The 115,343-nt window shown below is 34.4% G+C and carries 94 protein-coding genes, 4 tRNA genes, 2 rRNA genes, 1 other RNA gene and 1 pseudogene (2 of these 102 cut by a window edge); 61 read left to right on the top strand and 41 right to left on the bottom strand.

Going from position 1 to position 115,343, the window contains the following annotated elements:
- The 6 genes from AW729_RS07590 to AW729_RS07615 all read left to right on the top strand — a co-directional run.
- Window positions 1–2,296 (top strand): 23S ribosomal RNA (locus AW729_RS07590) (it extends 720 nt beyond the left edge of the window).
- Window positions 2,297–2,489: 193 nt separating this feature from the next.
- A 5S ribosomal RNA gene (gene rrf / locus AW729_RS07595) occupies window positions 2,490–2,611 on the top strand.
- A 356-nt stretch (window positions 2,612–2,967) separates the two neighbouring features.
- On the top strand, window positions 2,968–3,882 hold the full coding sequence (locus AW729_RS07600) for a hypothetical protein (protein ID WP_112124543.1): 915 nt from the start codon (window positions 2,968–2,970) through the stop codon (window positions 3,880–3,882).
- Entirely contained in the window at window positions 3,872–4,726 is an 855-nt protein-coding gene (locus tag AW729_RS07605) for a hypothetical protein (RefSeq protein ID WP_112124544.1), read from the top strand. Before AW729_RS07600 ends, AW729_RS07605 begins: the two co-directional genes overlap by 11 nt.
- Window positions 4,727–4,812: 86 nt before the next feature.
- Complete coding sequence (locus AW729_RS07610) at window positions 4,813–5,493, top strand: trans-aconitate 2-methyltransferase (RefSeq protein WP_112124545.1); 681 nt, start codon at window positions 4,813–4,815, stop codon at window positions 5,491–5,493.
- 52 nt (window positions 5,494–5,545) lie between these two features.
- Window positions 5,546–6,211 (top strand): YitT family protein, encoded by a 666-nt coding sequence (locus tag AW729_RS07615; protein WP_112124546.1) that lies wholly within the window; start codon window positions 5,546–5,548, stop codon window positions 6,209–6,211.
- A gap of 528 nt (window positions 6,212–6,739) precedes the next feature.
- On the opposite strand, the gene AW729_RS07620 is transcribed toward AW729_RS07615, so the two are convergent.
- Together AW729_RS07620 and AW729_RS11775 are read right to left on the bottom strand one after the other, a co-directional pair.
- Window positions 6,740–7,078 (bottom strand): hypothetical protein, encoded by a 339-nt coding sequence (locus tag AW729_RS07620; protein ID WP_112124547.1) that lies wholly within the window; start codon window positions 7,076–7,078, stop codon window positions 6,740–6,742.
- Window positions 7,079–7,244: 166 nt separating this feature from the next.
- Window positions 7,245–7,529, bottom strand: a complete 285-nt coding sequence (locus AW729_RS11775) for a HepT-like ribonuclease domain-containing protein (protein ID WP_112124548.1) — start codon at window positions 7,527–7,529, stop codon at window positions 7,245–7,247.
- A 167-nt stretch (window positions 7,530–7,696) separates the two neighbouring features.
- Here AW729_RS11775 and AW729_RS07630 point away from each other — a divergent pair.
- From AW729_RS07630 to AW729_RS07635, 3 genes and pseudogenes are all read left to right on the top strand, one after another.
- Window positions 7,697–7,969 (top strand): annotated as a pseudogene (locus AW729_RS07630) (transposase); the annotation flags it as partial.
- Window positions 7,953–8,084 (top strand): hypothetical protein, encoded by a 132-nt coding sequence (locus AW729_RS11685; RefSeq protein ID WP_257791377.1) that lies wholly within the window; start codon window positions 7,953–7,955, stop codon window positions 8,082–8,084. The pseudogene AW729_RS07630 and the gene AW729_RS11685, both read left to right, overlap by 17 nt.
- A 3-nt stretch (window positions 8,085–8,087) precedes the next feature.
- Complete coding sequence (locus AW729_RS07635; protein ID WP_257791425.1) at window positions 8,088–8,279, top strand: transposase; 192 nt, start codon at window positions 8,088–8,090, stop codon at window positions 8,277–8,279.
- Window positions 8,280–8,911: 632 nt separating this feature from the next.
- On the opposite strand, the gene AW729_RS07640 is transcribed toward AW729_RS07635, so the two are convergent.
- The 7 genes from AW729_RS07640 to AW729_RS07670 form a co-directional block, all read right to left on the bottom strand.
- A complete protein-coding gene (locus AW729_RS07640) occupies window positions 8,912–15,859 on the bottom strand; it encodes an Ig-like domain repeat protein (RefSeq protein WP_112124551.1) in 6,948 nt (2,315 codons plus the stop codon).
- A gap of 391 nt (window positions 15,860–16,250) precedes the next feature.
- Window positions 16,251–16,493 (bottom strand): hypothetical protein, encoded by a 243-nt coding sequence (locus AW729_RS07645; protein WP_112124552.1) that lies wholly within the window; start codon window positions 16,491–16,493, stop codon window positions 16,251–16,253.
- A 76-nt stretch (window positions 16,494–16,569) separates the two neighbouring features.
- Window positions 16,570–17,154 carry a HemK2/MTQ2 family protein methyltransferase gene (locus tag AW729_RS07650; protein ID WP_112124553.1) on the bottom strand — a complete coding sequence of 195 codons (585 nt, stop codon included), beginning with the start codon at window positions 17,152–17,154 and terminating at the stop codon, window positions 16,570–16,572.
- A gap of 23 nt (window positions 17,155–17,177) precedes the next feature.
- The gene (gene rsmA / locus AW729_RS07655) at window positions 17,178–17,993 is read right to left on the bottom strand and encodes a 16S rRNA (adenine(1518)-N(6)/adenine(1519)-N(6))-dimethyltransferase RsmA (protein ID WP_112124554.1); all 816 of its coding nucleotides are present in this window, start codon (window positions 17,991–17,993) and stop codon (window positions 17,178–17,180) included.
- Window positions 17,994–18,074: 81 nt separating this feature from the next.
- Window positions 18,075–18,434 (bottom strand): RNA polymerase Rpb4 family protein, encoded by a 360-nt coding sequence (locus tag AW729_RS07660; protein WP_112125261.1) that lies wholly within the window; start codon window positions 18,432–18,434, stop codon window positions 18,075–18,077.
- Window positions 18,435–18,439: 5 nt separating this feature from the next.
- Window positions 18,440–18,736, bottom strand: coding sequence for a 50S ribosomal protein L21e (locus AW729_RS07665; protein WP_112124555.1), 297 nt, complete (start codon window positions 18,734–18,736; stop codon window positions 18,440–18,442).
- 420 nt (window positions 18,737–19,156) lie between these two features.
- Window positions 19,157–20,356, bottom strand: coding sequence for a tRNA pseudouridine(54/55) synthase Pus10 (locus tag AW729_RS07670; protein ID WP_112124556.1), 1,200 nt, complete (start codon window positions 20,354–20,356; stop codon window positions 19,157–19,159).
- 523 nt (window positions 20,357–20,879) lie between these two features.
- Here AW729_RS07670 and AW729_RS07675 point away from each other — a divergent pair.
- Together AW729_RS07675 and AW729_RS07680 are read left to right on the top strand one after the other, a co-directional pair.
- Window positions 20,880–21,713, top strand: a complete 834-nt coding sequence (locus tag AW729_RS07675; RefSeq protein ID WP_162685851.1) for a transposase — start codon at window positions 20,880–20,882, stop codon at window positions 21,711–21,713.
- Complete coding sequence (locus tag AW729_RS07680; RefSeq protein ID WP_162685852.1) at window positions 21,700–22,194, top strand: RNA-guided endonuclease TnpB family protein; 495 nt, start codon at window positions 21,700–21,702, stop codon at window positions 22,192–22,194. Before AW729_RS07675 ends, AW729_RS07680 begins: the two co-directional genes overlap by 14 nt.
- Before the next feature lie 539 nt (window positions 22,195–22,733).
- On the opposite strand, the gene AW729_RS07685 is transcribed toward AW729_RS07680, so the two are convergent.
- A complete protein-coding gene (locus AW729_RS07685) occupies window positions 22,734–24,350 on the bottom strand; it encodes an AarF/ABC1/UbiB kinase family protein (protein ID WP_112124559.1) in 1,617 nt (538 codons plus the stop codon).
- Between the two features lie 816 nt (window positions 24,351–25,166).
- On the opposite strand from AW729_RS07685, the gene AW729_RS07690 reads away from it, so the two are divergent.
- The 6 genes from AW729_RS07690 (at window position 25,167) to AW729_RS07715 (ending at window position 43,919) form a co-directional block, all read left to right on the top strand.
- The gene (locus AW729_RS07690) at window positions 25,167–25,868 is read left to right on the top strand and encodes a DUF2162 domain-containing protein (protein WP_112124560.1); all 702 of its coding nucleotides are present in this window, start codon (window positions 25,167–25,169) and stop codon (window positions 25,866–25,868) included.
- Window positions 25,869–25,878: 10 nt separating this feature from the next.
- Window positions 25,879–26,526 (top strand): MotA/TolQ/ExbB proton channel family protein, encoded by a 648-nt coding sequence (locus tag AW729_RS07695; RefSeq protein ID WP_112124561.1) that lies wholly within the window; start codon window positions 25,879–25,881, stop codon window positions 26,524–26,526.
- On the top strand, window positions 26,513–26,821 hold the full coding sequence (locus AW729_RS07700) for a DUF2149 domain-containing protein (RefSeq protein WP_112124562.1): 309 nt from the start codon (window positions 26,513–26,515) through the stop codon (window positions 26,819–26,821). The genes AW729_RS07695 and AW729_RS07700 overlap by 14 nt, the downstream gene beginning before the upstream one ends.
- Window positions 26,822–26,840: 19 nt before the next feature.
- Window positions 26,841–34,502 (top strand): cobaltochelatase subunit CobN, encoded by a 7,662-nt coding sequence (locus AW729_RS07705; protein WP_112124563.1) that lies wholly within the window; start codon window positions 26,841–26,843, stop codon window positions 34,500–34,502.
- Window positions 34,503–34,701: 199 nt separating this feature from the next.
- Complete coding sequence (locus AW729_RS07710) at window positions 34,702–39,591, top strand: DUF3344 domain-containing protein (protein ID WP_112124564.1); 4,890 nt, start codon at window positions 34,702–34,704, stop codon at window positions 39,589–39,591.
- A gap of 413 nt (window positions 39,592–40,004) precedes the next feature.
- Entirely contained in the window at window positions 40,005–43,919 is a 3,915-nt protein-coding gene (locus AW729_RS07715) for a glycosyltransferase (protein ID WP_112124565.1), read from the top strand.
- A 566-nt stretch (window positions 43,920–44,485) separates the two neighbouring features.
- Here AW729_RS07715 and AW729_RS07720 read toward each other — a convergent pair.
- On the bottom strand, window positions 44,486–45,820 hold the full coding sequence (locus tag AW729_RS07720; protein WP_112124566.1) for a signal recognition particle protein Srp54: 1,335 nt from the start codon (window positions 45,818–45,820) through the stop codon (window positions 44,486–44,488).
- A 175-nt stretch (window positions 45,821–45,995) separates the two neighbouring features.
- Window positions 45,996–46,592: a methyltransferase domain-containing protein gene (locus tag AW729_RS07725; protein WP_112124567.1), complete on the bottom strand. Its 597-nt coding sequence runs from the start codon at window positions 46,590–46,592 to the stop codon at window positions 45,996–45,998.
- Window positions 46,593–46,881: 289 nt separating this feature from the next.
- On the opposite strand from AW729_RS07725, the gene hpt reads away from it, so the two are divergent.
- The 16 genes from hpt (at window position 46,882) to AW729_RS07805 (ending at window position 59,236) form a co-directional block, all read left to right on the top strand.
- Window positions 46,882–47,445 (top strand): hypoxanthine/guanine phosphoribosyltransferase, encoded by a 564-nt coding sequence (hpt, locus tag AW729_RS07730; RefSeq protein ID WP_112124568.1) that lies wholly within the window; start codon window positions 46,882–46,884, stop codon window positions 47,443–47,445.
- 12 nt (window positions 47,446–47,457) lie between these two features.
- Window positions 47,458–48,471, top strand: a complete 1,014-nt coding sequence (gene dph2 / locus AW729_RS07735; RefSeq protein ID WP_112124569.1) for a diphthamide biosynthesis enzyme Dph2 — start codon at window positions 47,458–47,460, stop codon at window positions 48,469–48,471.
- Window positions 48,472–48,720: 249 nt separating this feature from the next.
- Window positions 48,721–49,296, top strand: a complete 576-nt coding sequence (locus tag AW729_RS07740; RefSeq protein ID WP_112124570.1) for an exosome complex RNA-binding protein Csl4 — start codon at window positions 48,721–48,723, stop codon at window positions 49,294–49,296.
- A complete protein-coding gene (locus AW729_RS07745; protein WP_112124571.1) occupies window positions 49,293–49,556 on the top strand; it encodes a DNA-directed RNA polymerase subunit L in 264 nt (87 codons plus the stop codon). The genes AW729_RS07740 and AW729_RS07745 overlap by 4 nt, the downstream gene beginning before the upstream one ends.
- Before the next feature lie 202 nt (window positions 49,557–49,758).
- Window positions 49,759–50,163, top strand: a complete 405-nt coding sequence (locus AW729_RS07750; RefSeq protein WP_112124572.1) for an NUDIX hydrolase — start codon at window positions 49,759–49,761, stop codon at window positions 50,161–50,163.
- 109 nt (window positions 50,164–50,272) lie between these two features.
- Window positions 50,273–50,590 (top strand): transcription factor S, encoded by a 318-nt coding sequence (locus AW729_RS07755; RefSeq protein ID WP_112124573.1) that lies wholly within the window; start codon window positions 50,273–50,275, stop codon window positions 50,588–50,590.
- A gap of 159 nt (window positions 50,591–50,749) precedes the next feature.
- Window positions 50,750–51,724, top strand: a complete 975-nt coding sequence (locus AW729_RS07760) for a hypothetical protein (RefSeq protein WP_112124574.1) — start codon at window positions 50,750–50,752, stop codon at window positions 51,722–51,724.
- A 210-nt stretch (window positions 51,725–51,934) separates the two neighbouring features.
- On the top strand, window positions 51,935–52,666 hold the full coding sequence (gene pcn / locus AW729_RS07765) for a proliferating cell nuclear antigen (pcna) (protein ID WP_112124575.1): 732 nt from the start codon (window positions 51,935–51,937) through the stop codon (window positions 52,664–52,666).
- Between the two features lie 78 nt (window positions 52,667–52,744).
- On the top strand, window positions 52,745–53,944 hold the full coding sequence (locus tag AW729_RS07770) for a hypothetical protein (protein ID WP_112124576.1): 1,200 nt from the start codon (window positions 52,745–52,747) through the stop codon (window positions 53,942–53,944).
- A 494-nt stretch (window positions 53,945–54,438) separates the two neighbouring features.
- Complete coding sequence (locus AW729_RS07775) at window positions 54,439–54,720, top strand: 50S ribosomal protein L44e (RefSeq protein ID WP_112124577.1); 282 nt, start codon at window positions 54,439–54,441, stop codon at window positions 54,718–54,720.
- Window positions 54,721–54,814: 94 nt separating this feature from the next.
- A complete protein-coding gene (locus AW729_RS07780; RefSeq protein ID WP_112124578.1) occupies window positions 54,815–54,994 on the top strand; it encodes a 30S ribosomal protein S27e in 180 nt (59 codons plus the stop codon).
- A gap of 37 nt (window positions 54,995–55,031) precedes the next feature.
- Window positions 55,032–55,817, top strand: coding sequence for a translation initiation factor IF-2 subunit alpha (locus tag AW729_RS07785; RefSeq protein ID WP_112124579.1), 786 nt, complete (start codon window positions 55,032–55,034; stop codon window positions 55,815–55,817).
- A gap of 80 nt (window positions 55,818–55,897) precedes the next feature.
- A complete protein-coding gene (locus AW729_RS07790) occupies window positions 55,898–56,878 on the top strand; it encodes an alpha/beta fold hydrolase (RefSeq protein WP_112124580.1) in 981 nt (326 codons plus the stop codon).
- A 184-nt stretch (window positions 56,879–57,062) separates the two neighbouring features.
- Window positions 57,063–57,248: an RNA-protein complex protein Nop10 gene (locus AW729_RS07795; protein WP_112124581.1), complete on the top strand. Its 186-nt coding sequence runs from the start codon at window positions 57,063–57,065 to the stop codon at window positions 57,246–57,248.
- Window positions 57,249–57,265: 17 nt separating this feature from the next.
- Entirely contained in the window at window positions 57,266–58,045 is a 780-nt protein-coding gene (locus AW729_RS07800; RefSeq protein WP_112124582.1) for a proteasome assembly chaperone family protein, read from the top strand.
- 30 nt (window positions 58,046–58,075) lie between these two features.
- The gene (locus AW729_RS07805; RefSeq protein WP_112124583.1) at window positions 58,076–59,236 is read left to right on the top strand and encodes a TIGR00375 family protein; all 1,161 of its coding nucleotides are present in this window, start codon (window positions 58,076–58,078) and stop codon (window positions 59,234–59,236) included.
- A gap of 489 nt (window positions 59,237–59,725) precedes the next feature.
- Here the strand turns inward: AW729_RS07805 and AW729_RS07810 are convergent.
- The 4 genes from AW729_RS07810 to AW729_RS07825 form a co-directional block, all read right to left on the bottom strand.
- Window positions 59,726–59,800, bottom strand: a tRNA-Arg gene (locus AW729_RS07810).
- 60 nt (window positions 59,801–59,860) lie between these two features.
- Window positions 59,861–59,935, bottom strand: a tRNA-Arg gene (locus AW729_RS07815).
- 253 nt (window positions 59,936–60,188) lie between these two features.
- Window positions 60,189–61,004 carry a hypothetical protein gene (locus tag AW729_RS07820; protein ID WP_112124584.1) on the bottom strand — a complete coding sequence of 272 codons (816 nt, stop codon included), beginning with the start codon at window positions 61,002–61,004 and terminating at the stop codon, window positions 60,189–60,191.
- A 102-nt stretch (window positions 61,005–61,106) separates the two neighbouring features.
- Window positions 61,107–61,613, bottom strand: coding sequence for an ArsR family transcriptional regulator (locus AW729_RS07825; RefSeq protein ID WP_112124585.1), 507 nt, complete (start codon window positions 61,611–61,613; stop codon window positions 61,107–61,109).
- Window positions 61,614–61,906: 293 nt separating this feature from the next.
- Between AW729_RS07825 and grpE the strand changes: the two genes are divergently transcribed.
- From grpE to AW729_RS07860, 7 genes are all read left to right on the top strand, one after another.
- Complete coding sequence (gene grpE, locus AW729_RS07830; protein ID WP_112124586.1) at window positions 61,907–62,509, top strand: nucleotide exchange factor GrpE; 603 nt, start codon at window positions 61,907–61,909, stop codon at window positions 62,507–62,509.
- Between the two features lie 74 nt (window positions 62,510–62,583).
- Window positions 62,584–64,443, top strand: coding sequence for a molecular chaperone DnaK (gene dnaK, locus AW729_RS07835; protein WP_112124587.1), 1,860 nt, complete (start codon window positions 62,584–62,586; stop codon window positions 64,441–64,443).
- A 141-nt stretch (window positions 64,444–64,584) separates the two neighbouring features.
- The gene (locus AW729_RS11700; RefSeq protein WP_112124588.1) at window positions 64,585–65,055 is read left to right on the top strand and encodes a DnaJ domain-containing protein; all 471 of its coding nucleotides are present in this window, start codon (window positions 64,585–64,587) and stop codon (window positions 65,053–65,055) included.
- A 193-nt stretch (window positions 65,056–65,248) separates the two neighbouring features.
- Entirely contained in the window at window positions 65,249–66,403 is a 1,155-nt protein-coding gene (gene dnaJ, locus AW729_RS07845) for a molecular chaperone DnaJ (protein ID WP_112124589.1), read from the top strand.
- A 269-nt stretch (window positions 66,404–66,672) separates the two neighbouring features.
- Complete coding sequence (locus AW729_RS07850; protein WP_112124590.1) at window positions 66,673–67,077, top strand: hypothetical protein; 405 nt, start codon at window positions 66,673–66,675, stop codon at window positions 67,075–67,077.
- A gap of 92 nt (window positions 67,078–67,169) precedes the next feature.
- The gene (frhD, locus tag AW729_RS07855; RefSeq protein ID WP_112124591.1) at window positions 67,170–67,634 is read left to right on the top strand and encodes a coenzyme F420-reducing hydrogenase, FrhD protein; all 465 of its coding nucleotides are present in this window, start codon (window positions 67,170–67,172) and stop codon (window positions 67,632–67,634) included.
- A gap of 416 nt (window positions 67,635–68,050) precedes the next feature.
- Window positions 68,051–68,614: a hypothetical protein gene (locus AW729_RS07860; protein WP_112124592.1), complete on the top strand. Its 564-nt coding sequence runs from the start codon at window positions 68,051–68,053 to the stop codon at window positions 68,612–68,614.
- Window positions 68,615–68,665: 51 nt separating this feature from the next.
- Here AW729_RS07860 and AW729_RS07865 read toward each other — a convergent pair whose 3' ends face one another.
- Together AW729_RS07865 and AW729_RS07870 are read right to left on the bottom strand one after the other, a co-directional pair.
- Window positions 68,666–69,817, bottom strand: coding sequence for a hypothetical protein (locus AW729_RS07865; RefSeq protein ID WP_112124593.1), 1,152 nt, complete (start codon window positions 69,815–69,817; stop codon window positions 68,666–68,668).
- A gap of 98 nt (window positions 69,818–69,915) precedes the next feature.
- The gene (locus AW729_RS07870; RefSeq protein WP_112124594.1) at window positions 69,916–70,893 is read right to left on the bottom strand and encodes a M24 family metallopeptidase; all 978 of its coding nucleotides are present in this window, start codon (window positions 70,891–70,893) and stop codon (window positions 69,916–69,918) included.
- A gap of 203 nt (window positions 70,894–71,096) precedes the next feature.
- On the opposite strand from AW729_RS07870, the gene AW729_RS07875 reads away from it, so the two are divergent.
- The 5 genes from AW729_RS07875 to AW729_RS07895 all read left to right on the top strand — a co-directional run bounded on the left by AW729_RS07875 (window position 71,097) and on the right by AW729_RS07895 (window position 73,247).
- Window positions 71,097–71,504, top strand: coding sequence for a hypothetical protein (locus AW729_RS07875; RefSeq protein ID WP_112124595.1), 408 nt, complete (start codon window positions 71,097–71,099; stop codon window positions 71,502–71,504).
- A 9-nt stretch (window positions 71,505–71,513) separates the two neighbouring features.
- Window positions 71,514–71,984, top strand: coding sequence for a hypothetical protein (locus tag AW729_RS07880; protein WP_112124596.1), 471 nt, complete (start codon window positions 71,514–71,516; stop codon window positions 71,982–71,984).
- A 110-nt stretch (window positions 71,985–72,094) separates the two neighbouring features.
- A tRNA-Met gene (locus AW729_RS07885) sits at window positions 72,095–72,169 on the top strand.
- 29 nt (window positions 72,170–72,198) lie between these two features.
- Window positions 72,199–72,493, top strand: an RNA gene (gene rnpB / locus AW729_RS07890) — RNase P RNA component.
- Between the two features lie 556 nt (window positions 72,494–73,049).
- A complete protein-coding gene (locus AW729_RS07895; RefSeq protein WP_112124597.1) occupies window positions 73,050–73,247 on the top strand; it encodes a histone family protein in 198 nt (65 codons plus the stop codon).
- Between the two features lie 218 nt (window positions 73,248–73,465).
- On the opposite strand, the gene hypF is transcribed toward AW729_RS07895, so the two are convergent.
- Window positions 73,466–75,787 carry a carbamoyltransferase HypF gene (gene hypF, locus AW729_RS07900; protein ID WP_394339570.1) on the bottom strand — a complete coding sequence of 774 codons (2,322 nt, stop codon included), beginning with the start codon at window positions 75,785–75,787 and terminating at the stop codon, window positions 73,466–73,468.
- Between the two features lie 89 nt (window positions 75,788–75,876).
- Here hypF and larB point away from each other — a divergent pair, with 89 nt between their 5' ends.
- Window positions 75,877–76,644 carry a nickel pincer cofactor biosynthesis protein LarB gene (gene larB, locus AW729_RS07905; RefSeq protein ID WP_112124599.1) on the top strand — a complete coding sequence of 256 codons (768 nt, stop codon included), beginning with the start codon at window positions 75,877–75,879 and terminating at the stop codon, window positions 76,642–76,644.
- Between the two features lie 135 nt (window positions 76,645–76,779).
- On the opposite strand, the gene AW729_RS11310 is transcribed toward larB, so the two are convergent.
- The 6 genes from AW729_RS11310 to AW729_RS07930 form a co-directional block, all read right to left on the bottom strand.
- Window positions 76,780–76,922 (bottom strand) — tRNA-Trp (locus AW729_RS11310).
- Between the two features lie 433 nt (window positions 76,923–77,355).
- On the bottom strand, window positions 77,356–77,760 hold the full coding sequence (locus AW729_RS07910; protein ID WP_112124600.1) for a PIN domain-containing protein: 405 nt from the start codon (window positions 77,758–77,760) through the stop codon (window positions 77,356–77,358).
- 17 nt (window positions 77,761–77,777) lie between these two features.
- On the bottom strand, window positions 77,778–78,167 hold the full coding sequence (locus AW729_RS07915) for a hypothetical protein (RefSeq protein WP_112124601.1): 390 nt from the start codon (window positions 78,165–78,167) through the stop codon (window positions 77,778–77,780).
- 1,629 nt (window positions 78,168–79,796) lie between these two features.
- Window positions 79,797–80,900: a right-handed parallel beta-helix repeat-containing protein gene (locus AW729_RS07920; RefSeq protein ID WP_335645361.1), complete on the bottom strand. Its 1,104-nt coding sequence runs from the start codon at window positions 80,898–80,900 to the stop codon at window positions 79,797–79,799.
- A gap of 455 nt (window positions 80,901–81,355) precedes the next feature.
- On the bottom strand, window positions 81,356–81,745 hold the full coding sequence (locus AW729_RS07925) for a hypothetical protein (protein WP_162685853.1): 390 nt from the start codon (window positions 81,743–81,745) through the stop codon (window positions 81,356–81,358).
- A gap of 94 nt (window positions 81,746–81,839) precedes the next feature.
- Window positions 81,840–83,633: a DNA-directed DNA polymerase gene (locus tag AW729_RS07930; RefSeq protein ID WP_112124604.1), complete on the bottom strand. Its 1,794-nt coding sequence runs from the start codon at window positions 83,631–83,633 to the stop codon at window positions 81,840–81,842.
- Window positions 83,634–83,711: 78 nt separating this feature from the next.
- Between AW729_RS07930 and AW729_RS07935 the strand changes: the two genes are divergently transcribed.
- From AW729_RS07935 to AW729_RS07945, 3 genes are all read left to right on the top strand, one after another.
- The gene (locus tag AW729_RS07935) at window positions 83,712–84,320 is read left to right on the top strand and encodes an N-acetyltransferase (RefSeq protein WP_162685854.1); all 609 of its coding nucleotides are present in this window, start codon (window positions 83,712–83,714) and stop codon (window positions 84,318–84,320) included.
- Window positions 84,321–84,334: 14 nt separating this feature from the next.
- Window positions 84,335–84,967: an MBL fold metallo-hydrolase gene (locus tag AW729_RS07940; RefSeq protein WP_112124606.1), complete on the top strand. Its 633-nt coding sequence runs from the start codon at window positions 84,335–84,337 to the stop codon at window positions 84,965–84,967.
- Between the two features lie 212 nt (window positions 84,968–85,179).
- A complete protein-coding gene (locus tag AW729_RS07945; protein ID WP_162685855.1) occupies window positions 85,180–85,572 on the top strand; it encodes a pyridoxamine 5'-phosphate oxidase family protein in 393 nt (130 codons plus the stop codon).
- 35 nt (window positions 85,573–85,607) lie between these two features.
- On the opposite strand, the gene AW729_RS07950 is transcribed toward AW729_RS07945, so the two are convergent.
- Window positions 85,608–86,288 (bottom strand): TrkA family potassium uptake protein, encoded by a 681-nt coding sequence (locus AW729_RS07950; RefSeq protein ID WP_162685856.1) that lies wholly within the window; start codon window positions 86,286–86,288, stop codon window positions 85,608–85,610.
- A 208-nt stretch (window positions 86,289–86,496) separates the two neighbouring features.
- On the opposite strand from AW729_RS07950, the gene AW729_RS07955 reads away from it, so the two are divergent.
- From AW729_RS07955 to AW729_RS07965, 3 genes are all read left to right on the top strand, one after another.
- Window positions 86,497–87,513: a UPF0104 family protein gene (locus AW729_RS07955; RefSeq protein WP_112124609.1), complete on the top strand. Its 1,017-nt coding sequence runs from the start codon at window positions 86,497–86,499 to the stop codon at window positions 87,511–87,513.
- An 82-nt stretch (window positions 87,514–87,595) separates the two neighbouring features.
- Window positions 87,596–88,480, top strand: coding sequence for a formylmethanofuran--tetrahydromethanopterin N-formyltransferase (gene fhcD / locus AW729_RS07960; protein ID WP_112124610.1), 885 nt, complete (start codon window positions 87,596–87,598; stop codon window positions 88,478–88,480).
- Window positions 88,481–88,501: 21 nt separating this feature from the next.
- Complete coding sequence (locus AW729_RS07965; RefSeq protein ID WP_112124611.1) at window positions 88,502–89,965, top strand: NAD(P)H-hydrate dehydratase; 1,464 nt, start codon at window positions 88,502–88,504, stop codon at window positions 89,963–89,965.
- Window positions 89,966–90,091: 126 nt separating this feature from the next.
- Here AW729_RS07965 and AW729_RS07970 read toward each other — a convergent pair whose 3' ends face one another.
- Window positions 90,092–90,343 carry a pro-sigmaK processing inhibitor BofA family protein gene (locus tag AW729_RS07970; protein WP_112124612.1) on the bottom strand — a complete coding sequence of 84 codons (252 nt, stop codon included), beginning with the start codon at window positions 90,341–90,343 and terminating at the stop codon, window positions 90,092–90,094.
- 249 nt (window positions 90,344–90,592) lie between these two features.
- On the opposite strand from AW729_RS07970, the gene AW729_RS07975 reads away from it, so the two are divergent.
- Complete coding sequence (locus tag AW729_RS07975; RefSeq protein WP_112124613.1) at window positions 90,593–91,090, top strand: methylated-DNA--[protein]-cysteine S-methyltransferase; 498 nt, start codon at window positions 90,593–90,595, stop codon at window positions 91,088–91,090.
- Window positions 91,091–91,322: 232 nt separating this feature from the next.
- Here the strand turns inward: AW729_RS07975 and AW729_RS07980 are convergent, their stop codons facing one another.
- Window positions 91,323–92,546: a bifunctional 5,6,7,8-tetrahydromethanopterin hydro-lyase/3-hexulose-6-phosphate synthase gene (locus tag AW729_RS07980; protein ID WP_112124614.1), complete on the bottom strand. Its 1,224-nt coding sequence runs from the start codon at window positions 92,544–92,546 to the stop codon at window positions 91,323–91,325.
- 565 nt (window positions 92,547–93,111) lie between these two features.
- Here AW729_RS07980 and AW729_RS07985 point away from each other — a divergent pair.
- The gene (locus AW729_RS07985; protein WP_112124615.1) at window positions 93,112–93,768 is read left to right on the top strand and encodes a PHP domain-containing protein; all 657 of its coding nucleotides are present in this window, start codon (window positions 93,112–93,114) and stop codon (window positions 93,766–93,768) included.
- Window position 93,769: 1 nt separating this feature from the next.
- On the opposite strand, the gene AW729_RS07990 is transcribed toward AW729_RS07985, so the two are convergent.
- The 8 genes from AW729_RS07990 to AW729_RS08025 form a co-directional block, all read right to left on the bottom strand.
- The gene (locus tag AW729_RS07990; RefSeq protein ID WP_112124616.1) at window positions 93,770–94,171 is read right to left on the bottom strand and encodes a hypothetical protein; all 402 of its coding nucleotides are present in this window, start codon (window positions 94,169–94,171) and stop codon (window positions 93,770–93,772) included.
- Between the two features lie 16 nt (window positions 94,172–94,187).
- Window positions 94,188–95,528: an AIR synthase-related protein gene (locus tag AW729_RS07995; protein WP_112124617.1), complete on the bottom strand. Its 1,341-nt coding sequence runs from the start codon at window positions 95,526–95,528 to the stop codon at window positions 94,188–94,190.
- 163 nt (window positions 95,529–95,691) lie between these two features.
- Window positions 95,692–96,309 (bottom strand): imidazole glycerol phosphate synthase subunit HisH, encoded by a 618-nt coding sequence (hisH, locus tag AW729_RS08000; RefSeq protein ID WP_236951217.1) that lies wholly within the window; start codon window positions 96,307–96,309, stop codon window positions 95,692–95,694.
- A gap of 89 nt (window positions 96,310–96,398) precedes the next feature.
- Window positions 96,399–97,424, bottom strand: a complete 1,026-nt coding sequence (locus AW729_RS08005) for a sugar phosphate nucleotidyltransferase (protein ID WP_112124618.1) — start codon at window positions 97,422–97,424, stop codon at window positions 96,399–96,401.
- A gap of 154 nt (window positions 97,425–97,578) precedes the next feature.
- Window positions 97,579–98,622 (bottom strand): M42 family metallopeptidase, encoded by a 1,044-nt coding sequence (locus AW729_RS08010; protein WP_112124619.1) that lies wholly within the window; start codon window positions 98,620–98,622, stop codon window positions 97,579–97,581.
- Between the two features lie 54 nt (window positions 98,623–98,676).
- Window positions 98,677–99,957, bottom strand: coding sequence for a UbiD family decarboxylase (locus AW729_RS08015; protein ID WP_112125263.1), 1,281 nt, complete (start codon window positions 99,955–99,957; stop codon window positions 98,677–98,679).
- A 33-nt stretch (window positions 99,958–99,990) separates the two neighbouring features.
- Window positions 99,991–100,995: a 5-(carboxyamino)imidazole ribonucleotide mutase gene (gene purE / locus AW729_RS08020; protein WP_112124620.1), complete on the bottom strand. Its 1,005-nt coding sequence runs from the start codon at window positions 100,993–100,995 to the stop codon at window positions 99,991–99,993.
- A 133-nt stretch (window positions 100,996–101,128) separates the two neighbouring features.
- A complete protein-coding gene (locus tag AW729_RS08025; protein ID WP_162685857.1) occupies window positions 101,129–101,467 on the bottom strand; it encodes a hypothetical protein in 339 nt (112 codons plus the stop codon).
- Between the two features lie 204 nt (window positions 101,468–101,671).
- On the opposite strand from AW729_RS08025, the gene AW729_RS08030 reads away from it, so the two are divergent.
- Window positions 101,672–103,390 carry a glycosyltransferase gene (locus tag AW729_RS08030; RefSeq protein ID WP_162685858.1) on the top strand — a complete coding sequence of 573 codons (1,719 nt, stop codon included), beginning with the start codon at window positions 101,672–101,674 and terminating at the stop codon, window positions 103,388–103,390.
- Between the two features lie 360 nt (window positions 103,391–103,750).
- On the opposite strand, the gene mmp11 is transcribed toward AW729_RS08030, so the two are convergent.
- The 5 genes from mmp11 to hacA form a co-directional block, all read right to left on the bottom strand.
- A complete protein-coding gene (gene mmp11, locus AW729_RS08035) occupies window positions 103,751–104,725 on the bottom strand; it encodes a methanogenesis marker protein 11 (protein ID WP_112124623.1) in 975 nt (324 codons plus the stop codon).
- Between the two features lie 66 nt (window positions 104,726–104,791).
- Window positions 104,792–105,196, bottom strand: a complete 405-nt coding sequence (ribH, locus tag AW729_RS08040) for a 6,7-dimethyl-8-ribityllumazine synthase (protein WP_112124624.1) — start codon at window positions 105,194–105,196, stop codon at window positions 104,792–104,794.
- 268 nt (window positions 105,197–105,464) lie between these two features.
- On the bottom strand, window positions 105,465–106,439 hold the full coding sequence (locus AW729_RS08045; protein ID WP_112124625.1) for an isocitrate/isopropylmalate family dehydrogenase: 975 nt from the start codon (window positions 106,437–106,439) through the stop codon (window positions 105,465–105,467).
- A gap of 12 nt (window positions 106,440–106,451) precedes the next feature.
- A complete protein-coding gene (locus AW729_RS08050; protein WP_112124626.1) occupies window positions 106,452–106,955 on the bottom strand; it encodes a 3-isopropylmalate dehydratase small subunit in 504 nt (167 codons plus the stop codon).
- 15 nt (window positions 106,956–106,970) lie between these two features.
- Window positions 106,971–108,227 (bottom strand): homoaconitase large subunit, encoded by a 1,257-nt coding sequence (gene hacA / locus AW729_RS08055; protein ID WP_112124627.1) that lies wholly within the window; start codon window positions 108,225–108,227, stop codon window positions 106,971–106,973.
- 407 nt (window positions 108,228–108,634) lie between these two features.
- Here hacA and AW729_RS08060 point away from each other — a divergent pair, with 407 nt between their 5' ends.
- The 6 genes from AW729_RS08060 to AW729_RS08085 form a co-directional block, all read left to right on the top strand.
- Complete coding sequence (locus tag AW729_RS08060) at window positions 108,635–109,252, top strand: DUF2112 family protein (RefSeq protein ID WP_112124628.1); 618 nt, start codon at window positions 108,635–108,637, stop codon at window positions 109,250–109,252.
- Between the two features lie 474 nt (window positions 109,253–109,726).
- Entirely contained in the window at window positions 109,727–112,111 is a 2,385-nt protein-coding gene (locus AW729_RS08065; protein WP_112124629.1) for an OB-fold nucleic acid binding domain-containing protein, read from the top strand.
- Between the two features lie 31 nt (window positions 112,112–112,142).
- Window positions 112,143–113,078, top strand: coding sequence for a DNA repair and recombination protein RadA (radA, locus tag AW729_RS08070; RefSeq protein ID WP_112124630.1), 936 nt, complete (start codon window positions 112,143–112,145; stop codon window positions 113,076–113,078).
- A 43-nt stretch (window positions 113,079–113,121) separates the two neighbouring features.
- Window positions 113,122–113,376, top strand: a complete 255-nt coding sequence (locus AW729_RS08075) for a DUF3781 domain-containing protein (protein WP_112124631.1) — start codon at window positions 113,122–113,124, stop codon at window positions 113,374–113,376.
- Window positions 113,377–113,537: 161 nt separating this feature from the next.
- On the top strand, window positions 113,538–114,437 hold the full coding sequence (locus tag AW729_RS08080) for an AEC family transporter (protein ID WP_112124632.1): 900 nt from the start codon (window positions 113,538–113,540) through the stop codon (window positions 114,435–114,437).
- Window positions 114,438–114,455: 18 nt separating this feature from the next.
- Window positions 114,456–115,343 carry the 5' portion of an AEC family transporter gene (locus AW729_RS08085; RefSeq protein ID WP_112124633.1) on the top strand. 15 nt of this gene lie beyond the right edge of the window, so only the first 888 of its 903 coding nucleotides appear in the window; its start codon is at window positions 114,456–114,458; its stop codon lies beyond the right edge, outside the window.

A 115,343-nucleotide genomic window follows, 5' to 3' on the forward strand; every position in this document is an offset into this window, starting at 1 on the left:
GTAGCTTTGTAGTCGTAGGGAAACCGAGTAATGCGTAGCTTTATGTGTGGTATTCTGATTGTAAAATGTCGTAGTCACAGCTTTAAAACCCGAAGCCGGTCGATCTATTCCTGGGCAGGATGAAGTCGCTCATACGAGTGATGGAGGTTCGAAGAGTTGTTGTTCTGCAAAACACTCTCTTGACCTGGGATTAGTGGTGAAAGGTTAATCAAGATCGGTGACAGCTGGTTCCTATCGAAATAGCTCCAAGGCTAGACTGATTGGAGATTGCTGGCAAGGTAGAGCACTGATTGAGTGTTTAGGGTGGGAAACTACTCGGCATTCTGTAAAACTCCAAACTTGCTTGCGTCGTAGAAGATTGGATCGAGGGGCGTGGGGTAAGCCTGTGTCCCGAGAGAGAAACAACTCAGACTTTGGTTAAGGTCCCTAAGTGCCGGATTAGTTTAAGGGAGTCATTAGCCCTAGACAGTGGGAAGGTGGGCTTAGAAGCAGCCACCCTTTAACGAGTTCGTAACAGATCACCCATCGAGGTTAATGGCATCTAAAATGGAAGGGGTTAAGCCGGCTACCGATACCAATGAACGCACGTTTTTTGTGTGATTTTGTAGATAGGCGTCCTGTTGGATTTGAAGCTGGGGTGTGAGTTCCAGTGGATCTTGCAGGAATGTGGATCCTGGTAGTAGTAGCAGCAAAGTAAAGTGTGAATCTTTATCGCCGGAGGGGCTAGGGTTCCTTGGCAATGTTCGTCAGCTAAGGGTTAGGCGGTCCTAAGGGTAACGGTAATTCCAGTTGCTCGAAAGGGAAACAGGTTAATATTCCTGTCCTACGTGATTTATACGGTGACGTTTATGTGAGTATTCTTGACACTTTGTGATATGCCTTGTAAGATTGTCGTCTTATTTAATCTTTTTAAGCTAATGGAGAACTGTAATAGTGAGAAGTTGGTGTATTTGTGATGAGCTGCCTGTTTTTTGGGTGGTTGTGGTTTAGTCATGGAGTCCTTGAAAAGAGAGTATTCTTTATGGTCATGTATCCGTACTCAGATCCGACACAGGTGCCCCTAGTTTAGTAGACTTAGGCGTGTTAGGGTAAACCAGTTAAGGGAATTCGGCAATTTGGCCCCGTAACTTTGGGATAAGGGGTGCCAGCTATGTGTAATAGCTGGTCGCAGTGACTAGGGAGGTTCGACTGTTTAATAAAAACATAGCTCCCAGCTAGCCCGTAAGGGTGTGTACTGGGGGCGACACCTGCCCAGTGCTGGCACGTGAAGCTGGGGTTCAACCTGGTGAAGCGCCAGTAAACGGCGGGGGTAACTATAACCCTCTTAAGGTAGCGAAATGCCTTGCCGGACAAGTACCGGCCTGCATGAATGGTAGAACGAAATCTCCACTGTCCCTAGCTGGAACCTAGTGAACCTGCTATTCTGGTGCACAAGCCAGAGACTTCTATTGGGAAGCGAAGACCCCGTAGAGTTTTACTGCAGTCTGCTATTGAGGCTTGGTTGCAAGTATGCAGCGTAAGTAGGAGACTTCGATGCTACGTCGTCAGGCGTGGTTGAGTCGTTCATGAGACACTACTTTCTTGTGACTGTGTTTCTAACACAGCTAGTATGGGTTGTGGACATTGGTAGATGGGCAGTTCGGCTGGGGCGGTACGCGCTTGAAAAGATATCAAACGCGCCCAAAGGTTGGTTCAAGTGGGACAGAGATCCACTGTAGAGTGTAAGGGCATAAGCCAGCCTGACTGTATTTCGAACAGTAAGAAATTCAGAGGCGAAAGCCGGGCCTAACGAACCTCAATGTCCTCGTCGATGGGGGCTTGAGATGACAGAAAAACTACCTCGGGGATAACTGGGTGGTCGCAGGCAAGAGCCCATATCGACCCTGCGGCTTGCTACTTCGATGTCGGTTCTTTCCATCCTGGGTGTGCAGCAGCACCCAAGGGTGGGGCTGTTCGCCCATTAAAGGGGAACGTGAGCTGGGTTTAGACCGTCGTGAGACAGGTTGGTTGCTATCTAATAGAAGTGTTTTGTTGCTTGAGCGGAAGGTGGTTCCAGTACGAGAGGAACGAGCCGTCGGTGTCTCTGGTCTACCAGTTGTCTGATAAGGCATCGCTGGGCAGCTACGCACTATGATAATAAAGGCTGAAAGCATCTAAGCCTGAGGTATTCCGTGAAAATAAGCAGCTTTTTTAGGGTATGAGTAGAAGACTTGTTTGATGGGATTGGGATGTAAGCTTCGAGATTTTTTTCGAGTTGTTAAGTCCGCAGTTTCCAACACCCGATATTCACAATTTCATGACTTACTTGGTTAATTTGTAAGATACAGGTTTTAGTTTTATAGTATACTACAAAAATCTATTAGTCATATTGTCTATGCATAACATTGAGTTGTGTTGTAACTAACTTCTTTTATTCTAGTTAGGTGTATTCAGTATTTGGTTTAATACTAGTTTTTGCTTCTGGATATGCGTTTAAATGATTTTTTTGGTACGGCGACCATAGCGATAGGGTCACATCTGATCTCGTCTCGATCTCAGTAATAAAGTCTATCTACGTTCTGCTTTGTACTATAGGTGGTAAGTCTATGGGAATTTCAGAAAGTTGCCGGCCTTTTATATATTCTTAACCTGATAGTTTTTATTATGTGGCTTTTTTTGTGGCAAGTTGGTATTTTTGAGTTTATTATGTAGTTTGACTTTTTTTTGTAGTAGATTCGTGATTCTTATTTTTACTGGAGTTTGGATTTATTCCAATCTCCTTTTTATTATTTAATTCATTGTCTTAGTTTTTCAATCATGTCGTTTAAGATTTTTGATTAGTTATATTTTTTGTCATGGCTTATTTATTTTACCAACCATTTAGTTATATTATTATTTTTATTATTTTTAGATATGTTTATTAATAATTTAATATATATTATATATTATTGTAATTTTGTTTAGTTATTATGCTAATTATTGTATATTATGAAAATTATTGAAGATAATCATGCTTATGTAAACAGTCTGCTTGTAGTAATAATCTTAATGCCCATATTTCTAATAATCATATTTACCATTTCATTCTCATTTACATTGGCAAATGACTCGGCTGGTGATCTTTCTGCTGATATGTTAAAGGATTCAAGCCGTGATGTGGAAAATCAGCTAAATAGAATATCATCTGAGGCTATGCATAACCTGTCAAGGATTTTGCTTGAAAATAAGCATCCATGTACTAACTCTACCAAAACGTTGAGGGTCATGATACAAGATGCGGTGGATAATCTTACAGGCAAGTATATTCAAAGGGGCATTATGATAAACTGCACTATTATAAACATATATCCATCAGATGATCCCTATTGTTTTGATGTTTATTATAGAATAAATTCAACATTTATCAACGATTCATCAAAGAACATAGTGAATAAAGAGAAAATAACAGTCAGCATGGTGGACTCGGCTTATCCGGTTTATGATGTATATCCATTGTTTCGGGTAAATGTGGATATTGCTAATGACAGCTACGTTTATAGGGTTGATGACGTGGCCTATCATAACGCCACCAGTGGACTTATATTTAAAAGATGTCCATATGAGGATTACACCGGGCATGCTCACAGTAACCTTACCATGCTTGACTGTTTGAATAATCATTACTATCACTTCAGTCATGATGGATTATGTGTCTTCTGCAGGTTGGAAAATCGGTCCACATGTCCACATGCTGGTCTTGAAACATTTATAATACCTACACATAGACTTAATGAGTCGACTTCATCGGTGGATCACGTCTATTTTAACGAGTCAGCGAGTGGTCATTATAACGGTACTATCAGGGATTTTAACGAGTCGTTTATCTATCTGGATAATGCTCATGGAGGTAAGTATGGCTTTTGATAGTGATGGTCAACTGCTTAGTTTGGACTTGTTGCTGTACTTGGTGGCATTGTCCATTGTAATGTTTTTATCGCTTTATATTTATTTGTCATTTGATGCTTCAGGCAGTGATATGATAATTACCGGTTTAAATGACAAGCACATGGACAGCCTGGAGGATGCATTATTTAAGACTCCGGGTATGCCCGATAATTGGCATCTGCTGGATGATGCTCATGTATCTATGGTGGGCTTATGTGTGGATAATGATTCGTATCTTGTATCATATGATAAGCTTCTTAAGTTAAGGGATAATCCAGGCCTTATTTACACGGTCTTTCCATCCGAGTATAGATGCAACGTAATGTTGGAGCCACGCGACAATCCGACAAATCGAATAAATATCATCCGGTCATATAGCTATGGCGGTAATGAAAATGTACTGACCCGTCGTATACCAATAATAATTGATTATGGATATAATATTTCATCATTTGATTCTGATAATGATAATTATAATTGTCCATATAATCATTTAAATGATGATGGTAATTGGAGGTGCAAATCCTTTAATATTTCCCGTTCAAGCCTTGTGGCAAACAGGTATTACATATTATCAGATAATGCCAATGTCATACTTTCAAATACGTATGGCCAAAACATGAGCTTAAATATAAAAGATAGCACGGACATAACAGATAAGTTGAATACGTTAATTACCGATGATGAAGACACCATTTATATTCACGTACGCTCCGATAATCATGATAGTTACATGGTATGTGATAAGAATAACAGGCCCGAACACTTGGATAGTGTCATCAACCCCGAAGAATACATGGCAATAATAGAAATATCCACATAATAAACAATCAAATCAATAATATTATAAAAAATTATATACTCCACCAAAAAAATAAATAACTATACAGATAAGACAATGGTGTAACGATGGAAAATAAAGAAGTAAAAACAGCCTTCAACAACGCGGCAGATAATTACGATACAAACAGAAAAGAAATAATACCCCATATGGACGTGTATTACCAGACAGCCGTAGAGCTAACAAAAATATTCAACAATCCAAGCATACTGGATTTAGGGGCAGGAACCGGAATACTCACGGAATTATTACATCAAATACATCCACGAAGCAGAATAACCCTCGTTGACATGTCAGCCAATATGCTGGATAAGGCCAAAAACAAATTCAACAACATCGATAATTTCACATACATAGAAGACAACTACCTGACGATGGACTTTAAGGAAAACTATGATATCATCATATCCTCACTATCAATACACCACTTAAACGACAAGGAAAAATACACACTATACAGGAAGATATATCAACACTTAAACAATCAGGGAGTATTCATAAACGCCGATGAAGTCATAGCACCAACAGACACGCTTGAAAAGTTATATGTTGAAAAAGAAACAACCCACCTGTTAAAGCAGGATTTAACCAATGATGAAAAAGAGGAAATACTCTACAGAAGAACCCTTGACACGCCATCAACTCTCAAAGATAATCTCACATGGCTGGATGATATCGGCTATGAAAATGTGGATGTAATCTACAAATACTACAGATACTTCGTATTATACGGTCAAAAAATAGAATAACAACCCTCCCTTTTTTCAATTTTTTTGTAAATGCCCTTTATTGGATGATAACATGACAGATAATACTATATTTTCAAGGATAAAATCAGGTATACTCTACAACTATCTTGTATTGGTGGTAGGCTTATTTATCATGTCCTTCGGCGTAGCCCTATCGGTAATCAGTGACCTTGGAACAACACCAATATCCTGCATACCCAACGTGTTAAAGTATGCCGTTCCATTATCACTTGGAACGATAACGATTATATTCAACTTCATACTGATAGTAATACAATACGTTATTCTAAGGGGTGACTTTGACCATAAGCAATGGCTGCAGATAATAATAACGATAATCTTCGGCTACTTCATAGACTTTAGTCTGTACATATTAAATCCGATCATCGCTCCGAAGACATACCTATCCCAATGGATAATCTGTATGATAAGTACCTTTATCATAGCCTTCGGAGTATACCTTGAGGTAAAATCCGACGCCATAGTACTTCCGGGAGAGGGAGTTATACTTGCGGTAAGATACAAGACAAAAAGGGACTTTGGAAAGATAAAATCAATCTTCGATTCATCCAATGTAATAATCGGGGCAATACTATCCATATTATTATACTCTTCCTTTAGGGGGATAGGATTAGGAACGATATATGCAGGAATTGTTGTTGGTTATATTGTAAGGGGATATTCATTGTTTATTGACAGGTGTATTCTTAAAAAATAGTCATGATATTGCCTTTAAAAATGGCTAAGATGCATCTGTGAGTTCATAGTCACTGGATATGAATACTGCTGTTATTGTTGTTGTCTTTAGATTTCATCTCATCTACAGGGATATTCAAAGCTTAGTGTAAATCATGTTATGGATTTATATTTTCAATGATTTATCATATTCTTGAAATCATTAACTTCATTGAAGATCCCACATATAAAGCCTAGACTATTTCAGTAGATGTATTATTGTTTCTTATGTTCTTGATTGACAGTCTCGTTGAAATGGTGTCGTTGTATTTAAATCGGATAAAAAATTACTATTTTCTTTCATGCCCTAGGCATTTAATCAGCATATCTTCATTAGCAATGATAATGTCTTTTCCATGTTTACCAAAAAATTAAATATAATAAGGCTTTAAAAAAGAGTATTTTAAAAATTAAAGACAAAGAAAAATCACTAATAAAAAAAAATGTAGGATAAAAGGTTTTATAATAAATAAAACGTTTCTCCTATTATATTTAAACAATAAATGTATGTTTATGCTGTTACGGTCAGGGTTTTGGTATCTTCCGGGCGTTCATAGTATGGTGAGATAAATACTGCTGTGATGTTGTATGTACATGTAGCGTATTCTTCTGGTATTGTGTATTCTATGCTTCCAGTTTCGTTTATTCCTTTATCATAGATTACTTTACCGTTGGCGTCTTTTACTGTTTTTCCGTTTATTTTGAATACTATTTTACCGGTTTTTACGGTTGTGTCGGTGTTTATTGTTGCTTTGAGTGTGATTGTAGCTCCGGCTTGAGTGGTTATGTCTTCTGTTGTGATTGTTGGCTTTGATGCTGTTATTGTGATTTCTGTTTTTTCTCTTGACATTTTTTCAAGGTCTGTTGATTATGAGTATATGGCTTGTATTGTAGTGTTTTTATTCTATTATTTTGGTGTTTCATGGTTTTTTTTATTTAATGAAATCTCCAATATTTATATAATTATTCAATTTAAAATTAACTTACTGAATTATATTAATTTTTTTAGATATATTTTAAGTTCTGGAAGTTCTGTTTTCATAGTTTCCCAGACAAGGTGGTTCAATTACACTTTCGTAGTCATGTGCATGGATATTTCTCATAGCTTTTAAACTATTCCATGCAATATCAGGGTGTTGACTCTTAAATTCATCAGATAATCTGCCAATATATTCTCCAATTTGAATAATATTAAATGCACAAGCTCGTTGATAATGAGTATTAGATAAATATTCACCAAAATCATCCCCAAAATATTCTATATCATTGACCCACAGGCTTATGTTGATATAAATGAGGATTTATTAAAAAGAATATATGGGGAACCAGAATTAAAAACCTATAAAGGCTATTATTTGACTGTACATGATGGTTCAATATTTGATTTACCTAATTATCCTACTATACGAGAAGATTTTGGCATTGAAGAAAATATTAATCATTCTAAACATACCCTACAGCCAGAGTATCCACAATGGTTGATGTATTAAACGAATTTATTCTAAGTTCAACCATTACCAGCAGAAAGTCCAGTGAAAGTAATCTTGCCATAGACCATTTAGAAGATGTTAAAAACAGGATTGACCTTCATAAAACAATATCTATCTGTGATAGAGGTTATGTTTCTAAAAAATTAATGTTAAAAATTATGCAACTAAAGTCATATTTTGTAATAAGACTAAAAAAAGACACATTCATAGATCAAAGATATAAACTAACACAAGATGATGAAAATAATTGAAGTACCACTTACTAAATCATTCATAAAAACAATACCTGATGAAAAATTAAGAAAATTCGCAAAAAAAGAACAAAAACTCAAACTAAGAATAATAAACATAGAATTGCCAACATGAGAAATAGAAACACTTGCAACCAACTTATTTGATAAATCAATGACAATAGATGATTTTAAAGAAATATACAACAAAAGATGGACAATAGAAACCAATTACGACAAACTAAAAAACAAATTAGAAACAGAAAACTTCTCTGGTCGAAGAAAAATAATCATAGAACAAGACTTCTACTTTAGACGTATATGTATTTAACATAGCAACAGTAATCAAACACGACGTAAATGAAATAATAACACGACAACCACGAAAAAACAACAAACACAGATACAAAGAATACTCGGCAAACTTCAATATAGCAGTAGGACTAGTAAAAAAAGAATTACTCAATCTTTTATCCCCTGATGAAGAAAAACAACAACAAGCAATATCCAAAATATTCAAAATACTGCAGAAAAACTTAATATATGTAAAAGAAGAAACAGAAACAACAACTCGCGAACCGACCGATTACGGACACAAATTTCACGACAACAACAGAAGATCATTCTAAAAAAAATATACACGATACAAAAAAATGTCACACAAAAAATACCTTAACTTGACAGCATTGAAATTTTAAAGAATTTTAATAGATTTTTTTTCATTATTTTTTATTTTAATTGGATAATTCGATGATTTTCCGTATATATATTATTTTTTTGGTTAATAAAGAAAAATTCGAGTGATGGAAGGAGTATTGGTGGAATAGAAGATAATCATAGGAAGGTTATGTAATATGAGGGCTGATTATTATAAAAAAACAGTATCCGTTAGATCTGCTTAAGAAATAGGGGTATATTAGTAAAAAAAGTTAAAAGGAGTTAAAAAAGTAATTTTAACTCAATTTAATTTGTAATTTTTATTTCATTGGTTGCCTCTAGGCGGTCATACTCATCAGCAAGTAGTACTGCGGTTAAATTGTATATTTTAGCCTTCATATTCTCTGGTATGGTGTATTCGATAGTGGCGACATTGTTGACGATTCTGGCATAGATTACTTTGCCGTTATCATCTTTTAATGTTTTACCATTGATTTTAAATACAACTTTACCGTTGTTTACAACTTTGTTATCATTAATTGTAGCGGTAAATGTAGCAGTTGAACCTACTTGAACTTCTTCCGGGCTGGTCAATGTAAGTGAAGCCCCTTTAGTATTGACTGTCGTGGTAATTGTAGTATTGGCTCCAGGGATTTTACTGTTACCGGAGTATGTTGCAGTTATGTTAATTTCTGCTCCTGCAAGTTCATCAGGTACCGTGTATTCTATTGTGGCAGTACCGTTAACTACTTTTGCATATAGTACTTTACCGTTAGCATCTTTTAATGTTTTACCATTGATTTTAAATACTACCTTACCAACACTTATGTTGTTTCCTGCTTCATCAAATACTCTGGCTGTCAGGTTGACAGTTTGACCGGCTATAAGTTCAACATCATCTATTTCTATGACGGTATTTGCTTTTCTGACAGTCAATGTAGCAGTTGTTTCACTATCTGTAATGTATTCAGAACCACTGGTGTAAGTGGCAGTTACTTGTGTTGTTAACTCTTTGGTATATAATACATCAATGCTTGCAACACCATTTTCTACATTGGCTTGACCTAATATGTTACCTTCACCGTCAATAAATTCAACAATACCTGTGTCGATGTCATTTCCATCAATATCCGTTACGGTTGCACTAATGGTACATGTATTGTTTACAAATGCGGTAAGCTCATCCAACGTTACAACTGATTCCTGATAGTTTCCTTTGACTTCTATTATTACAAAGTATTCATCAGGTGTTTCTAATGCTGATTGGTTAATGTAAATACTTGGCAGGTACATGTCATTTTCAAGGTATTCTACCATGATTTTAATCTGTCCTTCAGCATTTGCCGGTACGTTGATTATTGCTGTTTCACCATCTAATTCAACAGTTAACAGTAGGTTTTCATCAGCATCTTTAACTGTTATGGTACCATGTGTTAAAGGATTATCCAATTCATCATATACATTAACGGCTATTGTTACATTGCCAAGGGTTGTATTTAGGATGTTTACATCTAATGATGTTGCTATTTTATTTATGTAGCTTGTCAATTCACTTTGTGCTTCTAGATAATCATCATCTTCAGCACTTGTTATGTTTACCTGGATTGTACCAAGTACACTGGCATTGAAGCTTGCAGTAAATACTCCATCAGAATCTGTCGTTGCGGTTATTGTTTTTGATGAACCGTCATAGTATGCAATTGTAATGTCAACATTTTTACCTTCAACAGGTGTTTGTTCATCTTCAACAGATAAGATACCGCTTACAACTATTTCTTCACCGATGGCATATTCATCTAAGATTAAACAGTCCATCACGACATTCTTTTTAACTTTAACTATTTCAACAGCAGAACTGTCACTTGAAGAGCGATAATCATAATCACCTTCAAAGATTAGTTCCACAATCGCATTACCGGTTATGCCGGTGGTGTCGAATTGGTATGATATCATTCCTTCATTGTCTGTTGTGACTGTGGTTTCTAGTGTAATCACATCATCGATTGTTATTTTCAGGATGACAGGAACACCAGCTAGTGCGTATTCGTCAACTTCATCACTGTATAATAGAATTCCATCAATTTGCATAATATCACCGGAGTTGACAGTACTTTCGACATCAACGGTAAGCAAGGTCTCAAATGTCTCATGTGTAATTTCAGTTTCTGCTTCGGTTGTTGATTCAAGGTAAAGGTCGCTTTCTTCAATTGAAGCCAGGATATGTACATTACCAACAACAAGTTTGTCCTTGGATACTGTTATGATAAATGATCCCTCATTATCAGTTACAGGAGTATATGTTTCTACACTATCATCATCAAATGTAACTGTAATGTAGACTACTGTATCGATAACAGGTAGTTCATTATCATCTGCAGTGTATGCTATACCGGATAAAATCATATCATCATTATCCGGGTATGATTCATCACATTCAAGGAGTATTGTTACCTCTTTTCTTGCAGGTTTTATAAGCACTTCCTGGTTATCGGAACTTGCCATATAATCCTCATTTCCTTCAAAGATTAACTCTACAAGTGCATTTCCGTCTATTCCTGTGGTGTCGAATTGGTATGATATCATTCCTTCATTGTCTGTTGTGACTGTGGTTTCCAGTGTTATCACGTCATCGATTGTTATTTTCAGGATGACTGGTGCGTTTGCTAGTGCGTATTCGTTGTCTTCGTTATCTGTGTATATTATCATTCCGTCTATTTCTAGTGTGTCTCCGGAGTATATGGTGCTTTCTGTGTCGACTGTCATGCTTGTTTCCAATGGTGTTTTGACGATTTCTGTTGTTGTAGTGTCTGATGCATCATTATATTGTTCATTGTCGCTTATGCTTGCTGTTATGCTTGCTTGTCCTATAACGTTTGCTGGTAATGTTGCCGTGAAGTATCCTTCTTCGTCTGTTGGCGTACTTTCTACTGTTAGGCTTGTACCATCGCTGTATGTGATTGTCACAGTTATTGTTTGACCAACTACTGGTGTATCATCATCGTTTAATGATAGTATACCGTATACTTCTATCTCATCGCCCTCTGTATATTCATCATCGATTTCAACCATAATCATCACATCCTTCTTGGATGGCAGGATTTCTACAATATCACTGGCACTGCTTTCAAGGTAGTCATAATTGCCATCAAATATTATTTCCACATTTGCAATACCTTCAAAGCCTGTCGTGTCAAAGGTGCATGTTATAGTACCATCCTGATTGGTTGTAATAATTTCTTCACTTACTATTTCATCGTCAATGCTTATTCTTACAGTAACCGGAACATTGGCTATGGCCGTATCATCAGCATCATATAATAATGCAGTGATTTCCAGTTCTTCACCTGAGAATATTGAATCTTCAAATGAGTAAGATATGAACGTTTCTAATTGTTCATGTATGACTTCTGTTGTTACTTCTGTTGTTGCCTCGTTATATTCTTCACTTTCTTCTGTTGTGGCTGTGATTGTCACACTGCCTAATACTAGTTGTTCTTGAGGTATGGTTATGGTAAATGATCCATCATCTTCAGTTACACCTGAAAGTTCCAATGTTGTTTCGTCACTGAATGTGACCATAACTGTTATTGTTTTGTCTGTTAGTGGGGTATTGTCTTCATCGATTACTTCACCGGTTAGTGTAATGGTCTCGTTATCAGGGTATGACTCATCTGGTTCTAGTAGGATTATCACATCTTTCTTGTCAGGTATGATTTCTACTTCTTGAGTGGCTGAACTTCCAGCATAGTAGCTATTTCCATCATAGTTTAAGTCAATCAGGAAAGTTCCTTTTTGATCTGTCGTGTCATATTCATAGTATATGCTACCATCAGCACCGGTAGTTACGTTTACCGTTAATATTGTAATGTAGCTTACTCCACCGCCGATTGCAATGTTTATGCTTACTTGTTCACCAGAGATTACTGCTTCTTCATCATCTGCCTCATGAAGTACTGCATTGATGATTATTCCTTCACTGGATTTTATTGGACTTTCTGCTTCATAGTCAATTGCCGTTTCCACATATTCATGGATGACTTCTGTTGTTGCTTCTGTTGTTGCCTCGTTATATTCTTCACTTTCTTCTGTTGTGGCTGTGATTGTCACACTGCCTAATACTAGTTGTTCTTGAGGTATGGTTATGGTAAATGATCCATCATCTTCAGTTACACCTGAAAGTTCCAATGTTGTTTCGTCACTGAATGTGACCATAACTGTTATTGTTTTGTCTGTTAGTGGGGTATTGTCTTCATCGATTACTTCACCGGTTAGTGTAATGGTCTCGTTATCAGGGTATGACTCATCTGGTTCTAGTAGGATTATCACGTCTTTCTTGGCAGGTAGTATTTCTACTTCTTGGCTGGCACTGGCTTCAAGATAATCATCTGTTCCATCAAATGTTAATGTAACCATACCTGTTCCTACATTACCGGTCGTGTCATAGGTGTATTGTAGTATACCTTCTTGATCCGTGGTAACATCTTCTTCTAGTATGAATTCGTTGCCAATCGTGATTTTCACATTTATATTGGCACCTGTTATGGCATGTTCATCCTGATTTTCATCATAGTATACCAGCTGACCTGCTATTTCCAGTGTTTCGCCACTGTATACTGGGCTTTCTGCGTCAATTACGAGTAGTGTTGGCACTGCCGGTTTCTGGATAATCTCGGTTGTTTCTGATGCATTCGCAGTATTGTATAAGTCATTTTCAGCTATGCTTGCCGTTATTGTAGCTTCACCAAGTACATTTGCAGGCAGTTGGGCAGTAAATGAACCTTCATCATCTGTTGTAACGGTGGTGGATGTTGATGTTCCATCTGAGTATGTTACATTGATAGTTATGTCTAATCCTGTAACTGCTTCTTCATCATCCATCGTAAATACGGTACCGTCAACTGTGATGTCTTCTCCTTCAACGTATTCATCATCAACACTAAGCATGATTATAACGTCTTGCTTGTTTCCGATTATTTCTATTTCTTCAGATGTATATATTTCCTTGTAATGGTTATTACCTTCAAAGATTAACTCTACCTTTGCAAGGCCGCTAAGTCCTGTAGTGTCAAATGAATATAGTATCCAGCCCTCTTCGTCGGTAATGGTTTGATTTTCATGCACTACCTCGTCATTAATAATTACTTTTATTAATACGATCGCATCACTTATTGGCGTTTCATCGTCATCAACAGCATACATTAATGCACTTATTTCTAGTTCTTCACCGGACTCCACAGAATCATCTAAACTAAAATCAATGAAACTGTCCTTTTTTTCGTCAGGGTCGTATACATTGAATAATAGGATACGTTCTGTTTCCATGTGGGTATCATTACCATTGAATACGAATGAAAGTTCATGTTCGCCTACTTCTTCAACATCATATGTGTAGTATATTCCACCTTCTGAGTCCCATGATTCTATCACTTCAAGAGATCCGCCATTGTCAAATATTTCAATTGAGTCAAAGTTACATTTTACTCCATTTGCCGTGAAGTATCCTTCAATGTCAAGTAAATCATATAGCTCAACTTCTTCCGGAATCTCTGTCGTTATGGTTATTTCAGTTTCAATCAACTCAGGCAGCGGCATGTTATTTTCGATAGTGTTTGTCTGTGTATTTGTTAACACGGCATTATCTCCTACTTCTTCATTAGCCACCAGGTAGTTGTTTGTGACGGTAGTGTAGTTACATGACTGTAATTTTATAGCATAATCACCGGTACAGGTTATTATATTGTCTTCAATAATGTCATTTATTTCACCCGTATTGAAAATACCTGAAAATGTTGAGGAAATGGTATTCTCTGTTATTCTGGCATTAAATCCTCTTGTAGTTACAATTCCGGCAGTTTTAGCAGTTAAATAATCAACTGTAACACCTGTTTCCTTGGTACCGGTAACGGTTATGTCATTATTTGATATAATGCTGTTTGCACCGATTATACCAATACCCATTGCGGTCTCACCGGTGCTTTCCATGGTGTTATTGATGATGGTGGTGTTGTCTCCACCAAACTGTTCTATTGCATACATGTTGTTGGCGGTACATGTAATCTGGTTATTTGAGATGGTGTTGTTAGCAACATGACCTAATCCTTCACGGTAAGTAGCACCCGTATATGCATAGTTTTCCAGTACTATTCCATATGTTACAGGTTCGGTATTGGCTCCTTCTACTCTTTCTACATCAGCTTCCAATGTGATTGTATTGTTATCCACGAGGTTATAGCTGTGATCTTGTATGAAAATACCGCCAGTATAATTTGTACCGGTTACAATTATTTCATTGTTTGTCACGTTACAGTAGTCTGCCTTGATGTTTATGGCATATAACCATCCATTTCCGTGAATTTCCATATAATTGTTGGATATTATGGAATATGGTGTTTCAAATGTTATACCGTATAATGTTGGAAATTGGGTATTATTATTAGTTGCATTAATGTATACTCTATTGTTTTTGAAATTAACGCTGGATTCACCACGTGTTCTAATCGGCATAATCTGATTAGTACCATAGTATTCTGAACCTTGAGTCCAGTCAACTTCACTGGAATATGTCTCAATTATAAACTCCGAATCAATGATTTCGGCACCAGATTGTATGTCCAATACATTAAAACGGAAAGGTAGGTCTGTAGTTGGAGGTAAAATACAGTTCATATGAACATTGTCTATCGTTGTAGAAGTGGATTCACTGTCAACATGGATAATGTTTGGATTATAAATCCATGTATATACGTAATTCTCATCAATGTCGATTTTCAAGTCTTTTAATGTAACATTGTTTGTATTTTCTAGGGTAAATGCAATGTTATTGAATTCAACATCAGGGTTAGCTGTTATGGCAGTGTTATTTGTGTTAAGAAGGGCAATTGAATTTAAATTTTCATCTATTGTATCTTCAAATATGAATGTAACATTGCCTGGATTTTGTTCTCCATTGTAGCTTAATGCATATTTTCCTTCATCGTTTTCCTTAATCCATCCATGTTCTCGGTAGTTGTCCTTGTTAATTGAAATCGTATTGTCTGTATCTGTTTTAATACTCTTAGGAGTGGATTGTTCTATATTATTATCCTGTGTATCTGACACAAGATTCTCATTTGTAATGCTTTCACTTGTCGTGTGAACATTGCTGTTATCCATATCGGATGTGCTGGTATCATCAGCTGCTGATATAGCACCAATGGATAGTATTAATGTCATAACGAGTACTGTGAAAACAATAAGTTTTCTATGTTTAAACATATTATCGCCTTGATATTCTAAAAATACATAATCAATACTGATAATTTGATATTTATCTAAAATTATTGATTAATAATTGGTATTATATCATTGTGAGTATAAAAATTTTATTATAATTTTTTTAACGGGTGATTAATTATAAGTTATTTTTAATAATTTTGTAAAAAAAGATTTAAATATTATATATGGGCTATTTCTATGCAATATTAATATTATCCTCGTTGTTTTTATTATCATATGATATTTGTCGGATATGTAATGTGGTATATGAAAATTCTCTTTTTGTCAATTCTTTAAATTATTTACGTGTGGGTCATTTTTCTAATAGTAATGTGATGTAATGTTTTCTTTCTAAATATCTTTAAGAAATAGTATGACAAGGGAGGTTATCCTAATCGTCAATCAGTACTGTTAGGTTGTCTGATTTTTCACCGGCTGATATAAAAACATCAAGCAATGCCCCTGCGATGCATTTTGTGTTAATAAAATGTATCTCACAGGCTTCATCAATATTTTCCAGGAATTGTTCAATCTTATCATAGCTTCCATCATATTCAGGGTATTCAAGAACATCCTGCAAGTAGTATACAGGATCCTTTCTAATCATTTTGCCGTTAATCTCAAGGTATTTCATATAATCACCTTTTTTAGGAAATTTGCTATGAAGTCATTTATTTTCAAATATAAGTGTCTTTCACAATATTATTTTTTCATAACCTGGCACTTATCAGGGTTATGTCTTCGAAGAATATGTGTTCTGTTGCCGTAATTTCTGCCTGAAATCCTTCAGTTGTTAGCATTTGGAGTGTTTTGTCATTGTCTGATAATGATGATTGCACCAGCTGTATCATGCCACCATCCTTCAGGTATCTTTTGGCCTCTTTAATGAATCTGTCAATAACCTTTCTGCCATCGACTCCTCCGTCCCATGCCTTGCTGTATTCATCATCAACATGTTCATCCTCAGCTACAGGTAGATATGGAGTGTTAAAGAGTATTAGATCATAGAATCCTTCGATATTTTCAAACAGGTCACTTTCAATAACATTAATGTTGTTGCTAGCGTTTAGTTTAACGTTGGCTTCTATGCATTTAATCGCATGTGGATTTATGTCACATACGCATACGCTATTTGCGTGTTTTGAAGCAAATATGCTTACAAGTCCACTTCCCCCACCGATTTCAAGCACGTCCATATTCTCATCCAATATTAAGTTGTCAATCAGAAGGAATGTGTCCTCAGCCGGTGGATATACCTCGTCACATTCAATGTATTCAACATCCCTGTATTCCATAATACTCACCTACACGATTAATTTTATAATATTTCTTCTATTATCTTTGATATTTCAAGTATTTCATCAGGCGTTAACTTAAATACCTTTTCATCAAGTAAATAATTATCAACCATACCTAATTTATCTTTTAACACTTTTTTATCCTGTTTTAACTCATGTGCTGACTGTATGAGTGCTTTTCTGGCTTTTTTGTTCCGATGCTGGAATAACGCTCTTGTTACATCATCAAAGTACTCCGGTAATTCCACATAATCCTTAGGAATCAATTCTATCACGGCACTGTCAACCTTTGGCTGTGGAACAAAACAGGAAGGCTTAAGCGTCTCTATAATTTTAACGTCACATCTATAGTGTAGTGCCACGGATAATCGTGAGTATTGCTTTGTGTCAGCTTCGGCGTTCATCCGTCGTGCAAATTCATATTGATACATAAGCACAGCCTTCTTGAATTTACAGCATAAAAGTTTAAATGTAATTGGACTTGATATTTGATATGGAAGATTGCTTACTACTTTATCGAAGGCCGGAAAATCCATCTTCAAGGCATCATCATTTATTAGCTCCACGTTAGTTATATGTTCCTGTATCAGTATTTGTCTGAGTATGTCTGCTATCACAGGATCCTTTTCTATTGCTATTACCTTTTTAGCCCTTTTTGCCATTGCTATGGTAAGTGTACCAATACCTGCACCTATTTCCAGTATTGTTTCATCCTCTTTAATATCGGCTGCAGAAAGTATCTTTTCTACTTTGTTGTTGTCAATGAGGTAGTTTTGACTTTTGTTTTTATCCAAGCGTATATTGTATTTTTTAAGTAATTTTTTAGTATTTAGCATAGAATATGATTCCTTATTCAGTTTTAAAAATAGTCTCTTCAATTGTTGGTGGTTAGATAAGTAAAAAATAGAAGAGTGGAATTATCGGTATTGATCCACTAAGTCAAGGATACTCTGTAATGTTTCTGTTTCAATAATTCCTCTTTCTTTTGCAAATATTAAGCGAAGATCATCAAGATCTTCTGGCATGATATCTACTACTTTAACTGCTTGGGCAGGTGTAAGATACTCTTCTAATTTGCCTCTTAACTCTTTTGCATCTTCAGCATCTAAGAGTGCGAAGTTATTCACGTACTCGATTGTTAGTGTTTGTTCATATGTGAATTGGTGACCATCGACTTCATTATTTTCATCAGCTTTTTCCTCTACCTTTTCATTTAGAAGAGCTCTTGCTTCTGATACTGTTATAGGTTCACTATCGATGACTTTTTTTCCAATCATCATAATCACTCTTGTTCTTGTAATTTAAGATGTTCAGGTCTTATAATTAATTCTTTTGCTTTGTTACCATCTTTAATAGCAACAAGGTATGCTTTTCCTTTTGTACCTACAACTTCACCGGTTAATCCGTGGAATCTTGGGTGTGGTTGTCCTTTTTGGAAACTAGAATCGGTTATTATATGAACTTTCTGACCTTTTTCAAATACTTGAATTTTTTTACTTATAATGTTAGCTCGTTTTGGTCTGATACTTTTTTTAAGTTTGTATCTTGATCGACTTTTAAATCCTTTTGATTTTTTCATCTTATCATCTCGTTTTTTTAATAGAATTTATTTTTTTTATAGGTTTGTTGATGCCGTGATTATTGTTATAGGTTTTTAGGTTAATCACATGCTCATATAGGTTTTTATTAGCTACATTAATTAGCACTAATTATTATCTAATTCCATAAAATGTTATTTCTTCTATTACTATTCTTTAGAGCTAGAAAAGAATATTTAAAATTAAACATAGTTTTCCCTTATAATCTTCATAAATGAATATCACTTTTTTTCCATAATTAATAATAGGTTTCTTTAGGAAAATTTCTCGCGATAAAACAAGATTATGGTCTATGTTTTAATACTGTATAATATATATCATTTTTATAGTTTATAAGTATATCTATTTTTTATGGATGAAAAAAATAGGATTATATTTATTAAAATAAATATAAATGGGGTTTATTCGGGAATATGAACTTCCAACACATCCAATTGACTGCATATTGCCGGATTATTGGTAATACTACTTATACTCGGGATTGTACGTCCATTATCTCCAGATATCAGTTCTTTAATATATAGTCCACCCTGACATTTAATTGTTAACTTAAGATTTTTACTGTCTATCCGTTCTGCTTCAAGTTTATCGATGCTTCTAGTTCTAACCAAATCCGCCCGTCTTTTCTGGACTCTAACGGGTGTTCTCTGATTAATCACGTGAAGACTTTCAATTTTTCTAATGTCCTCACTTGTAACGCCATTGTCAAATGTTGCTATTGCCCGATATATCTTGTAGCTTTCGGTTGAACTATTTTTAATACTTGCAATACGTTCTCTTGTGGTAAACTTCAAATCATTAACTTCAATTTTTCCATCACTATGGCTGTTTATCAGTCTTCTTAAAAACTTAAGATTGATATTTCTCTTAAACGGGTGTTTAACTTCCATTACAAAGGGTCTTCCATCACCCAGCATCAATACGTCAATATCCTCCCTACCGGAGCCGTGAAACTTGGTATCGTTTCCTCTAGTCATTGGCAGTATTTGACCGGCTATCAGTCCCTCGACGGTATCATTGTATTGCTGACCGGTATGATTACATTCCGGACATCCCCTGCCCTTACAATTGCTGCATGGCCATTTTGTCTGTGGGATGCCACGCTGCAGTTTACGATATTTTCCCTCAATAAACAATGGATTGGTATCAACAAATACGTTAACGTTTGATACTTCGGGATATGGACTATTGTCAAATGGGGAATCCTTTATCTTAAGCATTATGACAACATCCGGCTGTTGAAATTCAATTTTCTTGTTTAGTCTTTTAGCCACCAGTACACCTATGTCCCGTTTAATATGGTGATTAATGTCATCATGACCCTTATAGTTCAGGTGTTTATATGCCTTTTTTTCTCTCTTTAATATTTTTTTACTATTGATTTGGCAAGCCATGATAAAGGAGTCAAATTCAAGTCCCAATATTCTTATTTTATGTTTTACAAGAGAAAGTATCTGTTCTTCCTTTAACAGAAGGTTATCACAGATGCTGCAACGCTGGTTGTTATGTATAAGTTTAACATCCGCGGATTGTCTTTTCTTGGGATTTTTATAGATTCTTGAACGACACTTGTGGCATATGGCAAAATCATCTTCTTTCATAATATGGCCCCAGTTATTGATAATATAATATATTGGTATAATCTCTAATTAACTATTCTATTAAAATTGTGTTGTAAAATTATATGGGCTCTTTATCAAATATTATGAAAGAGAAATGAATGGAGTTTAATGATTTGGATATTTGTATCAAAATATTTATTGTTATTTAGGCTTTGTAGAAAACATATATTGAAACGAAAAAAAAGTCACCAAAACTCTTTTTTAAATAATTAAAATGATAAAATACAGAAAGTATACACTTGAAATTTATATGTTACACTTGCAACAAGTGTAAACATGATTTTATAGAATAATTATAGTTATAATAGTAATACACGAAAGAATAAGTATTTATAGTAAAAATAGAATAGATATTATTATGAAAACAGGAAATACCTATTCTATAAATAAGTATATGAATTCTATACAACTTAAACTTTTCGATTTTGGAATGCAAAGACATAAAACTCCTTCGTTATTTCAATTATCAAAAATTGAAAAAGTCGATTTAACTGGCAATATGATGTTAGATTTTGTTTTAACAGCATATAATTATGCTAAACTAACCTTTAAAAAGTATTCTTCACAATATTCTAAACAAAAATACACACAACCACAATTATTTGCAATTTTAGCATACAAAACATACAATAAATACGATTATAGGAATACAATAGAAAATTTAAAGGTATCTACTAAATTACAAAAGGCTTTAAATCTTAAAACAATACCTCATTATACAACTATCCAAAAATTCTTCAAAAAACTACCAGTTAAAAAATTAAATCAAATTAACACATTACTTTTACAACATTTCCCTGTATCTGAATGTTATTTCAGTTTAGATGGAACAGGATTCACTAATTCATATTCCGACATATATTACAACAACAGAACTAAAAAAACACGTCGTAGCTATATCAAAAATCACATTACAGTGGATTCAAAATATATGTTAATAAGACATCACAATGCTACAAAAGGACCAAAATATGATACAAACTTTGCAATAAGTGCAATACGAGCAATACGATGTTATAAACCAACATACATATTAGCAGATAAAGCATACGATACAGAAATTATTAAACAAACAATTACTGAAGAAACAACCGCATTAACCCCGATACCTGTAAAAACAAGACAAAAAAGTGGTACATATAGAAGCAAATGTAGGGCAATATTCAGACCTCAGGTATATAGATTCAGAAACCAAGTTGAAGGAGTAAATAGTGTTGAAAAAAGAAAATTTAGTGGAATAAACAACAGTAGAAGCACTAATTTACAAATAAAAGAAACAAAAATGAAAAATGTGTTTTATAACATTTACCGATCAATTCAAATTGTACAAAAATAGGGATTTCTACAGAGCCAGAAAACTATCCAAAAAAGAAATTGGCAGCAAAAACTACAATAAAATCAAAAAGAAGATAGCCCTAGCATATGAAAAAAGACATAACATACTAGACTATCATTTCTATAAGATAGCACAACGATTAACAGAAAAATATCACATAATCTCTATGGAAACACTAAACATCAAAGGCATGCTAAAAAACAGCAGACTATCACGAAGTATACAAGAAAAATCATGGCACATGTTCACCAAAATACTAGAACAAAAAGCATACGAACACGGACGAAAACTAATACACATAGACCAATGGTACCCATCCAGCAAAACATGCAACAACTGCCAATACCACAAAGAAGACCTAACACTAAACAACCGAACATGGACATGCCCCCATTGTGGTAATAGACATGATAGGGACATTAATGCTGCTAAAAATATACATCATGAAGGATTAAAAATAATTAATCAAATACAATATTGATTACTATATTTATTTATATGAACCGAGGGTTTCCCGGGGATCGCCTGTACCACTTACTATGCTGCGTTGGCGGCAATTAGGCAGGAATCAAATGACAAATACAATTACTCAATATGAGTGAGAATTGTATATTGATGAAGAAAGGATAATATTGAAATAGAATATTTCCCTCTGTAAAAAATTATATTTGAGTTATTACTCATACTTCACTCAAAGCAAGGTTTTCTACAGAGCCGTTATTTAAAGAAAATGGGAGAATTTTAATCGAAAATTAGGGAAAACGGGTCATGTCAATCGGGATGTAAAAAGCCACTTTTATAAAGCAAGAAGCTTTATACATAAATAATTAAAAAAAGAATGAGGGAATGTGCAGACAATTCTCAATTGGGTGTATCCTGTATCATTTATAGAATATTAAAGTTGAAAATATTCCCAGTTGGATAAATAATCATTTGGTTTTCATGACACGAAGGATTGTCGCACACCTCATTTAAATCCCTTGGGTGTTGAATATTTCTGGATTATAGGGAAGTAATTTCTTATCTGCCGTATAAATAATTTATAACGGATATCATACCTAAAATGAACGTTACTATATAACCTAAGACTGCAATTAATGGCATGTCAAATAGCATTGGGCCCCTGTTTATTGTCATAACTATTGAAGAACTCATTAAAAGTGCGGCAATAATCACAACCAATGAAAATTTGCTTACAAGACGATCAAGTCTATCAATTTCAAATTTAAGCTTCATATCTCCATTATTTATTTTATGGACTATGTTTGTTAAAAGAGAAGGTAATGTTTTCAGCATATTTTTATAGTAAATTATACTGCCCTTCTTGTTCATAAGGCTATCTTTGATGTTGGTTTTTTCTTCCATTACTTCTTTGACTATAGGTTCAATTATAGCCATGAAGTCCATATTGGAATCCAGTGAAGAGGCATCAGATTCAATCATTGATATTCCCCTGGACATTGAAACAAATTCATTAGGAAGTATTACCCCATAATCTTGCATAAGATCAAGCAATTTGTCCAATATTTCATTTAATTTGGAGGAATTTCCTTCAAAGTATCTGAAGAACATTTCACGAAGGTCACGTTTTAAATTTGTGGTATCCATATTATAGCTTATAATGCCCATGTACATGAACTGATTGATTAAACCATTAACATCCTTGTCTGCAAGCAGCATTAACAATTCACAGAGATCATTTCTAAAGTCGTCATCAAGAATTCCGACTGATCCTAAGTCAAGATAACATACAATATTGTCCTTTAATATCATTATATTTCCTGCATGGGGGTCAGCATGGAAATATCCATCAATCAAGACTTGTTTCATAAAGGATTCAACGGCACGTTTGGCCAGAAGCGGTTTGTCAAATTCTTCGCTGTCACTTTCATATACTTCATGTAATGGAGTGCCCTCAATAAATTCCATTGTAAGAACTTTTGGCGTGCAATAGTTTGAATATGCGATTGGAATATGTATTGTTTCATCTTCCGAGAAATTTTCGGCCATGTGTCTCATGTTTATCAGTTCATTGGTAAAGTCAAGTTCTATATGTATTGAATGGTCAAATTCATCAATCATACCCGGCAAGTTATATTTTCTAAAATTCTCATTATGCTTATGAATTTGAGATACTAAGTGTTTCATGATGGCCAGGTCATATTCAAGTGAATCGGCTATACCTTCCTTTTGAACCTTAACGGCAACTTTTTCACCTGTGATTAATTTTGCTACGTGAACTTGACCGATTGATGCGGTCGCAAGACTTTTTTCTGAAAATTCTGCAAACAAATCCTCGATATTACTGTTTAGTTCCCCTTCAATTATTCTTTTTACTTCATCAAAACTGATGGGTGGATTGTCATCTTGCAGCTTTTCAAATTCAGTTGCAATTCGTTCTCCCACCATATCGGGTCTGGTACTTAATAGTTGACCTAATTTAATAAAACTTGTTCCCAATTCCTGAAACATCAGTCTTAAATTCACGGGAAGTTCCGGGTCTAATAATATATCGTATTCGTCATCTTTTGAAGGAAGAATCTTTTCTTTTATTGTTCTTTTTAATAGGTTTCCAAAACCATATTTTCGCATTGCAGCAGTTATTTCACGTATACGTTTTTTCATTTCTTTATCCATTTTAAATCACACAGAATTTTTAGATAATTTTTAAAAATTTTATTGTTATAATATATTTTCTTTAAAAGATATATATTTTTTTTAAAAAAATAAAGGATACTGTAAAAATGTATAGGTTTTTTTCAAAAAAAGTTTACATATCTGAAATTCATATCTTTCTTTAAAATTATTATTTTCATGTTTGAAGTTAATTTTTATATCACAAAAAAGGGTAATATATAAATTAAATTTGATGAAATTCCAGAAGTATTATAACAATTTATGGAAAAACAGGTACTCAATTTTATAGACAGATCTTAATATGCCTAAATAATCCATTAATAGAAAAACATCAAATTAGAGAATTGCTATAGAAACATTAATTATAAAATAATAAAAAACGATACAAAACTAGAAATGGAATATTAATTTATTTATATTATCAATGGTGGATTTCACTGATAAAAAGAGAATATGATTTAAGCCTATAAAAGTTTACATCTTCATATTTTCTTGAAAAAGGCTAATGGATTTTCATAAATGGCATTTTTTTATTCTAGTTACTACTTTTTTTACAATTAAAGGTAGTTTTATGAATATTTTGGACAAATTATTTTTTTATGTACTTAAACACTCATTTTTATCTAATTTCCATTACTTTTATTTTTAATACATATTTCTATTTTTGGCAGATTTCTTTTGAATAAATTCATTTAAAAAAAATTATATTAATATAGTATTTCTAATATATAATATAACAATGTATGATGAATTTTAAAAAAAGTATTACAAATTATTTTTTAATATAAATACATGTAATAATTAGGTGTGTTAGAAATGTTAGAAATGTTATGGCAATTGGGCGTGTTATCTGCAGTTCTAATTTTTGGAGTAAAAATTGGTATGGCCATGGGTTTTGCAGGCTTGACAAAAAAACAGGTTCTTTTGATATCATTAATCAATGCAATTAGCATAATAATTTTATCAAAACTTTGTGAACCTTACACGGATCAATTGTATCAAGTAATAAATCAATATAGTTATGTTCTTTTTGGATTAATGGCTATAATTATTTTAATAACGGGCATTCATACAGTTAAAGAGTGGAAAATAAATCATAAAAGTCATGCTACGGCAACATGTTTGGCATTGGTGGTACCATGTCCTTGTTGTATAGCTGCAATAATCGGTTCAATAATAATTGTAGCACCAATAATCAGTATATCCACAGTATTATTGGGAAGTCTATCTGCATTTTTATTGGTATTAACTATTGTGATTGTTTATCTGTTTTCTGAGAAAATAGTCCGATTAATTAACAAACCATTTCCGATTGTACTTGGCAATTTCATGATTTTTGTAGGTTTATATTTCTTAATAGCTATGAGTATTTTACCAAATTTAAGTAGGGTGTTATTGGATAACTATGATTCATTCTCCATCAGTATACCCTATGAGTTATTGAGGGTATTTTCAGTACTTTCATTGGTAATTATTATAGCATTTATTGTCAAATCCAAAAGTAATTATTTAAATTAGTGGTGATATTATGTCTACAATGACGGCAACGGGATTATTAACTACAATCATAAATGTAGTGGCTGGAAGTTTGATTATACCTGTTTTAATATTATTGGTAATATTCATATTACTTGTTTTAATTCAGATAGGTGGACTTTTGGCCGAATATTCACATAGGGTAAAAATATCGGATGAGGAATTAAATTCAATAATTAATCAGATTAATGATTCACAAAACTCCGAGGAGATACTTGATATAATTCAACAAAGTAAACTGAATAAAAACATTAAGGAAACATTAATAAAGGTACTCAATACTGACAATCTTAAACCAAATACAAAAGAGGCATATGTTCGTAAAATCATTGAAAATGAAGAGTACAACTATGCACAAACCTTGAGAAAAACCGAAATAATTACAAGGGTCAGTTCCGGTTGCGGATTATTGGGAACACTGATTCCATTAGGACCGGGACTTGCATCATTAGGTACGGGAGATGTTGCAACATTGTCCACGCAGTTAATAATAGCATTTAACACTACAACTGTGGGTTTAAGCTGTTCATTGGTCGCATATGTAATCTCAAAAATTAGAAAGATGTGGTATGGTGATGATATTGGCTTAATATACACCATAAGTGAAGCTATAATGGAGGAGAACAATGCTAAGAGATAACAGCAGGTCTTTTATTGATGATGAAGAGGAAGATCCTACGGCTAGTCTTGTTAATATGGTTGATATAATGCTGGTATTGGCGGTGGGATTTTTAATATTGGCCATAACCGCAACAGGAGTTATGGACATGTCCTCGAATACTCAACAGTCCCATTCGCAGATGGTGGATGTGGAGGAAGGACAGGAAATACCGAATGATATAGAACAAAGTGACAGTTCAGGTTCAGGCTACTCTCAGGTAGGAACGGTTTACAAGGATCCAAAAACTGGAAAGCTGGTAATGGTGGACAGTTAATATATGGTGGAGTGATATTTTGAATAGAAACATATTCGCGGATAAAAGAATCATTTTATTGTCCTTCACATGTATCCTTATCTTTTCATGCATGGTCACGGTATCTGCAGATTCCGAATATCATAGTAAAGAGTTGGAAACAATAGATAATGGAACGGTCAGTGGAGGATTATATTCCGATTCATACTTTGGTTATGATGATAAGCATATAAATGTAAACTATTCCAATACAATAAATCGGGTAAATACATATTCATCAACGGGGGATACTCCTTCATCAGCAGATAGGGATAATTCACAAACATCAACAGATTCCTCAATAAACACCAATTCAAATTCGGCAAATGCCCAAACAAGTACTCGGGACAATGATATTGAAGTCAAATTTGATGATAAGAACGTAACATACATCTATAAACCATTGGATTCCAATGCAAAGATAAAATCAGCACATCTGATGGTTGCAGTTTATATGGCAAATATGAATAGGAACTATCCTGTTGACATGGAATTAACGTTCAATGGAAAGACATATGTGAACGAAACATTAAGCAGCACATACTCTAATTCAGAGGGTCCGGTAATAATCAATGATAATATTAACAGAGTTACAAGTGACTATCTGATACATTTCAATGTAACAGATAACATGGCATTAACAGGAAACTATATACACATCGACTTGACGAAATCGGAATCAGCTGTCGTTAAAATGGCTACATTGCTTGTAGCATATGATGACGATGATTATGACCTATATTACTATACGATAAATTATGGACATGATGTTGTAAATATCGAGGATTATACTTCTTCAACAAGATTCCAAGGAGTATACTCTGGTTCAAGGGTATATTATGCTAATTTAACATCATATTATTTGGCAAGCGTAAATGCCGCATATAAATTCAATGGTAAAACTTTGGAAAATTATCCACCTCAAGGAGGATATGATGGGGTTTGCAGTTGGAACGTTACAAATAAATATCATGTGGGAACTAATAATAATGTCCTTGAATATTCAAGGTTAGGTTCATACTTTAAAATATTCGCTTCAACAATGCTTGTCAAATATTATAACTCCAAAATGCTACCTGATTTAACTGTTGACAGTGTATATGTAAATCCAAATGATTATAAATATAATAATTCAGTATTTTTGGATGATGAAAATGAAATAGTTGTAAATATAAAAAATACTGGTGCAAGAAAGGCAAATAAATTCAACGTATCCTTAAAATTAGATAATAATAAGTATACAAAAACATTATCTTCTTTGGATACCTTTGAAGATGCGGCCGTGGTATTCAATGTTGGATACAATAAAAATGTCAGCAACGTTAATCTGTCGGTCATAATCGATGAGGAAATGATAGTTTCAGAGGTATCACGGGTAAATAATATCTACAATGCATCATTCAACACTACATATACAAAATTCGCTGATCTAAACATTAGTGATATTGTACTTGAAGATAATATAATACTCAAAAACAAGACTAGAATTAAGGTAAACATTACAAATAACGGTCTTAGAAAATCAGATGAATCAACTGTAAAAATATACATATCCGATGATGTAACGAGAATATTAATAAAAACAGTTAATCTTGAAAAGTTGGATATAAACGAGTCACAGATTATAGATGTGGATTGGACTCCCAACGATTATGGATTGTTCGTACTTGAAGTTGTTGTGGATGAGAATATCGAGGAAATAGATTATGACAACAATCAATTGAATTACACCATAATAGTAAATAATCCTAATTTGCTATCCATATTTATAATAAGTGATAATTCAGGTACAAATTCCTATAATCAGGCAAGTAAAACTTTACTTGAAGACTATGCCGGATTGATAAATATACAAATCAGAACGGATAACCAAGCCGTTACAATGTCAAATCAAGAATTAAGTACATATCTTGAATCTGCAGATATAGTAATAGCCGATTGGCTAAGTTCTGGAGTATATGAAAAGATTAATGCCATAATTAAGGATAATCCCAACATAATAAAAAATAAAAATAACAAAATATTCCTAATACTCGAACCGCCTGTATCTACAACGGCAAGTTCTGTAGAAATCATAAAGAATTCAACATTCTACATTAAAGGGGTAAACAAGTTATCCTCTTTAGCAAATGTGGGTATTGATGTATTATATGATTACTACTTCAATACAACGAGGGGATTGAGCTATTCAAGTGTTTATGACTACATAAGCAATGTCCATGAAATACCTGCAATATACAATCAGGCAACATTATATAAGGATTTAAGCAGTGTCGACGCCGATAGAAACATGATTTTATGGTTATTGAATTCCATAAATTCAAAAATGTTCAACAAGTCATACACCTTGCCTCCGGACAGGCTAAACACTCCCGTTTATGGTATTTATCGTGAAAAATGGTATTCCTCCTTGGATGATGAGGCTAACTGGATTGATGGTTATGAAGAATATGCAAGAGATTATATCAATTCATCAAGACCTACAATCGGAATTATTGAAAGTAAAATGTATGTTGATTCACAACAACTACAACCATATTACGCCATAATATCAAGACTAGAATCATTGGGATTAAATGTCATACCAATAGTGGCATATGGTGGAACAAATGAACAACTGGAGGTAATGTTAAAAACATTTACAAATGCAAGCACACTTGAAGAATTGAATTCCGGAAAATGCAATATACGAATAGATGCAATGGTAAATATGGTGGCATATGGTTTGGGCGGAACGGACTTTGATAAGGTAACGCCATTTTTCAGCAAGTTAAACATACCTATACTCAAGGCAGTTCACTCCGATTACGTGTCAAATACAGAGTATACATTAGGAACAACGGGATTGGGTGCACTTGGAGGAGATAAATGGTGGCATATAGCAATAAGTGAAGCTCAAGGGGCCGTCACTCCAACATTTGTTGGAGGATATGCCTATACGATAGACGAAAATACCGGGGCATCCATCAGCGGATATGTACCGCATGACGGTAATATAGAGGTACTGGCTAACAGTCTTTATAACTGGGCATTGTTGAAATACTTGTCTAATGAAGATAAGAAAATAGCAATATTGTACTATAATTATCCTCCGGGAAAACAGAACATAGCCGCAAGTTATATGGATCCGGTTGAAAGTACATTGAACTTACTGAACGTATTGCAAGAAAACGGCTATGATGTAAAAAACATACCTAAAAACTCAACAATACTATTGGCACAGATGTTATCACAGGGAACAAATGTGGCCAATTGGGCTAATGGACTTGTAGAGGTAATGGTAGACTTCAGAAATTCATCCTATGATGAGATATACGGTTATCAGTACAACAATACCTATAAAATAGATTTGGAAAACATGACCGAAGAGGAGATAAATGCTCTAAAAGACACCCCTGGAGTACTGTTATATCCTGTAGCCGAATTTAAAAAATGGTACGATAAGTTGGATGATATTAGTAAATTGACAATATCCGAAGGACCTGTGGCATATATAGGTGAATACTCAAGAATTGCAGTATCACTCAACTATACCAACTTTACAGAAAACATCGACGACTGGTACAATGGGGTAAAGGAATTAATACCATCAGCAAAGATTAACTTGGTTCTTCCATTGATAAATAATATCACATCCCTTCTGAAGTCATATGTAAAAACGGCTAACCAGTCATACTATGAGGAATACCTACAACTTAAAGAGGAATTCCTATCATATAATATTGAAGGATTATCCGGTTGGGGAGAGTTTCCTGGAAATATAATGGTAGTTGAAAGGGAAGGCATAAAGTACTTCGTGCTTCCTGGTATACAATATGGAAATGTATTCATCACGCCAGAACCTCAGAGGGGATGGGAAGGTAATGCTGAACAGTTATACCACAATACCATAGTTCCACCACACTACCAGTACCTGGCATTGTATTCATATCTACAAGAACAGGGCTATAATGCAATGGTATTCATGGGAAGACATGGAACTCACGAATGGCTATCAGGTAAGGAAGTACTATGTTCCGATACGGATTTCACCACAATCATGACGGGTTCAATTCCGCAGATATACTTCTATATTACCGATGGCTTATCTGAAGGATTAACGGCTAAACGCAGAGCATCAGCAGTCATAATAGATCATTTAACTCCACCGATGACACTGACCAATCTTTATGGTAATCTTTCATATATCCATACATTGACTGAGGAATATGAAGTGGGGGATAATGATAAAAGATTAGAACTGGCTCAGCAGATGCGGCAAATAATAATCGACGAAGAATACGATAAGGACATGCAGATTAACGTGTCTGCATTGGACGATGATGAATTGGTAGCACAGGTCAATGACTATATAAATAGCCTAACAAGTACATTATATCCTTATGGAGTACATGTAATCGGACAAAACTGGTCTGATGAAGAAATAGGATTGCTGGTTACATCCATGTTGTCCTCTGAATATGAATATAATGAAGCTGGGGATACAACATCACTGTTAAATGAGATGGCTTATCTATTGGATGGTAAAGACTATGCTAGCTTAACGAATTCGAAAAAATCCATAGCACAAACAAATAGTTTAAACTTTATAAACAGTTTGATTGTCAATGGCATGGCTGAAACACTAAGTAACATAACGGATAATCCATCAGAAGGTCTTAATAAAACCTGTCAATTGGCATTAAAATACATCAATACATTAAAAGAAAGTACGATAAATGAGGTACAGAGCTTTTTAAATGCTTTAAATGCTGGTTATATTGAACCTGGAAGTGGTGGAGATCCAATAAATAACCCTAAAGCAATTCAAACAGGTAAAAACTTCTATCAGGATCAATCCTCAGAAGTACCAACAAAATCGGCATATGAAAAGTCAAAAGACCTGCTGGACGTAACATTGGAACACATAGATAATGAAACAAATAAGATCGTGCTTGGAATATGGGATACAGAAACAGCACGTGATGATGGACAGTTAATATCCCTCGTACTTAGATTATTGGGTATGAAACCGACATGGTCCTCTTCACCAAGTGCAGGAGCAGATGGTAAAAAATTAAGGGAAACTCCCGAATATGAAAAATTGGAGGACATGTACAGACCTGAAGGATATAATAAAACACGATTGGATGTTGTAATAGTACTTGATGGAAACTTCAGAGACTTATACAGTCGTCAAGTAGGATTACTAGATAAGGCATTTAGAATAGCACTGGCACGTTCATATGACACTATCGTGAATAATCAGACATTGATTGATGAATACGGGGATGATTTGTTTAAAGCCATAAATCCAATAATGGAAAATATCGGATATTATGGAGTATCATCAGAGTCCCTGGAAGAAAATGCAGTAGCGTCAAATTGGATTAGGGACTTTAAGCATTATATGGCCTTGAACATGACACCGGAACAGGCGGGCGAATTTGCCATAAGCAGAATCTTCGCTCCCCCTGAAAGTGACTATGGGGCATTAATCAGTCAGGCCGTAAGACAAAGTTGGACATTTAACGATACAAAGGATTTGGCATTAAAATACATAAATCGTATGGGTTATATCTATTCAAGCACAAACTGGGGAACATATAACTCTAATGTATTGGAACAATTGCTCAACGGCACTACTTCATTATTCACAAGCAGAAACACAAACCTTTATGGTGTAATTGATAACGACGATTACTTCGATTACTGGGGTGGTTTATACAATGCTATGGGTTATATAAACAATAAGGACATCTCATTCAATGTTATCCGTTACGGTGAAAATATAAACACATCAATAACGGAAATTGGTCAATTCTTGAAACGTGAAATGAACTCAAGGTACTACAACCCTCAATGGATTAAATCAATGATGGAACAAGATTATGCCGGATCAAGTTACATGTCTAAATTCGCCTCAAACCTTTATGGATGGGCATCCGTAACAGATAAAGTAACTAATAAGGATTGGGATAACCTTGTAGGTGTTTATATTGATGATAAATATGGATTGGGTGTTAACAAGTTCTTAACGAATGGATATAATTCATATGCTATGATATCCATTACCGGAACCTTGCTAACTGCCGCTTATGAAAATAAATGGCAGACTGATGATGATACATTGAGAAAAGTTGCAGATATATGGGCTCAAAGTGTCATAGACAATGGTGTGGCCTGTTGTGACTGTAGTTGTGGTAATGTATTGATGATGGACTGGTCACTCAAATACATTAATCCCGACTTGATGAGCAGATTAAAGGCTAAGTTATATCAGGCAACACAAGATAAAAGATTTTATGAAGACGGATATGGTGAAACTGATAATCCTAACGGAAACATGAATGGTACAAGTGATGCTGATACGAACAATACAAATGATGAAGGTACAAATAGTACCGGTAACGCTACCGGTAACACCACCAACAACAGTACTGGAAACGGTACCGGAAATGCAACGGGCAATATGACTGATGTTACCGGAAACAGTACCGGTAATAGCACGTCATCTACAAATACTACTGATACTAATAGTAACACAAATGGCACTACCAACACCAATAGCACTACACATACCAATGGCACTACCAACACCAATAGCACTACACATACCAATAGCACTACCAATACCAACAATACAAATACTCCGGATAATGGTAATTCCACCACTAATCCTACACAAAATAACACAAATACAAATACGACAAATACAAATGCCACAAATTCAAGTGCACCCATAACTAATGACACGGTTCCGGCCGTAAATACTACAAATATTACAAGCAACATCACAAATATAACAGATGTGAACATGACAAATGTAACGAATTCTACCATCAACACGACTAATACTACAGCACCAGTAGTCAATGTGACAAATACCACCGTTCCAACTATCAATGATACAAACAGTACAAATGAATTCATCAATGTAAGCGATGTGGATATTACCAATGCAACTAATTCAAGTACAAATGTAACCAATAATACAGGTCCAACAAGCAATATTACAAACACAACACCTACAAATACTACAAATCCAAATGAAAACAATGTAAATGTTACTGATAATGAAAATAACACGGAAGTGGCAAATCAGACTACTGAAGTTGTCAACGATACTGTCGATGAAAAAGATGATGAAAACGTTAAGACTCCTGATACAAATATAACAAACAACAATACAGTGGAAAATCAAAGTGTCGTTGAGAATACCACAGTACGAAATGATACTCAAACATCATCAATAAACAACACACACAACAGCACATTGGAAAATAGAAATAATACGGATGAGGTTTCATCAAAAAACAATGATGTAGATAATTCAGAAAGTAATCAAAATAGTATACCACCCGAATCATCAGAAAATGAGCAGCAAAATCAGCAAACAGATCAACCAGTTGACAATCAGCAAAATTCGGTTAATGATAATTCAGTTAAAGAAACGCCTAGTCCAAAGGTTTCTGAATTGACAATCACCAGCCAGAATAAAATGGATTCTGAAGGCAGTACAACTGCCGCTACTGCTACTGTAGGTAAGATGCATGAGTTAATTACTTCAAAAAAAGGATCAGCCATAACGGATTCGGCTATGTCTGCTCTGTCAATAATCTTTGTATTGAGTTTATTAGTTGCAATAGCATATGGTTATTATAACAAAAGGAATTTAAACTAAATTTTCCTTTAAATCCCTATTTTTTTTATTACTTTTTTTTCAAAAATACTCTAAAAAGTAATACTTTTTTTTAAATAAATATTAAATATTTATAAAATCAACTACCATATATAATTTTAGAAGTGATAATTTTTCGTAATTTGGTATTACTTTTTCACTTCTACTTTAATAATATAACTTTAGAATAAAAGGTGAAATAATGAATAAAAAGATACTGATGGTACTTTTTATTTCACTGACATTGATTATGTGTTCGGCAGTAGCCGCAGAAAACTTGACTACTACAGAACAAGGTGAAGTAAACGGTGGTGTTTATTCACATGCCGTTCAAAAAACACCCTATGGTAATCAACAAGCTGGTGGCAATTTAGAAGAAGTATCATTTAATATAACAAATAAGGAAGAATCGAACATAAACCCACAAAAAAGTGCAGATACGGGCACTCCCACAAATTCTTACAATACGGGAAGTGTTACGGAAACCACTCAAACAATCAAAGACATACAAAATGCAAGATTATACACTATGGTTTATGTACAAAGTACTAACAATAGATATGGGGCAGTAGTAAACATCTCTCTTGATGGAGATAATGACGGATCATATGAAACTGTACTAGAAAACAATAGAGTTTTACAGATTGCATCCAGCCAGGATGCTACGGTTTACACAGTTAATGAAAACATCACTCGTGTATATTCCGACTATTTATTATCCTATGACATTGCAAACTATATCCATGCAGATACATTAAATGTCAAGGTACAGACATATAGTGGTCAAGATATGGGAGTAGCGGATGCAAAAATAAAATGTGTCGGATTGTTGGCCGCATACAATGTTGATTCATCAAATGAAAGATACACATACTGGTTCAATACTGGTCATTCATGGACTAATGAAAAATCAGAAACGACATTTGCAACAACTGGCAAACCTCTTCCAGAAACGGCAACATTAATACAAGTAGCAACATCATCAGCTAAGTCAGACGTATATGTAAACGGCATATCATTTGAATCTGAAAATCCTTCAGGTTACTTTAGTGAAAGTGTATGGGATGTATTGGATGTATATGATAATGAATCAGATGTTGTTCTTGAAAATGAGGCAACAGGTGGTTTGTATGGAGCTACATTTAAAACAATCGCCGCTACACTAGTACTTACCTATACGGAAACTAATCCTGAGCCGGTTGTTAAAGTAGATAAGGTTAAAGTGTCATCTAACGGTGGAGATGCATTGGTATATGTAACCAACAATATTCAAGCAACCCTAAGTAATGAAGGTTCACAACTTGATAGTGCAAAATTAACATTAAATGTTGGGGACTTCTCACAGTCAGTCGATATAAGTAATTTGGATAATAATCCACAAACATTCACATTCAATTACACTACTGATGAAAAAAATGATTATGAATTGTTCTTGGTATTGGATTACCTGAATGGTACGGTTGAAACAATCTATTCTGATAACTTAGTTGTCAAATACAATGGTTATATGGGTAAATCATTCACCGGTGGAGAAAATTTCACTGAAAAACGTGAATACGAAGGATTAAACACATTGGTGATAATACCCGTACATGATTATCAATCCGCAGATTGGCAAATGGTCACAAGCACTATTAATGCTAGCAAATACGGATTGGATGATATGGAAAAAATTGTAGATATACTGTATTATCAACCATATAACTGGGACTATGGTTATGTGATGAATACATATCAACTCTCAATAAATGATTTGGAAATCTCACCAATAGCCCAATATAATGATACAAAAGGATTTGGAAATCAATGGAACTTCCCATCAGGATTATTGGTATATAATATTTCAAATTACTTTAAAGCAGGACAAAACAATGTATTTAATATAACAAGACTCAATGATGATAAATTAGCATTATACACTGGCTACATAGTGGCAGTATATGAAAACGCTACACAACCATCAATAATAAAAATTACAGAGGAAACCGACTTATTAAATACCGAAAGTTCCGGTTATGGAACAAACAGTACAACAGCAATATCATATGCCGTATATGAAAACATAGATACAAAATACCTAAATTCAACAAAATTATGCGTAATAACCGGTGCTGCTAACTGGCCGGACAGTAACATATTCCTAAATGATAAAAAATATGGTTCAATGTCTGATAACTGGAATACAACTCAACAAATGTCATTTAGTACATATGACGTTGATAATTTGGTCAACGGAGAGAATATTGTTACATTACAAAGCGTAGAGGATAATCTAGTAATATTCAGTACAATATTGACAATGACCTATAATGAACCATTAATAAATGTAACAAATCTTGGAGTAACATCCAACAGTAATAATTTCTTTGTCAACGTAAATAACACTGTTGAAGTAACCCTTAAAGCAGAAGGCAGACATTCACCAATTGAATTAACGTTAAAAATTGATGATGATGAATTAACACAGACTGTTGATGATATAAATGACATTAAAACAGTTGACTTTACATATATTCCTACAAGCAACGGTACCAAGAACGTGGAAGTAATCATCAAATACCTAAATGACAGCAGCGTAAGTGCTTATACAGGTACATTAACTGCTTATTATAACGGTTACATGGGTAAGTCATTTACTGGTGGTGAGAATTTCACTACTAAACGTGTTTATGAAGGTAAGAATACTTTGATTCTTGAGCAGTTTGATTATTATAATTGGAATGATAATTCTAGGGCGGTTTATGATGCTTCAGCTTTGGATGCTGGTAAGATTGTTGATGTCTTGTATTATCAGGGTTATAATTGGGATAAGTATTTGAATTTTACTTTGATGGTTAATGGTGTTGAAAGTCCTCTTATTGCTAGTTATAGTGATGCTAAGGGATTTGGTACTTATAATTATCCTAGTGGTGTGATGGTCTTTAATGTTACTGGTCAGTTTGTTGCTGGTCAGTCTAATGAGATTGTTCCTATGCAGGGTGTTAATAATTCCAATATACTTTATGGTGGTATTTTAGTTGTTGTTTATGCTAATAATACTGATATGACTAGTATTATGATTAATGAGGGTTCTGATTTGTTAAATCCTGAAGCTAGTGGATTGACTTCTAGTGATTATACTGTTGCGTATGCTAATTATGAGGGTGTTGAATCTGGTGATGGTGTATTGTATGTGATTTCTGCTGCCAGTGATAAGGCTGATGGTAGTAAGATTTTGTTCAATGGTGAAGATGTTGGATGTATGGCTGATAGTTATGATTCGGTTTCAAAACTCAGTATTGTGAAATCTGAAGTCGGTAATGTTGTTGATGGTGATAATCTTGTAACTTTACAGAGTATTAATGATAACCTCTTTGCAATGGGAACAATACTTGTATTAAGTTATGAAGTGCCTAATGTTGTCGTCACTGACGTTAATGTCACTGCAAGTAAAGGTGATTTGCTTGTAGATACTGATAACATTGTCAGTATTGGCATTTCCAATGATGGTGCACCGTTTACTGGTACTTTGAATGTTGATGTTGACGGAAGTGTTTCCAGTGTGGTTCTTGAGGACTTCGTTGGTTATAAAGTTGTTGACGTGACTGTCAATCCAAGTACTGTCGGTGCTAAAGATGTTAAAGTGGATCTTATAGTTGATGATGAAAGTCAAACATTATATGAAGGCACTCTTATGGCATATTATAACGGTTATAGGGGTAAGTCATTTACTGGTGGTGAGAATTTCACTACTAAACGTGTTTATGTAGGTAAGAATACTTTGATTCTTGAGCAGTTTGATTATTATAATTGGAATGATAATTCTAGGGCGGTTTATGATGCTTCAGCTTTGGATGCTGGTAAGATTGTTGATGTCTTGTATTATCAGGGTTATAATTGGGATAAGTATTTGAATTTTACTTTGATGGTTAATGGTGTTGAAAGTCCTCTTATTGCTAGTTATAGTGATGCTAAGGGATTTGGTACTTATAATTATCCTAGTGGTGTGATGGTCTTTAATGTTACTGGTCAGTTTGTTGCTGGTCAGTCTAATGAGATTGTTCCTATGCAGGGTGTTAATAATTCCAATATACTTTATGGTGGTATTTTAGTTGTTGTTTATGCTAATAATACTGATATGACTAGTATTATGATTAATGAGGGTTCTGATTTGTTAAATCCTGAAGCTAGTGGATTAACTTCTAGTGATTATACTGTTGCGTATGCTAATTATGAGGGTGTTGAATCTGGTGATGGTGTATTGTATGTGATTTCTGCTGCCAGTGATAAGGCTGATGGTAGTAAGATTTTGTTCAATGGTGAGGATGTTGGATGTATGGCTGATAGTTATGATTCGGTTTCAAAACTCAGTATTGTGAAATCTGAAGTCGGTAATGTTGTTGATGGTGATAATCTTGTAACTTTACAGAGTATTAATGATAACCTCTTTGCAATGGGAACAATACTTGTAGTATCCAACCCAATCGAAACAACACTCAAAGTAGATACAACCGAATTCACAGCAGGTGAAAAAGCAACAATCCAAGCAAGCATATACTACGGTAACGCAGTATTAAGTAACCTTAACAAAGGTAAAGTATCCTTCAAAGTAAACGGCAAAACACTTAAAGATGAAAATGGTAAAGTAATCTATGCAAAAGTGGTAAACGGTACTGCCAAAATAGAAAATTATGCTATACCGGATTCATGGATAGGTTCTAACGCTGAAATACAAGCAATATACTCAGGATCTGTAGATTTGGATTCATTAAAAAGCGAAAAAGTATCACTTAATGTTACAACTGCCGCTCTAACAATCACAACCAATGATGTAACTGCAACAGCAGGAGAAGATGTTAAACTAACAGCAACAGTAACGGCCGGAAATTCCATAATCAACAATGGAAAAATAGTCTTTAAAATCAACGGTAAAACGGTTAAAGATGAAAATGGTAAAGTAATCTATGCTAAAGTAGTAAACAATCAAGTAACAGTAAATTACACATTGCCTGAAGATATGAAAGTTGGGGACTATAAACTAACTGCAGTATTCTTGGCTACTGGATATGATAGGGTTGAAGATACTAAAACGTTAACAGTAGTAGAAAATTAAATAATTAACTTATTTTCCTTTTTTTTCTTTTTTTAATAATTTATTATCTTGATGATAATGTATTTTAGCCATTTTTGAATATATTCTATTTGAAATTATTTGTTGGAGTTTATCCACATCATGATTATGCAAATAAATTTTAGAAAAATAATCCTCAAGAAATAAATGTAATTTAATTATGCCTGGCCATCAAAATATTGCCGGTTGTTGAAATTACTCCGATAATCATGAATGTGTTTTGACGTTAAATTAACTTACATTATTTTATATTTAAATTTTATTAATCCCATCTATATATTTCAACATCCACCATTCATTTTTTTTATTTTCTATTATTTCTCCTCCTTTTTAAAATGTTATATATTATTTTAGATAAATAATCAATTATTATAAACCAATAGGTAGTGTCAACATTGTTAAAGGAATTACTCAAAGATAAAATTAATAGTAAAAAACAGCAGGATGCAAGAAGACTGATAGTTGAAGGGAATCTATTCGACTATGAATATTATATCAATCAATATCCACAAGTAACACAAGAGAACATGGATTTGCTGGATCATTACTTGGAAATAGGATATAAGGATGGTTTAAATCCATCAGAAGACTTTGATACAAAATACTATCTTAAGATGTATGGGGACGTACGCGTATCAAACATTAATCCACTCGTCCATTACGTATTGTATGGAGCCAAAGAGGGACGTAAATGCAGCAGTAAATTAACTGATGATGAAATAAACACATATAAACAACTGATATATGACAATAACCTTTTCGATGAGGAATACTATTATACGCAATATCCGGAACTTAAAGACACTAACCTTGATTGCTTCACCCATTACTTGCTTGTTGGAGCAGATGAAGGGGCCAACCCCTCAAAACAATTCGACACTGTATACTATCAGATAAATAACGAGAACAAGATAAACGATGACATGAACCCACTGATACACTATGTAGTCAAGGGGATGGATGAACAGTTAAAAACACACCTGGAATTAACTCAGGAGCAGGTGGATGCATGTGTACGTATAATCGATGACTCAAATACATTCGATGAGGAATATTACGTATCACAAAAAGAAGAATTAAAAAATCAAAACATCAACCTCATAGAACACTACGTTAAAGAAGGGGCATTCGATAGGTTAAATCCATCCAAATCATTTGACACATCAGTATATCTTGAATATAACCCTGATGTAAGGGCAAAGGCAAATAACCCATATGTTCACTACCTGCAAAGCGGTAAAAAGGAAAACCGTGTACCATTAAAGACAAAGAAAATGCAAAGACATGACCGTGACTATGAAAATTACATAGCCCACCAGGTGGATATCATCGAAAAGTCCGGATTATTCGACAAGGAATATTATCTTGAAAAATATGATGATGTAAAATACTACCTAATAAATCCTATAGAGCATTACGTGACCAAAGGTGCATATGAGGGGAAAAATCCTTCAAAAGACTTTAATTCAAACTATTATCTTTATTATAACCCTGATGTCAAGGAAAACGAACAAAATCCATTGGTTCATTATATTACAGTTGGTAAAAAGGAAGGAAGAGGACGAACAATAAGTCATATTGTAAATAAGGATGAAAAATACTATGAAAGGGAAATCTATGAAAAAACACGGGAATTCGGATACACCCAATACACCAATGCACCGATGGTATCCATAATACTCTTGAACAGGGATGGGGCACATCACCTAAGAAGACTATTCAAGACATTCAAACAAAGAACCACCTATCCCAATTATGAGATGATCATCGTGGATAACAATTCCACAGATGAATCAATCGACATAATCAACGAATACGCGGATGAATTAAACATCACACTAATACAAAACGAGGTAAACAGGAGCTTTTCATACGCCAATAATCAGGCAGTTGAAATAGCTAAGGGCAGCTATTTGCTGTTTTTAAACAATGACATGGAGGTATGTCCCGGATGGCTAAACCACCTTATGGACACGGCACTATCAGACAGCAACATAGCGGCGGTAGGTTCAAAGTTGATATATCCTGATGCATCATCATCAGTTTACAATACTGAAAAATCATATACCATCCAGCATGCGGGCATAGTGTTTAATCAGAAGGATGGATATGTGCGTCCATATAACAAGGATAACGGCATGCCATATGAATTTGAAGACAACACACCAAAAGAAAGGGTGGCAGTAACAGCAGCTACGCTATTGGTGGAAAAATCCAAGTATATGGAAGTCGGTGGATTTGACAATGAATATGAATACGGATTTGAGGATGTGGATTTATGTTTAAAGCTATACAGGAAGGGATATAAAAATTACTATAATCCAAAATCAGTACTCTTCCACTATGAATTCGGTACACAGGAATCAAATGAACAGGACATTGTAAGAAATCGCAGAATAAGAAATAAGGAAGTATTTACTAAAAAATGGAACACATGGCTTAAAAAAGAAGTATTCCTCGATAAAATCAACAACAATCAATTATTCACTGACAATCCATTAAAGGTGGGATTGGTCGTATCACAAAGGGGAAGAAATGTACAGGCAGGAGATTTCTTCACTGCACTGGGATTATCCGACAGTCTTGTAAAACTTGGCTATAAAACAGAATTTCTGGCCATAAATCATAGTGAATATGAAAGCAGTGCCTACGAGGTCGACAGCGACATTGACGTTGTCATATCACTTTTGGATAAATATGACATTAACCAGATAGAATCAGAAAACACAATGCTTGTAAAGATTGCATGGGTAAGAAATTGGATAGAAAGATGGGTAGAACAGGACTTCTTTGAGGACTTTGACTTGGTACTGGCCTCAAGTAAAAAAGCAATGGAATACATTAAAGAACATACAGGATTCAACCCAATACTATTTCCTATAGCAACGGATACCTCAATGTTCAACACAGATATCAAAGCCGTTGATGAGTACAGGTGTGACTACTGCTTCACGGGTAGTTTCTGGAATGCCGACCGTGATATAATCAACTGTTTAAGTCCTGATGATTTGGAGTATAGCTTTAATCTATACGGGGCCAATTGGGAAAAACTGCCTCATTTGAGAAAGTATCATAAGGGCTTTATCAACTATGAACAAATGCCCCGGTTATATGCATCAACAAAGATAGTGATAGATGATGCAAATCACGTGACAAAGGAGTATGGATCAGTAAACAGTCGGGTATTTGATGCATTGGCATCAGGAAGACTGGTAATTACAAACGGGGTGCTGGGAAATAATGAATTGTTCAAGGGACTTCTACCGGAATACCACTCCAAGGAAGATTTAAATAAAAAGATAGAGTATTATCTTCAAAATGACGATAAACGTGATGAGTTGGTACTTAAATTACAGAATATGGTACTCAGTAATCATACATATGACATAAGAGCAAATCAATTCGTGTCAATACTTGCAGATTACGTCAGTCATCCTAAGGTATTAATCAAGGCACCAATACCTAGAAGCAAGAATAAATTCGAGTGGGGGGATTACTTCTTCGGAAGAAACCTACAAAGAGAATTCAACAACAAGTCATACTACTCAAAGATACAACTGCTTGATGACTGGGACAATCTTAACGATGGATTATATGACATAATACTCGTACTTCGTGGATTATCCGTCTATACTCCAAAGTCCCAGCACTATAATATAATGTGGAACATATCACACCCGGATGACATAACACTGGGTGAATACAATAGCTTTGACAAGGTATATGTGGCCTCAGCATACTGGGCGGACAAATTAAATGAATTGCTTGATGTTGATGTGGAAAGTCTACTTCAATGTACCGATATAAATAGGTTCAAAAATCAATATGATGAGGAGTATGATACGGAATTATTGTTTGTTGGAAACTCAAGATTGGTCTATAGAAAGATTCTAAAGGATTTGCTTCCTACTAAACACCAGTTAAGGGTATATGGTGCCATGTGGGAGTCAATCATTGATGAAAAATATCTATATGGTGAATACATCTCCAATGATGAGTTATACAGGGCATATTCATCTACCAAAATACTGCTCAATGATCACTGGGATGACATGAGAGAACGTGGATTCATATCAAACAGGATATTTGATGCAATAGCATGTGGAAGTGTCATACTGACAGATCACGTAAAGGGTATAGAGGACTTGTTCCCGGAGGCAGTGGTATACTATGATAAGCCGGAAGAACTTGAAGATAAGATTCAGGAAGCATTGAAAATCAAATCAGTCAATCCTGATCTTGTCAAGGAACATACATATGAAAGAAGAGTAGAAAAGATCATATCCGATTATGAAGAGTTATCTATTTAATTGTTGAAGGTTATTTAATATCTTTTTATCTTTAATTTTTTTGTAATAAATGGGTTTTTCCGGATTGTCTTACTCCCGTTATTATTTTTATTTCTTTTGTATCCTTTAATTTATTGAGCTTGTTTAGATATGAAATTCGTTTAACCATAATTAAATCATCTTCATACATTTTTTTAGTTATATAAAATATTTTATTTAATAAAGTTTTTGCATTTGAACGAATAAACTTTAAATTTTTAAGAATTTTAATTTTTCATCATAAGAAAATGGGTTACTTATGAAAAAGTATAATGTTGGACATTAAATTTATCTGCTATGTTATTTAATAAGGCAATATTATAAATGACAATGGTTCATATTCCATAACTAGATTGAATTCAATTCCCGAATCTTTAACTTAAAATAAAATGTAATACTTTTCAATTTTAACTATAGCATCAATAAATTCTATGTTGTCCTTAATGTTAAATATGTTTACCGGCATTTCTTCAATCGTTAAGCCGACCAATGGCTTTGATTTACAATAAGATTACGGGATGTCTGACAAAAAAAATAATATTGGGGGGTTATCGGGACATATGTCTCATGAGTTTACCCATAGGTCCGCCCATGTTACGTTTTCCCATTCCTTTTAGTGCTTTTTTGGTTATTGAGTAATATCTGAGTAAATCCTTCACGTCATCGTTTGTTAATCCGGCACCACGACTTATACGTTGAATACGTGATTTCTTGATTACTTCAGGATTTTCCAGTTCATAATCAGTCATTGATTGCATTAATATCTTGTACATTCCAAGTTTTTCTTCGGTAATCTTGGATGCATTTGCAGGTAACTGATTACCTATACCCGGAATAAGTTTCATTATCTGCTGAACGGGTCCCATCTTGTTCATCATTGTAAGTTGGTTTTCCATGTCCTTAAGGGTGAACTTACCGCTTACAATGGAGTCAAGCATCTCCTGTTCACTTTTGGCTGATGTTACTTCCTCGGCCTTTTCTATTAATGTTTCAATATCACCCATACCAAGAAGTCTGGATATGAATCTTTCAGGGTCAAATGCTTCAAAGTCATCTACACGTTCACCTGTACCTATGAACTTAATAGGTGCCTTAATTTCAGCTACCGCTGATAGTGCACCCCCACCTTTTGCTGAACCATCTAATTTACTTACGATAATGGATCCTATGTCTGTTGTGTGTTTGAATGTTTCAGCTTGGCTACGTGCTTGCTGACCGATGGTACCGTCAATTACAAGTATTACCTCATCAGGCTCAACAACCTGACTTAATTCGCTCATTTCATCAAGCAAGTCCTGTTCCTCTTTATGACGACCGGCTGTATCTACAAGTATCACGTCATATTTGTCTTCACATTCTGCCAGTCCTTTCTTAGCCAAGTCAATAGCGTCCTTGTTTTCCGGGTCTCCGAATACGGGTACGTCCATAGGTTCGGTAAGTTGCCTTAACTGTTCATATGCGGCTGGTCTCCATGTGTCTGTACATATTATTGCAGAGTTATATCCTTTCTTTTTAAGGTGTCTTGCTAACTTGGCTGTGGTGGTTGTTTTACCACTACCCTGAAGTCCCAGCATCATTATAATGTATGGTTTGTGCGTAATCTCTAGTTTTTCTGGTTTTTCACCGATTAGATTTACTAGTTCTTGGTATACAATACGCATTACATGTTCTTTTGGACTTAATCCTTTAGGCAGTTCTTCTTCCAGGGCTCTTTTTTCTATCTTCTTGGATAATGCAAATACAACTTTAATGTTTACATCCGATTGTATGAGTGCTTTTTGAATATCCTTATTTACTTCTTTGAGTGTTTTCTTATCAATTACTGACATTCCAGCTAATTTTTTCATTGTTTTTGTTAGACTGTCACTTAATCCTTCAAGCATCACTTGACCTCCTTTTAATTAATGGTTATTGTATTAAAATAATTTTAGTCTTACTTTTATAATTGTTAGTCTATAACTGTATAATATATAAGTTTTAAATATTTAATAAAATTTTTCTTTTGTATTTTTAAAGCAATTATACTAATCATTATAATGGAATATCATCCTAACATATTTACTTAAGTATATATACATCCAATTTAGCGGGATTTACATCATTTATAATGTTTTCTTCAAATTCTATCGATTGAATTAATTCCAATCTCTTTTCTGTTGGCAGATACATTTTGTATTCGATTGTAGAGTAATAAAAAAATATTAAAATCTCTCTTGGATTATTCTTTTTAGATTCTTCTATTTTTTTCAATACTTGCCTAAATATTTTGCTGGAAAATGGGTTGAATAGATAAAAACAATTCGCTTCATCCGGCACGTATTCTTCTGCCTTGGAGTAAACAAATTTGATATCATCTGTATAACCATAGTTTTCCAGGTTATTTTTTGCCTTTTTAATCAATCTTTTATTATGGTCTATGCCTATAACTTTACAGCCTACCTGGTTGTTTAAAAAAAATCCTATTCTTCCTTTTCCACATCCATAGTCAACGATTATATCATCCTTTTTTATCAAATCTAATTTTACAAGTTCTTCTAATACAACATATGGCGTTGGATCATAACCATAATTTTGATAGTCCTCCTGACTATAGTCATATACGCAGGTATTCACATTTAGTTTCATGTCCCATTTTTCTTCATCCGATGCTTTCATATTTATTCCACAATATAATCCGTTTCTTATTTAATTATTTATCATTAATGAATTTATATAATTGTTAAATTGTATGTGCTATTTTATTATTAATACTCCTTAAATTTAAATGTATATGTTATAAATGAAAAAATCATTAATTATGAACATATTGTTTGATACTGGTTAATATAATATTTTCACAGAGAGTTTAAACATTAGCTTTGTAGCTTTCTTTTGTTATTTAGTTAATTATTAATCCTATAATTATAATAGTATAATATAAGTAAATATTTTAGGAGCATGTCCAATGTTAAATAAGTTAGAAAAATCATTAATAGAGTGTCCTGTTGTTAAAAAAGGGGATTATTTTTATTTTGTACATCCAATAAGTGATGGTGTACCGTTAGTTGAAGCGGAGTTATTGGATAGTGTTATGGATTACATTACGGATAACTTCGACTTGAGTAATGTTGAGAAGATTGTCGGAGTGGAAGCTATGGGAATACCACTGGCCACGGCATTATCATTAAAAACAAACATACCCTTTGTAGTAGTCAGAAAAAGGTCATATGGTCTTGAAGGAGAAAAACAGGTTAATCAAAAAACAGGTTATGGAAAAAGTAAACTGTATATCAATGGACTAAAAAAGGATGATAATGTCCTGCTTATAGATGATGTTGTAAGTACCGGCGGAACGTTAACCAGTGTCATCACAGCCCTTGATGAGATTGGAGTAAACATTATTCACATAATAGTACCTATAGAGAAGGATGATGGTAAGATGATTGTTGAAAGAAACACCAATCATAAACTCGAAACATTGGTTAAAATCAAGATGGTGGATGGAAAAGTAACGATTGTTGACAAATAGAGGTAATCAGGGATGCCAGTTATTGAATATGATTATAAAATAGGACAGATAAAATCAGAGATTGAAAGGTTGGATGCTAAAAATATAATTCTTCAATTTCCGGAAGGATTAAAGACGGATGCTATTGATGTATCAAACAGTATACAGGAAGTTGTGCCATATGTTAACATTATCATAGATGCAGATCCATGTTTTGGTGCATGTGACTTGGCGGATAATAAGGTCAATCATCACATTGACCTGGTTGTTCATTTCGCACACACTCCTCTTCCTATCAAAACGGATTGTCCTGTTTTATTTATCGAGGCATCAAGCAGCAGTGACGTGGTAAGTCCAATTGAGGATGCCATGGATAAACTGGATGAATCCACGAATACAGTGGGTCTTATAACAACAGCTCAACATATGCATAAGCTTGGTCAGATGAAGGAAATTATAGAGTCCCATGGATATGAAGTGAAAGTCGACAGCGGAAAGGGCACTTCCGTAGCCCAGGTACTTGGATGCAACTTCACTTCCATAAAGAATCTTGATGTTGATGAGATAATATATGTCGGCAGCGGTGACTTCCATGCTCTGGGCGTAAGATTATTTACCAAGAAAAAGGTCATACTTGCGGACCCGTTCACGGGAAAAAGTAGGGATATTGAAGAGTTCTATGATAGAATACTGAGGATAAGATTTGCCAGAATAACCAAGGCAAAAAAAGCAAAAAGCTTTGGTATAGTACTATCATCCAAGAAAGGACAGCTACGATTTGATTTGGCAATACGTCTTAAGAAGATAATTAATGAATATGGATTTGAAGCTCAAATACTTAATATGGACTTTATAAGTCCTGATAGAATGTTGCCGTTTAATCTGGATGCATATGTCATGACGGCATGTCCAAGAATAGCAATAGATGACAGTGCAATGTATAAGAAACCTGTACTTACACCGCAGGAGCTTCAGATTGTTTTGGGTATTAGAGACTGGGATGATTACCTAATGGATGAAATCATTATCCATGATCAACAGTTATAGGTCAAATCTATAAGTAAAATGAACCTAGTCTAATCCACCCTTTTTATTCTTTTTGAAAGTGGGATATTGCTCTAACCCTTTTTTCCAACCGATAAAAACGAATTATTATTTTTTTTCAATAGATGTCTGGAGTTACATATATCCGATTTTTTTGCAAATCTTTATAATTAATAAAAAGCAAATATTAATATAATATTAATTGTTGAAAAATTAGATTTATAAATCCTTTTTTATGATAAGGTAGTAATTATGAATCATAAAGAAAATGAATATGTATTTCCCGGAGAGGTCTTATGTGCCTATGAAGAGTATATGCCATCTGACTGGACCTATGTGGATGATGGTTATGTTAAAGCCAGTATCGCTGGAAAAATATCCATTGACGAAAAGAACAAGTCAATAAAAATAAAGGCAGATAATGCACCCAGGTCATTGAAAAAGAATGATTTGGTGATAGGTTACATAACAGAAGTCAAATCGTCCAAGGCATTGGTCACCATTAAAAAAATCATAGGTACCGATAGGGACTTGATAACTGGATATAAGGGTTATATACATATTTCTAAGGCTACAAGTGATTATATTCAAACATTACATTACCTATTCAAGATAGGGGATATTATAAAGGCAAGAGTTGCAAACGTATACAGTAATGATTATATTGAATTAACAACATCCAATAATGATTTGGGTGTCATTAAGGCAATGTGTGTCAATTGCCGTAAATTCATGAAACTGGATAAGAAAACCCATACACTCGAATGTGAATGTGGACATAAGGATACGCGTAAGATATCAGTAAATTATGGAGGATTAAAAGAATGAAAGTTGTAGAAGAACAAGATAATAGATTAGTATTTGAAGTAACAGGGGAAAGTCATACAATCTGTAACATATTAAGAAAAAGATTGATGTCACAGGATGAGGTGACAGCCGCAGCATATGATATAACTCACCCATTAGTTGGACAGCCTGAATTTGAAGTAGACAGTCCAAATCCAAGGGAATCTATTAAAACTGCATCTGAAACCATTAAAGAGGAAGCCAGTGAATTCAAGGATGCCGTAGCAAAAGCATTCAAATAAATATATTTCAGTCATTGACTCTTTTTACATTAACTTTTTTTATTATTTTTAAGGGATTGTTATCCAATACTTTTTTTCCTGATTTCGATATATTTTCAAATACATAACTTCTTTTGATTTTATCTGGCACATTACCTTTTAAGCTATGTTTTTTGCATGATTTAGCCTAATTATATTAATCAGATTGAATATATTTATTTTTATGAAAGAATATAGAAATCCCGCGTTGACTGTAGATGCAATAATAATGGATGATGAAAAACTGCTTCTTATCAAGAGGTTAAATAATCCCTATAAGGATTCATGGGCACTTCCCGGTGGATTTGTCGAGTATGGGGAGTGTGTGGAGGATGCTTGTATTCGTGAGGCAAAAGAAGAAACTAATCTTGACATATCCATTGATGAATTGGTTGGTGTTTATTCCGATCCCGCTAGGGATCCTCGCGGACATACCGTGACAGTTGCATATAAATGCAGTATCATGGGCAGTACTCTTGAATCAAGTTCTGATGCCAAGGATGCCAGGTTTTTTACATTGGATGAACTTAAAATGCTTTGTCTGGCATTTGATCATGAGAAAATTCTTGAAGATGCGGGAATATTGTAATTTCGTTACTTGTTGTTTAATTTATTCTAAGTCAATTTTTTCAATTAATTATATTGTATAGTAATTACAAATATATTATTATATTAACAATTTAGGAGAAAGGATATCAATGGAGTTTTGTCCAGAATGTGGAAAAGTACTGTTTCCAAAGGATGGTATTTTTGCATGCGATAGTTGCGGATATGAAAAGAAAGTAACAGAAGAGTCTAAAAAACAGTATGAAGTCAGTGAAAAGGTTAATGCAGAAGATACAGTTATTGTAACAGATGACAATGTAAAAACATTACCAACCATTAAGGTGATTTGTCCAAAATGTCAGAATAAACTTGCATTTTGGTGGTTACAGCAAACACGTAGTGCAGATGAATCCGAAACAAGATTCTTTAGATGTACTGACTGTGACTACACTTGGAGAGAGTATGATTAAGCATCATATTTCTTATAATTTTTATGATTTTTACATGCTTTAATAGTAATTTATTTAATTAAAAAGAATAATAATATATTAATAAGGTTAAACTCTTTTCATAATGTATTATGATTTTAGTATTTTTAATCTATAAAAAAATTTATGACAGTGATTATGGTGTCTAAAAAGAACAATAAAAAGGTTAACGATTCATTAGTTGATGATCCTTTGGATGAACTTAATGAAATGGAAGATACTACTTTCACCATTGAACGTGAAAATGATGTCTTTGATGAATTGGAAATAAGGGATGCTGAATCAATACCTGAATATAATTCTGAATCCGGTATGTTTATTGAAACAGATGAAGGATTGGAAAAATTTGTTAATGAAGAGTCCTCTGATGATTCAGATTCTGCTAATGATGGCTCTAAAAAGAATAGTCAGGATGCCGTAAAAATCATGGATGTCATAGATGAAGTGGATATTAATAATCCTGATAATTCCGATAAATTGAATACTAAACGGGTTGAACAGGAGGCCGTCAAAGCATCACAAGAAGCCGATAGGATTGCCGAAAAGTCCGATGAACTTTCAAAGTTATCTGAGAGTCATTCTAAGGTGGAATCATCAGGTCTAAAAGACAAGGTTAAAAAATCAGTTTCATCCAAAGTTAAATCTTCTGATGAACTTGTTATAACAAAGGATAGTAAAAAAACCCCTAAAATCAGAGTTAAACCTAAATTAACTCATGGAAATAAGAAATCCGATACAAAAGTCGTTGACAATGTTAAAGTTGATGAAGATGGTGTACCTCTATTGAATCAATTTGACACCGAAAAGATAAAGAATACTTCATTTTATCATAAACTGCATTTAAATAAACGAAACTTAACACAGATAGCATTAATATTGGCCGGATTTTTAATAATTATATATGGTATCATCCAGGCATTTGAGGAAGTTGCAAAAATATCCGATAATGTTATGTATGGAGAACATGCTTCACTATCAATAGGAATAATATTTATAGGAATGATTATAATAGTGTTGGCATTTTATAAGGAAATCATTAACTTATTTGGATTAGGAAATATGTACAATACTATGGACTCAAATAATTCGAAGAAAGATGACAAAAAACATAAATAACGAATATTTTTCAATATGAATATGTAATAATGTCTTTTAATAAATATTTCCCTCAATAATCCATCATAACCCCAAATAACCTTATTATATGAACTTTTTTTATTTTGATAATTTAACAATCATTAACTATATTATTTATTATTGTCAAAAATTTAATTATAATGAAAAGAAATTTTTCAAATAATTTATATTTAAGGAGAGTATTACATCGTGTTTAAACTAGTATTAAGTGATCCAAGTATTTTTAAAACGAGTTTTGATGCAATATCATCAATAGTCGATGAAGTACAAATAGAAGTAGACTCAGATGGTCTAAGACTAAATGCAATAGACAGAAGCCACATTACATATGTACACCTGGAACTAAAAGAAAGCTTATTCGATATATATGAATGTGACAAACCAATAAAATTAAACCTTGATACCGAAGAATTAATGAAAGTACTCAAAAGATCAAAATCTGATGATGTAATGGAATTAACAGTCGATGCAGGTAGTTTAGTTATAACATTTGAAGGTGCCGTTAAAAAAACATTCAAAGTCAAGCTCATAGATTTGGAGTATGATGCACCAACACCACCACAAATAGAATACCCTGTGGAAATATCAATGCCTATAGCAACACTCAAGGAAACAATACAGGATATAGAAATTGTAGCGGATCGTGTAGCATTTGCAGTTGACCCTGATAATTTAACATTAACTGCAGTCGGGGATTTTGCAGATGCAGAAGTGGAATATTTGCATGGTGAACAAGTGGAAGAAAACGTACGTTCAATATTTGCTATAGAAAACATTAAAGAAATGTTAAAAGCAGAAAAATTTGCTGACAGTACATTTATAGCATTAGGTAACGACATGCCATTAACATTATCATTAAAACTATTAAATGATGAAGGGGAATTAACCTTCTTATTAGCACCAAGAATAGAAGAAGAATAACTTTCAATCTATAATAAAATAGAGAAATTATACTCTCTTTTTTAATTTTTTTTAATAATATACAAAGGGGTATTTTAGTTGGATACTTTTTTTCAAACATTAAGAGATATACAAAAAAAGGAAAGGGCAACGGGAACATTATCTGAAGTTGACGAAGGATTCTATGGAGATGCTTCAAAATATCTTCAGGATTTGTTAAAAATTGTCAATGATAACCCTCTTTCTTTGGAAGCATATCAATTAAGGGATGCACAGAGAATCACAAGTGAAATCTGTGAACGAAGAGAAGTAAAAATCATAACTTCCGCTATTACCAATGTTCAAAGATCCCATAATCTCTTCAAGGGTCATGATAAGAATTCTCAATTGTATGATGAAATTCCATATAATACCACACCCGAGGAAGAACAGTTATATCGTGAAGTAGTGGATAAATTAATCTCCTATCGTGAAGGTCTAATAACAAACATCACCCCACAAAAGAAAAAGACCAACAAAATCGGTTTCAAACCAATAAAACCTGACAATGAAACTGTTGTACGGGAAGATATTCTAGAAGAGAGTGCCCGGGATGATATTGCCGAGACTTCAAACTCTGATGATACAGAATCCAATGATAATCTGATGGATATTGCCGATGTCAGTAGTGTGGATTCTTCAATTGACAGCAAAGTTAAAAATATAAGGCCTAAAAAGCTTGATGCTAGTCAGGTAGCGGCAATGTTTGGTCAAGCACCGGATGACGTATTATTGGATGAAGATAACAATCCGGTCAGACAAAAAGCTACAGGCAGTATGACAGCACCGATTGAAGGGCCAAAAGTACCTGACAATGATAGTGTAACTCTTCAGAATAATGAAAATGCGGAAATATCCGATGAGATTAACGCGTCTTCGGATGCGGCCGCCGATTCAAACTCATCAACGTCTCAAGTTGAAGAGATTTTAACGAACTCTGTTGATGACAAAACAACCTTGTCTGCTTCAGACGAGGATAATCAAGTCGACGCACCCGTTTTGGCCGATGAATCTCAAAATCATCCTGAAATGAAAGATGACGATGACTCTGCAGATGGCAATGTAGGGGGTTATGATTCAGTTATTGAAGATTCATTTGATGATGAAGTATTGGTTGAATTTGTCAATATTTTGCCTACCGATGTATTGGATGAAGATGAAAAGACATATGGTCCATTTGACATACAGGATGTGGCATTGTTGCCTAAATCTATTGTCGAAATATTAAAAAACAACAATGTGGTCAACATTATCAAATAATTTCCTCTTTTTTAACATAACTTTCCATTTTTGGATTATTATCTGGGATTGGCTACATTTTTACATTACTCATTTTTCAATATTTCAAACAAATTCCATAACTATAAATATAGATAGTTATCATAATATAATATAGATAAATCATTGGTTGTTCTATCTTTATAGAATAATTAGGATTTAGTAATAAATATTATATACATTGGAAAAAACTGGTTGTAATATCATTAAAAACGATTTAAATGGGATATATTACATTATTTTTTAAAACTAGTTTTATTATTCATCGTAGAATTAAAAAACATAATATTAGTTAATTTTGTATATAATTAAAATTTTATATAAATAATTCCAAGGATTAAAAACGGAATTTTTATCAGTATCTATAATGGATATTTTGAAGTAAGACTTGTTGTTATTACTTTAAGAAAATATAATAGAAGAATTATTTATTCAAAGGATAATTTTTTAGTCACAAATAAAATGAGGTGAATTAGGTGAAAATACCAAAAGAAAGAAGGACTTACTGTCCAAAATGTAAAAGACACACAGTACATGAAGTACAAACAGCTAAAAGAAGAAAAGCAAGTGAATTAAAATGGGGTCAACGTCAGTTCAGGCGTGTAACCGCTGGTTACAGAGGTTATCCAAGGCCGTTACCATCAGGTAGTAAACCTGTTAAAAAATTAGATTTAAGATACAAATGTAAAGAATGTGGAAAAGCTCACATTAAAGGTTCAGGATTCCGTGCAGGAAAAGTTGAATTCGTATCAGAATAGATATCGACAAATAATGTTATAAGACTCTTTGACAGATGATTATAGCATTATTTTTTTTAATGGATATTCAATTAAAAAAATAGGAGGGCTATTAATGGCTAAACAGGAAAGTAATTTTTTAAAAGTTAAATGTGGAGATTGCGAAAGCCATCAAATCATATTCGACCACGCAGCAAGTACAGTTAAATGTAATATCTGCGGTAAAACATTAGTTGAACCAAAAGGTGGACGTTCCAAAATCTATGCACAAATCGTAGAAGTTTTAGAACATTAAATAATTTGATTTATGGATTGCTAAATCAGGTGATATTATGGTACGAGTAAATAAGGAATGGCCTGAAGAAGGTGATCTAATTGTTGGAACAATCCATAAAGTATTAAATTATGGGGCATTTGCAAAGTTAGAGGAATATGAAGGTAAAGAAGCATTCATTCACATTTCCGAAGTATCTTCCGGATGGGTCAAAAATATTCGTGACTATGTTCGTGAAAATCAGAAAATCGTGGCACGTGTATTAAGAGTAAATCCAAAGAAAGGTCATGTGGATGCATCTTTAAAACGTATTCGTGAAGATCAAAGAACACGTAGAATTCAGCAATGGAAGATAGAACAAAAAGCCGAAAAATTATTGGAAATATCCGCTAAGGAATTAAACAAGTCATTGGATGAGGCATATGATGAAGTGGGTTATCTGATAATGGAGGAATTCGGAGACTTATATGAAGGATTTGAATTAGCCTCTGACGATGGTGAAAGTGTACTTTTGGATATTGACGTCGATGAAGATTGGGCTAGAGTCATAACCGACGTTGCCAAGAAGAATATTTCAACTCCTGAGGTTCAAATAACAGGTTATGTGGATATTACATCCTATAAATCCAATGGTGTTGAAGTAATCATAGAAGCACTTCAATCTATTGAAAACGATAATGTTGAAGTTCAATGTGTTGGAGCTCCTAAATATAGGATTATGGTAACAGCACAGGATTACCCTTCAGCTGAAAAGATATTGCGAGAATCAGCTGATAAATGTATAAGTATTGTTGAAGAAAATGATGGGGAAGGTACTTTCCATCGTGAACTGGATGATAATTAAGTTATCATCTCTCTTTTTAAACTATTTTTTTTATTATTAACTACAAATTTTATTTTTTAAAATAATTGGATTTGATTATTATGGATATTGAATCGATTGAAGCTAAATATTATATATTAGATGAATTTGAATTTCTCTGTGGTCGAAAACTTGAAGCACAGAAGGTGGAATATTTAACGTTGGGAACTCCAATATATGATGATGAAGGTCATATAACCAATGCAGTGGTATATTTCCATGGTACCAGCGGAAATTATGCGTCCATTAAGAGAATCAGCAGCTTAATAGGTAAGGACATGGCCTTTGATACCGATAAACTATTTTTCGTATCTCTGTCCACTCTCGGAACCGCCGGCAGCAGTAGTCCCAGCGTATCAGGATTGCATTCCGATTATCCCGAGTACGGTATATTGGACATGGTAAACTTCAATAGGAAATTCTTAAAGGATGCATTGAATATCGTTCATCCCAGGGGTTTAATCGGTAATTCAATGGGTGGATTCGAGGCCATATGCTGGGCTGCAGTATACCCGGACACCATCGATTTTTTAATATCTCTTGTCAGCAGTTATAGAGTCGGTGGACAAAATTATATTCTGGCCAAGGTAATGAATGACATAATAGAATCAGACCCTGATTTTAACAACAGGGACGTGAAATCGGATTTGAACAGATCCCTAATGTTGTCAAGTAAGGCAATGTATTCCTTTGGATTGTCAAGACAATTCTATATGGATCAACCCATAGACCAAATCAACAAGTATATGGATGAATTTGCACAAGAGGATGCTCAGGAGGACGTATTGGATGCATATTACAGAAACATCGCTACGCTTAACTATGATTTGACATCCATCGTCGGTGACATAACCGCCGATACATTGATAATAGCAATATACGAGGATCAATATTTCCCGCCGGAACTGGATGCCATACCAATGCATGCACTCATAGAGAATTCAAAGCTGGTATGCTACAATTCATACCTTGGTCATGTAGGCTCATCACAGCTATATAAAATCAGTGATGAAGTTGAAAGCTTCATGGCCAATCATAAATAAACTATTCATTCAATAAGCATCCAGACATATATTTCAAGTGTAAAATTTCATTCAAGCAAATTACTGACATCTGGCCAGCACAATAATCATATTGGATAAAGACGATGATTCTGGAAGTGATAAGATACTTATGCAATTTCACGACTACTAAATATATAAGTAATTCTAAATGTAATATAATAGTATGAAATTCCGTATGAAGAAATGTAAAGAATGTGGACAATACACTCTCAAAGAAATATGTCCTCAATGTAATCATAAAGTAGGTGTTATATTCCCTCCAAGATACTCTCCACAGGATAAATATGGAAAATACAGAAGAAAAATAAAACAGGAAGAATGGAATATACAGAACTTTAATCAAAAATAAGAAAATGGAGCAATAAGATGGAATTAGAAACCAAAATTAAAGAAATAGAAGAAGTGGAACTTGAAAATCCCATAGTACTTGAAGGATTACCTGGAATAGGATTCGTAGGTAAAATAGTGGTAGATCAAATAATTAAACAGCTCGATGCAACGAAGTTTGCAGAATTGGAATCCGATTATTTCCCCCCACAGGTGACCATGAAGAAAAATGGGTTAATAGAACACATGAAAAACGAATTTTACTATTTGAAGGATGTTGGAAAATATAACCAGGATCTAATCTTACTTACAGGTAATTCACAGGCATCAGACTTTGAAGGTCAAATAATAATCTCAAAAATACTTGCAAACTACTTTGAAGATAAGAAAGCCAAGAAGATATTTACACTCGGCGGACTTGGAACAGGTGAAATGATTGAAAAAAGTAGAATTTGCATAGCAGGAAATAACAAGGAATTAATCGATGAAGTGCTTGAAATTGAAAACACCACAATCAGAAAAGATGAGGGTGGAGCAATAATAGGGGCTAGCGGATTATTATTATACTATGCTGAAAAGATGGGCATAGATGCGGTATGTTTAATGGGAGAAACTCCTGGCTTTTATATAGATCCTAGTGCCGCTAAGGAAATGTTGCTGGTATTGTTTGAAATATTGCAATTTGAAATAGACCTTGAGGAAATCAATGAACAGGTGGAAGACACACTTAAAAAATTGGCAAATACTGCCCAGTTAGGTCCGCTAGGTGTAGAACCACAAGTTAACAAACCAAATGATGATTTAAGATATATTGGTTAAATCCATCATTTTACTTTTTTTTAGATTTTTATGATTATCAACACTGATTTACATATCCACAGCAAATATTCCATGGCCACCTCAAAAAACATGATAATTCCAACGATTGCAGCGGAGTGTCAGAAAAAGGGAATAGACTTGATAGCTACAGGGGATGCATTTCATTCTGCATGGTTAAACCACATGGAAAATCATTTAACGCAAATTAACAATACTGGAATATACGCAATTAATCAATCCATTGGCGACTTTTCCACTAATTTTATAACGACAGTTGAAGTTGAAGACAATCATCGTATTCATCATCTTATTATCATACCATCAATTGATGTGGCATGGTCTATGAGAGATGAATTTGTTACAAAAAATATGGATGCCGATGGAAGGCCCAAAATAAGAATGGATGCTAGTCAAATAATTGAAATTGCACAGGATTATAACTGTATAATGGGACCGGCACATGTATTTACGCCATGGACTGGTCTATTTAAGGAGTATGATTCTATTTTAGATTGCTATAATACAAAACCTGATTTTGTGGAGCTTGGTCTTTCGGCAGACACGTATCTGGCCGATAGGATAGGACAACTTAATGACTATACATTTTTAACAAACTCCGATAGCCATTCACCATGGTCACACAGGATAGCAAGGGAGTTTAATAGGATATGCCTGGATGAACTGTCCTACGATGGAGTGGTAAGTGCCATTAAGAATAACAGGATTATTGAAAATTATGGTTTGGATCCGCGAATGGGAAAGTATCATCAAACGGGCTGCTCATCATGCTATAAAATATATTCAACAAGTGATGCGTCCAAGTTAAACATGAGGTGTAGTTGTGGTGGTAGAATTAAAAAGGGAGTACTTGCCAGAATTGATGAGTTGGCTGATGAGGATAAGGCTCATAATCAGGGTAATCATCCACCGTACAGGTATATTGTGCCGCTTGCCGAGCTTTTAAGTGCAATATATGATAAGGGTGTTACTACGAAGTTTGTCAAGACAAGGTATGACAAGTTAATAGAATTATTTGGCGATGAGATTAGCGTACTTGTTGATGCCGATGTTGATGAAATAGCAAAACATGATAAATTGTTGGCGGGTGTTATCAAGCAGTATCGGATGAATGAATTAAATGTAATTGTTGGTCGTGGGGGACGCTACGGCCAGGTTGATTATTCTACTTAAAAATGATTAAAATTGTTAATTTTCATCTGATTATCTGTTTTGATTATTTCGTGCGAAATTATAAATAATATATTGATTAAATATTTATATGTTAACAAAAGGTTTAAACCAAAATTAAGGAATTTTATTTATAAATAAATGAGGTAAATAATATGGAAATAGCTATTGACTTTCTACCTATTGTAATGTATGTAATCTTTGGATTTATTGTATTTACATTAATCGGTCATATTTTAGGTAGAACAATCGAATAAATTAATTAGTTAATATATAACTAATTATTAAAAATTTTTAAACTTAATCTCCTCTATAACAATTTCTTTTATTAAAGTTATTTACTATAAACTGTTTTTTCACATCAATATGGATGTTTGTTTGTGATGATTAATTATCCGGACACCTGATTGATGAATAAGCTTAAACTTATAAAGCATTTTTTTTCGATAAAGGATAAAACAAGCGTTATATTTAAAAATAAGTGTATTTAAGCGGATTTGGGGGGATTCGAACCCCCGGTCTTCAGATTAGGAGTCTGATGCCCTATCCTGGCTAGGCTACAAACCCATCAAATAAGTAAAATTAATATTTGAATAATGATTTTTTAAAAATAGTTATAAAATATAGCGGACCTGGGGGGATTTGAACCCCCGGCCTTTGGATTAGAAGTCCAACGCCCTATCCAGTCTAGGCTACAGGCCCATATAAAAATAGTATACAAATACTATATAATGTTATATTCATTATCCTTATTATACTTTACTATGTTTTGGTCATTTTCTATATTTAATAATTGTCTCAATTCAATTATTTTTTAAAATTTTTCATCAAATCATTTTTTCAAAAAAAGAAATAACTTGAGAATTATTCTTCTCAAATATTTTTTTAATTTTCTTAATTAACTCTAATGAAATAGTTTAAACTACCTGCTTGAAATAATTTTTTCAGTTTCGGATTAATAACCTGCTCCTGAGTTGTCCATTATTTCAATTGTCTGATTTCTTAGGTTGTATGAAGCCTGACCTTCTGTTACTCCATTGTCATTGATCATGTTATAAATGTAACATTTATCTCCATAATCGTTGATTACAGTTGTACCGTAACTTAGGGTCACTTTGTTTCCAGCCCATTTTTCAAGTATGAACTGTTCAACTAAGCTTCTTGCAGCGTCAATGCTTATTTCGCCGTTGTTGTCAGAACTTCCTTGTGAGTCTGTTTGTGGCGTGGTGGAAGGTGCGTTTCCAGTGGCCGGTTGTACGTGAACTGTAGTTTGTGGTGATGAACCTTGATTTGAAGAATCTGATCCTGAACCGGATTGACCTTCGGTCACACTACCTGTATCTCCAGCTGATTGTACATTTACGTTAGGACCACTACCCGTGCTTGATGCGTTAGCGGTTGGATTGTTGTTTCCACTTGCATTTGCATTAGGGTTGTTGTTTCCACTTGCATTAGCGGTCGTGTTTGCATTTGCATCACTGCCGCTTGTGTTGGCAGCGGTACTGGTTGCATTCACGGGTTCTGAATTTTCAACTTCAGTGTCACCTGCTTTTGCCTTGTCTTTGTTATTGTTTGCATCGTTACCTGCCAGAGTATTCAAATCTGTTGCTGCTTCAGCTGGTGCTTCTAATGTTTCAGTTACGGGAGTGTCTTCTATTTCCACATTTGATAATGGGTTTAAAATGTCCACTCCATTGTTAATCTGATAGGTAGCTGCTACTATTCCAATAAGGGCTACAACTAAGAGAGATAATATAATTTTTTTATCCATTAATTTCACCATTATCTATTTTTTAGCAGTTTATCATAACTTGTCGTTATGTAGTTTCTATCATTATATTATATTTAGTAGTTTGGTATTATTATACCTTTATTAATTTTTCACATTAAATTCGGGAATTGCCTTGGTTTTTCTGATGTCTGTTATTATCGTTTTTGACTTTTGCTTTTCGGGATTTTCAACTTGGCTTAGTATGTCTTCAGCATATCGTTGTGCATTTTTGTACTTTGTAATTAATATTTTCAAGTCATCTATTGCATCTTCATCTCCACCTATCAGGCGTTCTTCTATGTTGTATAGTTCCGTGAATTCTTCACCGACCATGTGCATTTTTATTGTATCGGGCTTTATGAAGATTTTTATTTCAACTCCCTGTGATATTTCATAGTATTTTCTTGGTCTGCCTCGTTCTATTTTTTGGTATGTCGGATTGATTAGTCCTAGTTCTTCCATTGCCTTAAGATGACCTATGATTGCTTTTTGACCTACATTTAATTGTTCTGATAATTGACTAACAAATCGTGGTTCCTCTGTTAGTAATGCAAGTATGTCCCTTCTTGTTTTACAGCCTATCACATCTAATACGGCTTCTAAATTCATAATATCATCTTCTTTTATTTTATTCGTGCTCTTTTTTTATAATATATATTATGTTGCAGAATATATATAAATATTACCAAAGGTTACTAAAATATAGTAAAGTATAAATACTATTTAACATCAACTTAGTAATAGCAAAAAAATATTATTATAACTAATGGTAACTAAAATATCATAAAGTATATATAACAAAATGTAACTAAAATATTAAATAGAAAATAAATGTTTTATAACTCAGGGTAACTATAATAATTAAGCCCTTTAAAACAAACAAAGGAGTTAAGGGTGAATGAATGACAAAAGAAAAGAAAGAAAAAATCAATAAGGAAGATGAAGAAGTTCAAGAAGAAAAACAAACAAAGGAATCTGAAAAAACAGATGACAATGAAGACAAACTTCAAAAAAATGAAAAAACAGATGACAATGACAAACAGGAAGAAAAAGAAACAACACCTGATGAAATCATAGAACAACTTGAAAACCAAGTACAGGAATACAGGGACAAACTTCAAAGATCACAAGCAGACTTCGAAAACTTCAAAAAACGTTCAATAAAAGAAAAGCAGGAATTCGTCAAGTATGCCAATGAAGGTTTAATACTTAAAGTACTGGAGGCTTATGAAGACTTAGGACGAGCATTAGAGGTAAAAGAAGATAAAGATCTGCGTGAAGGAGTAGAATTAATCTATAAGAAAATGGATAAAATACTCAAGGATGAAGGAGTAGAGGAAATCGAAACAGAACATCAAAAATTCGATCCATACAAGCACGAAGCTCTAATGACACAGAAAAATGATGATTATGAAAACAATGAAATCATCCAAGACTTACAAAAAGGATATACATTAAACTCAAAAGTTATAAGATATTCAAAAGTAATAGTATGTAAAAAATAGATATAACAAAACAAAAATTTTTAAGCTAACAACATAATTCAAAAATAAAAATAAAAAAAATATAAGGTGATAATATGGCACAAGAAAAAGTAATAGGAATAGACCTTGGAACAAGTAACTCAGCAGCAGCTGCATTAATCAGTGGAAAACCAACAATCATACCAAGTGCAGAGGGAGCAACCCAATACGGTAAATCATTCCCAAGTTACGTGGCATTTACCGATGAAGGTGAAGTACTTGTAGGGGAACCAGCTAGAAGACAGGCAGTAACAAACCCTGAAAAAACAATAAGTGCAATAAAAAGACACATGGGTTCAGACTACAAAGTAAACATCAACGGTAAAGATTACACACCACAGGAAATCTCAGCATTAATCCTACAGAAAATCAAAAAAGATGCAGAAGCATTCCTCGGAGAACCAGTTAAAAAAGCAGTAATTACCGTACCTGCATACTTCGATGACAACCAAAGGACAGCAACAAAAGATGCAGGTAAAATTGCAGGACTCGAAGTGTTAAGACTCGTAAACGAACCTACCGCAGCAAGCTTAGCATACGGATTAGACAAAACAGATGAAGAAGATGTAAACATATTAGTATTCGACCTCGGTGGAGGAACACTCGATGTTACAATCATGGAATTCGGAGAAGGAATCTTCGAAGTAAAATCCACAAGCGGAGACACAAACCTCGGTGGAACAGACATGGATACAGCATTGATGAAATACATAGCCGACGAGTTCAAAAAAGAAAACGGTGTAGACCTACTCAACGATGACCAGGCAGCACAAAGATTAAGAGAAGCTGCAGAAAAAGCAAAAATTGAGTTGTCAACAACACTCACAACAGACATAAACCTTCCATTCATCACAGCAACACAAGCAGGACCATTACACTTAAACATGAACCTGTCACGTGCAAAACTTGAAGAAATCGTAGATCCAATCATCAAAAAATGTGGAGGACCAATCCAACAGGCAATATCCGATGCAAAAATGCAAAACAGTGACATAGACAAAATAATCCTCGTAGGTGGACCAACAAGAATGCCATCAATACAAAAATATGTTGAAGGGGTAGTAGGTCAAAAAGTAGAACGTGGAATAGACCCAATGGAATGTGTAGCAAGCGGAGCATCCATCCAAGGTGGAGTACTTGCAGGTGAAATAGATGACCTTGTACTTTTAGATGTAACACCATTATCATTAGGTATCGAAACAATGGGTGGAGTAGCAACAAAACTCATAGACAGAAACACAACCATACCTACCAAGAAAAGTCAAATCTTCACAACAGCAGCAGACAACCAGCCAAGCGTAGACATTCACGTAATTCAAGGTGAAAGACCAATGGCAAACGACAACACCACACTTGGAAGATTCCAACTTGTTGGTATCCCACCAGCACCAAGAGGAACACCACAAATTGAGGTAACATTCGACATAGACGCCAACGGTATAATAAACGTAACAGCAACAGATAAAGGTACAGGAAAAGAACAGCAAATAACAATCACTTCAAGCAACAAACTCTCAGATGAAGAAATTGAACAAAAAGTAAAAGAAGCAGAAGCACACGCTGAAGAAGATAAAAAACGTCAGGAAGAAATCGAAATCAGAAACAACGCTGACAGCCTAGTATACACTGTCGATAAAACAATTGAAGAATTAGGAGATCAACTGGCAGAAGACAAAAAAGAAGACCTTAAAAACAAACAGAAAGAAGTGCAGGATGCAATAGAAGCAGACAACATAGAACAAATCAAAGAAAAAACAGAAGTTCTTGAAAAAACCATTCATGAAATAAGTGCAGAAATTTATCAACAAGCAGCACAGGCTCAACAGGCACAACAGCAGGCTCAAGCTCAACAGGACGCAGGAAACACTCAATCAAATGATGATGACACAATAGATGCTGACTTTGAAAAACAATAAGTACACGCCATGTTTAAAGCCTAAACACTGTTTGGTTAAACAATAACATTATCACATTATAAGTTTAAAAAAAACTAGAAATATTGAAGTTAACACCTTCAATATTACATCCTTATATATACTAATCTGAAGTGGGCACATATGGATTATAATAAAGATTATTATCAAATACTGGAAATTAATAGGGATGCTGATAAGGATACTATTAAAAAATCATATAAACGACTGGCCCTTAAATATCATCCAGACGTAAACGATCACCCGGATGCTGAAGAAAAGTTCAAGGAATTAACAGAGGCATACGCAGTATTGTCTGATGATGAGAAAAAAGCCCAATATGATCTCTACGGATACAAGGCTATAAGTAAATTTACCCAGGAGGACTTAATAAAAAGTGTAAACTTGGACAACGTCTTCAAGGGAGTCAAATTCATAGCAGAGCTGGAAAGAGATTATGGCTTAATAACGGGGCTTGTAGGAATGCGTTTGGGAAAACGGAAAACATCCAAGGTTATAGGATATGCAAGTAAAATATTGCTTGGTAAAAGTGTATTAAGTACGGTACTTAGTCATACAAGAAAAGATAATGATACGGGATATAAAAAATTTTAACTCCAAATAAATCGTAGAATTGAAGACATAAATTATACTTTGACACTCTATTAAAATTGTATAGCTATAAAAACAACATTAAATAAAAATATATTCAAGAATTATAATAGGGTAAAAAGGTAAATTCTATTATCAGTTTAATAGAATTTAATTAACTATTTTTTTTAAAAAAATTATAAAAGAGGTAAATTTAATGGCAGAAAAAAGAGATTATTATGAGGTTTTGGGCGTTGACAAGAACGCTGATCAAAAAACCATAAAGAAAGCATATAGAAAGCTTGCAATGAAATATCATCCTGACGTGAATGATGCACCTGAGGCTGAAGAAAAATTCAAGGAATTAAGTGAAGCATACGGAGTATTATCCGATGATGAAAAAAGACAGAGATATGATCAATTTGGACATGCAGGAATGGACGGATTTACTCAAGAGGACATATTCAACAATATAAACTTTGAAGACATCTTCCGTGGCTTTGGATTTGGAGGTCAATCTCAGGGTGGATTTGGAAGCATATTTGACCTATTCGGTTTTGGCTCAGAAACAGGTCGCGGACCGTCACGGGGGTCAGATATACAGAAAAATATAGACCTTACGCTTGAGGAAGTGGCAACGGGACTGTCAAAGGATTTTGACATAACCCACAAGAAGGAGTGTCCACATTGTCATGGATCCAAGGCAGAACCCGGCAGTGATGTAAAAACATGTACTCAGTGTAGCGGTACGGGACAGGTAAAACAGGTACAAAACACACCGCTTGGACAATTTGCCACAGTTTCGCCATGTCCGCAATGTCGTGGTGAAGGACAAATCGTTGAAACACCATGTAGCGAGTGTCATGGAGTGGGACTTAAAACCACTACCAACAAGATATCCATAAACATACCTGCTGGAGTAGAGACAGGTACAAGACTACGTGTGGCAGGTGAAGGGGATGATGGATTGAATGGAGCTCCGGCAGGAGATCTATATGTTACAATAAGAGTCTTGAAGCATGACATATTCGAAAGAAGCGGACAGGATTTATACTATGACCTGCCAATAAGCTATGTGCAGGCATGTCTTGGTGACAAGGTAGACGTACCGACCATAGACGGCGTTGCAAAACTCACAATACCTCCGGGTACACAGTCTGAAAGCACATTCAAGCTAAGAAATGAAGGATTGAAACATATCCGATGGGATAACAAGGGAAATCTCTACGTCACCGTTAAGGTGGTTGTACCTAAGAAACTTAGTGAAAAACAGAAGGATATCCTTGAAGAGTTCGCTAAGGAAAGTGGAGAGGAAATATCCCAAGTTAAACAGGGATTCTTTGACAAGGTTAAAGAATCATTGAACAAATAATCTCCCTCCATTTGCCTCTTTTTATAATAACTATTTTTTTAAATTGAACTACTTGATTTTTACTTTCATAACAGTGTTGTCTATGAATATCCATTTCTTGGACTATGAATTGACTTTAAGGTATTGACTTTAATTATTCCAATCTGTAGCACTTAACTGATTTTAACAGAAACAATAATATTTAATAATTCTAGATATAATATAATTGATTATAGATATGATAATTTTTCTATGAATGGGGTATAGTATTAAAATTAATGAGGGATATTATGATAATTGATGAGGCCGATGTGAAAATCAATTTAATGTGTAAGGATAATCTACATAGTAATCTAAAATTATGTGAAGTTGAAGAGTTTCTTTCAGGGTATAAACAAATTCATACGAATATGAAGGCACGTCAAATGATAAAAATAGATGAAACATCAATCTCATTCAGCGGTGATGCAAATCAGAACGTCTTCTATCCATACGTATATAAGACCAGTGAGGGCAATGACAAGTGGATACTTTTCATGAAGGATGATGTCGAGGGATACGCTTTATACAAAAATCCACAAACAGAAAAGATGCAGCTGGCATGGTATCATAGAAAGCTTGATAAACCATTAACGCCTGAAGAGGAGGAAAAAATAATCACATGTTATGTCCCTAAAAAAAATAGCAAAAGATAATTAATTACTCATTACTAATATAATAATAAGAAAAGAAAAGTAAAAAATAAAATAATTATTTTAAATTAACTTAATATATAGGAGATTATAATTTGTACGACGCAGAAGTATTAGTTGTAGGATGTGGAAACGTATTATTTAAGGATGATGGATTTGGACCACTAACAGTACAGCAGATAGAAGAAAATGAGAAGAACAGACCTTTGCCAAGTAATGTCATGACGATAGATGCGGGAACAAGTGCACCTCATTATCTATTTAGTCTGCCGAATCCAATGTGGAAAAAGATAATCATACTTGACATTGCAGATTTTGAAGGAAATGCCGGAGACATTAAAAAATTATCCAAGGAAGACGTGCCTGTAGGCAAATATCAGGATCCCCACTCATTATCAGTAGTAGACCCTCTTGATGACTTGGAAGAGGTAGAAATAGTTATCATAGCATGTAAACCTGAAAGAATATCATCACCATTTGTCGAGTATGGATTAACCGAAAGTGTTGAAAAGGCAATACCTAAGGCCATTGACATGGTATATGAAGAAGTAATTATATAATCTTCTTCCGAAGCTATTTTTTTAGAATTTTTTGATTATTGTCATATCGTATATTTTTTCAATTATTTCTGAGAGTGTGCAACAATTATGGCTATACAACCTATTTTTTTCATGTTTTAAGTTATCTATTCTGGCACTATCGATATTTCATTTCTACTTTTGTATAGTTTTTAACTATTTCCGACATTTTATCGTATATTTGTTTTAAAAAAGCATTTATTCTCATCAAGCAAGGTCCTATTCGTTATTTTAAGCTTTTTATTGCAACTTCTTGATTGATATTGCTGTTATTAAATTCTATATATTTTCCCGTAATCTTTTGTTTATGTTTATTTTTACAGCCGATAGAAAATGCTATCATATATGAGGGATATACTAATACATAGAACATTAACAAATAATCAAGGTGTAATCAAATGGATATAAATACAATAACTCCCGTAATAACTCAATTTAATAATTTTATCGATTCATTAATTGAAGATTTCAAACAATATAATCTTGATGAAGAAACACTGGCATTTTTAGTGGGAAAGACAAGAAACTTCATCAGTTTTTCCGAGTTAACCTTACTTAACGTGATTTTCGGTATTTTGGATAAATTGGAAGCTGCAGGCTTTGACTTCAATGATGAGATTCAGGCGGCAAGAAATATAATTAACCAAATATTTGAAAACATAAACAATTCGTTGGACATCATATTGCCTGAAGAAGAAGAACAGGAGGGGCATGTTCACGATCATGGCCATCATCATCACCACCATCATCATATAGATGTTGAAGCAATACAGGAAGATGTTGACAAGATAATTGCCAACTTGGAAGTATTGAAGAATCTAATCGGTGATATAGCAAATATGGTGCTGCTGACATTAAAATATCAGGCTAAAGAAATCGATGAAATATTATTCAAAAAGGAATATGAATGCTTTAAGGATGATATGAAAAACTTCACAGAAGAGTTTGAAAAAGAGGAATAATCATTAAACCCCTTATCATCTTTTAAAAGTAATAAAACTTATTTTTTTTAATTATTTTTTCTCTACATTTTTTCTTTGAAAGTTATTGTATAACTTCGTAAACAAGTCGGGATTAAAAGTGTTTTTTTCATTTTCATAATCATTAATCATACATACCTCCGTTGATTTGATTGTATCGATAGTGCATATCCAATGACTTTTAACCTCTTTTCTAAATGAGTTTTGAAGCAAATTTTTATTGTTATATGTTACAATCCATTTTCCGGAGTCTTTCTCGAATTTTATAAGGTTTTTATAGCTGTGGGTGTGATAAATGTAGTCATCCGAGTATTGGATGCTATATACTTTATAATCTTTTCCCAGGTCCTTTTGAATCATTTGGGTGTATCGGTCATTTTTTCTAAAGTCTGCTCTTACAAGGCTTGACTTGGCAAGTATGACGTGGTTTACTCCCTCTTCTGTTATGTTTAACGGAAGTTGTCCCTTATTCCATTGAAGAGCTAGTTTTACCAATTCCCGTATCTCTTCAGGATTTTTCTTTTTTTCTTTTATTAGTTTATAACTAAGCTTTCCATACTTACAGAGCTTGTAATACTTTAGTTTTTCTTTACCGTTTTCACTGGATAGTATTTCCAATTCTTCGTTTGAGTACTCCTTCGTGTTGTCGTTAAATAATTCCCGTATGATGGTGGTCGTGAAGCGTTTTTCTTCCAAGTCATCAAATGAGGAGTATCTGATATTAGTCACTATCCTTTCTATTTCATCCCATTCAATATAATAGTTCTTGTCCTTGGTGGTGGTGACCTTTATGTTGTCTTTGCCTATTCCCGATATCAATCCTCTTTTATAGTACTCCTTATGTTCGATTATCTCGGATTTGACCTTTGAGAAGTTTTCGTCAAGGTTAAATTTCCGGGGAACATATGAAAGGTTATCCAGTACGATATCTTCAAATAACCATGATAGTAATGAAAGTATTATTCCATTGATGATTTTTCCCTGTTTATAATTATTCAAGGCATTCTCTATTTCCTTCCAGGAATAAAAGTTATTTTCTATCTTCACATATTTTTCTCCAATTCCCTTGATAACAAGACCATCTGATAGGCTTTTTGATTTAAAGTCATTTTTATGTTCAATGACATAGCTTTTAATTTCATTAAAATCATCATCGAGGTTATACTGTAATCTTTCTACTTCCATGATATCATGTCCTGAATTAATTATGTTATAATTATGATTGGAGTAATATTAAAATCTTTGTAAAAGCAACAATTCGAAAAATAGGTTTAAAGGGGAGGTTATACTGTTGTTACTTGACAACCCTCTTTTTCTATGATGATTGTATGTTCGGTTTGAGCTACCATTCCATCGGTTCTTTCCTTAAGGGCTGCATACGGATAAATCGCACGACTTGTAATAAGAGGTCTCATTGCCCTGTTAAGGCTTCTTGCATCATATTCATCAAGGAAGCATCTTTTGGAAAATGGGAAGTACTTGTTCTGGGTTGATATCCGTTTAAGTAATTTCTTGGCGTCGGGCTGTCTTAAAGGCCTTGGCCTTAGGTATGAATAGATATGATGTTGTGGCATGTCACCCACTTCACCTATGCCATTTGTAGCAAATGGTTCGATTGCCACGTGATCTCCTTCCTTAAGTTCATGGTCATTGTTTTCAGGATAGTTGGGGATGGACAGTCCTGCATGTAGGTTGTTTTGTTCAAGGCTATGGCCAGCGAGGTTAACGATTGGATTATATCCCTTTGCATGCATGGTGTCCTGTACGGTTTTTCCTATCTCTTTAAGGGTTACTCCCTCTTTGAGCATGCTGATGACATTTTCCAATGCACTGCTTGAGGCATCTATAATTTTTCTTCTTTCCTCTATTTCATCATCTGACACCTCTTGAAGTCCATCATCCAATCTTCCAGGCATATTAAGGGGTTTTCCATCCTCATCAAAGGGGTCTGCATTGTCTCCTTCAATTATAACAGTTACAGCCGTATCGGATATGTAACCATCCACTTCTGCACCCAAGTCAATTTTAACAATATCTCCATTGCACAGTAAAGTGTCATCATTTGGATCAGGAGTGTAATGTGCTGCTATCTGATTGATTGAGAGGTTACATGGAAATGACAATCCGGCACCGGTACTTAGTATTTCACTTTCAATCCAGTCAACCAGATCATATGCTTTCATTCCAGCTTTAGCTTTTTTTGCAGCCTCTTTACGTACTTTAGCAGCAATTCGTCCTGCTTCTTCATATTTTTCTTGCATCTTATCACTATCTAATAATTTTTTTGACTAAAATTTACTTTCGATATTCTATTTTAAGATATATTTTTCATCTTACTTAATATCATGGATTATATTTCAATACTATTAAGTTGATGTGTTTTTCTAATTAATTACTTAAAAATATATTAACTTGTAAATCAAATAATATATATTATTGTAATTTAATGTATGGAGGTAATCTAATGGATATGATATTTACTCAAGATCAATTACTCATATTAATCTTATCAGTTATATTCTTAATTTTAGTCATAGTCATTGTAGTTGAATGGCGTAAAGCAACGGTATCTAAAAATAACATAGTTTTACTGGAGAAAAAAGCTGAACTTAAGAAGATTGAACTTGTAGAGAAGGACTTGGAAACCAAACGTATGAAAGATAGTTTAACTGAGTTATCCGAGGAAGATCAGCAAAAACTTAAAAACATCCGTTCAAACACATCTGAAATTATGGCTAAGGTTGGACTTTTAAGTACACAAGTTAATGAGAAAGTAGAACAGTTAGAAGCTAAAAGTGAACTCTTAAAACTACAAAAGTTAGAAAAAGAACTTGAAAAGAAAGAAGCGGAACTAGAAAAATCTCTTAATTAAGGTGATTGAATGGAAGCGGCTACCACGCTAGCGGTAATTATACTGATAGTGGCAATATTGATATTGATTTATTATTATCTTCAGGCTACAAATAATCCTGTCTATCGGGATATTCATGAACATGCAGAGGGTTTTACGGCCAGAGTATCACAGGAAGAGTATATTGCCAATATATCTGACAAGGTTAATGATATAAGTGGCAAATTCAAGGATAGAGTTCAGGATGAAGATGATGAGGAGCATGTATCTAAGACGGATTTGATGTCCAAGAAGATATCTCAATTCATTGATGAACAGAGTGAACAGGTAATTAATGACTGGGATTTAGCCACTAATAAGGATATTGATTCATTGTTGGAAAAATATGAATTGATTGAAAACGATTTAAATGAATATAAGGAATCCAATGATAAACGTGTGGATTCGTTAGAAGAAAGAGTTAATAAGATTAATGAAGAATTAAAACAATTAAATGATTAATTCTTTCTAAAAACACTATTTTTTTTAATAAAAAATTATGGTAACATTTATATATTACTTAGAACTTAAATAATAATAGCTCTTAATAAGAGTGACTATTTTATTCTAATAGCAGGGTGGGGTAGTCTGGTGATCCCGCGGGGCTCATAACCCCGAGAGCCCTAGTTCAAATCTAGGCCCTGCTACTATTTTAATTTTAACTTTAACTTTTTTGGTAAGTTGGTGTGCAGTTAACGGTTTAATTTCAAACTGAGGAAACTCCATCCACCATTAATAACCATGATGTTCTTAATTGACATACACTAAGAAGTGTGACACTGATATAGAAACGATACGATAGGACTAAACGAAGGCTATAATGAATGATGCAATTGGGTTGACTAGCTTTAACATAGTTAATCGGTGAGACGATCTAATCCATGGGGTGCAAGAGTAAATAGTCATTTGACAAGGTAACTTGCTTAGATTAATACTGCATAGAAACATGAGATGGGTTACTACCAACATGCCAAAAATGTTAGAGTAATATTTTTTTTGATTTTCATTTGACCTTTTTTGGTTGTGTATTTTCAATTAGTTATTTTTAATCTTAGGAATTTATCATCAGTGAATAATTTCATAATAATAATTTGGATTTTTGCTTGATTTATCTTTGATATTAAAACAAATAACTTTCATGACATAAAATCAGTATTATTGTAAATATAACAATCATATCTTCTTTTTTCCTTTGTTATATTATATAATTATTATGTTAGATGTACTATTTATTTTAAACTAGTATTAAAAGTATTTATGTGATATACGGTGGAAATAAAAAATTATATTATCCTATTAACCTGAATTCAAAAAAATATGCACTTTTTAATATTAGTTAAATGATTAATTTATACTATTAGCCTAACTGCTATTGAAAAATTTTTAATTCCAATAGTATATACCAATACATTTTTGAATAATAAATTAATCCTTAACTTATTCATAATAATTGAAAAAAAAGGCATATATTTATATATTATTACAATAATAATTATAATTATCAATAAAAAAGGAGATATGATACAGATGGCAACTTTACCAAAAGCACCTGTAAAAAGAATTATTGAAAGTGCAGGAGCAGCAAGAGTAAGTGACGAAGCAACAATAGCTTTAGCTAATGTTTTAGAAGACGCTGCAGCAGATATTGCTGAAAGAGCTATCAAATTAGCTAAACATGCTGGTCGTAAAACTATCAAAGCAGAAGATATTGAATTAGCAGTATAATTTTGCAGGTAGTCAATTGATTTAAATAGGGTAGGTTTTTACAACCTACTATTATTTATACTTATTATCTCTATTTTTAAAACGTTTACCGTTACTGTTTTTTTATCAAATATATTCCATTATCTGTTTTTCATCATTCAATTTCTGAAAATTGTCTCATTAGATTGCATTTTAATCCAATGTAACGACAATAGGTATATTAACACAATCCTATGCTATTATTCTGAGTCATTCAACCATCCAACCACCGCACACTGGCCCATGGATACACTACCATCACCACAGCATGTTTTTTCATGCTGAATAAATTCGTAACCCTCTTTTTGCACACATTCCTTAACAATTCTGGATATGTACTCATTATAAAATACGCCACCCGTGGCACCGATCTTATCAACATCATAGGTATCTGCCGTTATCAAGGCAACATCACTAATGCTTTCGGCCAATGCCTTCTGTGAAGCACGTGCTATTTCACAGCTTGGAACGCTACTTCTTATTAGTTCCAATACATCAAGCAAAAGGCTGCTTGTATCTATAACTACACGTTTATCAATAACTTCCTTATCAAGTGTTATATTTATCAGGTCACTTGCCTTCTTGGCGGTACTTTCCAGTTTCATGGAGCATTCCCCTTCATATCCGCGTGATTTACTTATCCTTAGAAGTACACTGACACTGTCAAGCACACGTCCCATACTGCTTGTGTATGACGTGTTGAATTTATTCTCCAGTTGTTTCAGGGTCATGTCAATTTCCTTATCACCATACTTGAAGAAATCCGAATACTCGTTTTTCATAATGCTTCTTAACTCTTCTGCTTCCATTACATCATAGAGTATTCCCATGGCCATACGTATGGGATACTTGGTGCTGATATCTCCACCGGGCATGAGTTGCATTTTAAGTCCCCCGGTATTTACGTACTTGCCTGTACTATTGACATAGAGTACTTCTCCACCCCATATGGTAGTGTCTTCACCGTAACCTACACCATCGGCAGCTATAACAACCATTTCATCCTCATTGTGTTCAGCCATCAGACTTGCCGCATGTGCATGGTGATGCTGTACGCCAACCAATGGTATTTCATGTTCCTTTGACAAATCCTTTGCAAGTTTTGTAGTATTGAAGTCAGGATGCATATCACATGCAATATAATCCAACCTTGAAGTTTTGGTAAGATGCAAGAGGTGGTCTATGGCATTTTCCATAAATTCAAGCGTTCTGATTTTTGACGTGTTACCTATGTGTTGTGACGGATAACACTTGCCCTCTTTAAGTATGGAAAATGTAACGTCAAGTTCAGGACCTACTGCCAGTATATTATCCGTTATGTTGATATCCGTAAAGTCAAACGGCTTCGGAACATATCCTCTGGAACGTCTGATAAAGGCGGGTGAATTGTTTCTAAAACGTACGACACTGTCATCACAGCGATTAAGTATCTTTCTGTTATGTAAAAGGTAATAATCAGCAATTCCATCTAATTTATTTACAATATCGTTATTGTCAATTAGCATCGGATCACCAGGCATGTTTGCGGATGTCATCACATATGCTTCTTCCAAAGTATACTTGAACAGCAGATGGTGAAGTCCAGTATACGGTAGCATTACTCCCTGATTATGAAGTCCCGGCGAAAGGTTATCTGCCAGGTTGTAATCCTCACTCTTATCAAGCACTACAATCGGTCTTGCAACGGATTCAAGCATCTGTTTTTCATCATCGTTATAATCGACAAATAATGATGCTGTTTCAATATCGGGACTCATACATGCAAATGGCTGGGTCTTTCTACCAAGACGTTCTCTTAAAGTTTCTATAGCATCCTCCGTGGATGTCTTGCATACAAGGTGTGTTCCTCCAATACCCTTAATTGCCAGTATATTGCCCTCATCAATTAACTTGCTTGTCTCTTGAATGGCATCACGTGATTCTATTCTTTCATCCTTATACAGGTACACTTCAGGTCCACAGTCGGGACAGCATGTGGCCTCGGCATGGTATCGTCTGTTAAGGGGGTTGCTGTATTCCTCATTGCAGAAATCACATAACGGAAATTCATCCATGGTCGTGTTTTTCCGGTCATAGGGTATCTTATCGATTAATGTAAATCTTGGACCACAATCGGTACATGCGGTAAATGGATAATAATAATGTTGATCTTTGTCGTTTAATATTTCAGCCAGGCACGTTTCACATATGCTCATGTCCGGTGGTATAACAGCAGATCCGGATATCCTGTCACTGCTTTTTATTATTGTAAAATCAGCATATTTGTCCTTTTCTGTCACTTTATCCTGTATATCTACCTGGATATTGTTTATCTGGGATTGTACTGGTTTATGTTCATAAAGTTCATCTACGAATAAGTTGATATCATCATATGGTCCTTGTATAAGTATTTCAACAATGTTGCCCATGTTACGTACGTATCCTGTCAGATTCATTAGCTTTGCCAGCCGGTATACTGTTGGCCTAAAACCTACTCCCTGAACGATTCCTTCTACTAGTAAATATCCATTATATTCATCCATCATATACAACCCCTTTATTTCTTGAATATATTTTTATACTTCTAAATTAATAAATAATATTTACTTATTTAATTTTGGTGTTAATTTTTATGAAAGATATATTAAAAAATCTACTTGATGGAAAAATCAGTGTCGATGAGGCTGAAAGTCAACTAAGGGTTAACGAATTTCAGGAGTTAGGGGATAACGTTAAATTTGATACACATCGCAAGCAACGTGTAGGTGTTTGTGAAGCAGTATACTCCAAGGGCAAAACGGATGATGACCTGGTAAACATAATCAATAATGTTGAATTTAAGGATAATCTAATAATAACAAGACTCGATGAAAGTAGATTTAATAGAATCAAAAATCAATTTAATGACAATGTGCTAGAAAAATTAACTTTTTACAAGGAAGCATCTATATTAACCATCAATAAAAAAGAAATTGAAAAGAAAAATTTGTCCGTAGGAATAATTACGGCAGGAACAGCCGATGTGCCTGTAGCACAGGAGGCACGAATCACAATAGAACAATCAGGATACAATGCCATAACAACATATGATGTGGGCATAGCCGGAATACACAGGCTTTTGAATAAAATCTCATTTTTGGTTGAAAATGAAGTGGATGTAATAATAGCAGTGGCTGGAATGGAGGGGGCATTGCCATCAGTAGTGGCAGGACTAGTTGACATACCCATAATAGCAGTACCGACATCCACAGGTTACGGTGTTGGAGAAAAAGGATTTACGGCACTATTTGCAATGCTGCAGTCATGTGCACCTGGAATATCCGTTGTAAATATTGATAACGGATACGGAGCGGCAGTAAATGCAATAACCATACTCAACCAGATAGATAAGCATAAATGAGGGATTTTTTAAATAAAATCAGTAGTAATTTTTTTGCTTTCAGAATTGAAGAGTAAATCTTTGACAAAGAGCAAGTAATCTAATCTTGTAATTGTCAATGTAAAAATGTGATAAAAACAGTATTTAAAAGTATAATGGGGTCACAGGGATTTGAACCCCGATCCTGGGATTTCTCTTGTCTCAGCACTCCAATTGATCATCATCGGTATGCCTCAGTGTGCGCACTTTCTTCAAAGACAACTGGAGTCCCAGATGATGCCAGGTTACACCATAACCCCATCGCGTGTATCGTATCGTACCAAGACTTCAACGAGAAACTAGGATTATATATTACTATATTTAAAGTAGTATATAAGTTTTGTGATGATTTTTTTTGATTTGCATTAACTTGAGTTGTGTAGGATAATTATATTTGATAGTGGTTGTGTTGTATTTTTTTGTTCGTTATATTCAATCTATATGAAGTAAAAAAGTAAAACATGAAAAATAAATTGGGGGATAGGATAAGAGAGGACAATCCTCTCTTATTAAACGTGTTTATGCTGTTATGGTTAAGGTTTTTACATCTTCAAGTTTATCATAATTTGTTGATGTGAAGACTGCTGTGATGTTGTAGTCTTTGGCTTTCATGTTCTCTGGTAGTGTGTATGTTGTGTTTGCTTGGTTGTTTTCTTATATACTATAGTTATTTTTCTTGTGGGTTATATTGTGTTAAATGGATATGTTGTTTATTTCTTTTATTTTATTAAAATCATCATCGAATGAGAGTATGTCGGTTATTCCCTCTTTTTTCATGGATAAAATGATTAGCCAGTCACTATAGTTGATTGTATAATCATATTTTTTATATAATTTGATTGCTTTTTTGTAGTCGTTTTCGCTTACAAAAATTATTTTATCCATGGCTAATAGAAATGAGATTATTTGTTCTCTTTTTCCATCATAATATGGTTTTGTCAATTTATAGAGTACTTCATTTAACACTATGTTGTTTATTGCTTTTGGTATTTTATCAATGTCTGGAATAGTTTTTATAATTTTTTCTGCTGATTTGTTTCTTTTATACTCTTTTTTATTAAATAGTGCTATGATAAAACTGCTATCTAAAAATACCATTTAACATTTACCTCCTATCATAGGATCCATTTTTCATTTAAACAGTCTATTTCATCTGGTGATTCGACTATTCCAAGCATATCACTAAGTTTAACATTGCTTTCTTTATCACTTTTGTTTTTTTCAACAATTTCTTTAATTTCATCCATTGTTAGCTTATTTTTATCTGAAACTATTTCAAATGTATCTTCATCCAAATCATCTAATTCTGTATTTGGATCATTTATGTTTATATTTAATGTTTTTGCAATGTCATCAATAGTTTTCATATTACCATTATTTTTTTCTTCATTTAATCCATTTAAAATGTATATATTAGCTAGTTCTTTTTGGGTAATTCCTAATTCTACACTTTTAAGCTTTAGTTGTCTTTGAATATCAAGATCAATTCGTATTGTAGCATCCATAATTATATCAACTCTATATCTATTTAGTTTGATATATAGTATATTATTGTAGATTTATATACTTTACCACAATAACACAATGAGTGGGTATTAGACAAAACTCTTAAATTTCTTGTTTTTAACTATAACCTTATAGTATGGGGGCTTGTTGAAAACGTGGTTGGAACTTCAAATAATATAACAGGTTATTAATTAATAATATTTGCCAATCATCAATCAATACACCAATATAACTGCCTATAAAAAGGTAATATGAATCCCTTTTTTTTCATGATTTGTCATATTCAAAAACAGACCTTACTCTGTGGAATTGTAATGTTAAATGATTATTTTTTTGCTGTTTAAAAAAAGGATGTGTATGGGGTTGTTGTTGAGTTTGGGGTTGCTTTTTTTTAATATGTTGTGTTAATTTTTTTGATGGTGTTATGTGTTGTATTTTAGTTCGGTATACTAATTAGATAACGAAGTAAAAATTTGGAATAATAAAAGGGGTATTAGAATCAGAATAGGGAGGGAGTGTAAAAGAGTTAATACTCTCTTATTTTATCATTTATGCTGTCATGATTAATGTTTTGACATCTTCTAAGGGATTGTAGTCGTAGAAATTAATGGGCTGTTCGGTTGTGTTTTTTAGCTTTGATAGTTCAGGTTATGTGTAAGTTAGGTTTACTTGGTTGTTAATGATTTTAACATAGCGTACTTTAACATTATGTATTCAATGATCTTATAATTGTTTGGAATCGTTAGACAACAGGGATATTGTTGATAAAATAAAAAAAATTATTATGGATTTCTAAGTCTAATTTATAGGCAGGGTTGAAGTATTTTCTTATAGGTATCTTTAAATACTATCACATTTATAATAATTAGTAGAAGAAGTTTACAAGCAAGATTCTTCATTCACGTAATGTTGTATAAGACCTGTTTTATTTTCAATAAAATGGGTTTTATTTTTTACAACATTTAATCAAAAGCTATTTCTTATGAATTTTTAATACAATATTTCATTAATTGTAATACTATTTATATTACTTTATATAAAAATATTTTATGTAAATTTACTCTTAAACCATATCCTCCAAAGGGATTAATTCAACGTGAGAATTATTGCCCGTGACCTCAAGGGAGGTGAGAATATGAGGGGTTTTGCTTGTAAACACCAGTTATTAACATTGATAACTCTTGTTATAATATTTTTTCCTGAGATAATGAGTATATTACTCTTATATATCATTTTATTGATATGTTAATAAGTCATAGGAAATTGCAGTAACTCGATGATGAATGAAGCCAGTAACAAGACCGTTGAACGTGAGGAATGATTCTGGTAAATTTACATTCACCTCCCCTATCTGGAAGACACCTTCGACTTTTTACATACATTGCTTAATATTTGAGTGAATTGAAGTATTCCCTCATGAATAGGTTCAAAAAGATCATTACATGTCGTATATTGATATAATTAAAGTTACTTATTTTTTACTTCGTTATATCTGCAAATAGCGGAGTGGAAAAAATAAAAAAATAACTTTCTAGAAAAAATCTGCAACAAAAAAAAATAGACACACTATATGCATGTTAAAAAAAGGGAAGGGATTAAAAGAGAGAAGAAACTCTCTCATATATAATTTATGCTGTAACGGTTAAAGTTTTCGTATCCTCCAAGCGGTCATAGTCACTTGATATGAAAGTAGCTGTGAGGTTGTACTGTTTAGCCTTCATATCACTTGGTAATGTGTATGTAAAGTTTACCTGATTATTGGATACTTTGGCATAGATTACCTTGCCGTTAGAGTCTTTGACTGTTTTGCCGTTGATTTTGAAGACTACCTTACCATTGTTGATGACATTGTTACCATCTGTTAGGGTTGCTGTGAGTGTGATTGTTTCTCCAGCACTGGTGGTTATGTCTTCTGTTGTGATTGTTGGCTCTGTTGTGGTTATTGTTATTTCTGTTTTTTCGCTGGTCATCTTTTCAAGGTCACTTGAACCTGAGTATACGGCTTGTATGGTTGTGCCTTCTTTTGCCCAGCTTTCAGGTACTTCAAAGTCTTCAATAGTTGCCGTACCGTTTACTATCTTTGCATAGATTACTTTGCCGTTGGTGTTTTTTAGTGTTTTTCCGTTTACTTTGAATGTGATTTTTCCTTTGGTGATGTTTGTTGCTACTGTTTGTGTGTTTTCTGTTCCGTAGTATATGCTTGCTGTTATTGTGGTGGTTGTGCCTGCTGTGAATTCGGTTGTGTCTACTTTGAGGAAGTATTGTTTATCCGGTACTGGTTGGTTGTTTTGTACTGTGTTATTCTTTCCGGAGTCACTTACTGATTCGTCTCCTAGTCGTCCTGGGGTTACGAGGTAGTTGTTTTCTACTGTTGTGTTTTGTGTGGTTTTATCTATGAGTATTGTGTAATTGTAGTTTGTTGTGATGTTGTTTGTTGTGACATTTAGTGTGTTTTGTTCTTGGGTGTATATTCCGGTGTATGTTGAGTTTATGTTGTTGTTTGTTACTGTTACGTTGTATCCTCTTCCTATGTATACTCCTGTGGTTCTTGCTCCTAGGTAGTCGACTGTTGATCCGCTGATGCTTGTTCCGTTTACTGTGAGGTTGTTGTTGTTGATTTGTATGTTTAGTCCGATTACTCCGATTGCCATTGCGGTATCGCCGGTTGCGTTGAAGGTGTTGTTTTCTAAGAGAATTACTAAATGGGTTATGAAATCGAAGAGAATTATTATTCAGTGATGGAGGGTATCACAGTTCTTACTGAAAGTAAACGGCTAAGATAATAAGGGGTGATTTAAAAAGCAGCATAAAAGCTGAAGGAATTAAAGTGTCCGAAAATATCGGACAGTAAAAATTCCTACAAGTGAGGGTAAACTGCGTTGATAATTATTGTATAATACCTTCTTTTATTTTGAGAAGGAGGTATATATTTCTTATATTTTAATAATCTTAATGAACAATGTGTAATATTATCGGTATATGGAATCACGGTAAAAGATGTTGAAAATCATAAGTCCCCTTAAATTCATTATAAATCATTATTATATATGTGATTTGCGAGTAGGATTATCCGATTTAATAACTTAAGTATTGGCAGTGATGTTTTTTACAGATTAACGTATAAATTTAATTTTTGAGCAATCCTGAGTAACATCACTAAAAAAAGTTTTAAAGAGTATGAACTCTTTTATTTCTTGTTTCTTTTGACAACAACCTTTTCGGCCCTGATTTGTGGAGGAATGGTGTTTGTAGGATCACCTACCGTGTACACGTCTATCCGTGAGCCGGTCTTTATAGCACTGATGTTAGCCTCTACCTGTTTGTTGTCCTTGTTTTCTATAAATATCTTAGTATCGTTTCTTACTATAATTGACATATTTGATGTTTTGTTTGTCTCATCTGTTATGTAGAATGTTCCAAGCGTATTGTTTGTAAGTGTTGGACTTCCAGTAGTGTTTCCAATCACTTTAACATCTGATATGTCTGGCAGCTGGTCCATTGTAGCATAATATGTTCCAATGACAAAGCCTGCAAGAACAACCAATATTATTATCATTTGCAAAGGCGAAAGTTTCATATTAATCCCTTAATCTTTATTATTTTAATATATGTATCTTATGATAATTATATTTATTTATAAATATTTATAGCCGTTAAAATAATCTCTTTAATCAGTCTATTTTTCCTATATATGTGGCATAAAATCCATCGGTATCAGCATAAACTGGTTTAAATCCGAATTCCTTTGATTTTTCCATGGCATCCTGAATATATTGTCTTCCCCATGCGGTTATGGCCGCTCCACATTCCTTCTTGTACCACCGGAATCTGGAATAACCGTATGCTCCATACATCGAGTTGGCCAATCTCTTAAGTCCCTGTTGTTCAAAGTCAAGTGCCTTTTTCTGTTCTGGTTTTGTCTCTGTTTTCATCAATCTCTTTATCCGCTGTCTTTCATTCAATATTTCACCGATAAGTGATGGTATAAATCCCTTAGGTTCTTTTTTGAACTTATATCCGTTCTCCGGACATTCATAGTATTCGTCTGTTGATAAACCTTCTCCGTCCGTAATTGTATCGGGGGAGATATTCTGTGCTATGATGATGGATGGATACAGGCTTTTGAAGTCAAGGTACGCAATGTTTTCAAAAAGTCCCTTTTCCGGCTCTTTGACATATCCTCCAGCATTACGCTTGGAATTCATCCTCTGGTTGTATTCACTGCTTGTTGGCTTGTTGGGTACGATGTTGTTCATATGATATGCCTTTAGCATCAAGTACCATTCAATCATTTGACCGGTCGTCATACGTGCAATGTCGAAGAGTGGTTGGCCTACAAGTCTGCTCTGGGCAACGGTGAGAGGCGTGATTTTCTCACCAATTTCCATGGTGGTTCTTGCATCATCCATGGAGTAATCAAATAACTCCTCTAGTTGGTCGCTGTCTGAATCCCAGTACTCAAATATCTTGTCTCCCGGGACGTCTATTTTTTCCTCATCAAATAACTCAAGATATACCCTTTCCAGAGTATAATGATCAAGTTGCATGTACTGTCTTGCAAGCAGGTATAAATCCACATGTACTCTTCCTTTAATAATACCTGCATTGTTAAATCCTCTTTTCTGGAATTTAACGCTGCTTCCATCCACTCCCAGGTCCAATTCAACGTTCAATACATCTGCACGCTTTTTAATGTAGGGCAAGTCAAAAACGTCCGAGTTATATCCTACAAGCATGTCGGGGTTTTCTTCCTTTATCAGTTTTACAAATCCCTTAAGCATATCCTCTTCAGTGTCGAATGTTTCAACATATTCATGCCGGGACTTTTTGGTGGATAACACCTTATTTAATCCATGGTTGCTGCTTAAACTCATCATTATTATAGCGTCATCCTGTGCGTTGGGCATTCCCTGGGCATTATATACCTCAATATCAAAACTAAGAATCTTGTTTCTGGTACTGTGTTTATGGGTATCTGCAGGACTTTCTTCCAATTTGAATAATATGACATCATCATCAATGCTCAAATTGTCATAAGTACCCTTGTCAATAGTTTTTCCATGTAATTCCAATATGTTACTTGGAGTTATCTGTTTGTCTATAAGATATCTTCTATAAAATGGTATGTCATATTCCCTTATCTGAATGACACTTGGCAGGTCTCTTATCGTGTCTCTCAGTTTAGGCACTTCTTGCGGGTGGTCAAATATGATTTTTATAAATTCACGTTCCACTCCGATATCAATCTTGGATTCTTTAATGCAGTTATTCAAGTCAAGCTCCTTTAATTGGCTAATGCAATTATCATAGTCATCTGACAGCACATACATATATGGTTTAAAGGAATCATCATATGCTATTATGTTTTCTTGGCTATCCGGGTCTATACCGAATAATCTGATGACTGCTTTATCGTTGAATGTTATATAATCAATATCGTTTAGAACAATTTTCTTAGTTTCCATAGAATTAAATCTATATAACTAAATATTAAAAAGTTTATATAATTATTTATAGGATTAATCAGTTACATGTGTGATATGATGACTAAGTTTAGAAAAATTAATGATGAGGACAATATCAAAAAGTTGGCTTATTGGATTTATACCACTGATGTGAAATTATTCAATAAACTTTATACAAATAAGGCCAATTCCCTGGAGGCTATAAAAAAGTTGATTATGAGTGATTACATCAATCCATATCATAGAAATTTTATCACATTATTATATGTGGATAAGCCTAGTGACGTAAAGGCGATGGCTTTATCGTTTAAAGGTAATAAAATAACCGTTACCCAGATGTACAAGGCGTTTTCTGATACGGGCTTTCTCAATGTTAAAAGTCCATTTCTTTTTGAGTATGTCAGCATCATATATTCATCATATATAAGCAACAATGATTATTACATGGCTAGTTTATATGTCCATAAGAATTATCGTAATAATTATATTGGAAGTAAGCTTGTGGAAAATATTAAACAGAAAGCCAGACAATCAAATTCCAACAACATGCTGATTGACGTGGCTGATGATAAATCATCATTAATAGACTTTTATAAGAAATTGGGCTTTGAAAAAGCTAAAATGGATTATCATACATTTATCGGAAGAAGAAATGGTTATACTACAATGGTTTATAAGATTAAATAGGGGGACTGTAAAGAATGGAAAAAGTTGATGATATAACAATAATATTGGGCAGGGGACGTGATTCAAATTCATATATTATAGGAGATGTGTTGATTGATCCGGGTTCCGGTTTTGATATTGATTATCTAAAGTCTCAAATCAAGGAAGCCGGACTTGAAATGGACGACATTAAAAAAATTGTCAATACTCATTGTCACTACGATCATATGGGTGCTGATAAGCAGTTACAGGATGAATATGGATATGAGATATACATGCATCCCTTGGATAAGGAAAGTGTTGATAAAAAGCTTGATGACACTACGGTTGCCACATCATTTGGAATGACAACGCCGGACTTGGATATCAAACAGTTAAACGAGGGTGATATGGTGGGAGACTATGAGGTCATACACACTCCCGGCCATACAATCGGGGGAATCTGCCTATGCAACGGTAAAAGTTTGATAAGTGGGGATACGGTATTTGCCGGTGGAAACTTTGGAAGAACGGACTTGCCTACAGGTGATTCCAGGCAAATGGCCGAGTCCATATTGAAGATAGCCGACCTTGACGTTGTACAGTTATTCCCTGGTCATGGACCATATGCAATATCACAGGTATCCGAACAGATAGCCCTATCTGTTATGATAGCCTCCAGATTATAGGGGCTATGTTCACCTCCATTTTTCCAATTATTTTTATTTTGCTTTTAAGAACTTTTTTTTGATATTGAATTTAAGATTCATCTCTTCTTCAAATATTTTTAATAAAAATGATTCATGAAATTTGTTAAATGTATTAATAATACATTTCACCATCATAATTACAAAAAAGACATATACTAGATTATAGTTAGTATTATATGGAGGTCATTAATATGGACGAAGAAGTAAAAAAAATATTCACAGAACAAACCTGGTTTGTAGCAACTATGGGTGATGAACCAAATGTGGTACCTATTGGATTTAAGATGGTGGAAGATGACGGTACAATGGTTATCGCAGATGTTGCAATGAACACAACCAGAAAAAATTTAATGGACAATGGTTTAATCGCAGTTACTGTATGTGATCCTGAAACCAAAAAAGCATATATGGCTAAAGGTAAAGTAACCTTCTTTGAAGAAGGGGAATTGGTCGATGGATTAAACAAGTTTGCCGAAGAACAGGGATTCCCATTCAGGGCAAAAGGTGCAGCAACATTCAAACCAACAGCAGTACTTGCAAAACATCCTGGTCCTGACAACGACAAAGAAATTGAATGGATATAACTCATTTTTAGTGTCATTTGACACTACTTTTTTTTTTATAATGATGGTAAAATGCTGTTTTTAGTAAAGTACTTTCTTGTTTTCTTAATGGCTTTTCTTTTAACCAGTACCGTGACCGTGTCATCCTCTTGCAGTATGATGTCATTGTTAGCTATCAGTTCTTCATCGTTTTTCTCACACATTATAACAATATAATCCTTTGTTGGGCTGATTTGTCCTATGGATTTGCCTATGACTTTTTTAGCTTTAACTTTTATGTCAATTAATTCACAGTCACCCTTACCGGATATTGATAAATCTGCAATGTTGGGTTTAATTATTAACTTTTCAATATTACTACATGCGGTAAGTTCCGGGCTTATAACCTCATTCAAACCTAATTTTTCAAACATCTTAATGTGCGTAGGATTAGCGGTACGTGCAATAATCTTATTTAAGTTATAGTTTTGAGCAACCATGCCTATAAGAAGGTTCACTTCATCATTGCTTGTTGCAGCCACAATAATATCTGCCGTTTCAATACCTGCCTCTTCTAATACTTTTTTATTTGTAGCATCACCATTTATGATATTTACATCATCAAATTCTTCTTTTACGGCATCTATTACTTCCTCATGATTGTCTATTAGCGTGATGTCATAGTTTTCCTGTTTTTTAAGCAGTTTGATTAGTCGGATACCAACCTTTCCTCCACCTACTATTATTATATCTACCAACTTCTGCACGACTCCATATGTGATTATTATTATAAAGGTTTTCTCTATTATATTATTTATTATTAGTTAAGGATTATATTTTTTTAGTATAATTTGTCAGGTTATTATAACGATTTTTTTTATTTTTGAATTTTGACTAAATTATTAGTATTAGTGTGTATATAAATTATATATATAACCATTTTAATGTTATGTGTTGTGATAAATTATGGATTATAAAAAGCTAATAGTACTATTATCCCTCGGTATCATAATATTAATTGCTATGGTACTATTTATTGGGCCGGGTAAGATAATATCTGCATTGAAGACAGCTAATCTTTACTATGTAATGTTTGCCATAATAATTCAATTTATTATACTGGTATTATGGAATAAACGTTGGAGTATAATCTGTGATTCATTAGATATTCCCCATAGTCAACTATCATTGTTTGCAATGACTATTGTTGGTTTGGCAGTCAATGACTTAACACCTAGTGGTCGTAGTGGTGGAGAACCAGTCAGGGCATATCTTTTATCAAAAGATTCCTCCATAAAGTTCAAAGAGACATTTGCAACTGTAATGGGGGATAAGTTATTTGACACGCTTCCATTTATGGTACTTGCAATATTTGCAATATGCTATTTAATGTTATATCTTCACTTGAGTTCTACATTATTTTCACTACTGATGGTTTCATTGATATTATTTATAGTGGTACTGTTGTTTATAATATATATCTCAATAAATGAGGAATTTGGATTAAAAACTATCCAATGGACATTTAGGATGGCTAGACGTTTTACTTCCAAAGATCTAATAACACATGAAAAAAAGGCTGTTTCATCATTAATTGGTTTTCAAAATAGTTTAAAATATCTGATGAAAGATCGTAAATTATTGATTCAGGCTACAGTCATTTCATTTGTGGTATGGTTTTTAGAACTTTTCAGGGTATATGTGGTATTTCTGGCATTTGGACAAACCGTCTCCATTGGTATGATTGCATCAGTATTTTTAGTCTCATCATTAATCGGTATTATTCCGGCTTTACCTGGAGGTTTAGGATCTATTGATGGTGTAATGATATTGTTGTATTCCATGGCGGGAATTTCCGCATCAATAAGTACGGCCGCTACATTTGTAGAACGTATGATATCATTATGGATGGTTATTATTATGGGTGTAATACTATTACCATTCTATGGTAAGGATGTATTGGACAAAGTGGGATTGGATTAAATGCAAATCCCCCTTTTAATTATTATTTTTTTATAGGCTTATTTTATTATTTTTAATTTTTATACTGGGAAGTGATTATTTTATGGATTCAATTGTTATAGAAGATACATATGCAGAAGCATTCAAGACAAAGGCAGCTTACCTGTTAATAACAGCTGCAACCAAGGAGTTAGCATATACCGCGGCTGTTGAGGCTACCGGTTTTGCAACATCATTTATAGGTTGTCCTGCAGAGGCGGGCATAGATGAATATGTTGATGTTGATAAAACTCCAGATAACAGGCCGGGTTATTCAATAATAATCTGTCAAAACTCCACTAAAAAGGTAGAAGAACAATTATTAAACAGGATAGGACAATGCGTATTGACCGCAGCCACAACATCGGTATTTAACTTACTGCCAGATAGTGATACTCAAACAAATCTTGGATTTAAGCTATCATTCTTTGGTGATGGATATCAGGAAAAGATTGAAAAATACGATAAAACATTGTATAAAATACCGGTGATGAGTGGAGATTTTCTCATAGAGGAAAACTTCGGAATATGCGATGCAGTAGCTGGCGGTAATTTATATATAATGGCAAAATGTCAACAATCAGCACTTACAGCAGCTATTGCAGCAGTAAATGCAATAAAATCAGTTCCTCATGTCATAACGCCGTTTCCTGGTGGAATAGTGGCATCAGGTTCTAAGGTAGGTTCACATGAATATTCATTCATGCATGCAACTACAAATGAAGCCTACTGTCCTACATTGAAAGATAAAATAGATAACTCCAAGTTATCATCCGACTGTAATGGCGTCTATGAAATAGTATTTGATGGACTTACTCAAGAGGATGTTGATGTTGCAACACAGAAGGCCATAACAGCTATCAAAACCATACCTGATGTACAGGTAATATCTGCCGGTAACTTTGGAGGAAAGCTGGGTGAATATAAGATAAAGTTAATAAATGAATAAAACGATTAAAGAGGTAATCTGATGAAAGAAGTACTAACGCCCCTTGAAATGAGGTGTGTTGATAAAAATACAGAGTATAATAAATTACCTACTCTTGTATTGATGGAAAATGCCGGCAGCCAAATAGCATCATATATAATTGAAAATTATCCGGACAAGAAGAAAGTATCATTGTATGCAGGTACTGGTGGAAACGGTGGAGATGCTTTTGTAGCGGCAAGACACCTATTAAACCATGATTACAGGATACATCTTGTCTTGCTGTCGAGGCCCGAGAACATAAAAAATAAGGATTCAATCCTAAACTGGAATGTAATTGAGCATATCTCCAAGGCAGATGGGAATATTAGAATCAGCATCATAACTGATTCAACACAACTAAAACCGGACAACAGTGATATAATAGTCGATGCAATATTGGGTACCGGTATAAACGGTAAACTTAGACAGCCCGTATCAAAGGCAATTGACATAATCAATTACTCTCCTGCCATCAGATTATCGGTAGATGTACCTTCAGGTTTAAATCCTCTAACTGGGGAAGTATTTGATAAATGTGTGGTGGCACATAAGACATTGACCCTGCATAAGAAGAAAACTGGTTTACTGGATGCTCAAAGTTCCTATGTAGGGGATGTGGTGGTTCTTGATATTGGAATACCAAGAGTATCGGAAAAATATGTCGGCGAGGGGGACTTGCTTAAAATACCTAAGGTGAATGTAAACAGCCATAAGGGACAAAACGGTTCTGTATTGATAGTGGGATCCAATAAGGACTATGTAGGGGCTGTTATATTTGCGGCTGAAAGTGCACTGAAGTCGGGTATTGATCTGGTCTATATAGTTGCACCAAAGTCCAGTGCTGATATAATTAAATCTTATAATCCTGAATTCATAGTTAGAAAAGTAGACGGGGATGTTCTAAGCCTTGATTGCTATGATGATGTTTGTGAATTATCTAAAAGGGTGGATTCCATATTGATAGGTTCCGGTGCAGGCTTGGATGATACGACCGCCGAATTATATAATAAAATGGTGAATGATATAGATAAGCCTATCATAATAGATGCCGATGCATTGAAACTAGTGGATAAAGAAAAGATTATTAAAGCAAATACTATCTTAACGCCACATCATGCGGAATTTGAGAAGTTCTTTTCAATTAAATTACCCTCAGATTTTGATGAGAAAATAGGCATATTGAGGAAGTTGTCAATTGAATATAATACAACAATAGTACTTAAAGCAAAAACGGATATCATTGTAAATTCCGATGATTATAAATTAAATGATACGGGTAATGCTGGTATGACAGTTGGAGGAACCGGTGACATATTGGCGGGTATGATAACAGCCTATTCAACAAAAATGAACCTCTTTGACTCTGCATGTATATCCACATTTATTATCGGGCAGGTGGCAGATAAACTGCTTGATGAAAAAGGATATAGCTACACTTCAAATGATATATTGGAAAAGATATAGTTATCAATTAATGTTTAATTGAGAATATTCATTATTTAAAAAAGGATTATTTAAAAAAATATTGGAAAAAAATGGTTTAAATAAAGTATATACTTAGTATATACTAACTTTTTTGTTTAAGTATAATTAAAATATTATTGAATATAATACCAGTAAGAATGTCCCCAGAACTCCTCCAAAACCGGATATTGCTACAGTAATAAGGTTTATAGGTACATTAATTCCCGGAATAATATTTACAAGTCCAAGGGTTATCCAACCAAATGCCAAATGCATGACTATTTTCAGAATGGTTCCACCATATTCAAGTATCAGTTTAAATGCCAGGATTAATATAATAAATAATATAAATAATATTATTATTTCTTCAAGTAGCATGTGATTCCTCCTTTGAGTGACTTATTATGTATTTATATTTATGATTATAAATCTTTTGTTGTTTAAACAATCTATTATTTTAGTTATTCCTAAATTTTAATACTTTTATATACTCAAGAAATGATATATAATAATAACTTATAACTATTCAATCATTAAAATAAGGGGGTGCCAAAGGTTAGTATTTTAAAATATATAGTCATAAATACTCTAATTGGTGAAATAACAATTGTCTGGGATGATACCAATATGATTTTAAAAGAGATTCTTCTTCCGGACAACAATACCAAAAAATGTAATCTTGGAAACATCAGTTATACTGGAGTAATTTTTGAAAATCATCCGGACAGGTATATTCATACATTGATGTCAAAGATTAAGGATGCTATCATTGGACGTGAAGTTAAATTTGACATAGAAAAACTGGACTTATCGGAGCTAACAGATTTCCAAAGGATTGTCTTAGAAAAGCAATTTGAAATTCCGCACGGTAAGGTTACATCCTACAAGGAACTGGCTAAAATGATAGAAAAACCACGCAGTGCAAGACCAACAGCTAATGTATTGGCATCCAATCCATTTCCGATAATAATTCCATGTCACAGGACAGTTCTTGCTACTTGGGAAGTAGGAGGATATGCGGGAATTAAAAATAATTACTATAAGAAGTTTTTACTAACAAACGAAGGAGTAAAAATTTCCGATGATATCGTTGATGAATCATGCAGGTACGTCTACAATAAATAACCTCCCATCGATACTTTTTTTTAGAATCTAATTCTTCTTTTTATCCTAATTATACCGAATTCTTCAAGATTGATCTACTATTAATTACCAAAAAATCATTTATTTGATTTATGCAATCTTTGAATTGCTAATTCAGTAAATAAAACGAAATCTATTGTAAAAATCTATTTATGAAGGTTATATGTAATATTTTTTAAAAAAAAGTGGATGGATGAAGTTTTTTCATCTAATTCTATTTTTTAGGTGAAATGTCTTCATCTTCATCTAATGCTACTCTCATTGTATCAGAATCTTGAGGTAAGTATCTTAAGAAGTCATCAGCTGCTCTTCTTACATCACTAGAACCGATGATGTATCTACCGGCAATAATAATGTCAGCACCATTTGTTATAGCTTTATCAACTTTTTCAGGTGTTACTCCTCCAGCAACAGCTGCAAGTCCTTTATCGCCAAGTTTAGCCTTAATATCTTTGATGTTACCCCATTCGGATGCTTGATCATCATCATTTTGTTTCATGGTTTCAGTATCAATATTTCTGTGTAACAATACTATGTTAGGTTTGAATTGGAGTTGATCAAGTTTTCCAAGTATGTCATCAACATTCATCATGTCTAGTATTGAGTAAATACCCTGTTTGGTACATTCATGTATGGCCTTGTCAATTGAATCGACAGTTCCAAGACCTGATATTGCAACAGCATCGGCTGTCTCGTCAGCAGCCATTTTAACTTCTACTCTTCCAACATCTAATGTTTTAAGATCTGCTATGATGAATGCTCCAGGTCTTTCTTCTCTTATCTTACTGATGATTTCAACACCGAATTTTTTGACAAGAGGAGTACCTGCTTCTATAAGAATTCTTTCACGTTTAGGTAAATCTCTTATAATGCTACGCATTTTCTCTTCATTATCTAAGTCAAGTGCTACTTGTAAGTAAGGTGGGTTCCATAATTTCATGGCTTTGAATCCCATTATTGGGTGTGTTCCTCTGTCTTTTTCTGCCAATACTTTTTCTACATTTGGATATCCTTCAAATGCACGTCTAATTGCAAGTTTTGTTGCACCATAATTGTATTGGTATATTTTACGATAATCTTTTGCGGATGGATCAATAAATACATTAACCATTATAACGATATCGTTAACTTTCTCTTTTGGTATAATATCCTCTTCTACAGCATCTGCCACTGCTCTTCCAACAGCAGTCTGTGCTGGACCAAATATTTTGCTTGCATCCTCCAAGTTCTGTACTGTAACTTTAGGGATGATAAGGGTTGCAGGTTTTGCTGGTAAGTTTGGTCTTATTACTGATAATAATGGTGTGTGTCCTACGGACATACTGGCCATATTATTAGCAAAAGCATGCCCAACTGGACCATCTTTGTCTCCGATTATCAAATCAATATGTGCTAATTCAGGACCGTTTCCAATTAAAGCTTCGCCTATTTCATACATTAATTTATTCTCCATATAAATTTTAATTTTTCATAACTCCATATAAATATATGGATTTAAAAAAAGAAACTCATCAATATCATAAGTTCCGTTATGATATTATATATGTACATACTAGGATAAATATTTGTGCAATCCAAAAAAATATTTCATTTTTTAACATTTTTCATTATTATCAATTCACTAATTACAGGTCTTTTTTCGCGTTTTAACGTATTTACCATGGGTATTCTCATGTACTATTTTTTTTATTATAATATTCTATCTTCTTATAAGTGTATATTTGTGTGTGGATAGTATGGTTAACAAATTGTCTAAATGACACATTAAAAATTGGATTTGACGTTGGATTAATGTTGAATGTTTTTTTGATTTTTGGAAAGATGGATTGTCCAATATTTTATTTGAATCTAATCAAATTGAATCAAGCAATCATTTGGGCTAATCTATTTTTGTACTCGGTTTTATCGTAGCTATTGAAGAATTATTGGGGCCATGATAGTTTACACAAACTATATATTTTTTTAATTAAAAAGATTATTCTATAAGGTTAGGATGTATTTTTATGATTATCGACACTCATATTCATAGCAAATATTCAAAGGATTCAATCACTCCATTAGAGGATATAATTAAATATAGTCAAAATATAGGACTAAATGCAATAGCAATAACAGATCATGATGAGATAGAAGGAACATGGGCCATAAGGAAGCTGGAACATGAAGGGCTTATACTGATTCCGGGCGAGGAGGTTAGCAGTAGTGAAGGTCATATAGTGGCATTGGGCATAACAGATTACATCAAACCGCTTCAAAGTCCCCAGGAAACAGTGGATGAGATACATGACAATGCAGGTATAGCAATAGCGGCACATCCATACTGTTATTATAGAAGTGGGCTGGGAAATATTGTCCAATCACTTGATGTGGATGCAATGGAGACTATGAACTCAAGATTCATATTCGGCTTTTCAAATTACCTGGCAAAGAAGGTTTCAAAGAAAAACAACGTTCCGGCGATAGGTGCCAGTGACGCTCACTTCGTTAAGGGAATAGGCCGATGTCATACGAGAATACCTGACTGCGATAGTGTTGATGAAATACTCAAAAATATCAAAAAGGGAAATACCGAGGCACTTGGTGAACGCACGCCAATGAATCTTATAATCAAAGAAGTCATACGTAAGAAAGGAAGAAAAACCAAGCCGAAAGGGGAGTGATTCAACGATATATCCTCAGGATATATTCATGCTTATCCACCACCTTTTTTCTACTGTAAGTCTCTTTATAACTGTTTGATGAATGATTTATAATGCTTTTATTCGTGCTTTCATCACTTAACGCGTAGTCATCCTTACAACCGGATGATAATATATGTTCTATTTTTTCTTTTGTCCGGTTAATCTGTCGGCTGTCGTTTTTGTCAAGAGCTGTGGATAGTTTTGTAAGCAGTCCTTCATCTTCAAGTAACTCTAGCATATATCTGGGTTCTTTGTAGTCCTTTGTATTTGAGTTGGCAATGTCGGTTGTCTCCAAAAGATACGTTGTTGATACCAGTACAATCAATATTATTATCATTGCCAGTAACATGTCATATAATAGAAATTGTCCCTTGTTGTTCATAATTTACTTTTATTTTTTATAATTTTCTTTCTTTAATGTGTTTTACTACTTTATTTTTCTTATTTATGGCACTCAGCGTTGCTTTATCTATAATTTTTATATTTTCATCATAGTTTTCATCATATAAGTTATCCACTACCTTTTTTATAGGGGTATATGCGGCTTCACGGAATTTCGGTGTTAACTCTTCACATTTGTCTTCATATTCAATAATGGTTTTCGAAGTATTGGTAATCTGTCCAATTACATCACATTTAATGTTGTTTTTAGTCAATAACTCCAATATTTCATCTTTGGCTTGGCCGTCTACTATTATCATTAAGGAATCTATTGATACACCAAGTGCATCTATATCAAGGGTATCTAACATTTCAAGTACCGACGGATCTATTAAATTTTTAATTTTATCATAATTTAAATGAATGCCCAGCCCTGTGGTTTTATTTATTTCATTGCAATCTCCGATTAAACCACCATTTGTAATGTCGGTCATTGCATGGATGTTCTCTATTCTTTCATAATCATTTAATAGTTGGCTTGCCTTGATAAACTGTACATTCAGGGTCTTGTCGATAACTTCGGGGTAATTGTTGTAGATTGCGGTTGTTGTTATTGTTCCTCCACCACAACCTTCGGTCATGAGTATAACGTCGCCTGCTTTGGCATTGCTTCTTGCCTGTGGAATGTTTTTTGATGAGCCTACGGCACCCACTCCACCTACCAGCCTGCTTCCCAAGACCATGTCTCCACCTATACGTAGAGTACTTCCCGCTACCAGTGGTACACCGGTCAGTTCACTTACGGCACATATTCCGGCCGTAAAGTCAAGAAGTTTGCTTATGTCTCCATCATCAGCAAGGTGTATATCGCTTATAATCGCCACCGGATTGGCACCCATTACACATACATCACGTAGCGTTGCACGTGCAGTGTGAAAACCTGCCAGAAATGGATAATCACTAAGTCTTGAATGAATGCCATCTATGGCAGTGGTAATGTAGTATGTATCATCTACCTTTACCACTCCTCCATCATCCTGTGCTGTTGGATTTACCAGGGACTGACAATCGGTATTTCTGATTATTTCGGCTATTTTGCTGTGTACATAGAAATCACCCTTTCCGCGTGAACCTACACCGAATTCACCCATGTGAATATTTGTTTTATAGTAGTCAGTTAAATCATTATCTATCTCCAGTGTTGTTTCGACTTCTTCTATAACCGCCTTGGCCAGTAATCGTGCTTTTTCGTTGCCGATATCCTTATAATAAAGTATTATATCTGAAAGTTTTTCTATTGTTTCTGTTTTGGGCTTTTTTTCTACAATGCTTCTTTTGGCGTATTCTTCCATATCCATAGTTATCACAGGCTTTTGTATGATTATTCAAAAAGTGGGATTTATTTAATATAACATTTATCAAAAGACATATATATTCTTATTAATAATTATGTATTGTATTGTTATTAAGGTTATCTGTTATAAAAAATTTAAAAAAAATATGATAAAAAAAGTAAAATGTTTAGATTATATCGACAAAGTTTTTAAGTATTTCAAGTCCCGCCTTTCCACTTTTTTCGGGATGAAATTGAAGTGCATGGACATTGTCTCTGCCGATACTGACTGGTACATTCATTCCATAGTCGCATGTGGATGTAATGAGATTCTCATCATCCGGCTCAATATAATATGAATGGACAAAGTACATGTACTCCCCATCAACATTGTCAAGAAGCGTCGTGTCATTTGTTGGAGTATCATTAACCTTTATCTGATTCCATCCCATGTGTGGAATCTTAAATTCATCAGGCAAGTCAAACCTTTTAACGCTACCCTCAAATATGTTTAATCCTTCCACGTCAGGACTTTCCTCACTACTTGTAAAAAGTACCTGAAGACCTAGACATATGCCGAGCAATGGCTTGTCATTGTCAACATGCTCATATATCAATTTTCTATAATTGTCAAGATTATTCATCACTGCACCATATGCTCCAACACCCGGCAATATGATGGCATCGGATTTGCTGATAACATCCTCATCATCAGATACATTAACGTCCACGCCTATCTTCTTAAATCCATTATAGATACTTAGAATATTGCCGCTACCATAATCTAAAATTGTAATGTCACTCAAAATATGCACTTCCTAAAAAAGTCGCTTGTTGTCTGAAAATGTAATTTTTACAAAAAAAGAGAATTTGCAGAATAGTTCATAACTCTGAACTATCTGTCACCTTCAGGTGTTTCGGAATCGTAGAAGTCCTTGATTCTTATTGTATCATCCAAGTCAGGCGTTGACACTTCATGTAATATGGTGTTTTCTGTTGCTACAATTGTATGTGGCGTGTTAGGTTCAATTCTGATTGTGTCTTTTTTGTTGAAGTATTCCTTTTTGTCTTCAAATTCAATGTATCCTTTACCGCTAACGATATACATTGTTTCATCCTTGTTAGGATGGTAGTGGAAGCTTGTCTGATAACCTTCCTTGAGGAACAATTCCTTTGTAAGGTATTTTTCAGTATAGATTAGTATTTTTTCGTATCCCCATGGCTTATCCACCCTGTTTTCATATTCCTGTTGGACCTGTTGTAATTCCTTGGAGGTATCAACTGCCATCCAGAATAAACCGTTTTCCTTATAGTATCCTAACTTTTTGTCCTTAGCTAATTCAGGGAATATTGTTTTTTCAATATCTCCTGTTTGGTAGTTGCCGAAGTCAAGTTTACCTTTGGAGAAGTATATTCCACCGTTTATGTAGTAGTCAAGAAGTGGTTTTTCCTTGAAGGACACGATCTTATCGCCACTTAAATCCACAATTCCATATGGGCTTGTCATTTGTGTGACAAATATTGTAAAGTCATATGGGGATTTTTCCCCATCTTCAATCATCTTTTTAATACTTAGATCTGCTACAACATCACCATTTCTTATAACACACTGTGTATCATCGTCTATATGTTCCATTCCAAGTCTTATGGCATTAAGCGTTCCTAGTGGCTGTTCTTCTCGTACATATTCAATGTCTACGCCCATGTAGTTATTGCCGTAACGTTCTTCTATTTTTTCTCCTAAAAATCCTGTAAGAAGAATTACTTTTTTAACGCCTGCACTTTTAAAGTCAAATATTTGTTTGTCTAGTATTGTATAGTCTTCTTTTAGTTCTACTAGTGGTTTTGGGACAGTTTCAGTAACCGGTCTTAGTCTTTTACCGAAACCTCCACATAAAATCATTCCTACTGTGTCGTTCATCTGTATCACTCTGGTTTTTTATTTTATAATATTATCTTATTATTATCTATTTAATTCTATTTTTTTAATAATTATTAAATATTTACATTTAGAATCTTTTCATATAAATAGGCATTAAATCTAAATCTTTAATCCCACAATATATATTTCAGGATTATATGTTATTCAGTATCGTCACCATTAATTCTATCGTGTTTTCAATATCCTGACAGCTTGCCACACTAACAGGGGTATGCAGGTATCTTGTAGGCACGCTAATCACGCCAGTTATTATTCCTTCCCTATTTAAGTGTATTGCCGTTGCATCGGTTGTTCCACCATCGCTTGCCTCTAATTGAATCTCAATGTCCTTTATACTTGCGGCATTTATTATCATATCCTTCATTACTTTAGGTGTAATCACACCATCACCTGAACGGTCGGCCAATATGACTGCCGGTCCTGAACCCATTTTGCATGGTGACTCCTCAAGCTTTATTCCAGGATGATCTCCACATATTGTCGTGTCAAGTGCAAATGCATAATCCGGATTTAAGTGGTAACTGGATACCTTGGCACCTTTAAGTCCCACTTCCTCCTGTACTGTTCCAACACCGTAAATTGTTGCCCTGCTTTCTGTTCGTTTCATGATTTCCATCATAACATAGCATCCGATTCTGTTATCCAAGGCCTTTCCCATTACCTTATCGTTCGGGTATTCTTCAAACCAGCTTCGAAGCGTGATCATATCTCCAACAGATACCATTTTTTCTGCATCTTCCCTGTCCTCTGCTCCGATATCTATGAACATTTCATTGTATGGTATTACCTTGTTTTTCTCTTCTGCCTTGGTTACGTGTGGTGGTTTTGAACCGATTACACCCGGTACTTCTTTGCCGTCATGATGTATGATAACTGCCTGGTTACTTAGCATCTGGTCATTTATTCCACCGATTTTTATGAACTTGACAAATCCATTCTTATCTATGTATTTTACCATTAAACCAATCTCATCCATGTGGGATGCAAGCATTACGGTCGGGGCATCCTCCTCTCCTTTTTTGGTACATACAACATTTCCCATGACATCAGTTTCAATCTCATCAACGCTATCCTCAAGTTCTCTAATGATAATTTCACGTATCTTCTCTTCATTACCTGATATTGCAGGTGTCAGGCTTAATTCTTCCAGTAGTTTCACATTTCTTATAGTCGTCATATTATTCCTCCTTTGATTTATCTATCTTTTTTCTGATATTGTCTTCTAAGAGTATTACATATTGTAGTCATCAAGGGTATAGCTTACCCTTTCATAATCCTCTAAATTCTTGAACGATTTGGTCGCATCCACACCTACCTTTGTCGTAGTGCCATCAATTTCCGCTACCGGATCAAGTGATGAGCCTCTTGCCTTAGGTATGATTATGATGTCATCATCACCTTTGACACGTGTTGCAATGGCATACTCGACATCTACAGGGTCAAATATGTCAATGTCCTCATCAACTATCACGCAATGCTTTAGTGATGGATGAGCTGATAATGCTGCCATCATAACGTTTTTGGCATCGCCCTCGGTTTGTTTTTTTATGGATACAACGGCATGCAGCCAACAACAGCCGCCCTCCGTAAGAACCACATTTTGAACTGTTGGAATGGTATTTTTAACACTGTTGTATATACGTGGCTCCTGTGGAAGACCTTGCAGGAGTTTATGTTCATTACCCGCAGGCAGTATTGCATGATAATATGGATTTTCTTTATAGTGCATTTTACTAAGTTTTATCACAGGTTCATCACGTATCTTATCGTAGGTATCGGTCAAATCTACAAATGGCCCTTCGCTTTCTCGCTTGTTGGCAAGAATCTTACCTTCAAGTAGTATTTCACATTCAACAGCTTCAATATCAACATCTTCACATTTAACTAATGTTAATTCTCCATCTTTAAAGGTATTTGCCACTTCCAATTCATTGTCGTTAACTGATATGCTTGTTGTACTGGCAAGAAGTGTTGAAGGATTAAGTCCTATTGCTATGGCAATATCCAAGTCTTTACCCATGGATTCGGCTTTTTTATAATATGTGTACAACTGTCTTGGTACAATACGAATACCCAATGTGTCGTCACTGTTTACCAGCATTCTATGAATTGACGCATTTGTTATCCCGTTTTCAGGATCTTTTGCTATAACCACACCCGCCGTTATGTACTTGCCCTTATCCTTCGGGTAATGTTTTAGGATAGGAAGCTTGCTTAAATCTGCCTTTTCGGTGTAATCAAAGACTTCACCAGCTTCTTTGATATCTTTGATAGGTGTTGGATTGTTTGTTGCATGTATAATGTTTTCGGTAATCTTATCTACACTTGTACCGATTGACTTGGCAATCTTATCTCTGGTATTGCATATACCGGATATTATGTTCATGTCGCTGTCTTTTATGTTGGTAAATACCAATGTATCGGTTGGATGTTTTTTAAGAATGGATGTTATTTCATATTCTGTTGATACTTCCTGTGTAATCTCTATAATTTCATCATTTATTTGATCTATTAATCGTGTCATAATTCATCACATCTAAATGTTTTATTCAAAGTAGGCATTTTTGTGTATTAGTTTATTATATTCTTCAAGATTTTCCTTAATGTCTTCATGATAATTGGACAGTATGCGTGCAATAAAGAGTGCCGCATTTTCACCGGCATCAATACCCATGGTAGCTGTAGGTACACCCGGTGGCATCTGTACCATACTAAGCAGGGAGTCTATACCCTTCAAGTCTCCACTGCATGGGACTCCAATAACCGGTTTTGTTGTATGGGATACAACCGCTCCTGCAAGAACACTTGATAAATTGCTAACGGCTATAAACAATTCTATTTGTTTATTTGCCTCTTTCATGTATTTTTCCAGTTTGTCGGGATTTCTTGTTGATGGTACGACCTTATAGTCACATGGAATGTTAAGAATATCCAATGTTTTAATGATTTTCTGAACTGTATCAGTATTGGAATAACTTTCCGATAGGATTAACACTTTGCTGTCTTTGTTTAGTTCCAACTCTTCATCTACTTTAGGTCTTTTATGTTCAACACGTGCTGATGGGGTGTAGTTATCTCCACCAATTTCATTTATCAATTCCTCTTGGGAAGTAATCATCTTTTCAACATATGATGCTCTTTTATTAATTAGCTTGGCTTTTAGTTCATCATCATCATATGCCAGTATTTGACATGCTATCATTGCAGCATTGTCTGCCCTATCTATTCCTACACAGGCAACAGGTGTACCTACCTGCATCTGTGCACAGGATAATAATGAGTCAAGACCACCAAGTTTGGCCTTTACGGGAACACCTATGACTGGTTTGGTAGTGTAGGCTGCTACTACTCCGGGCAGGTGTGCAGCAAGTCCTGCAATTGCAATAAATACGTCAATGTCATCTGTATAATTGGTCATGACATCCTTTACAAGGCCATGTGTTCTATGTGCCGAGGTTACCTTGATGTCATATGCCACATTCATTTGTTCCAGGACATCCACGGCTTTTTTTGCCACATCAATGTCACTGGCACTTCCTAAAATTAACATTACTTTTTTTTGAATAATAATCCCCTTCCACTTAGCTATGTTTTTATACTATATAATAATATAATATATGTTCAATGAAGTATTTTAGTTTTACAAATAATTTTCAAAAACTGTCTGTTTACTATGGATTGTACTAATTGCCTGAATCAAATACCTTAATATCATTCGATGCATCATATTGGTCGGCGTGATTATTCACTTTCTCCGTCATTGCATCTTCAAGATTTTCACTTTTTTTCTCATTTGATTTTGTTGCATTGTTGTTTTTATGTGGATTATTGGTGTTGCTTGCCACGTTTGCATTGTTATTTCCAGTATCATCAGAGTCATTTAGACTGCTGTTGTTTAAGATATCTGACGTATTGTTATCCTGATTTGTATCATTAATCGTTGTTATAACAGCTAAAATTGCAATTATTAATATAACTACCCCAATTATCAAGATTTGACCTTCTTTTCTTATTTTTATCACCTCTTTGGCCTTTTTGTGATTGAAAAATTATCTTTTGAAAATACAATATATTATTAATTAATTATTATATATATTTAATTATTAGGTATTATTTTAAAAAAATTATTAGGAAAAGTAGATAGCATGTTTCAATATTTAATTATGGCTTTACTATTGGTTTTATCGATATTCATGACAACCTCCAATAGTAAAAGTACTCTAAAAATGGTTTCCGTTGTTATTCCAGCATTTAATGAGGAAAAAAGTATTGAACATGTTATCAGTGTAGTCAAAGAGGTCAAAGAAATTACGCAGATAATAGTAGTCAATGATGGATCAACCGATAATACCGAAAAAATAGTATCAAATATTGATGGAATAACTTTAATCAATCATAAAGTCAACAAGGGAAAGGGTTCTGCCATGAAGACAGGACTCAGAGAAGTTACTGGGCAGATTGTATTGTTTTTGGATGCAGATTTATCAGAAATTAATAAAAGTCAGGTTGAAGCTATAATACGACCAATACTTGACAATAATGCTGACATTACCAAAACGAAGTTTAAACGAGAAGCGGGACGTGTAACCGAGCTTACAGCAAAACCGTTACTGCAATTTTTCTTCCCTGAACTATCATTTGAACAGCCGTTAAGCGGACAATTTGCCGCTATAAAATCATTCCTGGATAAAATAGACTTGGAAAAGGATTATGGTGTGGACATAGGTATAGTGCTTGATGCAGAAGCATTGGGTATGAGGATACAGGAAGTGGATATCGGGAATATCGTTCATGAAATGTCATCTCTAAAGGAACTTAACCTGATGGCCAACGAAGTAGTAAGAACCATAGTCGATAGGGCTATCAGCTATGGTAGATTAACCATGATGGATGAATTGGGTTATGGTATACGTATGGAAATCATGGCATTGTCCATTACCATGTTTGGAATATTTGCATTGTTCTTCATTAAGTTTATCACAACACCGATAGCAGCCTTAATATTGCTTGTGGGTTTTCTATTGTCAATATTCTACTTAATAAAAATCATACGTAAGTCAATACGTATGTATAGACAATCCAAAATAGGTTTCTGGCAGATGACCAAATCATTTATTCACATGCATTTTCCAATCATAATATCCGTACTCATCATACTTGCTATTGTAATGGCATTGCTCGGTTCGGTTAAAATAACATCCAATGAAATATCAATAGAGCCCGCAACAAAAAACCTGGTAATATCTAACTCAGGTACAAGCGGTAGCAGCGTTGATGTAAGGGGACCATATACCATTGAAAGTGCATTGGAAAATGAGCCCCAATATATAAGATTGTCGAACTCGGCACTGAATACTCTTCAAGCACAATATGGTGATTTCATATACATTGGAGGAGATTATTATCAACTGGAGCAGGCGGTAAACAATGAAACGGGAATAATACGCATTCCGGAAGCCGCACGTAACGAACTCAAGATTGAAACTGGTACTGTTATAAGGGATAGTGATTTAAGGGGAATCTTTGATCAGTGTACGTTGATACGTAACATTGAACCCGATGAGGGAAAAACCAGTGATGAAAGATATCTTAGGGAAAACCTCTCCACGATAAACTATACCAACGTCAACTTAAGCGTTGGAAAGCATATCACTACAAACCAGTCATCAGGTAAACTATTGAATGTTTATGTTAACGAATCACTTGTGGGTCAAACAACGGGACATTTGAACAATGACACATATAACATCTATGTAAACAATGAATTGTATGAGTCATTAGAATTAAACGAGTCATCAACCGGTAGAATTGCCAACTTTAGCTATGCGGGCTCGGATATATCGGTCATACTGGAGGATGCCGGAAATACCACCAACGTATTTTTATCATCAAACGATAAATATAAATTCCTGAATATCGGTATAAGAAACGATTATACCTATTAACCCACTATTTTTTTCTAGAAAAAGTATATTGCATCGTGAGTTTACTTTCATAGCATGATAATTTGCCATATTGATTTTTCATCCAAGAATTGAATATCTCACCACTAAACCAGACATATATTGCAAGTGTAAAATTTCATTTATTTTGAATTTTTTCGATTAATAATATTTCATTTAAACTCACCCAATATAGTTCATAAAATAAGTTTTCATAGCTTTTTTTAGAGGATATTGTCCTATTTAAAATAATTAATATATTTAATGGAAATAATACAATGAATATTTGGGTGGCAGTAATTTAAAAGCACATTTTTTATTTAAAAAAAGTTTAATTGTGGCGGTTATATTTAAGGGTGGTTATTATGGGGAGGAGTTCAAGTACTTTTCTTCCTCTTGGCAGTATACCTTACCGTATTCTTCAGGTAAGTTATACAATCCGATGGCCGCTAGAGCTCCAATCAGCCCGGCCTCTCCTGTTACATTTTCCACACGAATATTATTGTCTTTGGCAATTTTACATGCTTCATCAATGTATTTCATTGATTTTTTAGCTTCTAATCCGTAATTTTCAACCTCTTTTGGTATGTATAGTTTATCCCATACGGCAATAGCGGTATTTTCAGATAGTGTGGTTTTTTTGAGTTTATCCACTACAGTCTGAATCAGATCTTCTTTCTGTGATTCCATGACTGCAAAGGTCAATGCTATTGATACGCAATTTCTTGTCTTGTTGGGGTTGTTCGGATATAACTGACAGGTTATATGCTCAAGATACCTGTAGCCCTTTTCCTCTTGAATCTCATTTGCAATGTTGTTTGCAAGAGTCCAGGTAGCACCCTCCGTAGGTATGTCCGTATCATCTATTCCAATAATGACCTTGTGCAGCTTCGGGGTTATGACACATGCCTGGCCTACCTTGGATCCTCCACCCTTTTCATAGATTTCCACTCTTTTTACACCTTTGGCCTTTCCCCTGCACATTGCAGCACCTACACCTGCACCGGCTAGTCCCATGTGATGAATCTTTATTTCATCACCTTCTATTGATACCTCTGCTATGCCTGCTGCCTGAAGGCTAGGTATGAGTTTCAAGTCACATTTGCCCACATCAAGGTAATATGTGTGTTTGTTGCCGTCGCGTCTGGCACACTTTACTATTGGACTTGTTCTCTGGTATTGGGTTATCATCCAATCAGAGCCTATCGGACATGGATGATATTCAATTAGTTCTATTTTTTCTTCATCAGAATCAGTAATTGTAAGAATTTCCTCATATGGTGTAATCCATGGGTCGGTGTATTTCTTTTTTAATTCTTCTGGTGTTAATATTTCCATATTATTATTTCCTTTCAATTTTTGTATATAAAAAAAGAATTAGAAAAATAGTTTTTTATTAAGATTCTACTCTAATCTTTTAACTAATTTTACTGCAGCTTCCACTGCACGTTTTCCATATTCTACTCTTTTGTGTGCTTCAAGTCTGGTCATACCAGGACCTGATATTCCAAGGGTAACTGGCTTATTGTATTCCAGGGATAAATCAGTAATTTTACGTGCTGCATGTTGGACTACAATCTCATCATGATGAGTGTCTCCTTCGATAACGGCACCTAATGTAATTACAGCATCTACGTTATCGTCTTCCAACAATTTCTTTATAGCCAATGGCATGTCATAAACGCCCGGTACTGGGAACACTTCTGTTATTTCAGCACCTAAAAATTTTGCATGTTCCTTTGCTAGTTCCAACATCATACTGGTAATATCAAAATTAAATTCTGCTACTACTGCTCCTATCTTAATCATTTAAACAAAACCTCTGATTATATTTTTTTTATATATTAATTATTCGTTATATTCTATACTAGAATTTTTTACTGTTTATACTAGGTATAATACAAATGCTGATACTGAACTGACTATCATAATAAATATAATGAATAATGCTGCTGCTTTTGCTGTTTCCATTTTATCTCTCCGTATACTTAATAATTAATTTTTTTCATGGTATCATAAAGAATATTTCTTTGGAGGTAAATCTTCTTTAATATATTATATTGATGTTTTCCTATTATTATAATTTGCTTGCAATATACTCTGCCATTTCATAAGTTGAAGCATTACCACCTAAGTCAGGTGTTACAACTTTGGCCTCTTGAATCACATCAATAAGTACTTCTTCAACACGTCTTGCTTGTTCGCTTTCACCTAGGTAGTCAAGCATCATACAGGCAGATAATATCGTGGCTGCAGGATTTGCTATTAGTTTACCTGCAATATCAGGTGCAGAACCATGTACGGGTTCAAACAATCCATTATTGTCACCGATATTTGCTGATGGAATCATACCTAATCCACCCACGAGACCTGCTCCCTCATCGGATAATATGTCACCGTAAAGGTTTGATGTAACGATTACTTCAAAGTCCAATGGATTTGTAATAAGATACATTGCAGTTGCATCCACATAGAAGTCATTGCTTTCAATGTCCGGATAGTTTTCTGCTACTTCGTAGAATGTCTTCTTGAATAGTCCATCGGATATTTTAAGTACGTTGGCCTTATGTACGGCCGTAACTTTTGATCTGTTTGTATCCACAGCATACTTGAATGCATAGTCACAGATTTTCTCGGATGCCTTTTTGGTCACTTTCTTACGTGCAATTGCACCTTCAGGTGTTTTTTCTTCATCACCGATATATAAATCTTCGGTGTTTTCTCTTACAATCATAAAGTCAATGTTTCCATACTTTTCTGGTTGTACTGATTTAACAGGTCGTAAATTAACGAATGTTTCCAGTTCATGTCTTAAACGGACAATTACATCAGCCGCTGTTTCACCGGCTGCACCAAAGAGTACTGCATCGGCATCCTTTGCTATCTGGATTGTTTCATCCGGAAGGGCTTCTCCACAATTTTCTTTACATTCATCCCCAGCTACCGCATGGGTATAGTTAAATTCTATAGGTAGCTTGTCGAGTACCTTGAGTGTAGCTTCCACTACTTCTTTACCTATTCCATCTCCTGGAATTACTGCTATATTATACATGTAGTTTACACCTTATTCTTTGAATTCTGTGTTGTTTAAGTAATCGATTAGTCCACCGTTTTCAAGTATTTCAAACATGAATGGCGGTAATTTTGTTGTTTTATATTCTTTGTCTTTGGACATGTTTTTCATACTTCCCTCTTCCAGGTTAAGTTTGACTATGTCCTCTTCATCTATTTCATCAGGTCCATTTGGTGCTTCAACCAATGGTAAACCTATGTTTGTAGCATTTCTATAGAATATGCGTGCAAATGATTTGGCAACTACTGCCTGAATGCCCGCTGCTTTGATTGCTATAGGGGCGTGTTCACGGCTTGATCCACAACCGAAGTTGGAACCTGCTACCAGTACATCACCCTCCCTGATTTTGTCCTTGTAGTGAAGGTCGTATCCTTCCATTACGTGTTTGCCCAGATCTTCGGCTTTGCTTAGCGTCAGGTATCTTCCAGGTAGTATGCTGTCTGTATCTATGTCGTCACCGAGTTTAAGTGCTCTTCCTTCAATAATTTTTTGCATAATTACACATCTCCTTTATCTATTTCTTGGTGCAGTTATGTGACCGGTCAGTGCACTTTCTGCTGCTACTATTGGGGAACTTAGGTATACTTTACCCTCTGGGCTTCCCTGTCTTCCTTTGAAGTTACGGTTTGATGTGGATAGGCTTACTTCTCCATCACCTATAAGGCCGATATGTCCACCAAGACATGGACCACAACATGGGTTACATACCAATGCTCCGGCATCAACGAAGATGTCCATAAGTCCTTCATCCAGTGCCTGTTTATAGATGGTTCTGGATGATGGTATGACAAGTGCTCTAACGCCTTTTTTAATCTTGTTTCCTTTAAGTATGCGTGCTGCCTGTTCTAGGTCCTTAAGTCTTCCATTGGTACATGAACCAATAAATACCTGGTCAATTTCCACGTCTTCGCATTCTGATGCAGGTTTTACATTATCCACATAGTTAGGACATGCTACCTGTGGTTCCAGTTGGCTTACATCAATATCCATTACCTCAAGGCTTGCTGCATCACTGTCTGTTGTAAACTTCGTGTATGGCTTGTTTGTCCTGTTTTTAAGGTATTCATCGGTTACCTTGTCAGGCTCTACAAGTCCTGTTTTACCGCCCATCTCTATTGCCATGTTACTCATGACAAGCCTATCGGACATGTCCATGTTTTGCACGGTTTCACCGGCATATTCACATGCCTTGTAGGTAGCACCGTCCTGGCCTACCTGGCCGATGATGTTTAATATTACATCCTTACTTGTAACGTTTTCCGGTAGTTTTCCTGTGATGTTGTACTGTATCGTCTCCGGTACTTTAAACCATAACTGTCCGGTGGCAAATACCATGGCCATATCGGTTGAACCGATACCTGTTGAAAAAGCACCAAGTGCACCATTGGTACATGTATGTGAGTCACTACCTACAATAACTGTTCCTGGTAGGGCATGTCCCTTTTCAGGTACTACCTGATGACATACTCCTTCATATACATCATAGAAGTTTTTAATTCCTTGTTCTTTTACAAATTCTCTCATTATCTGATGATTTTTTGCAGCATCAAGTGAGTCTGCTGGTACCTGATGGTCAAATGGTATGACTATCTTGTCGGGATTCCAGACCTTGTCAGTGTTAATCTGTTCTAGTGACTGTAGGGTCAGTGGACCTGTCAGGTCATGAACCATGGCAACATCGATATCTGCCATGATTATATCTCCGGCTTCAACCTTCTCGTTGCCTGAAGCCTTTGCGAGTATCTTTTCACTCATTGTCATTGACATTTAATTTTTACCTCCAAATTATATTCTAATATAATAATAACAATTAAACATATTCAATACTCTAACTCATTTTCATGAGTAAAGTATGATTTTTAATATGATGAATTTTTCATAAATTCACTTTATATATATTTATATTTAACTAAGTTAATATTTTTAGTGGTGGATATATTTTTTTCAACTTCTTAATTTGGAATACTTATGAAGTTGAGGTCAACATTTAAAATTTAAACATTATAGTATGAATACATTCTTATTGTCCGATGCCATAAGTTTTAATATAATGGATTATTAATAGGATTATGATAAAATATAATATTAACTGTAAAATATATACCACTTATTAAAAAAAATAGTCCTATCACATGATGAATTATAAGTCACGATATATTGTTGGATGAATTTCTATGAAAGTAGCTTTAATACCGGAGGGCGGCGTGTTAATTACAAACCTGATTTTTAAAAATGGACACACTCCCCTACAAATGTATGAAATGACACCTGAAAAGGCAAGAAAAAAAGATCCATATGATGAGGAGTTAATAGATTATGACTCACCGTTGTATAATTTAACTGGTAGATTAGTACAGGCAGGAAATAAATATGTCTCCAATGAGGTGCCGTCGGCCATTAAAGGAAGACTTTCATTGGCAGAGCATATCCTTCGGGAAGCAGAAGCAGTAATAGTATTGGGAAGAGCACCTAAAAATAGGACACGAATGTATGATAGATTAAACAGTACAATACTACTTTATGGTGGAGTCGGTAGAGGTAACTTTCCCAAATACCTTCTATATCTTCTTAGAAAAAAGAATGTTCCACGATTGGAGATGGCATATCCGACCAATCGTGATGAATTAATAAAACTGTTTGAAAGGACAAATACATTCCTCCAAAATCTTGAAAATTATCCTAATGATTACGTGTCTAATACGGATAATCTAACTACAGATGCGGTGCCCTATAAAAAAAGGATTTCAGTTAATGAGTTTGAGAGTATAGTAAAGGAAAATAATGTGAATTAACTGTTATATATATAGGGGTTTTAAATTAGGGGTATTAACCACCATCATTTTTAAATCTTTATTTTTCATTGACTGTTTTGTCATAGATTTGTTAATCCAAAAGAATATGTATTACATAAAATATATTTATTATTATATTATATTGTTTAGTATAATAGTTGTATAATTAAAAATTATAATAAAATAAAATATATATGCTATAAATTATAAATTATTTAAACATATATAACGTGAAAGTTATATTATATAATACTTATCATGAGCTAACATAAAGGTATTTATATTAAAGTTACAAAAAGTTAAACATAAAAATTTACATATATTATATATAATGATTATAATAATTTTTCACATGAGACAATAAATGTTTCATTTACTAAAATATAACTCATAACTTTTTTACACAAATCACGATTATTAAATAATTTAATAATAAAACCCGAAAGTCGAACGCAAACATTAAGGAGGGATAAAATGAATCCTGACGATGAAAAATACTTCAAAGAACGATATCAAGAAATCAAAGATAAAGTTGAATATAAGGAGTTCTTGCAAAGTATTGATGAAATAATAGAAGAAAATGAAGAAGATCCATTCATTACATTGGATCAGGTAGTCTCCATGGCAATAGAAAAATATGCCGGAAGACAAAACATACAACAGACACATACAAACCAAGTACAAAACATCTCCTCACTCATAGAGGGAAACGGCAACATCAGTATACAGGGAAGATTGCTTGCAATATCAAACATAAAAACATTCACAACCAAAAAAGGACGTGAAGGAAAAGTGGCAAATCTAACCGTAGAAGATGCAACCGGTAAAATAAGAGTAGTAATGTGGACAGACAATATGAAATACATGAATCGTATTGAAGAAGGAAACATTATAAAAGTCACAAACCTCGAGGTAAGAAAAGGATATACAGGGGACTTGGAAGTACAGATGAGGCCAAACTCCGCAATACAGGTAATGCCCGAAGAGGTAGCACCTGACTTACCTGCATATGAGGAAAAAATCACAAACCTTGAGGACATAACCGAAGATGGTGAATATAACGTTATCGTAAGAATAACCAAGATATCAACACTCAGGGAAATACAGAAGGATGATAAAACATTACAGATAATAACATTGGACATCATGGATAAGACCGGTTCAATGGAGTTTACCCTATGGAACAATGATACAAAACTGGTTGAAACACTTGAACTTAAGGAAAACGATACCATCAAAATCATTAAGGCAAGGGCAAACACCCGATATGAACAGGTATCATTATCCAATAGCTGGAACGGTAGAATAGTAAAAGGAGACTATGACCTGCCGGAATTCAAACAGGAAATACTCAAACTGGACCAGGCAAAATCCGAACAGGAAAATGTATGCGTCATAGGAGTAATAACAAAAGTATATGACACAATAACATTTGAAAAAAGTGACGGATCAACAGGTCAGGTAAGAAGTATAGAAATAACCGATGATACCGATTCAATAAGGGTAACACTCTGGAATAAGGAAACAGAAATACTCATGAACAAAGGCGACATCATAAAGATAGAGGGAGCAAACGTTGAATTTGACGACTACTCAGGTGACAGACACAGACTAAACACCGGATGGAATGCCGCCATAGTCATCAATCCTGAAATCGACGATGAGTTACGTCAAAAACTATCTGATGTATCAAATGTAGGCATCGTAAAAATAAGTGATGTTCTTGACATCAATCAGGATGAGGGAAGAGAAGTTGACGTTCTCGGAAGAATACTTGCAATAGCAGATATAAGACAATTCCAAAGAGTCGATGGAACTGACGGTAAGGTAAGAAGCATTGACCTGGCCGATGAGACAGGAGTAGTCAGAACATCCCTATGGGATGAAAAATCAGAAATAACCCAAAAACTGGGAGATGCAATTAAAATCGAGAATGCACGTACAAGACTTGGACAAAATACCATGGAGTTAAGTGTAGGCAGATCATCACGAATAGCTGTTCCATCAGATGAGGAAATAGAAAATCTTCCATCTTATGAACAACTGGAGATGGACAGATACAATGACCGGACAATCAGTCAGCTGGAGGAAAACGAGCAGAACGTGAAACTTCGTGTAAGGGTGACAAACATCAATGAAGTAAACACATTTACCCGAACTGATGGCCGGGACGGAAGAGTAAGGTCAGTAAACGTTGCAGATGAAACTGGTGAAATACAGGTATCCCTATGGGATGATGACACGGACATATCCTTCGTGGAGGGATCCGCCCTAATCATAGAAAATCCATCAATAACATCACAACAGAATCATCTAAGACTATCCATCACAAACAGTTCAACAATCAGAAAGGCAAGACAGGATGAAGCAGAGGCAATGCTTTCCATGAGGGAAATTGAAGCCAAGTTGTTTGTTGAAAAATACATTGAGGATATTGAAGAAGAGGATGCTCATATAAAAGTCAAAGCAACAATCGAGCAGATTAATGGTGACAAGATACTATATGCAATGTGTCCAAACTGTAACAAACGAATAACACAAAGTGAGGAAGGATACATTTGTGACATATGCGGTGAGAAAATAGAAAATCCTGACTATCTGATGATAATCTCATGCGTACTTCAGGATGAAACCGGAACGGTATCTGCAACATTCTTCAGAAAACAGGCTGAAGACTTGATAGGTGCAAGTACTCAGGATGTAATTGAGATATTTGAACAAACAGGTGATGAAACTTCAATGGCCTCCAGAATTGAAGATCTGATTGGTCATGAAGTAACAATAATAGCCGATTCAACATACAATGAATATGAAGAAGACATCAGATTAAACGTAAGAAAAACAATAATAGTAACATAAAATTTAAAACAAATAATAATGGAGAGATAATATGGCAGAATTAGAAGATTTACCTAGTGTAGGAGAAAAAACAGCACAAAAATTAAGAGATGCAGGTTTCGGAGACATGATGAGATTGGCTACTGCCACACCTAAAGAGCTCAGTGTAAAGGTTGAAATAGGTGAAGGGGTAGCAGCTAAAGTAATTGAAGCAGCAAGAAAAGCAGAAAAAATAGACTTTGAAACAGCATTTGAGGTAATGGAAAGACGTGAAGATGTTGGAAGAATTACCACAGGAGCTAAAGGATTGGATGAACTTATTGGTGGTGGAGTGGAAACACAGTCAATCACTGAAGTTTATGGTGAGTTCGGTTCAGGTAAAAGTCAGATATCTCATGAATTAGCCGTAACCACACAACTTCCTGTAGAAGAGGGTGGACTTGATGGGGATGTAGTATTCATCGATACAGAAAACACATTCAGGCCGGAAAGAATACAACAAATAGCAGAAGGATTTGGATTAAATGTTGAAGAGGTACTTAGAAGAATCCATGTGGCCCGGGCTTTCAACAGCAGTCATCAAATGCTGATGGCAGATAAGATTAACGAATTAATTCAGAGGGATATACCGGTTAAGCTTATAGTGGTTGATTCACTGATGGCTCACTTCAGGGCAGAATACGTTGGCCGTGAATCACTTGCAACACGTCAGCAGAAACTTAACCAACACCTGCACACTCTACAGACAATAGCCAACACATATAACGTTGCAGTACTCATAACCAACCAGGTACAGTCAAAACCTGATGCATTCTTCGGAACGCCTACCAAGGCAGTTGGTGGTCACGTTTTAGGTCACGCATCAACATACAGGATATTGCTTAAGAAGGGATTGTCCGGTAAAAGAATTGCACGATTAGTAGACAGTCCTCATCTTCCTGAAGGAGAAGCAGTATTTAAAGTAACCACCGAAGGATTAATAGATTAATTTTTATTAATCATTTTTTCAATTCTTTTTTCAAGTGATTTTAATGAATTCTGATATAATAAATACTTTATTTTCAAATATTGACAAAATTCACACAACACAAATGGGCATTGGCCGCATTAAAAGAAACCTGAAGCTTGACTTGGATGATGGGGATGTTGTGGATTATTGTATAAAGAGAATTAGTGAATATGATGAGGTAGTATTAAAGGGTAAAAATTATTATATTCACGTGGATGACATGATTTTTACGGTTAACAAGAACTCATTTACAATAATAACCGCCCATCTCAAATAACGTTATTTTTTTCAATATAATTTAATCTTATAACTTTTATTACAACCATTTTTAACAATATCCTGGAATACCTGCCTATTTCAATAACAAATTCGTTGTCCTAAATATTAATTAAACTAGAAATAGATAAATAATAGCAACAAATAAAAAGATAGATTACTATGACAGCTTCATTTGAAATCATATTGGTACCTACAATAATGATAATGGTAGGATTATTTTTAAAACATTTTAATTTCCTAGATTCAAGTGATAGCCAAGTATTAAATAAGATTGTTGTAAACATCGCACTGCCCTGTCTTATATTTATCAACCTGTCTAAAGCTACCATCAACCCCGATGTCATGGTCCTACCGGTAACTGCAATATTCTTAGTATTCACGACGGCAGTGATGGCATATATCTATTCCAGATTCAGAAACTATTCCAAAAGCACCACATGGACGATAATTCTGGCTTCATCCATGATGAACACTGCATTTATAGGCTACCCTGTAATAATGGGAGTGCTTGGAAATGAGGGTTTCATATCATCAATATTTTATGACATGGCAATGGCATTGATGTTTGTATTATATGCAATGATACTTGTAGGAGTATTTGGTGGAAACAAACGACAGGTAATCCGTGACGGATTAACATTCATGCCATTATGGGCAGTGCTGTTTGCATTGATATTCAATTTCTTTAACATTGAATTGGGCTATGTATTGGAAACATCACTCGGGTATCTGTCTCAAGCTACCATACCACTTATCATGTTGTCATTGGGGTTAACGTTGGACTTGAATTCAGTAAAGTCCAACATATCCGATACGGCATTCATATTGTTCACAAGACTATTGTTTGCACCAATTTTAATATTGATAATTTATAAAGCATTGGATATCCAATCATTAGTATATCATGTTGCAGTCCTTGACTCAGCCATGCCCATTGCAATGAATTGTCTGGTATTGTCTATCAACTATGATTTGGATAACGAACTGATGGCCAGTGCCATATTTTTATCAACAATACTCTGTGTTGTAACATTAACATTATTCATAACATTTATGTAAAATAGGGAGGTTTAAAAATTGCCAAGTTCATTGGAAGTAATACTTGTCCCCACTTTTATGATCATTGTAGGGTTAATGCTTAAGCGATTGTCAATTCTTGAATCATCAGACAGTAAACTTTTAACCAAGATTGTATTGAACATATCCCTTCCGGCATTGATATTTGTCAACCTTTCAAAAGCTGACATAACAGGGGACATGCTTATCTTACCTGTAATGGGATTGCTTTTAAGTTTCATGTTGCTATGTACGGCATATTTCTATAGCAGATTCAGGAATTATTCAAAGAAGACCACCTGGACTATCATGATTGCATCCTCCATGATGAACACGGGATTTATCGGATTTCCCGTATCATTGGGTGTTTTTGGCAATGCCGGATTTTTGCACGCAATTTTCTATGATCTGTCTACAACGATACTCTTTATTGTATATGGGATGATTCTGGTTAAGGAGTTTGGCGGAGATAGACAGGATATATTAAGGCAGTCGGTTAAGTTTGTACCATTATGGGCAGTAATATTTGCATTGATATTCAATGTATTTAACATTCCAATATTTGACTTGGCAGGAAGCATACTTGATTATTTTGCCGATTCAACCATTCCCCTTATCATGCTGTCATTGGGTTTAACCATTGACTTCAATGCAATTGGCCGCAGCATCGGTGATTCACTGTTTGTATCGTTTGTCAAGTTGGTCTTATCGCCTTGTATTATCTTCGTAATCTTATCTTTATTGCATATAGGAGGCATGACGTTCAATGTTGCAATTCTCGAGGCTGGAATGTCTACTGCCATGAATGCACTGGTACTGGCCATTACTTATGACTTGGATGTTAAGCTTATGAGCAGTCTCATATTCACAAATGTCATTTTAAGCCTGTTTACATTGACGGCCATCATA

Origin of the sequence: Methanosphaera sp. BMS, assembly GCF_003268005.1 — an archaeon.
Classification (GTDB): Archaea; Methanobacteriota; Methanobacteria; order Methanobacteriales; family Methanobacteriaceae; genus Methanosphaera.

Coding starts and splice junctions, on each gene's coding strand:
- AW729_RS07600 (WP_112124543.1), top strand. CDS start 2,968: ATGAAAATTATTGAAGATAATCATGCTTATGTAAACAGTCTGCTTGTA.
- AW729_RS07605 (WP_112124544.1), top strand. CDS start 3,872: ATGGCTTTTGATAGTGATGGTCAACTGCTTAGTTTGGACTTGTTGCTG.
- AW729_RS07610 (WP_112124545.1), top strand. CDS start 4,813: ATGGAAAATAAAGAAGTAAAAACAGCCTTCAACAACGCGGCAGATAAT.
- AW729_RS07615 (WP_112124546.1), top strand. CDS start 5,546: ATGACAGATAATACTATATTTTCAAGGATAAAATCAGGTATACTCTAC.
- AW729_RS07620 (WP_112124547.1), bottom strand. CDS start 7,078: ATGTCAAGAGAAAAAACAGAAATCACAATAACAGCATCAAAGCCAACA.
- AW729_RS11685 (WP_257791377.1), top strand. CDS start 7,953: ATGATGAAAATAATTGAAGTACCACTTACTAAATCATTCATAAAAACA.
- AW729_RS07640 (WP_112124551.1), bottom strand. CDS start 15,859: ATGTTTAAACATAGAAAACTTATTGTTTTCACAGTACTCGTTATGACA.
- AW729_RS07645 (WP_112124552.1), bottom strand. CDS start 16,493: ATGAAATACCTTGAGATTAACGGCAAAATGATTAGAAAGGATCCTGTA.
- AW729_RS07650 (WP_112124553.1), bottom strand. CDS start 17,154: ATGGAATACAGGGATGTTGAATACATTGAATGTGACGAGGTATATCCA.
- rsmA (WP_112124554.1), bottom strand. CDS start 17,993: ATGCTAAATACTAAAAAATTACTTAAAAAATACAATATACGCTTGGAT.
- AW729_RS07660 (WP_112125261.1), bottom strand. CDS start 18,434: ATGATTGGAAAAAAAGTCATCGATAGTGAACCTATAACAGTATCAGAA.
- AW729_RS07665 (WP_112124555.1), bottom strand. CDS start 18,736: ATGAAAAAATCAAAAGGATTTAAAAGTCGATCAAGATACAAACTTAAA.
- AW729_RS07670 (WP_112124556.1), bottom strand. CDS start 20,356: ATGAAAGAAGATGATTTTGCCATATGCCACAAGTGTCGTTCAAGAATC.
- AW729_RS07675 (WP_162685851.1), top strand. CDS start 20,880: ATGTTAGATTTTGTTTTAACAGCATATAATTATGCTAAACTAACCTTT.
- AW729_RS07685 (WP_112124559.1), bottom strand. CDS start 24,350: ATGGATAAAGAAATGAAAAAACGTATACGTGAAATAACTGCTGCAATG.
- AW729_RS07690 (WP_112124560.1), top strand. CDS start 25,167: ATGTTAGAAATGTTATGGCAATTGGGCGTGTTATCTGCAGTTCTAATT.
- AW729_RS07695 (WP_112124561.1), top strand. CDS start 25,879: ATGTCTACAATGACGGCAACGGGATTATTAACTACAATCATAAATGTA.
- AW729_RS07700 (WP_112124562.1), top strand. CDS start 26,513: ATGCTAAGAGATAACAGCAGGTCTTTTATTGATGATGAAGAGGAAGAT.
- AW729_RS07710 (WP_112124564.1), top strand. CDS start 34,702: ATGAATAAAAAGATACTGATGGTACTTTTTATTTCACTGACATTGATT.
- AW729_RS07720 (WP_112124566.1), bottom strand. CDS start 45,820: ATGCTTGAAGGATTAAGTGACAGTCTAACAAAAACAATGAAAAAATTA.
- AW729_RS07725 (WP_112124567.1), bottom strand. CDS start 46,592: ATGAAAGCATCGGATGAAGAAAAATGGGACATGAAACTAAATGTGAAT.
- hpt (WP_112124568.1), top strand. CDS start 46,882: ATGTTAAATAAGTTAGAAAAATCATTAATAGAGTGTCCTGTTGTTAAA.
- dph2 (WP_112124569.1), top strand. CDS start 47,458: ATGCCAGTTATTGAATATGATTATAAAATAGGACAGATAAAATCAGAG.
- AW729_RS07740 (WP_112124570.1), top strand. CDS start 48,721: ATGAATCATAAAGAAAATGAATATGTATTTCCCGGAGAGGTCTTATGT.
- AW729_RS07745 (WP_112124571.1), top strand. CDS start 49,293: ATGAAAGTTGTAGAAGAACAAGATAATAGATTAGTATTTGAAGTAACA.
- AW729_RS07750 (WP_112124572.1), top strand. CDS start 49,759: ATGAAAGAATATAGAAATCCCGCGTTGACTGTAGATGCAATAATAATG.
- AW729_RS07755 (WP_112124573.1), top strand. CDS start 50,273: ATGGAGTTTTGTCCAGAATGTGGAAAAGTACTGTTTCCAAAGGATGGT.
- AW729_RS07780 (WP_112124578.1), top strand. CDS start 54,815: ATGGCTAAACAGGAAAGTAATTTTTTAAAAGTTAAATGTGGAGATTGC.
- AW729_RS07785 (WP_112124579.1), top strand. CDS start 55,032: ATGGTACGAGTAAATAAGGAATGGCCTGAAGAAGGTGATCTAATTGTT.
- AW729_RS07790 (WP_112124580.1), top strand. CDS start 55,898: ATGGATATTGAATCGATTGAAGCTAAATATTATATATTAGATGAATTT.
- AW729_RS07795 (WP_112124581.1), top strand. CDS start 57,063: ATGAAATTCCGTATGAAGAAATGTAAAGAATGTGGACAATACACTCTC.
- AW729_RS07800 (WP_112124582.1), top strand. CDS start 57,266: ATGGAATTAGAAACCAAAATTAAAGAAATAGAAGAAGTGGAACTTGAA.
- AW729_RS07805 (WP_112124583.1), top strand. CDS start 58,076: ATGATTATCAACACTGATTTACATATCCACAGCAAATATTCCATGGCC.
- AW729_RS07820 (WP_112124584.1), bottom strand. CDS start 61,004: ATGGATAAAAAAATTATATTATCTCTCTTAGTTGTAGCCCTTATTGGA.
- AW729_RS07825 (WP_112124585.1), bottom strand. CDS start 61,613: ATGAATTTAGAAGCCGTATTAGATGTGATAGGCTGTAAAACAAGAAGG.
- grpE (WP_112124586.1), top strand. CDS start 61,907: ATGACAAAAGAAAAGAAAGAAAAAATCAATAAGGAAGATGAAGAAGTT.
- dnaK (WP_112124587.1), top strand. CDS start 62,584: ATGGCACAAGAAAAAGTAATAGGAATAGACCTTGGAACAAGTAACTCA.
- AW729_RS11700 (WP_112124588.1), top strand. CDS start 64,585: ATGGATTATAATAAAGATTATTATCAAATACTGGAAATTAATAGGGAT.
- dnaJ (WP_112124589.1), top strand. CDS start 65,249: ATGGCAGAAAAAAGAGATTATTATGAGGTTTTGGGCGTTGACAAGAAC.
- AW729_RS07850 (WP_112124590.1), top strand. CDS start 66,673: ATGATAATTGATGAGGCCGATGTGAAAATCAATTTAATGTGTAAGGAT.
- AW729_RS07860 (WP_112124592.1), top strand. CDS start 68,051: ATGGATATAAATACAATAACTCCCGTAATAACTCAATTTAATAATTTT.
- AW729_RS07865 (WP_112124593.1), bottom strand. CDS start 69,817: ATGGAAGTAGAAAGATTACAGTATAACCTCGATGATGATTTTAATGAA.
- AW729_RS07870 (WP_112124594.1), bottom strand. CDS start 70,893: ATGCAAGAAAAATATGAAGAAGCAGGACGAATTGCTGCTAAAGTACGT.
- AW729_RS07875 (WP_112124595.1), top strand. CDS start 71,097: ATGGATATGATATTTACTCAAGATCAATTACTCATATTAATCTTATCA.
- AW729_RS07880 (WP_112124596.1), top strand. CDS start 71,514: ATGGAAGCGGCTACCACGCTAGCGGTAATTATACTGATAGTGGCAATA.
- AW729_RS07895 (WP_112124597.1), top strand. CDS start 73,050: ATGGCAACTTTACCAAAAGCACCTGTAAAAAGAATTATTGAAAGTGCA.
- hypF (WP_394339570.1), bottom strand. CDS start 75,787: ATGGATGAATATAATGGATATTTACTAGTAGAAGGAATCGTTCAGGGA.
- larB (WP_112124599.1), top strand. CDS start 75,877: ATGAAAGATATATTAAAAAATCTACTTGATGGAAAAATCAGTGTCGAT.
- AW729_RS07910 (WP_112124600.1), bottom strand. CDS start 77,760: ATGGTATTTTTAGATAGCAGTTTTATCATAGCACTATTTAATAAAAAA.
- AW729_RS07915 (WP_112124601.1), bottom strand. CDS start 78,167: ATGGATGCTACAATACGAATTGATCTTGATATTCAAAGACAACTAAAG.
- AW729_RS07925 (WP_162685853.1), bottom strand. CDS start 81,745: ATGAAACTTTCGCCTTTGCAAATGATAATAATATTGGTTGTTCTTGCA.
- AW729_RS07930 (WP_112124604.1), bottom strand. CDS start 83,633: ATGGAAACTAAGAAAATTGTTCTAAACGATATTGATTATATAACATTC.
- AW729_RS07935 (WP_162685854.1), top strand. CDS start 83,712: ATGACTAAGTTTAGAAAAATTAATGATGAGGACAATATCAAAAAGTTG.
- AW729_RS07940 (WP_112124606.1), top strand. CDS start 84,335: ATGGAAAAAGTTGATGATATAACAATAATATTGGGCAGGGGACGTGAT.
- AW729_RS07945 (WP_162685855.1), top strand. CDS start 85,180: ATGGACGAAGAAGTAAAAAAAATATTCACAGAACAAACCTGGTTTGTA.
- AW729_RS07955 (WP_112124609.1), top strand. CDS start 86,497: ATGGATTATAAAAAGCTAATAGTACTATTATCCCTCGGTATCATAATA.
- fhcD (WP_112124610.1), top strand. CDS start 87,596: ATGGATTCAATTGTTATAGAAGATACATATGCAGAAGCATTCAAGACA.
- AW729_RS07965 (WP_112124611.1), top strand. CDS start 88,502: ATGAAAGAAGTACTAACGCCCCTTGAAATGAGGTGTGTTGATAAAAAT.
- AW729_RS07970 (WP_112124612.1), bottom strand. CDS start 90,343: ATGCTACTTGAAGAAATAATAATATTATTTATATTATTTATTATATTA.
- AW729_RS07975 (WP_112124613.1), top strand. CDS start 90,593: ATGATTTTAAAAGAGATTCTTCTTCCGGACAACAATACCAAAAAATGT.
- AW729_RS07980 (WP_112124614.1), bottom strand. CDS start 92,546: ATGTATGAAATAGGCGAAGCTTTAATTGGAAACGGTCCTGAATTAGCA.
- AW729_RS07985 (WP_112124615.1), top strand. CDS start 93,112: ATGATTATCGACACTCATATTCATAGCAAATATTCAAAGGATTCAATC.
- AW729_RS07990 (WP_112124616.1), bottom strand. CDS start 94,171: ATGAACAACAAGGGACAATTTCTATTATATGACATGTTACTGGCAATG.
- AW729_RS07995 (WP_112124617.1), bottom strand. CDS start 95,528: ATGGATATGGAAGAATACGCCAAAAGAAGCATTGTAGAAAAAAAGCCC.
- AW729_RS08005 (WP_112124618.1), bottom strand. CDS start 97,424: ATGAACGACACAGTAGGAATGATTTTATGTGGAGGTTTCGGTAAAAGA.
- AW729_RS08010 (WP_112124619.1), bottom strand. CDS start 98,622: ATGACGACTATAAGAAATGTGAAACTACTGGAAGAATTAAGCCTGACA.
- purE (WP_112124620.1), bottom strand. CDS start 100,995: ATGTTAATTTTAGGAAGTGCCAGTGACATTGATGTGGCAAAAAAAGCC.
- AW729_RS08030 (WP_162685858.1), top strand. CDS start 101,672: ATGGTTTCCGTTGTTATTCCAGCATTTAATGAGGAAAAAAGTATTGAA.
- mmp11 (WP_112124623.1), bottom strand. CDS start 104,725: ATGGAAATATTAACACCAGAAGAATTAAAAAAGAAATACACCGACCCA.
- ribH (WP_112124624.1), bottom strand. CDS start 105,196: ATGATTAAGATAGGAGCAGTAGTAGCAGAATTTAATTTTGATATTACC.
- AW729_RS08045 (WP_112124625.1), bottom strand. CDS start 106,439: ATGTATAATATAGCAGTAATTCCAGGAGATGGAATAGGTAAAGAAGTA.
- AW729_RS08050 (WP_112124626.1), bottom strand. CDS start 106,955: ATGCAAAAAATTATTGAAGGAAGAGCACTTAAACTCGGTGACGACATA.
- hacA (WP_112124627.1), bottom strand. CDS start 108,227: ATGTCAATGACAATGAGTGAAAAGATACTCGCAAAGGCTTCAGGCAAC.
- AW729_RS08060 (WP_112124628.1), top strand. CDS start 108,635: ATGAAAGTAGCTTTAATACCGGAGGGCGGCGTGTTAATTACAAACCTG.
- AW729_RS08065 (WP_112124629.1), top strand. CDS start 109,727: ATGAATCCTGACGATGAAAAATACTTCAAAGAACGATATCAAGAAATC.
- radA (WP_112124630.1), top strand. CDS start 112,143: ATGGCAGAATTAGAAGATTTACCTAGTGTAGGAGAAAAAACAGCACAA.
- AW729_RS08075 (WP_112124631.1), top strand. CDS start 113,122: ATGAATTCTGATATAATAAATACTTTATTTTCAAATATTGACAAAATT.
- AW729_RS08080 (WP_112124632.1), top strand. CDS start 113,538: ATGACAGCTTCATTTGAAATCATATTGGTACCTACAATAATGATAATG.